This is a genomic window from Pedobacter sp. GW822-FHT03F06 (assembly GCF_058801365.1).
This window is the reverse complement of the sequence record NZ_JBXANE010000010.1, coordinates 1-115,343: the sequence shown is the minus strand read 5'-3', so window position 1 is coordinate 115,343 and position 115,343 is coordinate 1. Positions and strand designations below refer to the sequence as shown.

At 38.2% G+C, this 115,343-nt stretch carries 97 protein-coding genes (1 of these 97 running past the window's edge); 33 read left to right on the top strand and 64 right to left on the bottom strand.

All coding sequences use genetic code 11. The features are described 5' to 3' along the window. The 5 genes from AC1RJ8_RS17885 to fabG form a co-directional block, all read left to right on the top strand. Window positions 1-155, top strand: partial view of an SPFH domain-containing protein gene (locus AC1RJ8_RS17885; protein ID WP_492954847.1) — the end only. 1,813 nt of this gene lie to the left of the window's left edge; only the last 155 of its 1,968 coding nucleotides appear in the window; its start codon lies beyond the left edge, outside the window; its stop codon occupies window positions 153-155. A gap of 433 nt (window positions 156-588) precedes the next feature. Beyond that, window positions 589-1,464, top strand: a complete 876-nt coding sequence (locus tag AC1RJ8_RS17880) for a carbon-nitrogen hydrolase (RefSeq protein ID WP_492954848.1) — start codon at window positions 589-591, stop codon at window positions 1,462-1,464. Between the two features lie 158 nt (window positions 1,465-1,622). Continuing rightward, window positions 1,623-2,699 carry an agmatine deiminase family protein gene (locus tag AC1RJ8_RS17875; protein ID WP_492954849.1) on the top strand — a complete coding sequence of 359 codons (1,077 nt, stop codon included), beginning with the start codon at window positions 1,623-1,625 and terminating at the stop codon, window positions 2,697-2,699. Window positions 2,700-2,701: 2 nt separating this feature from the next. After that, entirely contained in the window at window positions 2,702-3,259 is a 558-nt protein-coding gene (locus AC1RJ8_RS17870; protein WP_492954850.1) for a hypothetical protein, read from the top strand. Window positions 3,260-3,338: 79 nt separating this feature from the next. After that, window positions 3,339-4,082 carry a 3-oxoacyl-[acyl-carrier-protein] reductase gene (gene fabG / locus AC1RJ8_RS17865; protein WP_057933957.1) on the top strand — a complete coding sequence of 248 codons (744 nt, stop codon included), beginning with the start codon at window positions 3,339-3,341 and terminating at the stop codon, window positions 4,080-4,082. Between the two features lie 146 nt (window positions 4,083-4,228). On the opposite strand, the gene AC1RJ8_RS17860 is transcribed toward fabG, so the two are convergent. Next, window positions 4,229-4,936: a L,D-transpeptidase family protein gene (locus tag AC1RJ8_RS17860; protein ID WP_492954851.1), complete on the bottom strand. Its 708-nt coding sequence runs from the start codon at window positions 4,934-4,936 to the stop codon at window positions 4,229-4,231. Between the two features lie 231 nt (window positions 4,937-5,167). Between AC1RJ8_RS17860 and AC1RJ8_RS17855 the strand changes: the two genes are divergently transcribed. After that, entirely contained in the window at window positions 5,168-7,252 is a 2,085-nt protein-coding gene (locus AC1RJ8_RS17855) for a hypothetical protein (protein ID WP_492954852.1), read from the top strand. 251 nt (window positions 7,253-7,503) lie between these two features. Here the strand turns inward: AC1RJ8_RS17855 and AC1RJ8_RS17850 are convergent, their stop codons facing one another. The 23 genes from AC1RJ8_RS17850 to AC1RJ8_RS17740 form a co-directional block, all read right to left on the bottom strand. Further along, window positions 7,504-8,118 (bottom strand): trimeric intracellular cation channel family protein, encoded by a 615-nt coding sequence (locus AC1RJ8_RS17850; RefSeq protein WP_492954853.1) that lies wholly within the window; start codon window positions 8,116-8,118, stop codon window positions 7,504-7,506. 92 nt (window positions 8,119-8,210) lie between these two features. Further along, window positions 8,211-8,510, bottom strand: coding sequence for an FtsB family cell division protein (locus AC1RJ8_RS17845; RefSeq protein ID WP_025145767.1), 300 nt, complete (start codon window positions 8,508-8,510; stop codon window positions 8,211-8,213). Window positions 8,511-8,714: 204 nt separating this feature from the next. Then, window positions 8,715-10,010 (bottom strand): phosphopyruvate hydratase, encoded by a 1,296-nt coding sequence (gene eno / locus AC1RJ8_RS17840; RefSeq protein ID WP_492954854.1) that lies wholly within the window; start codon window positions 10,008-10,010, stop codon window positions 8,715-8,717. Window positions 10,011-10,300: 290 nt separating this feature from the next. Beyond that, window positions 10,301-11,152 carry a DUF2911 domain-containing protein gene (locus tag AC1RJ8_RS17835; protein ID WP_492954855.1) on the bottom strand — a complete coding sequence of 284 codons (852 nt, stop codon included), beginning with the start codon at window positions 11,150-11,152 and terminating at the stop codon, window positions 10,301-10,303. A gap of 62 nt (window positions 11,153-11,214) precedes the next feature. Further along, the gene (locus AC1RJ8_RS17830; protein WP_492954856.1) at window positions 11,215-11,751 is read right to left on the bottom strand and encodes a GNAT family N-acetyltransferase; all 537 of its coding nucleotides are present in this window, start codon (window positions 11,749-11,751) and stop codon (window positions 11,215-11,217) included. A 28-nt stretch (window positions 11,752-11,779) separates the two neighbouring features. Next, a complete protein-coding gene (dacB, locus tag AC1RJ8_RS17825) occupies window positions 11,780-13,189 on the bottom strand; it encodes a D-alanyl-D-alanine carboxypeptidase/D-alanyl-D-alanine endopeptidase (protein WP_492954857.1) in 1,410 nt (469 codons plus the stop codon). Window positions 13,190-13,269: 80 nt separating this feature from the next. Next, window positions 13,270-13,872: a CDP-alcohol phosphatidyltransferase family protein gene (locus AC1RJ8_RS17820; RefSeq protein ID WP_492954858.1), complete on the bottom strand. Its 603-nt coding sequence runs from the start codon at window positions 13,870-13,872 to the stop codon at window positions 13,270-13,272. 65 nt (window positions 13,873-13,937) lie between these two features. Further along, the gene (locus AC1RJ8_RS17815; RefSeq protein WP_131530532.1) at window positions 13,938-14,927 is read right to left on the bottom strand and encodes an aspartate-semialdehyde dehydrogenase; all 990 of its coding nucleotides are present in this window, start codon (window positions 14,925-14,927) and stop codon (window positions 13,938-13,940) included. A gap of 552 nt (window positions 14,928-15,479) precedes the next feature. Next, window positions 15,480-16,349: a sugar phosphate isomerase/epimerase family protein gene (locus tag AC1RJ8_RS17810; RefSeq protein ID WP_492954859.1), complete on the bottom strand. Its 870-nt coding sequence runs from the start codon at window positions 16,347-16,349 to the stop codon at window positions 15,480-15,482. 9 nt (window positions 16,350-16,358) lie between these two features. Beyond that, window positions 16,359-17,234 carry a sugar phosphate isomerase/epimerase family protein gene (locus AC1RJ8_RS17805; RefSeq protein WP_492954860.1) on the bottom strand — a complete coding sequence of 292 codons (876 nt, stop codon included), beginning with the start codon at window positions 17,232-17,234 and terminating at the stop codon, window positions 16,359-16,361. A gap of 10 nt (window positions 17,235-17,244) precedes the next feature. Further along, a complete protein-coding gene (locus AC1RJ8_RS17800) occupies window positions 17,245-18,135 on the bottom strand; it encodes a hydroxypyruvate isomerase family protein (RefSeq protein ID WP_057933971.1) in 891 nt (296 codons plus the stop codon). A gap of 1 nt (window position 18,136) precedes the next feature. Then, the gene (locus tag AC1RJ8_RS17795; protein WP_492954861.1) at window positions 18,137-19,378 is read right to left on the bottom strand and encodes a nucleoside permease; all 1,242 of its coding nucleotides are present in this window, start codon (window positions 19,376-19,378) and stop codon (window positions 18,137-18,139) included. Window positions 19,379-19,556: 178 nt separating this feature from the next. Then, window positions 19,557-20,237: a 3-keto-disaccharide hydrolase gene (locus AC1RJ8_RS17790; RefSeq protein ID WP_426325563.1), complete on the bottom strand. Its 681-nt coding sequence runs from the start codon at window positions 20,235-20,237 to the stop codon at window positions 19,557-19,559. A gap of 103 nt (window positions 20,238-20,340) precedes the next feature. After that, window positions 20,341-21,798, bottom strand: a complete 1,458-nt coding sequence (locus AC1RJ8_RS17785; protein ID WP_230146305.1) for a Gfo/Idh/MocA family protein — start codon at window positions 21,796-21,798, stop codon at window positions 20,341-20,343. A gap of 31 nt (window positions 21,799-21,829) precedes the next feature. After that, entirely contained in the window at window positions 21,830-22,216 is a 387-nt protein-coding gene (locus AC1RJ8_RS17780) for a c-type cytochrome (protein WP_492954862.1), read from the bottom strand. 94 nt (window positions 22,217-22,310) lie between these two features. Continuing rightward, complete coding sequence (locus tag AC1RJ8_RS17775; protein ID WP_492954863.1) at window positions 22,311-23,369, bottom strand: sugar phosphate isomerase/epimerase family protein; 1,059 nt, start codon at window positions 23,367-23,369, stop codon at window positions 22,311-22,313. 9 nt (window positions 23,370-23,378) lie between these two features. Next, window positions 23,379-24,536, bottom strand: coding sequence for a Gfo/Idh/MocA family protein (locus AC1RJ8_RS17770; protein ID WP_492954864.1), 1,158 nt, complete (start codon window positions 24,534-24,536; stop codon window positions 23,379-23,381). 81 nt (window positions 24,537-24,617) lie between these two features. Next, on the bottom strand, window positions 24,618-26,318 hold the full coding sequence (locus AC1RJ8_RS17765; RefSeq protein WP_492954865.1) for a GMC oxidoreductase: 1,701 nt from the start codon (window positions 26,316-26,318) through the stop codon (window positions 24,618-24,620). A 25-nt stretch (window positions 26,319-26,343) separates the two neighbouring features. Further along, window positions 26,344-26,928, bottom strand: coding sequence for a gluconate 2-dehydrogenase subunit 3 family protein (locus tag AC1RJ8_RS17760; RefSeq protein WP_215131336.1), 585 nt, complete (start codon window positions 26,926-26,928; stop codon window positions 26,344-26,346). 279 nt (window positions 26,929-27,207) lie between these two features. Then, window positions 27,208-28,113 carry a sugar phosphate isomerase/epimerase family protein gene (locus AC1RJ8_RS17755; RefSeq protein WP_492954866.1) on the bottom strand — a complete coding sequence of 302 codons (906 nt, stop codon included), beginning with the start codon at window positions 28,111-28,113 and terminating at the stop codon, window positions 27,208-27,210. 48 nt (window positions 28,114-28,161) lie between these two features. Next, window positions 28,162-31,092 carry a TonB-dependent receptor domain-containing protein gene (locus AC1RJ8_RS17750; protein ID WP_492954867.1) on the bottom strand — a complete coding sequence of 977 codons (2,931 nt, stop codon included), beginning with the start codon at window positions 31,090-31,092 and terminating at the stop codon, window positions 28,162-28,164. Window positions 31,093-31,287: 195 nt separating this feature from the next. Further along, complete coding sequence (locus AC1RJ8_RS17745; protein ID WP_492954868.1) at window positions 31,288-32,310, bottom strand: FecR family protein; 1,023 nt, start codon at window positions 32,308-32,310, stop codon at window positions 31,288-31,290. Window positions 32,311-32,416: 106 nt separating this feature from the next. Then, window positions 32,417-32,977 (bottom strand): sigma-70 family RNA polymerase sigma factor, encoded by a 561-nt coding sequence (locus AC1RJ8_RS17740; protein ID WP_492954869.1) that lies wholly within the window; start codon window positions 32,975-32,977, stop codon window positions 32,417-32,419. A 269-nt stretch (window positions 32,978-33,246) separates the two neighbouring features. Between AC1RJ8_RS17740 and AC1RJ8_RS17735 the strand changes: the two genes are divergently transcribed. From AC1RJ8_RS17735 to AC1RJ8_RS17725, 3 genes are all read left to right on the top strand, one after another. Continuing rightward, window positions 33,247-34,191 (top strand): NAD-dependent epimerase/dehydratase family protein, encoded by a 945-nt coding sequence (locus AC1RJ8_RS17735; RefSeq protein ID WP_492954870.1) that lies wholly within the window; start codon window positions 33,247-33,249, stop codon window positions 34,189-34,191. Between the two features lie 75 nt (window positions 34,192-34,266). Beyond that, window positions 34,267-34,995, top strand: a complete 729-nt coding sequence (locus AC1RJ8_RS17730) for a YebC/PmpR family DNA-binding transcriptional regulator (RefSeq protein WP_492954871.1) — start codon at window positions 34,267-34,269, stop codon at window positions 34,993-34,995. Between the two features lie 183 nt (window positions 34,996-35,178). Beyond that, entirely contained in the window at window positions 35,179-35,748 is a 570-nt protein-coding gene (locus AC1RJ8_RS17725; protein WP_492954872.1) for a transposase, read from the top strand. Window positions 35,749-36,031: 283 nt separating this feature from the next. Here the strand turns inward: AC1RJ8_RS17725 and AC1RJ8_RS17720 are convergent, their stop codons facing one another. From AC1RJ8_RS17720 to AC1RJ8_RS17670, 11 genes are all read right to left on the bottom strand, one after another. Continuing rightward, window positions 36,032-36,811, bottom strand: a complete 780-nt coding sequence (locus AC1RJ8_RS17720; RefSeq protein WP_492954873.1) for a carboxylesterase family protein — start codon at window positions 36,809-36,811, stop codon at window positions 36,032-36,034. 150 nt (window positions 36,812-36,961) lie between these two features. Further along, the gene (gene bglX / locus AC1RJ8_RS17715; RefSeq protein ID WP_492954874.1) at window positions 36,962-39,259 is read right to left on the bottom strand and encodes a beta-glucosidase BglX; all 2,298 of its coding nucleotides are present in this window, start codon (window positions 39,257-39,259) and stop codon (window positions 36,962-36,964) included. A 150-nt stretch (window positions 39,260-39,409) separates the two neighbouring features. After that, complete coding sequence (locus tag AC1RJ8_RS17710) at window positions 39,410-41,155, bottom strand: discoidin domain-containing protein (protein WP_492954875.1); 1,746 nt, start codon at window positions 41,153-41,155, stop codon at window positions 39,410-39,412. A 1-nt stretch (window position 41,156) separates the two neighbouring features. Continuing rightward, window positions 41,157-42,524: a glucoamylase family protein gene (locus AC1RJ8_RS17705; RefSeq protein ID WP_492954876.1), complete on the bottom strand. Its 1,368-nt coding sequence runs from the start codon at window positions 42,522-42,524 to the stop codon at window positions 41,157-41,159. A 15-nt stretch (window positions 42,525-42,539) separates the two neighbouring features. Continuing rightward, on the bottom strand, window positions 42,540-44,204 hold the full coding sequence (locus AC1RJ8_RS17700) for a glucoamylase family protein (protein WP_492954877.1): 1,665 nt from the start codon (window positions 44,202-44,204) through the stop codon (window positions 42,540-42,542). A gap of 66 nt (window positions 44,205-44,270) precedes the next feature. Next, window positions 44,271-45,095 (bottom strand): LamG domain-containing protein, encoded by an 825-nt coding sequence (locus tag AC1RJ8_RS17695; RefSeq protein WP_492954878.1) that lies wholly within the window; start codon window positions 45,093-45,095, stop codon window positions 44,271-44,273. Window positions 45,096-45,115: 20 nt separating this feature from the next. Further along, window positions 45,116-46,600, bottom strand: coding sequence for a RagB/SusD family nutrient uptake outer membrane protein (locus tag AC1RJ8_RS17690; RefSeq protein ID WP_492954879.1), 1,485 nt, complete (start codon window positions 46,598-46,600; stop codon window positions 45,116-45,118). 13 nt (window positions 46,601-46,613) lie between these two features. Beyond that, the gene (locus AC1RJ8_RS17685; protein ID WP_492954880.1) at window positions 46,614-49,637 is read right to left on the bottom strand and encodes a SusC/RagA family TonB-linked outer membrane protein; all 3,024 of its coding nucleotides are present in this window, start codon (window positions 49,635-49,637) and stop codon (window positions 46,614-46,616) included. 365 nt (window positions 49,638-50,002) lie between these two features. Continuing rightward, window positions 50,003-52,882, bottom strand: a complete 2,880-nt coding sequence (locus AC1RJ8_RS17680; RefSeq protein ID WP_492954881.1) for a triple tyrosine motif-containing protein — start codon at window positions 52,880-52,882, stop codon at window positions 50,003-50,005. A 418-nt stretch (window positions 52,883-53,300) separates the two neighbouring features. After that, window positions 53,301-54,236: an oxygen-dependent tRNA uridine(34) hydroxylase TrhO gene (gene trhO / locus AC1RJ8_RS17675; protein ID WP_492954882.1), complete on the bottom strand. Its 936-nt coding sequence runs from the start codon at window positions 54,234-54,236 to the stop codon at window positions 53,301-53,303. Window positions 54,237-54,361: 125 nt separating this feature from the next. Next, window positions 54,362-56,809, bottom strand: coding sequence for a DUF5686 and carboxypeptidase regulatory-like domain-containing protein (locus AC1RJ8_RS17670; protein ID WP_492954883.1), 2,448 nt, complete (start codon window positions 56,807-56,809; stop codon window positions 54,362-54,364). A gap of 248 nt (window positions 56,810-57,057) precedes the next feature. Between AC1RJ8_RS17670 and kbl the strand changes: the two genes are divergently transcribed. From kbl to AC1RJ8_RS17650, 4 genes are all read left to right on the top strand, one after another. Then, a complete protein-coding gene (gene kbl / locus AC1RJ8_RS17665) occupies window positions 57,058-58,245 on the top strand; it encodes a glycine C-acetyltransferase (RefSeq protein WP_492954884.1) in 1,188 nt (395 codons plus the stop codon). Between the two features lie 147 nt (window positions 58,246-58,392). Continuing rightward, window positions 58,393-59,433, top strand: a complete 1,041-nt coding sequence (gene pheS / locus AC1RJ8_RS17660; RefSeq protein WP_029274046.1) for a phenylalanine--tRNA ligase subunit alpha — start codon at window positions 58,393-58,395, stop codon at window positions 59,431-59,433. Continuing rightward, window positions 59,433-59,843: a Rieske (2Fe-2S) protein gene (locus tag AC1RJ8_RS17655; RefSeq protein ID WP_492954885.1), complete on the top strand. Its 411-nt coding sequence runs from the start codon at window positions 59,433-59,435 to the stop codon at window positions 59,841-59,843. The genes pheS and AC1RJ8_RS17655 overlap by 1 nt, the downstream gene beginning before the upstream one ends. A 1-nt stretch (window position 59,844) precedes the next feature. Continuing rightward, a complete protein-coding gene (locus tag AC1RJ8_RS17650; RefSeq protein ID WP_029274048.1) occupies window positions 59,845-60,420 on the top strand; it encodes a TetR/AcrR family transcriptional regulator in 576 nt (191 codons plus the stop codon). A gap of 286 nt (window positions 60,421-60,706) precedes the next feature. Here AC1RJ8_RS17650 and AC1RJ8_RS17645 read toward each other — a convergent pair whose 3' ends face one another. From AC1RJ8_RS17645 to carA, 5 genes are all read right to left on the bottom strand, one after another. Then, window positions 60,707-61,390, bottom strand: a complete 684-nt coding sequence (locus AC1RJ8_RS17645) for an XAC2610-related protein (RefSeq protein ID WP_492954886.1) — start codon at window positions 61,388-61,390, stop codon at window positions 60,707-60,709. Between the two features lie 55 nt (window positions 61,391-61,445). Continuing rightward, on the bottom strand, window positions 61,446-62,402 hold the full coding sequence (locus tag AC1RJ8_RS17640; RefSeq protein ID WP_492954887.1) for a Fic family protein: 957 nt from the start codon (window positions 62,400-62,402) through the stop codon (window positions 61,446-61,448). Between the two features lie 115 nt (window positions 62,403-62,517). Next, window positions 62,518-63,639 carry an ABC transporter permease gene (locus AC1RJ8_RS17635; protein WP_492954888.1) on the bottom strand — a complete coding sequence of 374 codons (1,122 nt, stop codon included), beginning with the start codon at window positions 63,637-63,639 and terminating at the stop codon, window positions 62,518-62,520. A 77-nt stretch (window positions 63,640-63,716) separates the two neighbouring features. Beyond that, entirely contained in the window at window positions 63,717-64,481 is a 765-nt protein-coding gene (locus AC1RJ8_RS17630; protein ID WP_116251357.1) for an ABC transporter ATP-binding protein, read from the bottom strand. Between the two features lie 225 nt (window positions 64,482-64,706). After that, window positions 64,707-65,819 (bottom strand): glutamine-hydrolyzing carbamoyl-phosphate synthase small subunit, encoded by a 1,113-nt coding sequence (gene carA, locus AC1RJ8_RS17625; RefSeq protein WP_492954889.1) that lies wholly within the window; start codon window positions 65,817-65,819, stop codon window positions 64,707-64,709. Window positions 65,820-65,854: 35 nt separating this feature from the next. Between carA and AC1RJ8_RS17620 the strand changes: the two genes are divergently transcribed. The 4 genes from AC1RJ8_RS17620 (at window position 65,855) to AC1RJ8_RS17605 (ending at window position 68,314) form a co-directional block, all read left to right on the top strand. Then, a complete protein-coding gene (locus tag AC1RJ8_RS17620) occupies window positions 65,855-66,049 on the top strand; it encodes a hypothetical protein (protein WP_492954890.1) in 195 nt (64 codons plus the stop codon). Between the two features lie 92 nt (window positions 66,050-66,141). Beyond that, complete coding sequence (gene panB, locus AC1RJ8_RS17615; protein ID WP_057932746.1) at window positions 66,142-66,957, top strand: 3-methyl-2-oxobutanoate hydroxymethyltransferase; 816 nt, start codon at window positions 66,142-66,144, stop codon at window positions 66,955-66,957. Window positions 66,958-67,086: 129 nt separating this feature from the next. Further along, window positions 67,087-67,773: an RluA family pseudouridine synthase gene (locus tag AC1RJ8_RS17610; RefSeq protein ID WP_108198402.1), complete on the top strand. Its 687-nt coding sequence runs from the start codon at window positions 67,087-67,089 to the stop codon at window positions 67,771-67,773. A gap of 115 nt (window positions 67,774-67,888) precedes the next feature. Continuing rightward, window positions 67,889-68,314, top strand: coding sequence for a hypothetical protein (locus AC1RJ8_RS17605; protein WP_492954891.1), 426 nt, complete (start codon window positions 67,889-67,891; stop codon window positions 68,312-68,314). A 138-nt stretch (window positions 68,315-68,452) separates the two neighbouring features. Here the strand turns inward: AC1RJ8_RS17605 and AC1RJ8_RS17600 are convergent, their stop codons facing one another. From AC1RJ8_RS17600 to AC1RJ8_RS17540, 13 genes are all read right to left on the bottom strand, one after another. Beyond that, window positions 68,453-68,926, bottom strand: a complete 474-nt coding sequence (locus AC1RJ8_RS17600) for a hypothetical protein (RefSeq protein WP_492954892.1) — start codon at window positions 68,924-68,926, stop codon at window positions 68,453-68,455. Between the two features lie 118 nt (window positions 68,927-69,044). Next, on the bottom strand, window positions 69,045-70,364 hold the full coding sequence (locus AC1RJ8_RS17595; RefSeq protein WP_492954893.1) for a sensor histidine kinase: 1,320 nt from the start codon (window positions 70,362-70,364) through the stop codon (window positions 69,045-69,047). A 78-nt stretch (window positions 70,365-70,442) separates the two neighbouring features. Continuing rightward, window positions 70,443-71,120 carry a response regulator transcription factor gene (locus AC1RJ8_RS17590; RefSeq protein WP_492954894.1) on the bottom strand — a complete coding sequence of 226 codons (678 nt, stop codon included), beginning with the start codon at window positions 71,118-71,120 and terminating at the stop codon, window positions 70,443-70,445. 34 nt (window positions 71,121-71,154) lie between these two features. After that, on the bottom strand, window positions 71,155-72,354 hold the full coding sequence (locus AC1RJ8_RS17585) for an aspartate aminotransferase family protein (protein ID WP_492954895.1): 1,200 nt from the start codon (window positions 72,352-72,354) through the stop codon (window positions 71,155-71,157). A gap of 70 nt (window positions 72,355-72,424) precedes the next feature. Further along, a complete protein-coding gene (locus AC1RJ8_RS17580; protein ID WP_477585859.1) occupies window positions 72,425-72,865 on the bottom strand; it encodes a hypothetical protein in 441 nt (146 codons plus the stop codon). Window positions 72,866-72,872: 7 nt separating this feature from the next. Next, complete coding sequence (locus AC1RJ8_RS17575; protein ID WP_492954896.1) at window positions 72,873-73,529, bottom strand: hypothetical protein; 657 nt, start codon at window positions 73,527-73,529, stop codon at window positions 72,873-72,875. Window positions 73,530-73,562: 33 nt separating this feature from the next. Next, window positions 73,563-74,123 carry an RNA polymerase sigma factor gene (locus AC1RJ8_RS17570; RefSeq protein WP_025145705.1) on the bottom strand — a complete coding sequence of 187 codons (561 nt, stop codon included), beginning with the start codon at window positions 74,121-74,123 and terminating at the stop codon, window positions 73,563-73,565. A 99-nt stretch (window positions 74,124-74,222) separates the two neighbouring features. Beyond that, a complete protein-coding gene (locus tag AC1RJ8_RS17565) occupies window positions 74,223-75,179 on the bottom strand; it encodes a transketolase family protein (RefSeq protein ID WP_057932755.1) in 957 nt (318 codons plus the stop codon). Between the two features lie 88 nt (window positions 75,180-75,267). Continuing rightward, window positions 75,268-76,113 (bottom strand): transketolase, encoded by an 846-nt coding sequence (locus AC1RJ8_RS17560; protein ID WP_492954897.1) that lies wholly within the window; start codon window positions 76,111-76,113, stop codon window positions 75,268-75,270. A gap of 57 nt (window positions 76,114-76,170) precedes the next feature. Next, window positions 76,171-76,635: a thioredoxin-dependent thiol peroxidase gene (bcp, locus tag AC1RJ8_RS17555; RefSeq protein WP_029274070.1), complete on the bottom strand. Its 465-nt coding sequence runs from the start codon at window positions 76,633-76,635 to the stop codon at window positions 76,171-76,173. A gap of 180 nt (window positions 76,636-76,815) precedes the next feature. Beyond that, entirely contained in the window at window positions 76,816-78,549 is a 1,734-nt protein-coding gene (locus AC1RJ8_RS17550) for a M23 family metallopeptidase (RefSeq protein WP_492954898.1), read from the bottom strand. Between the two features lie 3 nt (window positions 78,550-78,552). Beyond that, complete coding sequence (locus AC1RJ8_RS17545) at window positions 78,553-79,164, bottom strand: fumarylacetoacetate hydrolase family protein (protein WP_492954899.1); 612 nt, start codon at window positions 79,162-79,164, stop codon at window positions 78,553-78,555. A gap of 75 nt (window positions 79,165-79,239) precedes the next feature. Then, a complete protein-coding gene (locus tag AC1RJ8_RS17540) occupies window positions 79,240-79,770 on the bottom strand; it encodes a T9SS type A sorting domain-containing protein (RefSeq protein ID WP_492954900.1) in 531 nt (176 codons plus the stop codon). Between the two features lie 180 nt (window positions 79,771-79,950). On the opposite strand from AC1RJ8_RS17540, the gene AC1RJ8_RS17535 reads away from it, so the two are divergent. Then, window positions 79,951-81,909: a KUP/HAK/KT family potassium transporter gene (locus AC1RJ8_RS17535; protein ID WP_492954901.1), complete on the top strand. Its 1,959-nt coding sequence runs from the start codon at window positions 79,951-79,953 to the stop codon at window positions 81,907-81,909. A 195-nt stretch (window positions 81,910-82,104) separates the two neighbouring features. On the opposite strand, the gene AC1RJ8_RS17530 is transcribed toward AC1RJ8_RS17535, so the two are convergent. Genes AC1RJ8_RS17530 through AC1RJ8_RS17520 form a run of 3 tightly spaced genes read right to left on the bottom strand, consistent with a single transcriptional unit; the run spans window position 82,105 to window position 85,199 of the window. Beyond that, complete coding sequence (locus AC1RJ8_RS17530) at window positions 82,105-82,656, bottom strand: transposase (RefSeq protein WP_492954902.1); 552 nt, start codon at window positions 82,654-82,656, stop codon at window positions 82,105-82,107. A gap of 21 nt (window positions 82,657-82,677) precedes the next feature. Next, window positions 82,678-83,229 (bottom strand): hypothetical protein, encoded by a 552-nt coding sequence (locus tag AC1RJ8_RS17525; protein WP_492954903.1) that lies wholly within the window; start codon window positions 83,227-83,229, stop codon window positions 82,678-82,680. Window positions 83,230-83,249: 20 nt separating this feature from the next. Continuing rightward, window positions 83,250-85,199, bottom strand: coding sequence for an amino acid permease (locus AC1RJ8_RS17520; RefSeq protein ID WP_492954904.1), 1,950 nt, complete (start codon window positions 85,197-85,199; stop codon window positions 83,250-83,252). Between the two features lie 270 nt (window positions 85,200-85,469). On the opposite strand from AC1RJ8_RS17520, the gene AC1RJ8_RS17515 reads away from it, so the two are divergent. Continuing rightward, entirely contained in the window at window positions 85,470-86,708 is a 1,239-nt protein-coding gene (locus tag AC1RJ8_RS17515; RefSeq protein WP_492954919.1) for an MFS transporter, read from the top strand. A 5-nt stretch (window positions 86,709-86,713) separates the two neighbouring features. Here AC1RJ8_RS17515 and AC1RJ8_RS17510 read toward each other — a convergent pair whose 3' ends face one another. The 4 genes from AC1RJ8_RS17510 to yihA all read right to left on the bottom strand — a co-directional run bounded on the left by AC1RJ8_RS17510 (window position 86,714) and on the right by yihA (window position 93,425). Further along, a complete protein-coding gene (locus tag AC1RJ8_RS17510; protein ID WP_492954905.1) occupies window positions 86,714-89,140 on the bottom strand; it encodes a TonB-dependent receptor in 2,427 nt (808 codons plus the stop codon). A 908-nt stretch (window positions 89,141-90,048) separates the two neighbouring features. Then, complete coding sequence (locus AC1RJ8_RS17505) at window positions 90,049-91,755, bottom strand: M3 family oligoendopeptidase (protein WP_492954906.1); 1,707 nt, start codon at window positions 91,753-91,755, stop codon at window positions 90,049-90,051. Window positions 91,756-91,872: 117 nt separating this feature from the next. Further along, window positions 91,873-92,730 carry a UbiA-like polyprenyltransferase gene (locus tag AC1RJ8_RS17500; protein WP_492954907.1) on the bottom strand — a complete coding sequence of 286 codons (858 nt, stop codon included), beginning with the start codon at window positions 92,728-92,730 and terminating at the stop codon, window positions 91,873-91,875. A gap of 71 nt (window positions 92,731-92,801) precedes the next feature. Continuing rightward, window positions 92,802-93,425, bottom strand: coding sequence for a ribosome biogenesis GTP-binding protein YihA/YsxC (yihA, locus tag AC1RJ8_RS17495; RefSeq protein ID WP_057932767.1), 624 nt, complete (start codon window positions 93,423-93,425; stop codon window positions 92,802-92,804). A gap of 165 nt (window positions 93,426-93,590) precedes the next feature. Between yihA and ubiE the strand changes: the two genes are divergently transcribed. The 13 genes from ubiE to murI all read left to right on the top strand — a co-directional run bounded on the left by ubiE (window position 93,591) and on the right by murI (window position 105,647). Further along, window positions 93,591-94,322, top strand: a complete 732-nt coding sequence (gene ubiE / locus AC1RJ8_RS17490; protein ID WP_426325462.1) for a bifunctional demethylmenaquinone methyltransferase/2-methoxy-6-polyprenyl-1,4-benzoquinol methylase UbiE — start codon at window positions 93,591-93,593, stop codon at window positions 94,320-94,322. Continuing rightward, a complete protein-coding gene (porT, locus tag AC1RJ8_RS17485; protein ID WP_492954908.1) occupies window positions 94,319-95,116 on the top strand; it encodes a type IX secretion/gliding motility protein PorT/SprT in 798 nt (265 codons plus the stop codon). The genes ubiE and porT overlap by 4 nt, the downstream gene beginning before the upstream one ends. An 89-nt stretch (window positions 95,117-95,205) precedes the next feature. Next, window positions 95,206-95,967 carry an SDR family oxidoreductase gene (locus AC1RJ8_RS17480; RefSeq protein ID WP_492954909.1) on the top strand — a complete coding sequence of 254 codons (762 nt, stop codon included), beginning with the start codon at window positions 95,206-95,208 and terminating at the stop codon, window positions 95,965-95,967. Window positions 95,968-96,065: 98 nt separating this feature from the next. Next, window positions 96,066-96,512: a GatB/YqeY domain-containing protein gene (locus AC1RJ8_RS17475; RefSeq protein ID WP_057932770.1), complete on the top strand. Its 447-nt coding sequence runs from the start codon at window positions 96,066-96,068 to the stop codon at window positions 96,510-96,512. A gap of 194 nt (window positions 96,513-96,706) precedes the next feature. Next, a complete protein-coding gene (locus AC1RJ8_RS17470) occupies window positions 96,707-97,471 on the top strand; it encodes an alpha/beta fold hydrolase (RefSeq protein ID WP_057932771.1) in 765 nt (254 codons plus the stop codon). Next, on the top strand, window positions 97,472-98,134 hold the full coding sequence (locus AC1RJ8_RS17465) for a CBS domain-containing protein (RefSeq protein WP_492954910.1): 663 nt from the start codon (window positions 97,472-97,474) through the stop codon (window positions 98,132-98,134). It begins immediately after the preceding gene. A 9-nt stretch (window positions 98,135-98,143) separates the two neighbouring features. After that, window positions 98,144-99,025, top strand: coding sequence for an NAD kinase (locus tag AC1RJ8_RS17460; RefSeq protein WP_492954911.1), 882 nt, complete (start codon window positions 98,144-98,146; stop codon window positions 99,023-99,025). Window positions 99,026-99,027: 2 nt separating this feature from the next. After that, on the top strand, window positions 99,028-99,825 hold the full coding sequence (gene porG / locus AC1RJ8_RS17455; protein WP_492954912.1) for a type IX secretion system protein PorG: 798 nt from the start codon (window positions 99,028-99,030) through the stop codon (window positions 99,823-99,825). Window positions 99,826-99,844: 19 nt separating this feature from the next. Continuing rightward, a complete protein-coding gene (gene uppS, locus AC1RJ8_RS17450; protein ID WP_230146502.1) occupies window positions 99,845-100,585 on the top strand; it encodes an undecaprenyl pyrophosphate synthase in 741 nt (246 codons plus the stop codon). A gap of 149 nt (window positions 100,586-100,734) precedes the next feature. Further along, entirely contained in the window at window positions 100,735-103,278 is a 2,544-nt protein-coding gene (gene bamA, locus AC1RJ8_RS17445) for an outer membrane protein assembly factor BamA (protein ID WP_492954913.1), read from the top strand. Between the two features lie 102 nt (window positions 103,279-103,380). Then, window positions 103,381-103,911 carry an OmpH/Skp family outer membrane protein gene (locus AC1RJ8_RS17440; RefSeq protein ID WP_121283542.1) on the top strand — a complete coding sequence of 177 codons (531 nt, stop codon included), beginning with the start codon at window positions 103,381-103,383 and terminating at the stop codon, window positions 103,909-103,911. 63 nt (window positions 103,912-103,974) lie between these two features. Then, window positions 103,975-104,553 carry an OmpH/Skp family outer membrane protein gene (locus AC1RJ8_RS17435; protein WP_057932778.1) on the top strand — a complete coding sequence of 193 codons (579 nt, stop codon included), beginning with the start codon at window positions 103,975-103,977 and terminating at the stop codon, window positions 104,551-104,553. 275 nt (window positions 104,554-104,828) lie between these two features. Continuing rightward, window positions 104,829-105,647: a glutamate racemase gene (gene murI, locus AC1RJ8_RS17430; RefSeq protein ID WP_492954914.1), complete on the top strand. Its 819-nt coding sequence runs from the start codon at window positions 104,829-104,831 to the stop codon at window positions 105,645-105,647. A 467-nt stretch (window positions 105,648-106,114) separates the two neighbouring features. Here the strand turns inward: murI and AC1RJ8_RS17425 are convergent, their stop codons facing one another. Genes AC1RJ8_RS17425 through AC1RJ8_RS17410 form a run of 4 tightly spaced genes read right to left on the bottom strand, consistent with a single transcriptional unit; the run spans window position 106,115 to window position 112,906 of the window. Continuing rightward, window positions 106,115-107,254, bottom strand: a complete 1,140-nt coding sequence (locus AC1RJ8_RS17425) for a cytochrome-c peroxidase (RefSeq protein ID WP_492954915.1) — start codon at window positions 107,252-107,254, stop codon at window positions 106,115-106,117. Between the two features lie 3 nt (window positions 107,255-107,257). Continuing rightward, the gene (locus AC1RJ8_RS17420; protein ID WP_492954916.1) at window positions 107,258-108,811 is read right to left on the bottom strand and encodes a DUF6850 family outer membrane beta-barrel protein; all 1,554 of its coding nucleotides are present in this window, start codon (window positions 108,809-108,811) and stop codon (window positions 107,258-107,260) included. Window positions 108,812-108,838: 27 nt separating this feature from the next. Next, window positions 108,839-110,170, bottom strand: coding sequence for a DUF4876 domain-containing protein (locus tag AC1RJ8_RS17415; RefSeq protein ID WP_492954917.1), 1,332 nt, complete (start codon window positions 110,168-110,170; stop codon window positions 108,839-108,841). A 3-nt stretch (window positions 110,171-110,173) separates the two neighbouring features. Further along, a complete protein-coding gene (locus tag AC1RJ8_RS17410; RefSeq protein ID WP_492954918.1) occupies window positions 110,174-112,906 on the bottom strand; it encodes a TonB-dependent receptor in 2,733 nt (910 codons plus the stop codon). 273 nt (window positions 112,907-113,179) lie between these two features. Here AC1RJ8_RS17410 and AC1RJ8_RS17405 point away from each other — a divergent pair, with 273 nt between their 5' ends. Continuing rightward, a complete protein-coding gene (locus AC1RJ8_RS17405; protein ID WP_057932784.1) occupies window positions 113,180-115,081 on the top strand; it encodes an amidophosphoribosyltransferase in 1,902 nt (633 codons plus the stop codon). Window positions 115,082-115,343 lie beyond the last annotated feature (262 nt).

Sequence of the window (115,343 nt, the reverse complement as noted above, 5' to 3'; positions counted from 1 at the left end):
GCAATGGTGGTAATCATGGAGGCTCGGCGATGGATGGCCTGCTGGGCTTGAAGCTGATGGAGCTCATGGACCCAGAAAAACGTAAGGAAGTGGTGGCCGTTGCAGAAATTGTAGAAACAAAACCAAAGCCTAAAAAGGATAATATCAACCCTTAATTTGGTTTTAAATTAAGACGGAAAGCCTCAGCGTAAGTTGGGGCTTTTTGTTGTAATCCCATCGATAGTTAGTAGAATACTTTTAGGTTTTTTTTATCAGTTACGTCACCCTGAATTTATTTCAGGGTCTTAATGATATAAAAGATGCTGAAATAAATTCAGCATGACGATCGCGTTGGGCAAAGTAACCAAAAACAATCATTAGGCTTGCAATATTAATCGAACAAAAGGCAAATTCGTATTATAAATATAACATCTGGTTCCACTTACATTTTGCTTTTCCGAAAAACAATTACATAATTATGCCGTTCTACTTTTAACAAAATAGTAACTTTGCAGCCTAATTTTGAATGAATGAATTTTTGAACGAGTGAATGCGGTTTACGACATTCTCTCAATTAATCATTCGCTCATTCTCTCATTTCAAAAAAACATGAAGAAAGTAAAAGTTGGCTTAGTGCAAATGAGTTGTACTAAAGATAAACAGGAGAATTTAGATAAAGCGATTGTTAAAGTAAGGGAAGCAGCTGCAAAAGGTGCACAGATTGTGTGTTTGCAAGAGCTTTTTACTTCTTTGTATTTCTGCGATGTTGAAGATTACGACAATTTCGATTTAGCTGAAGCTATTCCAGGACCATCTACTGATGCTTTACAAGTGATAGCCAAAGAATTGGGTGTGGTCATTATCGCTTCTTTATTTGAGAAACGTGCCGAAGGTTTGTACCACAATACAACAGCAGTTTTAGATGCTGATGGTTCGTATTTAGGCAAATACCGTAAAATGCACATTCCTGATGATCCGGCTTATTATGAAAAGTTTTATTTTACCCCTGGCGACTTAGGTTATAAGGTTTTTCAAACTAAGTTTGCTAAAATCGGTATCCTGATCTGTTGGGATCAATGGTATCCGGAAGCTTCACGTATCACGGCCTTGATGGGAGCAGATATCATGTTTTATCCAACTGCAATTGGTTGGGCTACCGATCAGGACGAAGAAACCAACCAAGATCAATACAATGCTTGGCAAACCATCCAACGTTCACATGCGGTTGCAAACGGTGTGCCTGTAGTGAGTGTAAACCGCGTAGGTTTTGAGCAAGATGGTGCCATGAAATTCTGGGGTGGAAGTTTCGCCACAAACGGACAGGGCAAAATACTTTATTTAGGTTCTCACGATCAGGAAGAAACCGAGGTAGTTGAACTGGATCTATCAGAATCCGATTTCTTCCGTAAACACTGGCCTTTTTTAAGAGACAGAAGAATTGATTCCTACCAGCCGATTACGAAAAGATATATTGACGGGGATTAAGCTGAAAGGTTAAAGACCAAAGCTTAAAGCGAAGAACTATGGATGATAGTTATCTTATAAGAGATATCTCCATTGCGCTGCGCTTCAGTAGAGATGACGACCATCCAAATCCATGGTTTGTGTCCTCACGGACCATTCATTTTATAAATTAGAATTAAATGTCAAACTTTCCTCCAAAAAAAGATCTAAATATTAATCAATTCGATTATTCACCGAAACAACAAGGTTATGCTTTCCCTGCCGAGTGGGCCAAACATGAGGCAACCTGGTTAAGCTGGCCACATAAAGAGGAGAGCTGGCCTGGGAAAATCGAAACCATTTATGAGCCGTACTGTCAGTTTATTAAAGCTGTTGCCGAAGGCGAAAAAGTACGCATCAATGTGAAAGATGAAGAAATGAAAGCTTTTGCTGTTTCTGAATTAACAAAAGTAGATGCCGATTTAAGCCAGATCGAATTTTATTTTAACGAAACGAACGATGCCTGGTGCCGCGATCACGGACCTGCATTTTTGCTGAAAGGAAATGAAAAGGCTGTTGTAGATTGGGGTTACAATGCCTGGGGCGGAAAATATCCACCATTTGATTTGGACGATGTTGTGCCAACTAAAATTGCCAAACATTTTGACCTTCCTTTATTTATCCCTGATATTGTGATGGAAGGAGGTTCGGTAGAATTTAATGGCGCCGGAACGGTTTTAACCACAACAGCCTGTTTGTTGAACGAAAACCGTAATCCACATTTAGCCAAAGAGCAGATTGAACAATATTTGCTTGAATATTATGGCCAGGATCAGGTATTATGGTTGGGAGATGGTATTGTTGGCGATGATACCGACGGCCATATTGATGATATTACGCGTTTTGTAAACGAGGATACGGTTTTAACTGTTGTAGAAAGCAATCCGCTGGATGAAAATTATATCTTGTTACAAGAGAACTTAGCAGCCTTAAAAGCCATGAAGCTGAAAGATGGCAGAGCATTGAATATTGTTCAATTGCCGATGCCGTCGCCGGTTATTTATGAAGATACCCGTTTACCAGCGTCTTATGCCAATTTTTACATTGCTAATGCAGCGGTAATTGTGCCAATTTTTGATGATGTAAACGACCAGAAAGCTTTAGCTATTATTCAAGGTTGTTTCCCAGATAGAAAGGTTATCGGTATCAATTCGGTTGATATTATCTGGGGATTGGGAAGTTTTCATTGTTTGAGCCAGCAAGAACCAGCAGTTTAAATATGAAATTCAATAATGAGTTGTTATTGGAAATGATAACATCCCAAAGGTTAAAACTTAGTTTTTGGGATAAAATTTCTCATTATTGGATTGTAGTTCTAACATTTTTTGGAGCCATTTTTTGGTGGTACCAGGTAATTAAAATCAATATAACAAAGTTAGAAACAACATTCCCAACCTTAGAAAGATCTATTAAGCTCGGGGTTGGATTTCTAGTAATTTCTATAGTTTTTTTTATTATCCAATATCGCAGATTAAATTTTAAGCAGGTAGTTATTGATTGCACTAAAAAACAATGTAAAAAAGCAATACTTAAAACGACTCTAGAGCTCGAATGGATTATTATTGAAAAAAGTGATAGCTACATCTGCGCTGTTCATAATACAAGAACTTATTTAAATTGGGGAGAATTAATTACAATTATTAAAATTGATAATGGAATCTTGATAAATAGCATTTGTGACCCAGCTGCTAAAACGGCTTTGTTTTCTTTTGGGTGGAATAGAAAAAATAGAAGTACTTTTATTAGAAACTTAAAACAGATAGTTTTAGATAAATGAACTTAAAATAAAAAGAGTTAGTTTTTGGATTAATATTAACTTTACAACATTAAAACATTCAACGTTACAACATTTCATAATGAAATTATTAGAAGGAAAAACAGCATTAATTACAGGCGCATCTAAAGGAATCGGTCGTAAAATAGCTGAAAAATTTGCCGAGCAGGGCGCTAATGTAGCTTTTACATATTTATCATCAGTAGAAAAAGGTGAAGCTTTAGAGCAGGAGTTACAAAGTTTCGGAACAAAAGTTAAAGGTTATCGTTCTGATGCTTCTAAATTTGCTGAAGCTGAGCAATTGATCAACGATATCGTAGCGGAATTTGGTACCATTGATATCGTAGTAAACAATGCGGGGATTACTAAAGATGGTTTATTGATGCGTATGAGCGAAGAAAATTGGGATGATGTGATCAATATTAACCTTAAATCGATCTTTAACGTAACAAAAGCAGCTTCTAAAGTAATGATGAAAGCCCGTAAAGGTGTTTTCATTAATATGGGTTCTATTGTGGGTACTACAGGTAATGCGGGACAAGCAAATTATGCCGCATCTAAAGCTGGTATTATTGGTTTTACCAAATCAATCGCTAAAGAATTAGGTTCGAGAAATATCCGTGCTAACGTAGTTGCGCCGGGCTTTATCCGAACCGAAATGACAGATATCCTTGATCCGAAAGTTGTTGAAGGATGGGAAAAAGATATTCCACTAAAACGTGCCGGAGAAACGGAAGATATCGCCAATGTTTGCGTGTTCTTAGCCTCAGATATGAGTGCGTATGTAACTGGCCAAACTTTATCTGTTTGCGGCGGGATGCTTTAAGAGGGGTTGAAGGCGGAAGGTTTAAGATAGAGGGCTTTCGTTCCAATACCATAAAAATAGCAAAGGCGTAAGGTGGGTTTAACCCTAAACCTTACGTCTTTTAGCTTTTACCTTATTTAGAACATTTCAACTTTACAACATTAAAACTATTTCACAATATATTTCCCTTTTACCTCACTTACATTAACTTGGTTTTTATTTTTCTCAAAGGCTAAATATCCAGGCTGCAGCGATTTCCAAAAACTGGCCTGTGTAGGAAATTGAGCGATGAATTTCTTCATATTAGCATCAGTCATTTTGAAAGGATAGATGTTAACCGGAATCTTTTCCTGACCTGCATTTCTAGCCTCAACACCCAAAATATAAACTTCTTTAATTTTTTCGTCGGTTAAAGGAATGCAGCCAACAGTAACGCAATTGCCGTGGATGTAAATATCGCTTCCGGGCTTTCTATCTTTTCCTGTTCTGGCATAATCAACCGTATTCGGATAATTTACCCCTAGCGATAAGTGAAAATTACTCATCGGGTTAAAAACATTAATGTAATAAAAACCTTCCGGCGTTTGCCCATCACCTTCAATTACTTTCGGGCCAATGGTGCCAGAATGTGCGCAGAAATCGTAAGTTCTAAATAGAGAATAGGTTTTAGCCGAATTATTCTTTAACCATACTTCGAGTTTGCCTTCTGTTTTATAAGCATTGATTATCATCGAAAACTGATCGCCATAGCCACCAGCCTGAACAAATTTTCTCAATGTTTCCCATTTTTCATTGTAGGCCTTTTCTACTCTTTCGAATTTAATTTGAGTGGCTTTAAAATTATTTTGAGCATTTACCATAAGGCTTAGAGACACTAGAAACGTTAAACAGATTAATTTCATAAATTTTGATTTGGTTAAAACTAACGAATTTATCTTTTTTAACCGCAAAGGCCGCTGAGATTTCCTTATTAACATGGCGCAAAGGTTGCTAAGTTTAGAAATTGTAGATACCTGTTCTCTTTGCGATGCTTTGCGTAAATTCTTTGCGCACTTTGCGGTTAATAATCTTGAAAATTTCCCCAAAATTACCATCTTTATAAAAGTATGAACAGTTTTTTTTCGGGTACATCTATTTTGTTTTTTCTCGGTTGCTTGGCGTTGGGCGTGCTGTATGCCTGGTTGCTGTATCGCGGCAACAAAAATTTGGATAAAAAACTTCGGTATGGCTTAACTGCCTTGCGGATTATCGTAGTGACTACCATTGCATGGTTAATATTTGCACCGCTCATCAAAACATTAAATTATACCTTAGATAAACCGGTGATCATTATCGGACAAGATAATTCTCTTTCTGTAGGTCAGGTTAAGGCAGCCGGCTTCGACCAGAAATTATATGAAAATAATCTTAAAGCTTTACAGGATAAACTATCAGATAAGTACGAGGTAAAAACGCTTCACTTTGGCGATCAGGTGGCTGATGGTTTCGATTTTAAAAATCAGGGTAAATTAACAGATGCCTCGGCTTTTTTTCAGAAAGTTAGAGATGAATATACCAACAGAAATGTTGGCGCCATTATTTTAGCCACCGATGGTATTTTTAATCACGGTGGAAATCCGCTGTACAGCGTAAATCAGATTAATGCGCCGGTTTATACGATTGCCTTGGGTGATAGTATCCCAAAACGTGACGTCTTAATTTCGAATGTAAATTACAATAATATTGTGTACCTGGATGACGATTTTACGATCGAAGTTCAGGTTCAGGCTTTTCAAAGTGACGGCGAAAGCACTGCTTTAACGGTTAGCCAAAATGGTGCAAAGGTAGAACAGCAAAACCTATCGATTAATGGAGCTTCCTTTGTTAAAACGATCCCGGTTAAGATCCATGCGGGTAAAATTGGTGTTCAGAAATATACTGTTCAGCTCGGCGCACTGAAAAATGAAATTACTACCCGGAATAATGTTCAAACCTTTTATGTAGAAGTGATTGATGGCAGGCAGAAAGTATTGCTTGCAGCGGTTGCACCACATCCTGATTTGGCCGTGTTAAAAGAGGCTATTTCGCTCAATAAACACTACGAGGCTAAACTCGCACTTGCTGATGATTTAATTACCACAGATCCTGCTAAATTCGATCTAATCGTGTTGTATCAATTACCTGATGCGCAAAATATTTCGTCAGCATTTTTAAAGAAATTAACTGGACTGAAGAAACCGATCTGGTACATTTTGGGTGCACAGAGCAATATAAATGCTTTTAACCAAATGCAAAATCAGGTTAACTTAAGTGCTGCGAATGGCTCCATTCAGGAAGTATATGCCGATTTTGCAAATGAATTTACAAGCTTCAATCTTACTGAAGATAACAAGAAGCAGTTTTCATCTTTCGATCCTTTGCTAAGTCCGTTTGGAAGATTAACCGTAAATGCAGGCGCAATACCTGTTTTTAATCAGCGTATTGGCAAAGTAAGCACACAGCAGCCTCTACTGTTCTTCGCGAATGAAAATGGCTTAAAGGCAGGTTATTTGATGGGCGAGGGGCTTTGGCGATGGAAACTTTCGGAGGCGGAAAATGAAAGTAATCAATCAGTTTTAAACGACCTGATTTCAAAAACAGTTCAATACCTGTCTGTTAAAGATGATAAGCGTAGATTCAAGGTATTTACGTCAAAGTCAGCCTATGATGAAAATGAAACCATCCAGTTTAACGGCACCCTTTATAACGATAGCTATCAGCCTGTAAATGAGTCGGAAGTTAATCTTCAGGTTAAAAATGAAGCGGGCAAAGTGTTTAACTATATTTTTTCTAAAACTGAAAATGGTTATCAGCTAGATGCAGGAACCATGCCTGCAGGGAACTATTCTTATCTCGCTAATACCGAACTGGGTGGAAAGAAATTCACGGCCACAGGCAGTTTCTATGTAAATGCGTTGATTGCAGAATTTCAGCAAACAACAGCCAATCACCAGCTTTTAAATACCATATCTAAGCAAAGTAATGGTAAGCTGTTTGTGCCTGAAAACCTGTTGAAAATAGCTGATGAGATTGCCAAAAATGAAAATATTAAAACCATCAGCTACGAAGACCGTAAATACGACGAATTGATCAGTATGAAATGGCTGTTCGGCCTAATTTTGATTTTGTTGGGCGTAGAGTGGTTTTTAAGAAAAAGAAACGGTGAACTCTAAGTTTGGAGTTGCTTGTGCAGTAGATATTACCATCTCGTTGTGTAGTCAGATGTTACCATCTGACTGATAGACTATCTTGAAATTGGTGAGTAATAGATGGTATTCAATTACATTTGAAAGTGTCAGATGGTAACATCTGACACCACGAATAAATTGGAGAATAATGAATGGTGTTCAAATAATTTGAAAGTGTCAGGTGTTACCGCCTGACACCACGGAAAACAGCTCTAAGTTGAAAACTCCGAACTGTTTTAGTGCCATTCATCCCTATAAACAAACTTAGGCATGTGCCATTCGAAGCGGATGGAAAGTAATCTAAGGGCTAATCCGATTATAGCAGCTGTGATGGTAGCCAGCATCTCGCTTCCATGAAAATGCTCTATGCCGATATAAACGGCACCGGTAACTATCGCAGCACTGGCATAAATCTCTTTTCTAAAAAGAAATGGAACTTCATTACAGAGTACATCACGAAGTACGCCGCCTGCACAACCCGTAATCATTCCGCTAAAAAGTACAATTAAATAGGGTAGATGGATTTCCTGCGCAACCTGGCAGCCAATGATAGTGAAAACCACCAAACCTAAAGCATCAAGGTAAAGAAAAAGCTTTTTGAGTTTAGTCATGATTGAGGCAATAAAAGCGGCAAACAAGGCTGCTACTGCGGTAATTACCAAATATTCGGGATGTTCTACCCAACTCATTGGATAATGGCCAAATAATACATTTCTAACCGTTCCACCGCCTAATGCCGTTACCCAGGCAATAATGCAAACACCAACCCAATCCATATCACGTCTGCCTGCAGAAAGTGCTGCGGTCATGGCTTCAGCGGTTATAGCGATAATGTAGAGGATGTGGAGCATTCGGATGGTTAACTGTTTGATTGCTTAATCGGTTAACTGGAAGGGGAATTGTTCTATGGTTTAACTGCCAACTGAGAACTGCCAACTGGACACTAATCCTTCTTCTCTTCCTGAATAATCACGAAAACATCTTCATTGTCTTTTTTCATGAAGTATTTTTCGCGGGCAAATTTTTCAGCCGTATTCAGATTGGTATTCAATTCGTTTAAATCTTTTTTAACCTGAGCGGTTTCTTTCTCGAAATATTCCTTTTCTTCCTGTAGTTTATTGGCCTGACTGCGGTATTCATACTGCGACATCATATCGTTTTTGTCGAAAAATAGCATCCACATCGCAAAAGCAACAGTAGCAAGGAAATATTTATTGCGGAAAAGATCTATTAAACGTTTCATATATTTTGATATGAGATTTTAGATGTGAGATTTGAGAAAACCCAAATCCAACAAACAAATATAGTATTAAAATAAAAACATCCGAAGATTTAAAATCTCCGGATGTTTCGCAAATAAGTTTTTCAACTTATTAACACACCTCTCTGCCTTACGGCATTTCTCCTAAAGGAGAGAAAAGAAGTCCCCTTTAGGGGATTTAGGGGTTTATTTCTTAGCGTATTTGAATTTTGAACCGATGAAACGAGCGTTTTCACCTAATTCTTCTTCAATACGTAATAATTGATTGTATTTTGCAATCCTGTCAGAACGTGATGCAGAGCCAGTTTTAATCTGTCCACAGTTTAATGCAACAGCTAAATCAGCAATCGTAACATCTTCAGTTTCGCCAGAACGGTGACTCATTACCGAAGTATAGCCATTGTTTTGTGCTAAAGTTACCGCATTGATGGTTTCAGTTAAAGAACCGATCTGGTTTACTTTTACCAGGATTGAGTTGGCAGTAGCCTCATCAATACCACGTTGTAAACGGGTAACGTTGGTTACAAATAAATCATCACCAACCAATTGCACATGGTCACCAATTTTATCGGTTAAGCTTTTCCAACCAGTCCAATCGTTTTCGTCCATACCATCTTCGATAGAGATAATTGGATATTTTGCAGAAAGATCAGCTAAATATTGTGCTTGCTCTTCGCTAGAACGAATTACCCCAGTAGCACCTTCAAATTTGGTATAATCATATTTACCATCTTTGTAAAACTCAGATGATGCACAGTCTAAAGCTAAACAGATTTGAGAACCTGGTTTGTAACCAGCAGTTTCAATTGCTTTTAATACCGTTTCAATTGCATCTTCAGTACCATCAAAAGTTGGTGCAAAACCACCTTCGTCACCTACTGCAGTAGATAAACCTCTATCGTGAAGAATTTTTTTCAAGCTATGGAAAACTTCAGTTCCCCAACGTAAAGCCTCCGAGAAAGATGGAGCGCCAACTGGCATAATCATAAATTCCTGGAAAGCAATAGGTGCATCAGAGTGAGAACCCCCGTTAATGATGTTCATCATCGGAATTGGTAAAGTGTTGGCGTTAACACCACCAATATAACGGTATAATGGTTGACCGATTTCATCAGCAGCAGCTTTAGCAGCAGCCAAAGAAACACCTAGAATAGCATTAGCACCTAAGTTACCTTTGTTTTCGGTACCATCCAGGTCTAACATGATTTTATCAATTGTATTTTGCTCAAAAATATCAATACCTCTTAATGCATCAGCAATTTTAGTATTTACATTTTCTACAGCTTTTAAAACACCTTTACCTAAATATGTAGATTTATCTCCATCACGTAATTCAACAGCCTCATATTGTCCAGTAGATGCACCGCTTGGTACAGCTGCACGGCCAAAAGCGCCTGCCTCTGTTACTACTTCAACTTCTACTGTTGGATTGCCTCTCGAATCGAGAATCTGTCTGGCATGGACATTAACGATTATGCTCATTTTTATTTGATTTTTTATTGATTTTTTAACCTGCTTAGTGTATAAAGTACAATTACTAAGCGCAACATCAAAGTTAGTATTATTTTTAAATAAATAAAGCGTTTTAAGGGTTAATGTTACGATAGCTGTTCAAGTTAACCAGTGGTTAATTTTAAGTTAATATTGGCGTTCTGTAATGCCGGATGAGGGTCGTCATCTCGACTGAAACGCAGTCCCGAATTTTCGGGAGAGAGATCTATGTACAATATCAAGCAGATAGATTTCTCCGCTGCGGTCGAAATGACGGTTCTTTATTTTTTAGCTTGCGCCAAAAGTTCAGTGTTTAAGCGAACATATTCATCAATATTTTGCGCTTTTGCAGCTTCAATGCCTTGCTGCGCAGTAACTGCAGCACCGGCTTTATCACCCGTTTTTAGTTGGATACGGCCTTTCCATAGTTTAAACCAGGGTGCTTTCGGATCTGATTTTTCTGCTTCCGTCATCCATTCTAAAGCGGTTTTTAAATCTTTTCCATTCTGAAAATAATACAAAGCAGCATTAAAATAGGGCTTTTTTTCGCCTTTCATCGCCTCAGCAATATTCGCCATTACTTTTTCATCAATAGAAGTGGTAATGTTAAGCGCATAGGCACTATTTTCCCACATCATATTTAACTGTGCCGAAGTTTCGCTAACAGCCGAAAATTGCATGGTTAAGGTTTCTACTTTATCCTTTAAAGCTGTCGTTTTTACTTTTACACGCAGTACATCGTCACTTTCTTTATAGGTATAGGCACCCCATTGATCGGGCGTTTTGCTAAAAATAACCGTCCATTCGTTTTTGCCCGGGATACTGAACAGGCCATATTCGCCGGCAGGTAGGTCTTTGCCTTCAATTTGAACGGCATCTGTAAATTTTATGCGTGTTGCTGCATTTGCACCATTGCGCCAAACTACGCCCATAGGCTCCATGCCACCAAAAATTTTTCGGCCTTTCACATTCGGGCGTGAGTACATTAAAGTTATTTTTCCCAATCCAAAATCCTGGATAATGGTTTGTCCGCTACTCGGTTGTGGAAACTTGGCTCCTCCTTGTGCGTTTGCGAAATCTGTTGCACCTAAAAGTGCAACAAACAGCATTACTGATTTGATCGATAATTTCATTGTTTTGTTGTTTTTGGTTTTATACTAATTTACGCAATAAGCTTCGAGTTTAGCAAAGTGTTTTAATTCTGTTCTTTGCTTAGCTGATGTTTCCTAAATCCAAAAATCAATTCATCAAAATATTCACCATTTTTAAAAATGGTTCCTTTCAACTCGGCCTCGAAAATAAAACCTGCTTTTTTCAAAACCTGTTGCGAGGCCAGGTTCGTATGTGTAGTCCGTGCGAAAATTCTTTCAATATCGAAAGTGTCGAAGCCATATTTAAGCATTTCTTTTATGGCAAGCGAAACAATGCCTTTGCCCCAAAAATCCTCGGCAATCCAATAACCCATTTCAGCACTTTTGCTGTAAATATCGGCCAGTTGATGCACGCCTATCGATCCGATTACTTCATTGTTGACGACAATAGCCTTGATTTGCAAAGGTTCGTAGCTTAAGGCTAATCGAATAAAAGCCTCGCCATCTTTTTTCTCATAAGGAAAAGGGAATTTATTGGTTAAATATTTCGAAATATTGAAATTGTTGGCATGTTTAACCAAACTTTCAACATCAGTAGCTTGGTATGGGCGTAAAGTAAACCTCATTTTATTTTTCTTCACAAATTATACAATTAAAACAATAATCAATCTACTTCAGCGCGTCTAATACATTGAACAATTTCTTATTAATTCCGCTTCCGCTATAGTTATTGATGTTAATAACGATTATATATTTATTGCCTGCAGCATCAGAATGATAGCCTGCAAATGCCGAAACATCATTTATCGTTCCGCTTTTAATTTTCATACCGTTGTATTCGGGTAAAGCCTTATAATAATCTGCGAACCAGTTTTCTTTCTGTATCTGGAAAAGTATATTAGCCATAGCCGAAGTTGTTATTCTGTTGCCTGGAGAAAGTCCGCTGCCATCAATAATGTTTAATGCCGTTTTATCAATGCCTTTATCTGCCCAGAAATTGATTTCGGTTTCTGCTCCTTTACTTGTTGTGCCTGCTTTTCCTGATTTTATCGCAATGGTTTTTAAAAGTGATTCGCCATATAAATTGATGCTTTTCTTTAGAAACCAATAGGTCATTTCGCTTAAACTAGGTGAACTAACGGTGCTTATTTTCTGTGTAACTGAAGGAATGACCTGATTATTCAAGGTCATTAACCTCGCTGTTGTGGCTTGCTGGCCGGTCGAAATACCTAACCTTTTCAAAGTATCTTGTAAACGGTAAGCGCAATCGAAAGCAGGGTCGGGGAGGGCTACAGAAATGCCAGTTTTGGCAATGCCTATTCCCCAGCTTCCGCGGAGGTAAGCAACATTGCTGTAAGGTGGAAGAAAAGCGTAACTTCTATCGCCAGAACCCGAACTTCCGGTTTTTAGTTCATTTATGATCTGCACATAAGGTGTTGCCGGAACTGTTTTTACTACCTTCACTTCATCTGCTGTACTACTTCCGGGTTTCAAATGAATATCAAATTGATTTTCGCGCCAGGCTAAGCCAGATGTCCCCGCACCATAATAATTGCCAATATCCTGCCAAACCCAACCTTCTGGTGTAGTTTGCGTACCGAAAATACGGTCATCACCAATTATTGTACCTTCAATTTTTTTGATTCCGGCAGCTTTTATTGCAGTAACCCACTGCGTTAAAACGGCATTCTCTTTGTTTTGATATCGCCAGGAGCCCAAAGTTGGATCGCCGCTGCCAATAATGATCAGGTTTCCTTTTAATATTCCATCTGTAGTAATTGTTCCGGTATAGGCCAATGTGGTTTGGAATTGAAAATCCTTCCCTAAAATACTAAAAGCCGTTGCCGCAGTAATGGTTTTTAGCGTAGAAGCAGTGGCCAGACCAGTCTGTTCATTTTTTGCATACAATGTTTTGCCCGTATTGGCATCTAAAATGCAAAGTGAAGCGATGGCATGTTTTGCCTGTTCATCGTTTAATAAATTATTGAAGGCTTTTTCGAGGTTCTGAATTCGGTTTTGGGCAATTGTAATGTTTGCAGCAAAAACTAGAAGCAATAGGGGATATATTTTTAATCGCATAGAGATTTTATCCGTTGAAGATCAGCAAAGATAAAATTAATTAAAAGGCAATAGTTGTTATGATAACATCTTTACAAACATTACCCATTAAACAATTTATTGCGTTTAATTTCTTTTCCCTTTCTCAATTTTACTGCGTGATAGATGGTAGGTACATCGTTGGTCCATTTTTTTAGCGTGAAAACGATGGCAAGTATTTCTATTCGAGTTGCCAAACCGAGCCAAAAGCAAATCTCAAATAATACCACCGATTCGCAATGCACTATAATTTCGACCAAAGTGGCAAATATAGTCAACGTCCAGATTTTAGCGCCGATAGAATGCGTAGCGATTTCTTTTCTGAATTTGATATAGCTTAATGCATAGGTTGAAGCTTCGAAAGCACCAAGAACAATCAGTTTTACCAGGTTGACTTTAAAAAAATCGGGACATTGGATATAAGTAGCAACCGCAACCGAGATAAAAAATACCTGATCAATACTGGAATCTAAACGTCGTAATTTTTCGGAGGAGATATTGAGTTTTCTGGCAATTATTCCATCGAATACATCTGTTAATAAACCAATCGATAATAATGTGATTGCAAGAAAAGAATAATGATTGACGTGGAAAAAGCTTAATAGAATTATTATAAAACCAATCAATAACCTGGAATATATTAAAGCGATTGGAATATCTTTCATGTTGGAGAGCGGTATAAAAAAAATCCCCCGATTTTACATCGGAGGACTTTTTTTGAGGTTATTGATTAAACTAATTCTTTCTGAATTAGATATTCGGCAATCTGAACGGCATTGGTTGCAGCGCCTTTGCGTAAGTTATCTGCCACAATCCAAAGATTTAAAGCTTTAGGTGCCGATTCGTCTCTACGGATACGGCCTACAAAAACCTCATCTTTTTCATGCGCATCTTTAGGCATTGGATATTTTAGGTTGGCAACATCATCAACAACGATTATGCCAGGTGATTTTTCTAAAATACTGCGCACTTCAGCTAAATCGAAATCATTTTCAAACTCGATGTTTACCGATTCTGAGTGACCGCCCATTACAGGGATACGAACAGTAGTGGCGGTAACTTTAATGCTATCGTCGCTCATGATTTTGTTGGTTTCCTTAACCATTTTCATTTCTTCTTTGGTATATCCGTTTTCCATGAAAACATCAATATGAGGAAGAACATTTAAATCAATTTCGTATGGATAAGCTTTAGGGCCATCAATGCCTTTACGCTCATTCATTAATTGCTCAACCGCTTTAACACCTGTACCGGTAACCGATTGGTAAGTAGAAACCACTACTCGTTTAATTTTGTATTTATCGTGTAAAGGTTTTAAAACCACTACCATTTGAATGGTAGAACAGTTCGGGTTAGCAATGATTTTATTATCGATAGAAAGTTCGTGTGCATTAACTTCCGGTACAATTAATTTAATTGCAGGATCCATTCTCCATGCAGATGAGTTATCGATAACGGTTGTTCCAGCTTCTTTAAAACGTGGAGCATGCTCCAATGAAGTATTTCCGCCTGCTGAAAACAAAGCGATATCTGGTTTCATGCTGATTGCAGTATCCATGCTAACAATTGGGAACTTCTTACCCTTAAAAGTAATTTCCTTGCCAACACTCTTTTCTGATGCTACGGGAATTAACTCTGTTAAAGGGAAATTTCTTTCCTCCAATACTTTTAACATGACAGTGCCTACCAATCCGGTGGCACCTACTACTGCTACTTTCATTTTTAAATTTTAATTATATATTATTAAACATTTGATATAAGCCCAAATATGCTAAAAATTAAGCTTATATCCCCATTGTTACCAATTAAATTTGCTTTTAATATTTAAAATCTTACTTTTTTGGTAGAAAATAAGGTGAGAAAGATTAGGTGTAATTCGATTTAGGAAGGGCTCGGTGGTCTTAATGCCGTTTGCGCTCGTTTCCTAACGAGTGCATTAATAGTTATAAGATTTTATCGATTGTAAACGACAAGCTATTCAACTCTCCGTTAGTGAGTTGCTTGATTTTTTTGTTTTGGAAAGCATGTTACTGTGTATATCGGTTCCGAAAGTCCTGCTATCCACTTCAAGCCTCCACTGCGTTACGGGCTTTCCGTTACTATCAGGTTTAGATAACTTAGATCAGCAGTTCTAACCTAAAATATATTGTTGAAGAATTGAAGGTTTGCTGTTTTGGAGATAGATCTCTCCATTCCGCTATGCTTCAGTAGAGATGACGATAAGTGCAGAAAACCCCGCAAGTTTTAGAAACCTGCGGGGGCTGGATAAGTTTTAAATCAAATTGGCTTTGATATAATCGCAGCTTGTTTTGATCGAGCCAACTGGATCAGGTTGGTAATTGGTTTCGTGCTCTACAAAGAAATGTTGCATGCCCGAAAGTTTTGCCTGGGCAAAAATGCTTTTAAAATCAATAGCACCTTTGCCTACCTCGGTATTCCATTCAGGTTTGGCTTTGTCCATATCTTTAACGTGCCACATTGGGAAACGGCCTGGGTATTTTTTAAACAAGGCTAGCGGATCGTTACCTGAGCGTACCACCCAGTATAAATCCAATTCGAAATTGACCAGATTTTTATCGGTTTCGCTTAAGTAAACATCGTAACCAGTAGTATCACCTAATTTTTTAAATTCGAAATCGTGGTTGTGGTAGGCGAATTTTAAACCAGCAGCTTTTGCAATTTCGGCAACCTTATTAAAATCATCAGCGGTTTTCTTAAAGCCATCTACACCTTTGCTCATATCTACGTGCGCACCGGCAATAGTAAAGTACTTACCACCAATGGCTGCTGAAGATTCGATATCTGCCTTTAATCTGTCTGTTTTTCCGGTTTTTACAAAATCATCCATATGGTAATGACCACTTGGCGCTTTTAAGCCGTTTGCATTTAATAATGCTTTAAATTCTTTGGGTGTTAAGCCCCAGAATTTTCCATTAGAAAAACCATAGGTTTCTACCTCTTTATATCCGGCCTGTGCTACCTTTTCGATAATGCCTTTTACATCTTTTGGCAGTTCATTACGTAAAGAGTACAATTGTAAACCAACATTTTTACTTGCTTTATCAAAAGCAAACGACGGGATTAACAATGCCGCTCCGGCAGCCAATCCTGCCTGTTTTAAGAATGTTCTTCTTGAATTCATCTCTTAAATTTAAATAATTTCTTTTTTAATGTATGCGCAACTGGCTGTAACAGAGCCTATTGGGTTTGGCTTGTAATTAGTTTCGTGTTCTACAAAGAAGTGTTTCATGCCCGAAAGTTTGGCATCAGCAAAAATAGGTTTGAAGTTGATAGCACCTGTTCCTACTTCAGCATTTAAGGCTGGATTTGCTTTATCCATATCTTTAACATGCCACATGGTAAAACGGCCCGGATTTTCTTTAAATAATTTGATCGGATCGTTTCCTGAACGTACTACCCAATATAAATCAAGTTCAAAATCAACAAGATTTTTATCGGTTCCTTTTAATAATATTTCGTAGCCATTGGTATCGCCTTGTTTCTCGAATTCGAAATTGTGGTTGTGGTAAGCTAACCTGATACCCGCTTCTTTGGCCAATTTTCCAGCTTCGTTAATTTTAACCGCAATTTTTTTGTAGTCGTCGGCACTTTTTCTAATGCTTTCATCTAACCAGGGAATGGTTACATATTCGCTTCCAAGCACTTTAGCGGCAGCAATTGCTGCTTTTAACTCTTCAGTGTTTCCATCAGTTAAATAGCTGCCTAAACCGTAATGACCGCTTGGTGCAGTTAATCCGTTATCATCAAGCAATTTTTTGAATTCGGCTGGTGTTAAGCCCCAAAACTGATCCTTTATAGAGAAACCATAGGTTTCTACCTCTTTAAATCCTGCTTTTGCCACATTAGCTATGGTGCCTTTTACATCTTTCGGAAGCTCATCTCTTAAAGAATATAACTGCAGACCAACTGATTTTTTATCGGAAGCCACACAAGCAAATGATGGAACCAAAAGTGCTGCAGCTGCAGCCATACTACTGTTTAAAATAAAACTTCTTCTCGATAACATAGGTATATTTTTAAATGTCGCAAATAGAAACAGCCTTTTTAAGCGAGGCTATTTTATCTGCATTTTTAGGTATAAATTCTTGTGCAACGAAACCTTTAAAGCCAGTTTCGGCAATGGCTTTCATTATTGCAGGATAGTATAACTCCTGCGTATCATCGATTTCATTTCTGCCCGGAACACCAGCGGTGTGGTAGTGGGCTATGTATTGATGGTTATCTCTGATGTTTCTAATTACATCGCCCTCATCAATCTGCATATGGTAGATATCGTATAACAATTTGAAGTTTTCAGATCCTAAGCGTTTGCAAAGTTCAGCTCCCCAGGATGTTCTATCGCATTGATAATCTTTATGGTTAATTTTGCTGTTTAATAACTCCATTACCAACACAACATTGTGCTTTTCTGCCAATGGGATTAATTGTTTCAACCCTTTAACGCAATTGTTCCAGCCTGTTTCGTCATCTTTACCACGGCGGTTTCCACTAAAACAGATTAGATTTTTGTAGCCTGCTTCGGCAACAAGCGGAATCATTGCAGTATAATTTTGAATTAACTTTTCGTGGAATTTTTCGTCGTTAAAGCCATCCACCAAATTAATCTCCGCACCATTGCACATGGTCGATTCTAAGCCATGTTTTTTTAAAGTCGGCCAATCTTTTGGTCCAACTAAATCAATGCCTTTAATGCCTATCTTTTTAGCTTCAACACAAAGCGTTTCTACATCCAAACCGCTAAAACACCAACGGCAAACGGCATGGTTAATATTTCCTTTTAGCCTTAGTGGCTGATCTGATTCTGATTTATCCATTGCTAATGCTGAAAATCCTGAAGAAACACCAATCGCAGCGGTTCCTGCAATGATGTTCTTTAAAGCATTTCTTCTATTTACGTTAGATGCCATATTAAGCAGTTTTAGGTTCTATTTCAGCTTTGGATTTATCGTTGAAAACCAATGCAAATAATAAAAATACCACTAATGCGATTCCTGCAGGGATAATCCAGATCATTTTCCAATCCATCACGCCATCTGCTGCTTTGTAGGCATCAGAAATTTTACCTGCTACAGCAAATCCAATTAACATTCCTACGCCATAAGTAGCTAAAGTAATTAAGCCTTGGGCTGAACTTTTAAAACGCTCGCCAGCTTTAGAATTGGTATAAATCTGTCCTGAAACAAAAAAGAAATCGTAGCAAACACCGTGTAATGCAATTCCTAAAATCAGCATAAAACTCAGCTCGCCTGCATTGCCGTAAGCAAATAGCGCATAACGTACCGCCCAAGCCAGCATACCCACCAAGATGGTCATTTTAAAACCGAATCTTTTAAAGAATACTGGGATAAATAATAAGAAAATAACTTCTGAAGCCTGACCAATAGTCATTTTTCCCGTAGGGTTATCCATACCGATATTGGAAAGAAATGGATTTGCATTTTGATAGTAAAAAGCCAGAGGAATACAGATCAAAATAGATGAAATAAAGAAAATCAAGAAGTTTCTGTCTTTCAAAAGCTTTAAAGCATCAAGACCTAATACATCAGAAACAGTAATTTTTTCGTCTGAAGATACTTTAGGTGGCGTTTTTGGTAAGGTAAAGCTGAATAAACCTAAAGCTAAAGATACTATCCCAGCCATTAGGAAAGTATTTTTCAATAAGCCAGCTTCTGTACCTTCTTTCGAATCCCAATGGAAGAAATAACTGATTAACAAACCTGCAGCAATCCAGCCTAAGGTACCCCAGATGCGGATTGATGAAAACTCTTTCTCCGGATCTTTCATTTGATTGAAAGAAACTGAGTTTACCAAAGCCAGTGTTGGCATAAAAAGGATCATGTAGCCCAATACGTAAGGATAAAAAACACTTACATCAGTAGCATTATACATTTGATACATTAATACTGCACCAATAATGTGTAATACCCCTAAAATTCTTTCAGCATTAAAATATCTGTCGGCAATTAAACCTACAATAAAAGGAGCAATGATGGCGCCCCAAGATTGAGTTGAAAATACAGCTCCGGTTTCTGATCCCGTGGCTTTAAGGTTGTTTCCTAAGAAAGTTCCAAGTGTTACAAACCAGGCGCCCCAGATAAAAAATTCCAGGAACATCATGGCAGAGAGTTTGAAGCGAGTAGTGCTATTCATTTGGTTTATATAAGATTAGGTTTAAGGTTTAAGGCGTAAGGTTAAAGCAAGGGATATAAAACCCTCAATCTTTTACGCTTACGCCTTCAGCCTCTTTTTTATATTATTAAGTTTTAGGCATTATTGTTGAAGCGAAGGCTATGACCTTCAACCTTATACCTTCCGCCTTCAACCTAATTTACAGTTCTTTAATAGAGATGTTTTTGTACCAAACTTCATCTCCGTGATCTTGTAAGGCAATTTTACCTGTTTTAAAAGTGCCCCAGTTTTCCCATGTTGCAAATTTGCTGCCTGCAACAATCTTTTTCCAGTTATCATCCCAAAGGGTGGTTTTTACTACTTCAACACCGTTTAAAATTAGCGTTAATTTGCCCTTTTTGCTAATGATTTCTGCTTTATTCCATTCGCCTACAGCTTTAACTGGTTCTGATGAACTTTTTACCAGATCGTATAAATCGCCGGCACGGTGTTTTGTAATTTTTCCATCCGGGTGTCCATCGTTATCAATAACCTGCATTTCTAAACCCGTAGAATAGGTAGCATGGTATTTAGGTTCTTCATGGACGTAAAAAATTAAACCGCTATTTGCTTTTGGAGCCACTTTCCATTCATATTTTAAATGGAAATCGCCGTATTCTTTGTCAGTAACCAAATCGCCGCCGCCATCTTTACCTTTGGTTGCTAAATCTAAATGTAGGGCACCATCCTGAACCTGCCAGGCGCTACCAACCGTAGTTTTGTTGTAAGTATGCCAGCCTGTTGTTGTTTTACCATCAAAAAGTGGCTTAAAGCCCTTTTGAGCTTTTGATATTTGTGTTACCGCTAACAAGATGCAAGCAGAAAGAAAGATTTTTTTCATTTTTTTTTAAAATAAAACCTGATAGGATTAATTCGAAGTTTTTAATGTTTTCAAAGGCCTCATTGAGGACTTCATCGTTTAAAAACCGATCAGGTTAGGATAATTAAAGAGTTAAATTGTTCCAGCCTTTACGGTATTCGCGTTTTACAAACTGGTTGGCTTCGTCAAAATTGGTAACCTTCATATTGTCGTTATCCCAAAGCATTTTAGTGTATCTGCCTGGGTAAGTTGTCTTACCGTTTACCGTTTTTTGGATATCGAAACTTCTGATTGCCAAATTTGCCATCAGTAAAGCTTCTGTTAATGGACCGGCAATTTCGAAAGGCGAACTTACTTCTTGCTTGCCATAACCCGCTATTGCCGCTTCAACCCATTGTTTATAGTGCCCGTTTGCGCCATCTGGTACACGGGTATATTTTGGTGCCACTTTAATGTCTTTGTTTTTACTTAAAGGCAATAATTTTGGGTTTGCACTATATGTTTCTGACATCATTTTGCCTTTAGTTCCAATAAACAATGTGCCATTACCGCCATCGCCAAAAGTTTCGTTTGCTTCTAATTCTTCAGGGCGTTCTGGTTGGATACCACCGTCCATCCAGTGTAAAGTAACATCACCTTTGGTTTTGTCTGTTTTAGGGAATTTTAAGGTAACATGGCTTGATGGAGGGCAGCTTTCAGGGAAATAACCACGTTTAAATTCATCTACATAAACAGAACCTACACTGGCCTGAACTTCTTTTGCATATTTTAAGTTTAATACGCTAAATGGAGCTTCGATTAAGTGACAGCCCATATCGCCCAGGGCGCCTGTGCCATAATCCCACCAGCCACGCCAGTTAAAAGGGACCAATTTGTCAATATAATCTTTTTCGGGCGCAGTGCCGAGCCATAAATTCCAATCTAATTCAGCAGGGATTTCGGCTTTTTTTGTTGGGCGAGGAATGCCTTGTGGCCAAACTGGTCTATCAGTCCATGCGTAAACCGTGTGTACATCGCCAATTAAGCCGGCTTCGTACCATTCTTTCATTTGGCGTGGACCATCGTTTGATGCACCTTGATTTCCCATTTGGGTTACCACTTTATATTTTTTTGCGGCAGCGGTTAGAATCCGTGCCTCATAAATATCATGTGTTAAAGGTTTCTGTACATAAACGTGCTTGCCCAGTTGCATAGCTGCTAAAGCCTGGATAGCATGATTATGATCAGGAGTAGAAACAGACACAGCGTCGAAATTTTTATGTTCCTTATCTAACATTTCGCGCCAATCTTTGTAGTATTTTGCTTTAGGGAAAGCTTTAACACTATTTGCTGCACGGCGATCGTCTACATCGCATAAAAAGGCAATGTCTGCTTTTCCGCTTTTGTAAAACATGCTTAAATCGCTTTGGCCTTTTCCGCCAACACCAATACCGGCAACCAATAAACGATCGCTCGGTGCCAGATAACCAGGGCCACCTAAAACATGGCGGGGCACGATCATAAACGCAGCAGCGGCAATAGCTGTAGTCTTAATAAAATCACGACGGTTACTCGTGTTTTTATTTTCTTGCTCTGTTTTCATATAAGTAAATCGATTTGCTAACTGGGGTCGATTATTTTTTCTTTAACGATAAGATATACTTTACCATTAATTTTGCATCGTCTTTTTTAAGGGTAGCGTGAGCAGTCATTGGCATATTGCCCCAAACCCCTGTTCCACCTTTAATGATTTTATCGGCTAACATGTTAATGTTTTTCTCGGTAGCCGGATATTTTTTTGCAATTTCTACGTATGCAGGACCAATAATTTTGTTGGTCTTGTTATGGCAACCCAAGCAGTCTGATTTGTTGATCAGTTTTTCACCTGGATTTGATTGAAAAGCAGCATGACTTGTTGCTGTTGCAGCTGCAACCACGGTTTTCTCCTTCGCTATATCAGCTTTTGAAAACGACGCCATAAAAATGACTACGGCACCTAAAATTAAAAATGTTTTTTTCATGTGTGTTTATTGTTTTTATTGTATTCAAGCTTGCATAAGCGGTAATATTTTGTTAGTTTTTGCTTATGCAGGTTTTCATTTTGTGTGTGTTTTGTTAATCTTGTAATCCTAATATTCTTTTATTGAAAGCGCTATCACTACCCGATGCTGCAAAATCATCAAATGCTTTATCGGTTACATTAATGATGTTCTTTTTGATAAATTCTGCACCTTCGCGGGCACCATCTTGCTGGTTTTTGATACAGCATTCCCATTCCATAACGGCCCAACCTTTAAAATCATATTGCGCCAATTTACTAAAAATGGTTTTAAAATCAACTTGACCATCACCTGGTGAGCGGTAGCGACCGGCTCGGTTTGCCCAACTCTGGTATCCACCAAAAGTGCCCTGTCTGCCCGTAGGGTTAAATTCTGCATCTTTAACGTGGAAGGCTTTTATGCGTTCGTGGTAAAAATCGATGTATTGAATGTAATCCAATTGTTGCAACACAAAGTGTGATGGATCATACAATAAGCATGCCCGAGGATGATTATTTACCGCAGCGAGGAACATTTCGTAGGTTTCGCCATCAAATAAATCTTCTCCTGGGTGTATTTCATAGCAAACATCAACACCACATTGGTCGAATTCGTTTAGGATGGGTGTCCAGCGTTTTGCCAATTCTGCAAAACCTTCTTCAACCAATCCCGCCGGGCGCTGTGGCCAAGGATGGAAATATTGCCACAATAATGAACCGCTAAATGTGGCATGCGCATTTAAACCTAAGTTTTGAGAGGCTTTAGCTGCATATTTCATTTGTTGTACAGCCCATTCTGTTCTTGCTTTTGGATTTTTGTGTACTTCTTTTGGTGCAAAGGCATCAAACAGGTCATCGTAAGCAGGGTGTACCGCAACCAATTGACCTTGTAAGTGTGTGGAAAGTTCAGTGATTTCTAAACCGTAAGAAGCAATTTTTCCTTTCAGTTCATCGGCATAGGTTTTGCTTTCGGCAGCCTGCTGAAGATCAATAAATCTTGCATCTAAAGTTGGCATCTGAATACCTTTAAAACCTAAGCCTGCTGCCCATTTACAAATGCTGTCCAGAGAGTTAAACGGGGCTTCGTCGCTTATAAATTGAGCTAAAAATACCGCTGGTCCTTTTATCGTTGTCATGCTTGATTGTTATAATTTATAATCTAACCACTTTTGGTCTGATTGGCTAGAAGCCACTACATTTTCGATAAATGCCATTCCTCTAATGCCATCATCAGTACCTGGAAAGTCTAACATTGCGGCAGTAGGTTGCTCGTTATTCAACTTTGCATCTACTGTTAATGCAAAGTTTTTATAAATATTTGCAAACGCTTCTAAGTAACCTTCTGGGTGACCGCCAGGTGTTCGAGTGTTGTGCTGTGCGAAACTGCCCATATAACCGTTACCCGTTCTGTAGATTTGAGCAGGTGCATTTAACCATTTCACAATTAAGGTGTTCGGTTCCATCTGGTGCCATTCTATGCCACCTTTTTCGCCATATACTTTAATTTTTAATGCATTTTCTTCTCCGGCAGCAATTTGAGAAGCCACAAGAACACCATTGGCACCATTGTCGAATTTTAACAATACGTTTCCGTCATCGTCAATAGCTCTACCTGGAACAACAATACTTAAGTCGGCACAGATTTTTGTGATTTTTAAACCTGAGATATACTCTGCCAAATGAGCAGCGTGTGTGCCAATATCACCCATGCTACCGCTTTTTCCGGTTTTGGATGGATCAGTGCGCCAGGCTGCCTGTGCATTTCCTTCACGCTCAGATAAAGTACTTAACCAGCCTTGAGGATATTCGACGATGATTTTTCTGATTGCGCCTAAAGCACCTTCGCTAACCATTTGTTTGGCCTGTTTAACCATTGGGTAGCCAGAGTAGGTATGCGTTAAACATAGTGTTAAGCCCGTTTCTTCTACTTTGGCTTTCAGCTGTTTTGCTTCTTCCAAAGTTAAAGTCATTGGTTTTTCGATTACTACGTTAAAACCTTTATCCAAAGCCATCATTGCAGGGGCAAAGTGGGCGAAGTTTGGTGTAACAATGGTTACAAAGTCAATTTTTTCATCTGCTGGCAATTCACTTTCCTTCGTCAGCATTTCTTCATAATTGGTGTAGATTCTGTTATCGGGAAGAAAAAGTAGTTTTCCAGATTCATATCCAATTTCAGGATTTACACTTAAAGCTCCGGCAGATAATTCAATAAGGCCATCCATATTGGCAGCCAAACGGTGTACGGCACCGATAAAAGCGTCTTTTCCACCGCCTATCATGCCCATTCTTAATTTTCTTTTCATTTTTATAAAAGGTGTGAGGCGTAAGGTGTAAGGCTTAGGGCAATTTCCCTTATACCTTAAACCTTACGCCTTTTACCTTGTCTAGATGTTCTTTTTCTTTAATTCTTTTACAGCGTAATCGCAGGCACGGGCAGTTAAAGCCATAAATGTTAACGATGGGTTTTGGCAAGCGATTGATGGCATACAAGATCCATCGGTTACAAAAACATTATTTACTTCGTGCATCTGGTTCCATTTATTCAGTACAGAAGTTTTCGGATCATTACCCATCCTTGCGGTACCCATTTCGTGGATCGCCATACCTGGATAACAGCCATTATCAAATGTTTTGATGTTTTTCATGCCAGCCTTTTCTAACATTTCGGCAGCATCATTCATCATATCAACACGCATTTTTTTCTCGTTCTCTTTGTATTCACAATCGATAGCCAATACGGGTTGTCCCCATTTGTCTTTTTTGGTTTTATCGATGTATACCTTATTTTCGTAGTAAGGTAACATCTCTCCGAAACCGCCCAAGCCCATAGACCATTTGCCTGGAGTGGTCATTTTTTGTTTTAAATCTGCTCCGAAAGACAGTTCAGCTACATCATTCTGCCAATTTGCTCTGCTTGCACCGCCCTGATAACCAAAACCACGCAGGTAATCACGTTTATCGTTGCCGATATTCTGATACCTAGGGATATAAATTCCGTTTGCACGGCGTCCATAAGTGTATTTGTCATCAAAACCTTCGGCGTCTCCAGATGCGCCGCAACGAAAATGGTGGTCCATTAAGTTGTGTCCTAACTGACCACTTCCATTACCCAATCCATTTGGATGAGCTTCTGATGTAGAGTTTAATAAAATGAATGTTGAGCCTAATGTAGAACCATTTACAAAAACGATTTTAGCATAAAATTCCATCGTTTTGTTCGTTTCAGCATCAATAACCATTACACCTTTCGCTTTTTTAGTGTCTTTATCATAAATAATATGATTTACGATAGAGTATGGTCTTAACGTTAAACGTTTGGTTGCCATAGCTGCAGGAAGGGTAGAAGATTGTGTGCTGAAATAGGCACCAAACGGACAGCCACGGCTACATAAATTTCTGTACTGGCAATTGCCACGGCCTTTATGTGGTACCGTTAGATTGGCAACACGGCCAATCATCATAATCCTTTCTCTTTTATAGTGCTCTTCGATACGTGCCTTAACCGATTTTTCTACAATGTTTAAATCCATTGGCGGTAAAAACTGTCCGTCAGGGCAGGTAGGCCAGTTTTCTTTTGAACCACTGATGCCCGCAAAACGTTCTGCATAATCGTACCATGGTGAAAGTTCTGCATAACGAACAGGCCAATCGCTTCCGTGTCCGTCTTTTGCATTATCTTCAAAGTTATGATCGCTTAAACGATAACTTTGGCGGCCCCACATTAGCGATTTTCCACCAACGTGGAAACCACGGTACCAATCGAAACGTTTATCTTCGGTATATGGGCATTCTAAATCGTTTACCCACCATTTTTCATTTGCTTCCTGGTAAGGATAATCTCTTTTTTGTACCGGGTGAGTACGTTTTTGCTCTTCGGTAAGTTTTCCGGCATGTTTAAAATCCCATGGATTTTTCATTGCCGTTTCGTAACCGGTAATGTGCTCAATGTTCATTCCTCTTTCGAGCATCAACACGCGTAAGCCCTTTTCTGTAAGTTCTTTGGCAGCCCAGCCACCGCTAATTCCCGATCCTATAACAATAGCATCGTAAGTATTTTCTGCTTTTAAATTTGTATTTAAATTCATGATGTTTTGTTGTTGTGGTTAGAAATTAGGTTGCCCAGGATTTTTGACCTGGTTTTAATGGCGCATTGCCATCATAACGGCCTGGAATAAGCACATATTCGCGTGCTTTGGTGCAACCAATTTCTGAAGAATAATAACCAAGTAGGGTTAAATCTCTTGCGGTAATAAAAAAGTAAGCTAAATCTTTATTCTCTTCTGATTTGCTCTCTTTTTGGGCAAGCGCGATTGCCCTTAAATCGATCATTAGTTTTTTACGGTCGGCTGGTGTTAAAGTGATATAACTTTTTCCAAAATCTTTCATTGATTTAGCCTGAAGATCTTTAAAACCTTGCGCAAATGAGGTTTGCATGGTAGCAGGGTAACAATCTTTCATCATCATCGGGATAAACTTCCCTAAACCTGCAGCCTTGGCGCCCGCAGACGATTTGGTAGTAGGAACAATAATATCAGCGAATTCAGCAAAAATTTTTTCATCTTCCAAAGAATAGAGGACAAAGTTCTTTTCGTTTTCCGGGAGCGTAAAACTTTCAAATAAAACGCCCATTGTACTTGCTGAGATTGCTCCTCCCAGCAAAAATGCAACGTTTTTGAGTGCTTCTCTTCTGTGCATCGTCTTTATGATTTTATATATTGGTTACTTATGTGTTGAATTAGTAATATTAGAAAAAATATAACGGAAAGAATAACTTTTTTAAGTTAAATTATCGCTGTGCAATGTGATTGTTACTTGGTAGAATTATTCTAAATAAATGATTTTTTGTCGCTCTAATAGTATTTAAACCGTGTTTTTATGTCGATTTAACTTGGTGTAAAAAGTACATTTAGTACTGGTAAGTATATTATTTACTAATAAATCTAATAACACCGGGTTTTTAAGGGGAAAATCTGCTTAAAGTAGGTTTTTTTTGACGTAGTTGTAGCTTTCTGCTATACTCTCATAAGGTGCTTTCCTGATGATGTCCTGTTCTGTGAAAATATAATCTACTCCGGCCAATTTAGCGGCAGCAAAAATGTGCTTGAAATCTATCCTGCCAGAACCCACTTCCACGAAAACTGCTTTGTCTGTTTTATCCATATCCTTAACATGAAACATTTTATAACGGCCCGGATTTTTCTTGAACATATCAACAGGGTTTAAACCTGCATTTACCGCCCAAAAGATATCGAGTTCAAAACCTACCAGTTTGGCATCGGTTTCAGCGAGCAGGATTTCATAGCCTGTAGCCCCATTGCCCTGATCTTTGAATTCGAAGTTATGGTTGTGGTAAGCTAATTTTAATCCTGACTTTTGGCAAAGCTCAGCCGCCTGGTTAAATTTTGAGGCCATGCGCTTGTAATCATCCAATGTTCCATTGGCCCTGATATCGGTAGGCAAAGCTGGGATAACGAAATATTTCTGGCTAACGGTGGCTGCGGTTTCGATGTGCGATTTTAGCACTTTATCGTCGCCAGAGGATAAAAATTCAGTTAGGTTATAGTGGCCGCTAGGAGAAGTGAGGCCATTTGCTTTTAATAAGGTATTAAAGTCTTTTGCTTTCAAACCCCAAAAACCTTTCATTTCGTATTTGCCAGGATAACCATAATAGGTTTCTACCTGGTTATACCCAATTTTAGCTACCTGTTCGATGGTGGCTTTTACATCAGCAGTTAACTGTTCCCTTAAAGTGAAAAGTCCGATTCCGATTTTTGAAACTTTAGCAGGCGCTGCTAAAGCCGTCGTAACTAATGATGGACTTAAAAAAACTGCTGCACTAGCAAGGCTTACCTTTTGTAAAAATGATCTTCTTGTTGTCATGATGTTTTAGAATTAAAAAAACCGGAGCGTAAACTTCGGTTTTATTTGTTAGAATGAATAAGCTAATGATCCCCAGAACGTACGTTGAAGTAATGTTCTGCCAATCATTAATGTGCCAGGGGTTACGGTTGAGAAATCTCTGAACTGATCTCCGCGAACATCGCCCTCTGTCAGCACTTTTGCATTTAACAAGTTGTCTGCCCAAAATCTTATTGAAATCTTTTTCGTAAAATTATATCCTGCTCCGGCTTTCATGACCACATAGGATGGGAGTTCATAACTGCCGCTAGGTGAGGTAAAGCGACTGCCAACATAATTGGCTGCCACGTACAGGTTAAAGTTTTTGTAATCATAGTTGGCACCTAGCTCTGTATTCAATACAGGTACCCTTTCGGTTCTTTTTCCAGTAAAACTATATACACGGTCGCCAAATTCGGCAGCTACAGCGGCATTTCCACTTGTATTTGCTTCGTAATCGGTATATTTAGAATCTTGCAGTGTTCCGGTTAAGCGCAAGCTCAGCGGTTTGAATATTTTGTAAGAAACTTCATACTCGGCACTCCATGTACGTGTAGAGCCAAAGGCCACCAAAGCCTGTGTGCCAGCTGCGGCTGTAGGCACATTAATCGTTAATGAAACATTTTTAATGGCAGAATAACTTCCTGATGCAAAAATGGCCAGATTGTTTTTAGCATATTTAAAACCTACTTCACCTAAATAAACCGGGCGTTTTTTAATGTTTGCACCGTTATATCCTGAAGCATTATAATCGCCTATATTAGGAGCGTTATAGGCTTTTGTAGCCCGCGCAAACATACTTGCCGTAGTGCTTATTTTATAATTTGCACCTATTGATGCTGCCCAGTTGGTTAATGTTTCATCATAGCTGGTATAACCCAATATGGTTGGAGTTGCTGCTGCTGCAATATTTACTGTGCCGTTTGCATTAAGTGCATAATAAGGTCTGTCCCCCTTAACATTCTGGTTGTCAATTCTGGCTCCAATATCTAAACGCCATTTTTCGGATATTTTAATCTCATCGCCTGCATAGGCTGATAATGTTCTGGTATTGCCAATAAAGGTGTTTTTGGTTTGAACGGTTCTTTCTGCTGCTGTTGGCGATTGCAAAATGATGCTTGGGTGCTCTTTAAATTCTGTAAAAGACCTAAATGCATAGCGTAAATCATCGCGATTGTATTGGTGAATACCTGCACCGATATTTAAACTATGATTTTTAATGGTCTTTTTCAGATCCAGATAATCAACAATTTGGACGTCACTGTTAATTTGTCCCTGTGCGTTTGATGTAATTACATAATCGCCAGTTACAAACGGTGCAACGGCGCCTCCAGGGTAATAGTAAGGTGTAGCCACTGTTCTGGCTGTAATTCCAGCAGGAACAGTATAGGTTGAGTTTGTATGGGTATTTTGATAACGGAAATTGTTTACAATCTGCCAGCCATTATCGGTTAAATAGTTGAACTGGAAACCAGCTGAGCCCAATTTGGTATGGATACCATCTGTTAAACTAAAATTATGGCTTCCGGTTGCGGGATCGTTATAACTCCATTCGGTTTGAACAGGTAGGATCGATTGTGAAGCCATATTATAATCGCGGTAAGTGGTTGGCTTGCCAGTACCATCATAAGGGTAATAACTGGTTAACAGGAACTGAACTTTATCATTCAGGTATTTACCATACACCCTGAAAAAACCCTTGTTGTTCTTAAAATTAAAAGTCATGTTGCCTTTAACCTGTCCGCCCTGGTTGGCCGGATTAAAGCCCTGATCTACCACGCCGTTATCGGTACGGTAAAAACCACCAATGTTATATTTAATCTGATCGTTTATTTTGCCTCCGGTATTCCCATCAAAACGGTATAAACCTTGCGAAAAACCAGTGGTAAATTTAAACTGGCCATATTGTTTATCGGCGCCCACGTAACTGATGTTATTCACTACAGCACCTGGCGTATTGGCCTGAATAATTGAGGCATTACCACCTCTAACCGCTTCGATATTCTGAATGGTTAAATCTGTTTTATAGTATTGATCTACAGATGGGTTGGTGTTGAAGCCTGTTGGTAAAAGCGGTAAACCATCTTCCTGAATGCCCAGAAAGATATATCCGCCCTGCTGCGGAAAGCCCCTTACCCAAACATTTCCCGGACCGTCGCCACCCGTACTTTCTACCGTTAAACCTGGTATGGCTTTTAATAAATCGGTACTATTTAATGGTGCTCTGTTGGTGATATCTTTATTGCTCACCGAGGTTAAGGCCACACTGCTTTCTAGCTTTTTCTTAGGATTACCGCCGGTTACCATCACACTTTCCAACTGTAGGTTATCTTCTGACAGGCTGATATTTAGGTTTTCGTCGGCATTACCTGGTGATAGGTTTACTTCTTTGGAAATGAAACCTACGTATCTCACCACGATGACACGGCTATCAACAGTTAAGCCTTTTAGTGCAAAAGCACCATTTTCGTCGGTTGTGGTCCCGATTGATTTCCCTTTAACGGTAACCGATACCCCAGGGATGGCATTCCCTTTACTATCGGTTACTTTTCCGGTAACAATGCCTTCAAAGGCTTTTAGTAGTTCGAGGTTGTTATTGGCGGGAATAGAATAGAGCAGAATCTGATCTTTAACTATCCTATATCCCACGTCATAACGTTTTAGCGAATTCTCAAGAAAGTATTTAAGTTTTTGGTTTACCACATTAATAGAAACTTTACGGTTGGAGTTTATTAATTGCGGACTGTAAACAAATTTAACATTGGCTAGGTGTTCTGTTTTTTCTATAATGGTTTTAATATCTGTTTGATCGGCTTTGATCGAAATTGATTTGTTCAGAAAATCTTGTGCGTCGACATTTTTGGCAAAAGCACCACAAGTAAAAATTATTATTGCAAGTATTTGGTAAATCGAAACTCTCATTGCATATATCGCCAGCGAAATAAGTTGATTTTTTTTCATAAATTTGGTTATTGTTCATTAAATGATTGGATTTATTGGACATAGAAATACCATGAATACATTTCTGATGTATTTAACTCGCCGGCAATGCCCCACATTGTCGGCTTTGTTTTTTAGAAAAATATTATGGAAAATGGAGCCGCGGTTATGGGCTGTTGGTGTTGTGGTTCTTCTTCATCATGTTTATATATTTGGTTAGTTTTTATTGGAAACCACAATGCTGGTTCCCTGGATGTAATATTTGCTCGATATGGTTCCACAGATCAGGTCGAGCTGCTCATATAGCCCTTTTTTGCTTAGATCTCCGGTAAAAGTATAGGTCGAAATCTGCTCATTATCCGATTTTATCTCTATACCATAAGCTTCAGATAAGGTTTTGAAAATTTCTTTAACGCTTTCTTCTTTAAAATTATAGCTCAAATTTGTTGGTATGTTGTAAGCCTCTGCCAAAGGAATAGGCTTGCTTACCAATGTTTTATTTAATTTGTGGTCGGCAAAAACACCTTTTTGATTTGGCGTAAGCAGAATTGGTTTAGCCAGTTTTTCTTTAGTGAAAACGAATAGCGAACTTTTCTGATTTTCCTCTACCTGAACTTTCCCCGTTCTTACCGCAACCTGAGCCGGAAGTTTATCTGTTGATGATTTTACCCAAAAGCTGGTACCCAAAACACGTATAACCAGTTTTTGATTGTACACATAAAACGGACGCTTAGGATTTTTACTTACCGAAAAGAAAGCTGTTCCTTTTAAATAAACCATTCTTTTATTGGCAGCAAAAGCCTTTGGATAAATAATATTGGCCTGCGGTTTAAGTGTTACTGTGCTTTCATCGCTAAGCGCTATAACGATGGAACGATCAGTATCATTGGTTTTGCTGATTAAGTTTAAGCCTTCATTTTCATCAATAAAAGATTGCTCGGCATGGTTGTAATTGGTTAAATATAAACCGGCAATAAAAAATGCAACAATAATAGATGCTGCAATAGCCAATTTTGGCCAAAGCTTTTTAACTTTTAATGTGGTTGTTGGTTTCTGCTCAATATTATTGATGCCGAGCCAAGCATTCATCTGCATTTCTTCGAGAGCAGTTGATGATAAATCTTTAAAATTCTGGTTATTTAAGTTATGATACCATTTATCTACCCATAGCTTTTCAGCTTCGGTACAATTTCCGTTTTCATAACGGCTTAGTAAATCGTAAAATGATTTCTGGTTCATAAGAAAGAATATTTGGCTCTATACTATACAAGTAACACAATGAATGCGAACCCCTAAAGGTAGGAGCTGAAAAAGGTGAAATAATTTGTAATTATCTGATAGTCAGCTATAAAAAGACGTAAAAATTTTTAATGTATTCTTTTATCCTTTTAATGGATTGGGTGATATGGTATTCTACCGCCTTTTCGGAAATGTTTAAACCAGTAGAAATATCTTTGGTAGATTGGTGTTGGTAACGGCTCAGTCTGAAAACCTCTTGTGTTTTTTTTGGGAGCGAATTAATTCCTTCTTCAATAATGGAAGATAGATCGTGAAGATCGACCAGGTTTGTGGTATCCTGATGGTTTTCTGAATAGGTTAGGGTCTGGTACTCCATGTACTTATTCTCCATAACGAGCCTCCTGATGTAGTTGATTACACTTAACTTGAGGGCACCGAACAAATAAGCCTGGAGGTTATTGATCACTGCTTCCTGCCGCTTTTCCCAAAGGGAGATAAAGATATTCTGCACCAATTCTTCAGCAATTACCTTGTCGCCTGTTTTTTTGTAGGCAGCCAATAAAAGCTCATTACTATAAGTAAAATATATTTTTTCGTAAGCCTGTTTATCGCCCTGTTTTAAGCGATCAAGTAAATCATTAGATTTTTCAGGCTCAGCGTGAGTCATTTGTTATTTGGTTATGCAGGTAAGTGTAGTAAATGTAATAAAATTAATGTTGAAATGTAATCAAGTTTGATTGTTTCAATATTGAAAGGTTCTAATGCTGGGGATGTCAGTTAACAGTTTTCAGTTGGCAATTTGCAGTTATCAATTGGCAATTAAACAATCGGGCCATTAAATAACTTATGTGGTTAACCTCTCAAGGATACACTAAGTATAAATATTTTATCGCCTTTTATCTCATTTTTTTACCTTTGCTCAATCTCAAAAAAATTATGCAAGAAAAAATTGTTGTTTTAGGCTCTAACGGGCAAATTGGTACCGAGTTGGTAACCATGTTACGTAAAATATATGGTGATGATCATGTGGTTGCATGCGATATACGCAGACCAGATTACGACATCAAAAACTCTGCACCGTTTGAATTTGTGAATGTACTTGATAAAGAAATGATCAATGGCATTTTTCATAAATACAGACCAACACAGGTTTACCTTTTAGCGGCTTTATTATCGGCTACAGGTGAGCAAAATCCAAAATTAGCCTGGGATTTAAATATGAACGGCTTGCTGAATGTTTTAGATTTAGCTTTAGAATATAAAACTGCAAAGGTGTATTGGCCAAGTTCAATCGCTGTATTTGGCCCGAATTCGCCAAAAGATAATACCTCGCAATATTGCGTAATGGATCCGAATACAGTTTATGGAATTAGCAAACTGGCAGGTGAGCGCTGGTGCGAATATTATAACCAAAAATACGGATTGGATGTGAGGAGTATCCGTTATCCAGGATTAATCAGCTGGAAAGCTGCCCCGGGTGGCGGCACAACAGATTATGCGATCCATATTTTTCACGATGCATTGAAAAAAGGCAGTTACCAGAGTTTCTTAAATGCAGAAACTGAATTGCCAATGATGTATATGGATGATGCCATCCGCGGAACTATTGAGCTTATGGATGCACCTGCCGATCAGATTTCGGTACGTAGCAGCTATAATTTTGGTGGCGTAAGTTTTACACCTGAGGTTTTAGCAGCCGAAATCAGAAAACATATTCCAGATTTTACATTATCTTACGCCGCTAATGATCCCCGTCAGCAAATTGCAAATAGCTGGCCACGTTCTATCGACGATAACTATGCGGCAAAAGATTGGGGATGGAAACCAGCGTTCGATTTATCGAAACTGACAATTGATATGTTAAATAATTTAAAAAAATAATATAAAGGTAGAGGGTTGAAAGGTTGAAGGCATAAGGTCTCCTATCTCAAAATCTTATATCTCAATACTCGAAAAATGGGAAGAGCATTCGAATTTAGAAAAGAGAGAAAATTTAAGCGTTGGGCCAAAATGGCGGTTCAGTTTACACGTATTGGTAAAGATATCGTAATGGCGGTTAAGGAATCAGGACCTCATCCGGAAACCAACTCGCGTTTACGTACGGCGATGCAAAATGCAAAAGCGGTAAACATGCCAAAAGATAGGGTAGAGGCTGCTATTAAGCGCGCTTCTGATAAATCGATGGCCAATTACGAAGAAATTGTATATGAAGGTTATGCGCCGCATGGTGTTGCGGTTTTAATTGAAACGGCTACTGATAATACCAACCGTACCGTAGCAAACGTTCGCAGTTATTTTAACAAAACGGATGGTTCTTTGGGTAAAACCGGATCATTAGATTTCGTTTTTAACCGCAAATCTGTTTTCCGTTTTGTACCGGCCGAAGGTTTAGACCTTGAAGAGTTAGAATTTGAACTGATTGATGCCGGTTTAGAAGAACTATATGTTGAGGCTGATGAAGAAGGAAACGATGTAGCAGTTGCTCAGGGTGCTTTCGAAAATTTTGGTTCTTTGCAAAAAGCTTTAGAAGAAAAAGGTATTGAGTTAAAAAGCTCTAAATTAGAACGTATTGCTTTATCGCATCACGAAGTTACAGAAGAACAGGCTGCTGATGTAATGAAATTGATTGATAAGTTGGAGGAAGATGATGATGTGCAGGCCGTTTATCACAACATGGCCGAGTAATATCAATTAGAATATGTATAGAAAAGGTCCTGGTTTTGAATCGGGACCTTTTTTTGTGACTTTGAATTTTTTAAGACCTCGCAGGTTTTCAAAACCTGCGAGGTCTGGATTAGTCAAGCTTAAACCTTCGGGGCTTGGAACTTATGATATTTGATTTCTCTATGAATTTCTTTAAGTTTAAGTATGATAACAACAATTCCTTTAGAATCAGAGTCTTTTTACCATATCTATAATAGAGGGAATAATAGCGAGGTCATATTTCGAGAAGAATCAAATTATCTATACTTTTTAACGTTATTAAAGAAATACATTGTACCGGTAGCAGACATTTTTGCTTATTGTCTTTTGAATAATCATTTTCATTTACTAATTAAAGTCAAAGAGGAAGAAAAAATTATAGCTCGTGTTGAAAAGAGCTTTTCTAATTTATTCAATGCGTATGCAAAAGCTTTTAATAAGCGATTTGGGCGAACTGGAAAACTCTTTGAAGAGCGTTTTAAGCGAAAGAAAATTGAAGATGAATGTTATTTGACTGAACTTATTTACTATATCCATTCAAATCCCCAAAAGCATGGACTACTCAAAGATTTTAGAGACTATCCGCATTCGTCATTTAATAGCATTTTATCTAATAAATCAACATCTTTAAGAAGAGAAGCGGTTATTGATTGGTTTGGACGACTATCTTTTTACGAAGAATATCATGAAAAGAAATATGACCAATTAACTAATGACAAAGAATTTGAAGATTAGGGTGTTATGTCTAAACCTAGCAGGTTTTTAAAACCTGCTAGGTTTGATCTACACTACTCTTATCTTAGCGTCTCGCTAAGATTCCCAATTTATGTGTTTCCAAATTTCTATGGCAAAAAACTAAGATCTTAGCAGGATGCTAAGACTGATCGTCACCCTGATCTGTAACGAAGCGGAAACCTACGCAGTAAACCGAGCTTTAAGCGAGCTCACCGAAGGTAATTTATTTCAGGGGCTTGCCCAGATAGATATTGAAACAAGTTCAGTATGACGGATCGTTCTACTATTTTTTATGTGAAAACAACCACGGCAATAACTCTGGCTCTGCAAATGCACTGTCCCAGCTATTGTGGTTGGCATTTGGATATAGGGTAAATTTTACCTCATCACCAACGGTTTTCAAACGCTCAGCGATGGCAATTGAGAATGCCGGATCAACTACATCATCTTTTGCGCCATGGAAAATCCAAAGCGGTATTTTCTGATATTTTTTAATATTGTTGGTATTGTCTCCGCCACAAATAGCAATGGCAGCAGCAAATTTGCGGCGCTCTCTTCTTAACAGCTCATAAGTACCCATTGCCCCCATAGATAAACCGCTCACATACACCTGTTCTTTGTTTATATAAGGTTTATTAAGGAAGTTTTTAACCATGCCCTGTAGTGCATGCATAATTTTGGTTGGTTGGCCACCTTCCACAAAACTGATTCTCCTTTTACCTTTGGCATCTTTCTCAAAATTGGCATTTGCCCAAAAATCGTTTGATGGGCATTGTGGGAAAACAACAATAGCAGGGAAATTTTTGCGTACATCGTTTTTTAAGAACAATTTTCCACCGTGTATCAGTTGACTCGCATTATCGTTACCTCTTTCTCCGCTTCCATGCAGAAAAAATATGATCGGATATTTTTGGTCAGGATTAAAATTCTCGGGAAACAGGATTCTGTAGTAAATAGAGTCCTTTCCCTTAATATAGCTTCCCTTGTCGTATTTTTTTAAGTCTTGAGCGTTTAAAAAGAGTACAGAAAAAAGAATGCAGATAGTTAGAATAATCTTTTTCATCTGTTTAATGTGTTTTTAATGGTAATGAAGCTATCATAATTTGTTATTACCACGTATTTTTCGATAAATTATAATGGTTTCATTTAACAAAAATAGAAAACCCTGGCTATTTTACAATAGCTCAGGGTTTATAACCAAACCTAATTGTCTTTATTTCAGTGTAAAAGATGCCTCTTTTACATCACGTGAATTTGTTCCGATAAATACTTTAAAATCGCCGGGTTCAGCAACGAATTTTAGATCAGCATTGTAAAACTTGAGATCGTTCTCCGAAATATTAAAAGTGATGGTTTTACTTTCTCCGGCTTTTAAATTAATTTTTTGGAAACCTCTCAGCTCCTTAACCGGTCGGGTAATACTTCCCACAAGATCCTGAATGTATAATTGAACGACCTCTTTACCCTCGTATTTACCTGTATTGCTCAAACTAACCGATGCGGTGATCGTTTTCCCGTTAGTTAAGGTATTTGAACTTAATTTAATATCGCTGTAATTAAACGTAGCATAACTTAGGCCAAAGCCGAATGGATATAAAGGATCGTTGCTTACATCTAAATAATTAGAACGGAATTTTTCGAACCATTTACCTTCTGCCAACGGTCTACCGGTGTTTTTATGTGCATAATACAAAGGCACCTGACCTACATTTTGAGGGAAGGTTGCACTCAGTTTACCCGAAGGATTAACATCGCCAAAAAGTACATCGGCAATTGCATTTCCTGCTTCACTACCCGGGAACCAAACATTTAAAATGGCTGGAATATTTTCCTGCTCCCAGTTTAATGCCAACGGACGACCTGTAAACAACACCAGTACTACTGGTTTACCCGTTTTAGCCAATGCTTTTAACAGGTTTTTTTGCGTTTCAGGAATCTGGATATCGGTTACACTGCTACTTTCGCCTGTAAATTCAGAACCTTCACCAATGGTAGCTACAATAACGTCTGATTTTTTTGCAACTTCTAGAGCCTCCTTGATCATTTCAGCTTCGGTTCGTGGATCGCGTTTGTAAGTAGGGTTGTGGATGTTTACATAACGGTGCTCCATAGCAGAATCTGCTAAAAAATTAGCGCCTCGTGCGGTTAAAATTTTCGCCTTATCACCCAAAACATTTTTTAAACCTTGAAGTACCGTTACCGATTTATCAAAAAGAGCTGCAACACTCCATGTACCATACATATTGGCAGTATTATCTGCCAGTGGACCGATTAAGCCAATAGTGCCTGATTTTTTTAATGGAAGTACATTATTGTTATTTTTTAGTAACACAAAGCTTTCGGCTGCAATTTCGCGTGCAACCTGGCGGTTAGCCGGGCTGAAAACTTCTTTTTCTGCTCTTTCTGCATTACAAAATTTATAAGGATCAGCAAATAAGCCCAGTTTGTATTTGGCCTGAAGCACCAATCGGCAGGCCCTGTCTATTTGTGCCATGCCAACCTTTTTCTCTGCCAATGATTTTTTTAAAGTACCTAAAAAGCCTTCGCCCACCATATCCATATCAATGCCAGCATTTAAAGCCAGGGCAGAAACAGTTTGTAAATCGCCCATGCCGTGCGCAATCATTTCAGGAATACCCGTATAATCGGTTACCACAAAACCTTTAAAGCCCCATTGGTTGCGTAAAACGTCGGTCATTAACCATTTGTTTCCCGTAGCAGGAATGCCATCAACCTCGTTAAAAGAAGCCATGATACTGGCTGCTCCAGCGTCAACTGCGGCTTTGTATGGTGGGAAATATTCGTTGTACATGCGCACTTTGCTCATGTCGGTGGTATTATAATCTCTGCCAGCTTCGGCAGCGCCATAAAGTGCATAGTGTTTTACGCAGGCTAAAATTTCATTATTGGCCTGAAGTTTACCTTGATAACCTTTCACCATGGCTGCAGCAATCTGCGAACCTAAATAAGCATCCTCTCCGCTTCCTTCCGAGATACGGCCCCAACGTGGGTCTCTCGAAATATCAACCATAGGAGAGAATGTCCAGTTGATACCACTTGCACTGGCTTCTATTGCGGCAACCCTTGCCGATTTTTGTACAGCATTCATATCCCAAACGCAGCTCATTCCTAATGGAATGGGGAAAACGGTATTGTAACCATGGATAACATCCATCCCAAAAAGCAAGGGAATTTTCATTCGGCTGTTTTCTACTGCAATCTTTTGAACTGCCTTTATCTTATCTACTCCTTTAATGTTAAATAAACCGCCAACTTGTCCATCTCTGATTTTTTTAGAAATGTCGCTGCTGTTAGCCTGCCCCGTGGTGATATCGCCAGAACTAGGCAGGTTCAATTGACCAATTTTTTCATCAACGGTCATTTTCGCCATGAGGTTGCTGATGAAAGTATTCATCTTTGCATCTGCTGCCGAAACAGTTTTTTTTGTTTGTGCTGATCCATTCAGTACAAGCAGGGTTAAAAAAACAACCAGGATATTCGCTCTCTTCATTATATGTGTGTTTTATTCTTTTTATTAGTTGGCGCTCGTTTCCAAAGAGTGCCTAAATAGCTTTACGATTTTATCGTGTTTTAACATTAATCGCTAAAAGCGATTACTTATTTTCACACTCGTTAGAACTAGTGTGAGCTATGTATTTTGTTAATCAACTTTCTTTACCTCGGTTTTTGCCGATACACCATTCTCATTTATCGCTTCGATAGCAAAATAGTATGCCTTTTGGCTGTCCATTGCTTTGAACCAGTACTCATTAAAATCATGGATCATGATGCAATTGTATAGCTTATCTGGTGCAGTACCGTAATAAAGATTATAGGCAAATGCATGATCAACGGGTTCCCATTTGATGTAGGCACTGCGTTTATCCTTTTCTGTCCTCAGCACAATCAGGTTTTTAACTGTTGTTGGTTTTTCACCATTTCCGTTTCCAAAAACACGCAAGCCGCTAATGGCAAATTTTCCGGTTGGCATATGGATGTTTACCATTTTGATAAACCTTGTTTTAACCGGCTTTTGGAGCTCGATGTAATCGTGCGGTACATCGGTTTTGTTTTGGCTTTTATCAACCAGCGTAGTCCATTTTTTTCCATCGGTTGAGCAAAGGATTTTGTATTGGTGAAAAATTCCGATCTGTTTACCAATAAATTCTGCATCCTGATCAGCATAGTTAATTTGTATGGCATTAACGGTTGCAAGGCTCCCCAGATCAGTCTGGATCCATTCTCCATTGTTTGCGGTTTTTGCACTCCAATAAGTTTTAATGCTTTCATCAACAGCATTATTGGCATTAAAGCTTCCCAAAGTAGATGAAACAGTAACCGGCTTTTTATAGTTGATGAGCATCCAGCCCGGACCAGCAGGGCCACCTTCTTTTCTTTCAGCGGGTAAATAAAGTGGGTAATCGCCAAAGGCGGTATTCGTCCACATCACATCGTCTTTATCAAAACCTGTTGGCCAGATACCCATTCTGCGCTCCCAGGTGTTTTTTACACAGATAATGCTGGTAGAGATGTGCCAGTAATTTTTGCCGTTATCCTGAAAGGTTGAACCGTGACCAGCACCGCGGGAAAATCCACCGCCTTTATAACTTAAAGGATCAGATTGTGGGGTAAATGGACTATCATAAAACAAAGGCTTGGTTCCAACCACTACGCCGTCAGCATAACCACTAAACTCGGTTCCTGGAGCCCCGTATTGAAAATAATATTTGCCATTATGTTTGGTCATCCATGCACCTTCGGCAAAGGGATCCAGAAATGTATTGTCCATATATTCACCAAAACGCTGCCAGCCATATCGCCAGCTTTCAAGCAGGTACATTGGCGTGCGGGTGCCTTTAGGTTGAAAGGTTTTACGGTCTAATTCAACACCGTACATGGGGTAATTGTTGCTGCTTCCATTGTACATGTAAAATTTGCCATCGTCATCGGTAAAAAAGGAAGGATCCCAGCCACCAATTTCTAAAGAATCAACCAATGGGAACCATTTGTTCCCCTTAGGGTCTGTACTTCCCCATAACGTGAAGTTTTTAGTATAGGTACTCCCGAAAACGACCATGGTATCGCCAACAATGCCTACCCCAGGTGCACAGAGTTCATCTTTTGTTTTGTTCCATGGACGGAGAAATTTTCTTTCGTGGAATTTCCAGTTCAGCATATCGGCGCTATGCCAATAACCCCACTGATTTGTACTAAAAAGATAGAAATCGCCCTTATAATTTACGATCACCGGATCGGCAGTGGCACGGTGTTTTCCCCATTCGGTAAAAGATTCGAATGGTGTATAACCATAATCTACATTGATTGGGTTGCAATATGTTTTTTGATTTTGTGCAAATGCCGAAGCCGTGCAGATTATAATAGTTATTGTTGTAATCAGCCTTCTCATTTTATTTTTTTAAAGTCGGATGTTCAAAACCTAATTTTTGTAAGCCATTTTGAACATCTTTGTTCCCCATAAACAGCTTCCAAAGCAGGCCCGATCTGTAATTTTCGATCATCACCACCATTGGGCCTTGGTCAATACCTAAATATCTTTTCGGGTACCAATTGTCCTGTTCTGAAAAGGCGTCGTAAAAACCATATTTTCCCCAAACTTTATCCCCCAGATCTTCGTAAAGATGTCTGATTACCTTCATCGATTCTTTTGGCGTATATGGGATAGATGATATTGCAGCAGTAGGGGAGATTACGCCAAAATCTTCCTGAGGATTGTGTGCTGCATAACCTTTTACCGAATAACTGGCGGTTAAACCCCAGTTATTTTCGCCGTAACCTTTAAATTTTTTTGGATTGGCAACGCAATAATCGTGTATGGAAAGGGTATGGTTTACGTTGTTTTCCCAATAATCGGCATAACGGTCTTTCAGTCCTTTCGGGTTTAACCCCAGATAAGAGTAATGTGCCCAAAATAATGGTCCTACTGAATTTTTCTGCCCTTGATAATCAAGTGTAAAAGGATGACCATAAAAGTTGAAATTAGTTTTAATCTGCCCGTTTCTTGCCCAGCCTTCATGATAAACCTCTGCAGGAACACCATGCGTAGGGGATGAGGCGGCCATAACGTACATAATCAAACATTCGTTGTAACCTTTAACGGGAAAGTCCATTTCCCATTTGTACGCTGGCGACCAATGCCAGTACAACACATTTTGGCCATTGCGGTACCAGTTGAAATCGATTCCTTTCCAAAGTTCGTCAGCTTTTTTTGCCAATGTTTTTTCAGGTTCAGTACCATTTTTATAATATTCGTTAATACAGATTAAGGCCTGTGCAATAAAAGAAGTTTCTACAAGGTCACCTCCATTATCTTTTTGCCCAAACGGACGTACTTTAGCTGTTTCGCCATTGATCCAATGTGGCCATGCACCATGAAAGCGGTCTGCCCGCGATAAGAAGTCTAATATTTTATTTAATCGGTCTAATCCTTCTTTTTTTGTCACATAACCTCTATCAATACCGCTTAAAATAGCCATTAAGCCAAAGCCAGTTGCACCGGTTGCTACTGTATTCTTATCATTTTCCGGGTACACATTATCCACATGAAAGCGTTCTCTACCAGCACCAGATGTTGGTTCAGCTCCATCCCAAAAATATTGGAAAGTCTGTTTTTGCACGAGATCCAATAATTCGATATCGGAAAGGTTTTTTTTAATCTTTAGATCAGGATTGTATGTCTGTTTTTTACGCTGTGCACACGATGATAGCGTAAAAAGGGTAAATGATAATAAGAGTAAGTTTCGGAATATAAATTTCATTGCTGATGTATAATGTTAAAGATTGGGACTGCTAAAACCAAGATTTTTCATGCCAGTTCTAACTTCGGGAGCCGACATAAATAAGTTCCAGATTAATTTGGTTCTATAATTTTCGATCATCACTACTATTGGTCCCTGATCTATGGCCAGAGTAGAAGAAGCAAACCATTGATCTTTTAGGGAGAAAGCATCGTAAAAACCATAATCTCCCCAGGTTTTGTTGCCCAGTTTATAATAAAAATATTTTAGCGCCTGCATCGATTCTGTTGGCGTATACGGAAAAGATGATAAAGCTGCGGTAGGGGCAATTACACCAACATCATTGCCAGGTGCACTAGCGGTGTATCCGTTTGGAATGTCGCTAGCCGTTAAGCCCCAGCAATTTTCGCTATACCCATAGTTTCCAAGTGGATTGGCCTTGCAGTAGTTATAATTGATCTGTGTGTGTGCCTTAGTTTGTGTTTCGTAATTGGCATAAGCATCGCTTAAACCTGTTGGATTAATACCCAGGAAAGAATAATGAGAAAAAAATAATGGGCCACCATTGGCTGTACCCAAAGGAAGTTGGACACCATAATAGGTGTTCCCATTTTTCATGGCGCCATTTTGTGCCCAGCCATTATCATAAACTGCTTTAGGAATAGAGAAAGTAGGGGATGCTGCAGCCATTACATAAGTGATTAAGCACTCGTTCCAGCCTTTAATGGGCAGGTTCATGTCCCAATTATAATTAGGACTCCAATGCCAATAAAGTGTATTACTGTTATCTTTTCTGTACCAGCTCCATTCTACGCCGTTATAAATGGTATTAATATCAGCTCGTAATGCAGTTTCTGCTGCATCAGCTCCATTAAAATATTGACGGGCGGTAATTAGGCCCGCCATTAAAAATGAAGTCTCAACAAGGTCGCCACCATTATCTTTTGTACTGAACGGAATTACTTTTCCGGTATTGCCATCCAACCAATGTGGATAGGCGCCATGGAAACGATCGGCAGTTTTTAAAAAGGATACCATTTTCTGTACTCTTGCCAAACCATCCGCTCTGCTGATGAAATTACGGTTAACACCAGTTATTAATGCCATAATCCCAAAGCCAGAGCCGCCTGATGTAACAATATTGCCTGATGTATTTCTTTCTCTTGCCAAACCGCTTGTAGGGTGACCAAAATCCCAGAAATATTTGAATGTTTGTTTTTGAACGAGCGTTAAAAGTTCATCGTCGCCGATGCGTGCAAATTTGTCTGCATCATCAACAGCAGTAATCAGATTTACCACAATGGCCGAAAGTAGCTTGTTCCCGGTTTTCGACAATAGGCCGGTATTGACATTTAAAATATATTTAGTAATAGGTTGCAGCGCCGATGGCGTAATTACAACTGTATTATCGTTATTCTCTAGTTTGGATGTGAATGCGGCTAAATTTCCAGCATCATCATTAAGGGTAACATTAGCACCAACTGAAGTGGCATTAATTGGTGATGAAAATGTGATTTTAATAATTGGGCTATTATTTATACCATAATAGGTAAATCCATTGTAAGTATCATTAACTTTTAAATCACTAAAAGAAAATGAGCTTGGTGTAACGGGGGGATCAATTGGTGAAGGTGTATCGCTTTTTTTGCACGCAAAAAAAACAATTGATAAGATTAAAATATAAAAATATTTATTGTTCATAGTAGGAGAGTTGAAAAGGGCCACCATTTGGCAGCCCTTTTAATTTTGGCTATCAGAATAGAAAAGTTATTTTCCTCTTCCTTCTAGTTTTTGTAATGAACTAATTTCTGTATCCGTTAAAGCTTTATTGTAGATGCGAACTTCATCTAACTGACCTACTAAATAACTGGCCCAATCTTGTTTCCCTGTAGCTGTTGTTAAGCTAGGGGTAGTTTGAAAATGAACAGTACCAAAAACCATTTTACTGGCATTTTGGAATACTAATGGTCCGTTATTCGCTATTATTTGCGTCGCGATTTTTGAGCCATTTACATAAACTTTGTAAGTAGAGGTTGTTTGATCATAGCTTAACGCAATTTGATTCCATTTATCCCAAGGACTAGTCATTGCATAATTGCCTAACCAGTTGTCAGAACCTGCATTGTTTAGGTGGAATTTCAAATTTCCTGATGCTGCTGTTCCACCGTTTTCAAAGAACACTGTCATGTTTCCCCAAAAGGCAGTTGAATTAGATACATCAACCAGACCGACAATTCCCTTATCGTTCAGTGGCATTTTTTCCCATAGGGTTAGCGTGAAACTTTTTAGATTCTGAACAGCAGTAGGTGTATTAGATATAACATAACCATTTAAAGCACCTTGTAAGCCCTGGCCTTTAACAGCAGGAGCGAATGATGTTCCTGTGTTTACGCCCACAGTATTAGAAACGCTGTCAATCAAACTTCCATCAAAAGCCCAATAGGCTACCAAGCTATTTGATGCAACCTGTTTTGCACTGGTATAACCACCAATATTTAAAGCTGGAGCATAGCTTTCAGGATCAAATTCCTTTTGGCAAGAAGATAATCCTAAGGTTATCGCAGCCATCAATAAAAAATATTTTGTTTTCATTTCTATAATTTTAAAAGCGATTAATAACCTGGGTTTTGCGTTAGTGTTCCTGCACTTAAATCAATTTCAGTCGACGGAATTGGCCAAACTTCATTTTTGCCTGCTTTCCATCCTTTAGGACCAAATACGGCAGTACCACGACCTTGACGGATCACATCAAAATAACGGTCTGATTCCATTGCGAATTCAACTTGTCTCTCCTTCCAAATTGCCTGGCGAAGTGCTTCTTTATCGTTCGTAGTAACATCGGGTAATACACCTGCTACGCCACCACGGGCACGCGCCCTAACTTTGTTTAAAGATGTTTTAGCCAATGTAGCATTACCCAGTTCATTAGCTGCTTCAGCATTCATTAATAAAACATCTGCAAAACGAAGTACCCTAACATTTTGTTGAGCGCCTTCATTTACACCTGTAATAATTAAGCTGAAAGGAACGTAAGATTTTTGATTATACATCGGATTATCTCCAGTTGCTGCAATAATATCACCCTGTGGAGTAGTTTCGCCTCTAAAAATGATAGTAGCATCTCTTCTCACATCGCCTGTCTCATAAGCTGCTGCTAATGTTGCTGTTGGCACATTGAAGCCCCATCCTCCAACAGACCCTCTAACACCTTGAACTTGGCTATATTGAGAGGTGGCTGAGCCCGGGATACTTTGATTGATTTCGCATTGAATTTCAAAAACAGATTCAACGTTGTTTTCATTGTTTAAGCGGAAACCCTGCTCATAGTTTGGGAAAAGATCATAACCCATGCCCATTACAGTATTGGTTAATGAAAGTACTTGATCCCATTTGCCTAAATACATAGCAACTTTAGCATGTAGCGCTAAAGCAGCACCTTTTGTTGCTCTACCTCTATCGGCAGCAGGATACGTTTGCGGCAATGCAGCTGCTGCATCGTCTAAATCTTTTTCGATCGCGGCCCACACTTGTGCTTTAGGTGTACGGGGAATATTAAATTCAGTAGCATCTTTTGGCACATTTAAACGCAAAGGAACATCACCAAAAGCTCTTACTAATCTAAAATAAGAATAGGCACGAACAAATTTAGCTTCGCCTAGGTAGCGAGCTTTTAAACTTGCATCCATGTTTATCGCAGGAATGTTATCCAATACCTGATTACACAAATTAATATTTTGGTATTGCCCGGTCCAAAAGCCACCGAATTGACCTTCAGTTGATGAGGCCGTATAGTTATCGAAATTGTTCAAATAACTGGCATCATTCACTGAACTGCCTTTTTCAGCATCATCACCAGGGATACTTTCAACCGCTAATGCTGGAAAAGCTGTATTTTCCCAGGTTCTTAAGTTACCATAAATGGAATTTACTGCCTTGGTAGCATCATCCTGCGATTTCCAAAATGTTACAGCAGGTTGTTGCGCTTGTGGATCTACATTTAAAAAATCTTTTTTACATGCAGGACTTATCAAAATGGTTGAGCATAAAGCAATTAGCCCAAGCTTTTGTATATAGTTGTTTTTATTAATAATTTTCATGTCTTTATCGGTATTAGAAAGTAACTTGAAGACCTAATCTGTACGTCGCAGATAATGGATAAACATTTGCATCAATACCTGCGTTTGTCGGTGTTCCTCCTATTTCTGGAGTAAATCCTTTGTATCCGAATAAGTTAATGGCGTTTTGAGCATCAACAAAAACTCTGATTTTTCTTAAGGTTAACTTCGTCATTAAACTCGTTGGCAATGTATAACCCAATTGAACATTTCTTAAACGGATATATGATCCATCTTCAACATAGAATGAGTTTGGAGCTGCATTAGCTGTTGATCCAACATTAGCAGATGGATAAGTTGTAGAGGTTCCTTCCCCATGCCATCTGTTATCATAAAAATCTTTACTAAAGTTTTCGTTACCAAAACGATAGGCCACATTTGCATTGTAAACATCAACGTCAGCAACGCCTTGAACATCTAGTGAAAGATCAAATTCTTTGTAACCAAATGTTGCATTTAAGCCATAGCTATATTTAGGATTAGGATTACCAAGTACTACACGATCTTTTCCATCAATAACGCCATCACCGTTCACGTCAGCGTATTTAAAATCACCTGGTTTTGCAGAAGTTTTTTGCGCAGAAGCCGCAACTTCAGCTGCATTTTGGAAAATACCTGCTACCTGATAACCAAAGAAAGCGCCAATTGGTCCACCTTGAACTGTTCGGGTAGCCAAGGCACCGTTGGCGATACCAGCTCCACCTGCATATATAGGATTTAAGCCTGTAATAACAGATAATACTTTGTTATTATTAATCCCAACGTTACCGCTGATGGAGTAGCTGAAACCGTTTTTAGCCTGATCTGCATAAGTTGCTAAAAATTCGAAGCCACGATTTTGGAAATCTGCCTGGTTACCAATTAGTTTACCACTTGAAGTTCCAATTGATTGTAATACGTTAATATCAAAAATTGCTTGCTCAGTTTTTTTATTGTAGAAACCAGTTTCAATACTTAAACGATTGTTCAAGAATTTAGCTTCAATACCAATATCCGTACCTACGGTGCGCTCCCAGTTTAAAAATGATGGAACGATCGAGTTTACATTTGCACCAGTATATCCAACACCATTGAAAAAAGCAACCAATTTTCCACTTTGATCAACGGTTAATGTTGTTGGGTTTACAGGAACACCCGCGTTACCAACTTTACCCCACGAACCTTTCAGTTTTAAATAGTTAACTACTTTCTGGTTTTTCATGAAGTTTTCGCCTGTTATTATCCAGCCAGCACCAACTGCAGGGAAGTTACCCCATAAGTCGCCTCCATTAAAGAATTGTGATGCACCATCTCTACGAATGGTTGCATTTAATAGATAACGATCCTTGAAGGAGTAATTTACTCTTCCAAAATAAGAAGCTGAAGTTAGTAAACTTCCACCATCTTCAACACGGCGCGTTGATGCAGTACCTAAGGCAAGATATAAATCCCCGTCGCTGCTGTATGGAACATCGAAAGCTGTAGCTCTGACAAAATAATTTTTTCTTCTCTGAGCAGTTTGCCCAAGTAATACAGTTAAATTATGATCTCCAAAAGTATTTTTATAAGTTAAAGTATTTTCAAGAATCCAGTTTCTGTTCTCATCTCTGTTGATGTTCAAAGTACTTTGAGTAGTTCTTTGCCCCTGCGTTGCTTGATAAACTGGAGAATAAGCTCTCACTTCATTTTGGCCAAAATCGCCGCCTGCACTTGTTCTAAAAATAAAGTGTTTAGCAACTGTTAATTCAGCATAAACATTACCTGTAATGCGATAGTTTTTTGATTTTTGATTGAAATAATCTAATGTTACTTGAGGATTGAAGTTATTACCTCCTCCTAATCCAAAGTCATTCGCATCACCATAACTACCATCAGCATAGTAAACAGGTACAACAGGACCTGCAGCATATAGCTGACGGAAAATACCATCACTAATATCGTTTGTGTTAATCGCTGTTCCAGATACTGTATAGCCAATTTTTAATGGTTTAAGTACTTGGAAATCATTTGAAAGCTTAGCCGTATAACGCTTATAATTCTGCGTTTTAACAATTCCATCTTCATTGGTATAACCTAGAGAGAAATTATATGTTGTTTTCTCCGTACCACCATTTACCGAGATTTGATGATTGGTTTGCAAAGCATTTCTAAAGCCTTGAGTGTACCAATTAGTGCCTTCTCCATAACTTGAAGGATCTGAGAATAGCGGAGCGGCAGTTGCATCATTAGATTTAATCAATTCATTGATGATGGTTGCATATTCAGTTGCATTAGTCATCTCGATTTGATTAGTAACCTTTTTATAACCAACGGAACCATTGTAACTGATTACTGGATCGCCATTTTTACCTTTTTTTGTAGTGATCAATACCACGCCATTCGCAGCACGAATACCGTAAATAGATTGTGATGATGCATCTTTCAAAATACTTAAGTTCTCAATATCTCCAGGATTTAAGAAACTAACATCATCGAACCAAACGCCATCCACAACGTACAGAACTCCTGTGTTGCCATATACTGTACCCGTACCACGGATAGTAATTCTTGGTGATGAGCCAGGTGCACCGCTATTCGTAATTGAAACTCCCGCAACTTTACCTTGTAGTGCACTTACAGCGTTAACTGATGCTTGTTTTGAAATGTCCTCACCTTTTACAGTCGCTACAGATCCAGTTACATCAATTTTTCTCTGCGTACCGTAACCCACAACTACAACCTGCTCTAATTGTTGTGTTGATGAAGCCATTGATACATTGATGGTTGTTTGATTATTTACAGCTTGCTCAAATGCTGTATAGCCTACAAAGTTAAATACCAGTGTGGCATTGGCCGGCGCGTTAAGGGAGTAGTTGCCGTTCACATCTGTTTGCGTACCAGTTTGTGTGCCTTTAATTAAAATAGATACGCCTGGTAGGGGAGTTTTGTCACCCCCATCAACTACTTTACCTTTTACGGTAATGTTTTGCGCTAATGCTACGTTAATTGTTAGCAAACAAAATGCAGCGAGAACAGAGATTCTTGTAAAGATTCTTTTCATGCTTTATTATAAATTTAGTTTAATTGTTAGTTAAATGTGGGGTTGTTTTTGTTGATGTGCAAGTGATTTTACCTCTACATTAATACATCATCTGATACTGTGGGGTATCTCATTCAATAAAACCAAATGCCATTTTAGCCTAAAAATGCAGTTTTTTAGATTTTAACATCACATTAATATATGCACAAGTGTACAAATAACACTAAGTGTTTTGTGGGGCCACGAAGCTTGCCTTGAGAGGTAATGATGTAGTGCCGATTGGGTAAGATAACATGAAAAAGCCTCAAAAACCGTTTTTTGTGCAAACGTTCCCGAGGCTGCTTCGAGCAATTTTTGCCCGCTTTAATTTGATTCTAGCGGCAAGATTAAAGTTCCATTAAAAACTCTGTCAGGTTTTTATCGTGCGGTACTTCGAGCTTTTTACGCAAGCGATACCTGCGTATTTCAACTCCTCTTAAACTAATGTTCAACAGTGACGACATTTCTTTACTGCTCATATTCATTCTGAGGTAAGCACACAGTTTTAAATCATTCGGAACAAGATCCGGATGTTGTGCCTTTAATTTTTTAAAGAAACTCTCGTGTGCCTCGTTAAAGCTATTTTCAAATAAATGCCAATCACGTTCATCATTCATTCCATCATTAATTACTTTCTGGATTTTGCGGGTCTGATCATCTGAGAGTTTTTTACCATTCTCATCCTTTAATTTGGTGATTTCATCACTTAGCTTTTGAAGCAGTTCGTTTTTATAAACGAGGGTCATGGCCGAGTTGGCGAGTTCTCTGTTTTTCGAGGCCAATTCGGCTTGTAATTTTTCGGTTTGCAGCTTGATGATCTGCTTTTCGTTGATCTCTGTTTCCTGCCTAAGAATCTCTTCCTGCTCAGCCTGTAAACGATCGCTAATTTTTTGGCTATCCCGCTGTAATTTTCTTTCGTAGATTTTTTTGCCCAGAATTAACACCACCACAAAAAGAACAACATAACACAAAATGGCCCAGTTATTTAGATACCATGGCCGCAAAATGATAAACGAATAAACGGTTTCCCCGCTTACTGAAGTATCATCGATTTTTGCCCTAACTTTAAAAACATAGTTCCCGGCACTTAAATTGGTGAAATCTTTTTCTGTGGCATAACTCCAATCAGACCAGGCCTTAGAATATCCCTCTAAATAAAACTGATATTTAACCTTAGCCTGCCGGTAATAGGGCAATGCATAAGAAATGCGGATATTGTTGCGGCTGTTTTGGATCTCTGTTGCTTCCTCACTATTTCCAGCTTCGCTGATGAGCGAAAACTTATCGGTAATATCTTCTACACGCCTGATCAGTACGGAAGGCAATTTTTGCTTCTGCAAATTCAGTTGAGCCGTAGGATTGTAGATTACAAAGCCATCATCAACGCTGATCAGGTAAATGGAATTACTGATTCGGCTGATATTCTCATAATATTGCACCATCCTGCCATCTAAAATGCTGAATTGATTCGAATCTATTTCTACTTTACCAGGTTCGCTAAAGTTAACCAGTGCTGTTTTGCCGTGATTAATAAACCAATATTTTTTACCTCCTGCGCTAATAATTTTATTGGATGATTCGAAAGAGCCGAGTTCTTTATTAAGTGCTTCGTATTTGGTAAACTTATTGCTCAATTCATCGTAAGTATAAAAACCCGCATCAGAAGAAAAGACAATTTTGTTCTCTAAGTTGAATATATTGATGTTGTAATTGCCAGGGAGCCCGTTTTTTTCATCGAAATATTTTGTGCTGGTTACACTCGTGTAATTAGTGCTTAAGCTTAATTTGTACAACCCTTTATAAGCATGCGCCACCCAGATATCTCCTTTATTATCCTGTTCTACATATCTGGATGGGGCATCAAAGCCTGCAATTTTTGTAGCAAACTTTAATCCCAGCGCTGGAGATTCTGTAAAAAGCGAAAGCCCGGTATAAGTGCCCTGAACTAGGTAATTTGGATTCGAGTTTAACTTTTTAATCGTCCAGCCACCAGCTGATCTTGATAACCAATCGATTTTATCGCCGTTTACTTTAAATGTGCCGCTATTGTGCCCACAGATCAACTCATTATCGATAATGGCGAGTTCCCATACCTGGCCTTGCGAATTAGCGATTAACCGAAAATTAAATGGCAGTAGGTTATCTGGCGACCACTCGCTGTAAAATAAACCTTGATTGGTACCGAGATAAATTTTATTGTTGAAGATAATGCTGGAGTAAACAGTGCCAAACTGACCTGTTTTATCAAAATAAAAATATAAAGGAGAGTTAAGTTCTATGCGGTCGATCCCATTATCAAGACCTGTCCAAAGATTTTGTTCATTATCAGCATATAAACTTAAAACAGTATTGTTCTGTAAACCGCTCGATTTATTGATCCGCTGCACAACCCTTCCATTCTCATCAATAATGATCAGGCCATTAAGGATAGTACCGTAAGCAAAATATTTACCCAATAAACTCACCCCATTATTAAGCTGGTAGGTTTTAAGATAACTATTTGCTGGTGTGTTCAGCGGTGTAAAATCTTTTCCGTCATAGGTAAACAATCCGTTCTTACTGGTGCCGATAATGAGGCCGCTGGTTTTATAAGGAAGGATAGAAAGAATTCCTTCTTTGCCAAGTTTTTCACTGTTTGGAATATGAATTAACTTGTTGCCAATGAGTTCGAACAAACCTTTTTCCAGTACTTCAATTAGGTACCTTTTGTTCACCTTATGAAGAAACAGAAAGGAAGATGGTGATTTTACAACCTCGATTTTGTTGTTTTTATAGAGGAATATTTTCGAAAAAGATTGAAAGATTACCCTATCCTGGTCTACATAGATTTTCCAAACTTCATCATTGATTTTTATTCCTTTTGGTAAAAGATTGGTAAGTGAGCTATAGGTTAACTGGTTGCTTTTAATTGACCAAAAGCCAAATTCACCAAAGCTACCGGTATAAATTCTTCCTTTATCGTCTGTCGCGACCGATCTAACAATTTGCCTGTTGGGCATCTGATATTTCTGCCAGTAGCGGCCATCGAAAGTTAAAAGTCCTTCAGCATTGCCAAAGTACATTACGCCATTTTTATCTTTTGCTATACTCCAGTTCTGGTTTCCTGATGAATAGACAGATTTTGGATAATTTTCTATATATGGAACGCCTATGCTTTTAATTTCTGATGCATAGGTATTTATTGCGAAGCAGGATAATAATAATAGGAGCCGGAAATAGTTTAGCATAAAATGGTTAATAGGTAAAGCCATTAATACACAAAGTAAATGAAAAATTGTTTAATAGTCGATCGTTAGTGGCCTATAGTTCATGACTATTAGTTAAAGAGGAAGGCTTTTGATAAACGATCAACAATCGACCTATTAAAAGAGATCGTTTTATGCAATATTATAATGGTCGATTGTTTTCAGCATTGAGGCGTTAAGAAACATTAAGCAGTTAAGTAAATTAAGGATAGAATACCGGAACTCGCCAACTAGCCCTGATGGCAGTGGCACGAAGCCAATTCTTCATTGGCGAAGTAAAACGTACAGCAGGACGGAACCCTTGTTGTTTGCAATGACACTGCGCTCCAAAAAAACTTATTGTGTTATAATCGCTACAATTGAAACTTTGCAATCAACTATGGACTATCCAACCCAAAACCTAACTTTTCACAACTACAGGCTGCGGAACCTTTACATAATAGCCTGTGCCATCGTAAGGGCGCTTGCGTGGATTGGTAGTGCACTCAACTGAGCAACAGCCCTGAAGCTGATCGCCGCATTCATCACATTGGGTAATGTGTTCATTACATTCAGGATTAGCACAGTTGATCATTTTAGGGGTGGTTTTACCGCAATTATAACAAACCGAAACAATGGTGGGGTTTACCTTATTTACATCGACAGCAATGCGGTTGTCGAAAACATAACACTTGCCTTCAAAATCCTTTCCGCCTGCTTCTTTTCCATATTTAATAATGCCACCATGTAATTGGTAAACATCGTTAAAGCCATGATGTAAAAGCAATGCAGATGCCTTTTCACATTTTATTCCACCTGTACAATACGTTAGTATTTTTTTGTCTTTATATTGGGCAAGTTGATTAATCTGTTCAGGGAAATCGCGGAAATTTTCGATATCGAGTGTTAATGCATTTTTAAATTTACCAAGATTGTGCTCATAATTGGAGCGTACATCCAGGATAATTACATCCTCATCATCTTTCATTTTCATGAAATCTACAGGCTCTAAATGTTTACCTGTTTTTTCGTTCGGATTAATGATCGAGGTATCTCTTAAACCAGAATGCACAATTTCTGATTTATAACGGCAGTGCATTTTCAGAAACGAAGGCTCCTCAACATCATCTATTTTGAATTCTGTTTTTGCAAACCTTTCATCGGCATGTACAGTTTTCATGTAAGCTTCGCAAGCCTCAACAGTGCCAGAAACGGTGCCGTTTAAACCTTCATCGGCAACGATAATACGGCCAACTAAACCTAATGATTTACAAAATTTAAGATGATCGGCAGCAAATTGTTCTGCCTCTGCTATGTAACTATAGCAATAGTAAAGTAGTGTTTGATATTTTTTCATAACGCTGTTGATACCGTTGCAAACGGCGTTTAAAGCGGGGCAAAGATAGTAAAAAAGGTTGAAGGTAAAAGGATAAAGATGTTAGGTTTTGCCCTCTACCTTAATGCCTTCAGCCCTAAACCTTATTATAGGGTGTAAGCAATTCTAAATCCTTGTGTTAATTTGCGGGCACCGTCGTAGGCAAAGCCATAACTGGCCCTTAATACCAGGCGCTGGAAACCGAAATAAAATTCTTTATAATTTCTTTTTTCTGGAGAAGACAAATAACCACCCCCAATAAATTCTTCTAATTTAGCTTTACGCAGTAACGGCACTTTATTTGTGAAAAAGCCTGCAAAATTATGCTCTAAATGCGCTTCGAAGTATTGCTGGTTGGTGCTGAACTGATAAAAATCTAAATATTGAAACTTCCTGATATTAGGAGGGAAGATGGTAGATATGTTACCTGAAAAATGTTTGAAATCAGGATAGTACATCTTTGCATTATTAAGAAATTTTCCTGCCCCGACCAAAAATGAACTATATCCCAGTAACCCTAAGCTAATTCTATCCTGATAAACTTCTGCTTTTACAAAATCGTAATCAACATCACTATTTAAAAAATTGTTAAATCCCTTCTTATATAATACCGTAATTCTAGGGAAGTGAGATTCGGTATAAAACTTGCCATCTGGACGGGTAATGTATTTCTGACCTATGGTGTAAGTTAAACTTACGGTTGCACTTAAGGAGTTGTAGGTGGGGAAAAGTGGTGTTTCTACTGTTGGACTAAAAGGATTGTTCGAGGTAAATTCCCTATCCTTGACATCGATAAACTTAAATGTAGAGTTATTGATTAAATTTTTGTTCCTGCTATAATCTACACTTGCACTTCCCTGTAATCCTGTTGCCAGTTCTCTGGTTGTGTTAATGTTAATAAAGCTTTTCTCGTAAAATTTTGAGAAGTTTTTTTCGTAAAGCAATGAATTGATGGTATTGCCTAACGCAGTCATGGAGCCCAGATTGTTTAGGTCAAAAATGCCATTTCCGAACGATGCACCTACACTGGCCCTTTTAAGCGGATTGTAATAGTAACTTCCGGTTAAACTTCCTGTAAGTTTTTGGTTGGCAAAACCATACCTCAGTTCAGGCCGGATAGAATAAGATCTCCTATTCTCAAAATCTTTTCTATATGTAACCCCATATTTTACCGCAAAACCTTCTACGGTATTGTAAAATATGGCTTTAAGTACCGGATCGAAAGACCAATATTCCTTATCATAGCGGTCGTTAACACTATATCCTCTAAGCAGCAATTTGCCAATACCAAACTTGTTGTTGTCTTTTTCTAATGAATCGAGGTATTTTTTCGATTCTTTTAATTTAGCAATACTATCTTTTTTAACGTAATTAAGCTTTTCATCACCTGTTAAAGGAATCGGCCTATTGTTTGTCCAGTAGGCAGAGTCTTTTTTGTTCACCATTTCGGTTATTTTTAATATTTCGCCATTGAAAAAGTTTTTAGGAAACTTAGGGTCAACATTGTAATTGCTATAAATACCAACAAAATAGCCTGCAATTTTAAAGCCTAATACATTACCTGCGAATTGAAAATTGATGGCGGTAGGCATATAAACCTCCTTAACCTTGGTAAATTGTTGGCTGATGTTTAAGGTATCGATAAAGTTGATCCCCGATTTTTTGGTTAAATAAACATCGGTATTGTAAATTCTCCAGCTGCCATCAATAATGTATATAATACCCCTAAATACAGGGTCATTTTCACGACGGGGGATGACCTCGATTTTGTGGATCAGTTCTCCGTTTTCTTTGGTTTCGCCAAGCAATTTGTATTTATAGTAAAAAAGGGCATTGTCTGCAATTGGCGAAATGAAGCCCCTGGTACTTAATTTGTTTTCGAGCAGGTAATTATCATAAAAATTAATAATGAGATCAGATGCTTTATTGAAACTGAAAGCATTGTTTCTTCCGGCAACTTTTGATGAAATCATTTCTTCGTGCACATCATTAGGCCTTCTGAAATTAAATTTACTCTGCGATTCTGATAAATAAATGATGCCTTTTCGATTGGTATCGAGTTCCAAAACTTTTTGGATATCCTGACCGAAAAACTTTTTAGGGGCACCCCTTAAACGTTGGACGCCTTTGATATAAACATCGCAACTAAATTCCTTAACTTCATTTAAGTGTGTTTCTCTCTGCTTAATGGTTTTACGGATAATGGCATAAGCCGGATCTTCGGCATTTGCCCTGATGTTTACGTTTTCTAAAGTATAACTTTCAGATGTTAGGGTTACATTGAGCGAAATATCGTCGGTAAGGTTGATGATATGCTCCTGCTGTTTGTAGCCCACAGCCCTAAAATTTAGTGTGTATTGTCCCGATTTTAACTTCATCGAATATCTCCCATCAACATTTGCAGATGTACCGGTAGTGGTGTTTTTTAAATAAACCGATGCAAAGGGAACAGGTTGTCCGTTGGTATCTTTAACTATTCCCGTGATGGTAAATTGTTGAGCAAAAACAAAATTGGTGAGGCCACAAAAAAATAGGAGCGCGCAAATTCTTATCATAAATTGGATTAGTAAGCTATAAATATCGAATAACTTTTAAGACTATACATATAGGGGGGTGTTAAAGTTTGTTAAGATTCAAAAAAAATGGGATAATATTAATTTTTTTCAGAATAATATAAATGTAATCACCATTAGCCAACTAATCAAACGTTTGTCTCTAAAATATGTTGTTAAAATTGCCTTTTTAGGTCTGTAAAGACTTTTTTTTATAACTTTGGGCGTAAAATCAACCATATAAAAAGGCCATGTATAAAACATTACAACCTGTTCTTCAGAAAGAACTTGAAGAAATCGAAAACGCTGGATTATTTAAACGCGAAAGAATTATTGTTACCCCTCAGGGTGCCGACATTAAAGTGGCCGGCGGTGCTGAAGTAGTTAACTTTTGTGCAAATAATTATTTAGGACTCTCTTCTCATCCAAAAGTAATAGAAGCGGCTAAAAAAGCGATAGACGATCATGGCTATGGAATGTCTTCAGTACGTTTTATCTGTGGCACACAAGATGTACACAAAGAATTGGAAGCTAAAATTTCCAAATTTTTAGGTACAGAAGATACAATTTTATATGCTGCGGCATTTGATGCCAATGGTGGTGTTTTTGAACCCTTGTTTAATGCAGAAGATGCCATTATTTCTGATGAATTAAATCACGCATCAATTATTGATGGTGTTAGATTGTGTAAAGCACAACGTTTCCGTTATAAAAATGCAGATATGGAAGATCTGGAAAAACAGTTGATCGCAGCCAAAGATTGCAGGCATAGGATTATTGTTACCGATGGTGCTTTCTCTATGGATGGGTCGGTTGCTCCACTGGATAAAATTGCAGATCTGGCCGATAAATATGAAGCCCTGATTATGATCGATGAATCGCATTGTACAGGTTTTATCGGTAAAAACGGCCGCGGAACACATGAGCACTTCGACGTAATGGACCGTATTGATATCATTACCGGTACTTTGGGTAAAGCTTTAGGTGGTGCATCTGGCGGTTTCACTTCTGGTAAGAAAGAAATAATCGATATGTTGCGTCAACGTTCACGTCCTTATTTGTTCTCTAATACCCTAGCGCCAGCAATTGCGGGTGCATCTATCGCAGTATTGGATATGTTAAGTGAAACCACGTCGTTAAGAGATAAATTAGAAAATAATACGAAGTATTTCCGTGAAAAAATGACTGCAGCTGGTTTCGATATCAAGCCAGGTTTCCACCCAATTGTTCCGGTAATGTTGTACGACGCAAAAATTGCACAACAGTTCGCAGCTAAAATGTTAGAAGAAGGTATTTATGTAATCGGGTTCTTTTATCCGGTTGTGCCTCAGGGCAAAGCGAGAATTCGTGTGCAGTTATCAGCAGGGCATGAGCAACATCACTTAGATAAAGCAATTGCTGCATTTACCAAGGTAGGGAAAGAATTGGGAGTAATTTAAAACCTATATATCTACGATAACTATAAAAGCCGCTTAAGCGGCTTTTATAGTTTATGGGTTCATTTTCTTTTATAATGGTATTGTAAACAGATTATTTGAACTCATCAACCCTGAAATTATTGGATAATTTGCCGTATATTTGAAGCCATGTTACAGGACAAAATAACACAATATACCGATAAAATTAATGCTTTCGTAACTGAAAAAGCAGACGAGTTAGAGCAATTCCGCATCAAATATTTAGGAAGCAAAGGCGTAATCAAAGAGATTTTCGACGAATTCAAATCTGTTTCTGTTGAAGAAAAAAGATCCTTAGGTAAAGTTTTAAATGAGTTTAAGCAACTTGCCGAATCAAAATACCTCACCTTAAAAGAATCTACAGAAAGTGCCGAGGTAAAAACTGAGAACGCACAACAAGATTTAACTTTACCTGGTGAAGGTTTCGAGATTGGTTCGCGCCACCCTTTAGCTTTAGTGCGCCGCGAAATTGTAGAGATTTTTGCTAAACTTGGTTTTACAGTAGCAGAAGGCCCTGAAATTGAAGATGATTGGCATAACTTCTCTGCACTGAACTTCCCTGAAGAGCATCCAGCAAGAGATATGCAAGATACTTTCTTCATTAAAAAAGGTGGAGAAAAAGGCGATATCGCGCTGCGTACGCATACTTCTTCCGTGCAGGTGCGCATGATGGAGCAGGGCCAACCGCCATTCAGGGCAATTATGCCAGGCCGTGTTTACCGTAATGAGGCCATTTCTGCACGTGCACACTGTTTTTTTCATCAGGTAGAAGGTTTGTATGTTGATGAAAATGTTTCATTTGCCGATTTAAAGCAAACCTTATTTTATTTCGTTCAGGAATTATACGGAGAAGGTACAAAAGTGCGTTTCCGTCCATCATATTTTCCGTTTACAGAGCCATCTGCAGAGATGGATATTTCATGTACTATTTGTAAAGGAGCAGGCTGCCAATTTTGTAAATACAGTGGTTGGGTAGAGATTTTGGGCTGCGGTATGGTAGATCCCAATGTTTTGGAAAACTGTGGTATCGATTCGAAAAAATATAGCGGTTTTGCATTTGGAATGGGAATAGAACGTATTACCAACCTGAAATACGAAATTAAAGATCTGCGTTTGTTCTCTGAGAACGATGCACGTTTCTTAAAGCAATTTAAATCTGCTTTAATTTAATGATGAAGTATTTATATAGCATATTGTTTGTATTCTTAATTGCCACAGGCTGTGGTAAAGATGAAGGTTACATTCCTGACGTGCCTGTGAATTATAATGTAACACTTCAAGAGTTTTCCATTAAGCAAAAAGATAATGTTATGCTAGTTGCTGATCGGGGTGTTGGGGGTTTAATTATTGTGAGAATATCATCCAACAGTTATGTCGTATTTGATCGTTGCAGTACCGTAAATCCAGAGAAAATTTGTAAAGTAGTGCCCGATGACAGCGGATTTACCGCAACCGATCCATGTTCTGGGGCAAAATTTTCACTGCTTGACGGAAGTCCACAAAAAGCACCTGCAGAAAGAAGCTTAAAAGCCTATAATATTTCGTTGCAGGGCAATACACTATTACACGTAAGCAATTAAAATGGAAGCTGAAAAAATAAAAGAAACAGTAAAAAAGGCTGCCAAAGAACTATTTAGAAAATACGGTTATCATAAAACCAGTGTAAACGAAATTGCTAAAAAGGCACGTATTGCCAAAGCAACGATTTACAAATACTTCGAAAGTAAAGAACAAGTGCTGGATAGTATCCTGATGGATTACCTTGATCAGAATCTTCACGAAATCCTGCATAATAAATTAAGCTACGCATCAGAAGAGGAGCATTTAAAAGCATTGGTAATGAAAACCAGCCGTTTATCTTTTACGGCTTGCAATGAGTTTATCGGGTGGGATTTTGTTCGTGAAAATGCAAACTCACAGGAGTTTTTAAAACATTTATCAGATCAGCTAGAGGCATTGTTATTGGCCGCTTACCTGCAATTGGATAACTTTAAGAATAACCCTGCAAGAAGAGAAGGATTGGCCTTTCTGTTGAAAGCCAGTAAGAGCATCGTATTTTCATTTGCATTTACTTCAGTTAGCGACTCTGACGTTCGTAAGAACTTTGTAAGTTTCCAGAAAGAAATATTGCCTTTTTTGGTAAAAGCAGCGCTTTAAATTGAACAATCTTTAATAACAGGTTCGTCCTCGACCAGAGCATCGCGGAGCGGAGAGATCTAAATCAAAAGTGCTCTCCAGATAGATTTAGCTTCGCTGAGCATTTCGTGGTTCTCGGCTGCATTGCACCCGATAGCGCTGAGTCTGGTCTTAGCATCCCGCTAAGACACTAAAAAATAAACTTATTGGTATGTCGTAGCGAAACGCTATCACTAGAAGAAGATAAAAAGGGAACGAATGCAGAAATCCGTGTTTATCTACCTGCATCTGTGGTTAAAAATTCAACTTACTGATTATAATAATCTTTCATCTTAAATTTTTGAACAGTTCTTTTTATTTTTCCATCAACAAGTTTTTGCGTAATCACCGTAACGTTATCTGCAATACTCGAATCTTCAATTACCGATGAATCTTCGTAAAGCACATTTTTGGTATCATATTTATAGTTGATGGTTTTGTCGAAACAGCATCCATCTTTTTGATGAATAGAAACCTGTTTTGTTTTTTTATCAATATCGAACATACCCAGGTTTTCGCTGGCCAGTTTGGTAAGTTCTTTATTCAGTAGGAATTTGTTTTCTTTTGATGATAAATAAATGCTGTAAGATGGACTGGCATAAGCGCCATTGTTACCATTTCTTATGGCGATGTCTTCTGAGCCGTCAAAATTAAAATCACCAAAAATTAAAGGTGTTTGGTATTTGCCTAAATCGAGCCATCCAAGTTTGGCATTTTGGTTTTCAGTTAAGCCAAAATCCAGATCTTCAGAATGGAAGGTGTCTACTTCTCTATCTGTGGCTTTATCGTAAATAATAATTGTCGCTTTTCCGCTGCAAGCGTTATTTTCACATTTATCAACAAAAATTTTGGCCTTGTATTGTTCAGAGCTGTTATTGGCCAAGAATTTAAACTGTGCTTTCGAAGTATTGGCAATCAATAAAATACCGCAAAAGATAATCAAACTTTTCATTAAATATTTTTCGGTAAAATTACATCAATATCAGACTGTAAAAAGTTAAAAAAGGTTAACGTTTTCTTTTGCGGGTTTTGATATAGCTTTGTACTGCAGATTTTGTAGTGAGCCAATCTCTGCCTTCTTTGTAAGCATCTATTTTACCCTGCCTCGCTAACAAACTCACATACTCTTGCCCATACGGAACATCAGGTTCCGAAACGATATGCGATATGGGTTCGTAATCTCCGTACGTGTTTCCTGGCAATGCATTTATATAGATGTTTAACGAGCGCTCCAGGGCCTGCAGCATTAACAAACAAAGCTTATGGTAATTACCCTTGTTGGCTTGGTTAAGTGCTTCATAGTATTTCTTTCTGTCATTTTTGAGGATAATAGCGGGTGGGAAGCCTTTTCGCATGAGCAGTAAATTCATGGCAAGCCTCACCGTACGGCCATTTCCATCAAAAAAAGGATGAATCCAAACCAATTTATGGTGAAAAATAGTAGACAACAGGATATCATTTAATCCTAATGGGTTATCATTAATGAAGCCAATTAATTCATCTAACAGATCAGAAACCTTGTTAGCGTTGGGTGGTGTAAAATTTGCACCAACAATGCGAACACCACCATTTCTTAAGCGGCCTGCATAATCATCTTCAATACTTCTGAGCACTAAGCCATGAAGCGACAAAATATCGATACTTCTAAGCGCGTAGTTTTTATTGACTAAGGTATAGAGGTAATCGATGGCTTTTTCATGATTGTAGGCTTCGAAATGCTCCCTTAGTGATTTGCCTTTAACGGTCATACCTTCTTGCAAAACCATTTGGGTTTCTTTCAGGCTTAAGGTGTTTCCTTCTATGCTATTGGAGTTGTAAGTCCATTCTATGGTGAGGTCTTCTTTGATACGGTATAGCGCGCTATTGGGCAATGGCCTTGAGGTTTCTAGCCTGGCTTTTTTTTCGTACAACCTATCTATTTGAGGTAGTAGTTCTTTTAAATCGCTTAAATCGAATTCCCACATACCCAAATATATTAATTATCGGTTGGATTTAAAAATTTACTTATCCGATATTAAAGATTTTTGTCCAAAAAAAATGATAGCTGATTTGCTACCATTTAAAACTTTCTTTATTTAGTTATTCCCATTTAAATACTTTCACCGCAACAGCATAAATGCCAAAGCCCCAGAGCAATAGGATCATAATCTGGAATTTAACGTCCCATAAGCCCAAGCCTTCAAAAGCCACTTTGCGCATGGCATCGTTTAAATAGGTAAGGGGTAGTGCTCTGCTAATGGGCTGTAACCAGCTAGGAAAAGCCTCGATAGAAAAGAATGTCCCTGATAGTAAAAACTGCGGTAAAGTAACGATGTTCGAGATGGGCGGTACCATACTTTCGTTTTTAGCAATGCCTGAAATGATAAAGCCAAAACCCATAAAAACAATTACACCTAGCGTAGCCAGTATGAGCATATTGACAACGGTGAGCGCACCATGGACCAGTGTAAAGCCAAAAAAGAAATGACCGATCAGGATGATAAACAATGCGCCAATTAAGGCGAAACCGATACGGGCAATACCTTCGCCGATTACAATACTCGAACGTTTAACAGGTGTAGCAAAAAACCGCTTGATTACTAAGGTTTGGCGCAGACTCAAAAAAACGAATGCAGTTCCGAAAACACCGGTACTTAATAGCGAGAAGCCTAACTGCCCGGGAAGTATAAAATCGATGGTTTTATATTCGCGGCCAGTAATAGTGCTTTCTTTTATCTCTGCTACTGTCGGTTTTAAGGTTTTATCGTAGAAAATATTGTTTAGAACCGATTTTAAAATTCCGCCTTTATCTCTTGATGCGGAGGTGTAAACCACGTTGACCGAATAGGCAGTAGAATTTACTTTTCTATGCACATCAATCATAGCGTCAACATTGCCTTTTTCTAACAGTTTGTCGAACTCAGCTTTCGATTTATCTTTAACCAGGCGGATCATTCCTGTTTTTTCCAACATGCCCATCACCGGGTTATTTACATCAGCGCCTGGGGTCACGCCCACATCAATGCGTGTTCCACCACCACCTAAAAATCCGAAGACCAGAATAAATATTAAAGGGAAAGCAAGGGTGAATACCACTGCCGAAGGGCTTCGCATAATCGATCTGAAACTCGCTTTGGCAAGGGCAAGGGTTGCTGTGGTGTTACTGTACCCCCCAGCCCCTGAAGGGGTGTTTGAATTTCTTTCGTGTATATCTTTTTGCATATTGGTTCTGCTGGATTTTATTTTTTAAAAATGTATTAAGCACTAGGTTTCAAGTTCCCCCTTCTGGGGCTAGGGGCTTATTCTCTCCATTCCTGGCCGGTAAGGTTGATAAAAACATCTTCCAGATTGGCCTTTTTAACCTCTTTTTTACGTTCAAAACCGCTGCTCACTAATTTATCTATTAAATTATCAGGAGTATCCAGCGCGATAATCTGTCCGCGTTCTACGAAAGCAACGCGATCGCAAAGTTGCTCAGCCTCGTCCATATAGTGCGTGGTAATTACAACGGTAGTACCTGCATTACGGATTTCGATAATCAGATCCCAGAGATTTCTTCTGGCCTGTGGATCTAAACCTGTTGTGGGTTCATCCAAAAAAATAATCTTAGGTTGGTTGATTAGTGTTGTAGCTATAGAGAAACGCTGTTTTTGCCCGCCCGAAAGTGCTTTGTATTTGGCTTTCGCTTTATCCTGAAGATTTACTTTCTCCAGCATTTCCATCGGTTTGATGTTGGCGCCATATAAACCGGCAAAAAGTTCGATCAGTTCGATGAGATTCAGATTTGGATAATAACCAGCTGCCTGTAGCTGTACACCTATAATCTGCTTAATATCCTGCGGCTGTTTGTCGACAGAAAAACCATCAACGATAATTTCACCAGAGGTTTTATCCCTTAAGGTTTCAATAATTTCGAGGGTAGTGGTTTTTCCGGCGCCATTAGGGCCAAGCAGACCAAAAATCTCATGCTCGTAAACTTCAAAACTAAGCCCTTGAACGGCCACAAAATCATCGTATTTTTTTACCAGGTTTTTAACGCTGATAATGGCTTTTTTTGTTTCCATATTGCGAATGTAAGCAGCTTTAAATGAATTGAGAATGAATTTTGACGCAGATAACCGAAAATGTCGGTAAAATGATGTTTTATGCAGGCGAAATAGGTTATAAAAGAAATCTGCGGATCGGCAGCTTATTCTTGCCGCAAATCCGCAGATCGTTTATTGTGCGCTGGTATTTAAGCTTCGGTCTATTACCTTAAGCCCTCCGCCTTCCAGCCTTCTACCTTAATACTACCAAACCAGATCGCCCTTCATTACATCAACAAAATCGTCGAATAAGTAACGCGAATCGTGTGGACCTGGTGAAGACTCTGGGTGATACTGAACCGAAAATGCTTTTTTACCTTTAACACGGATACCTTCGATCGATTTGTCGTTTAAGTTAACGTGGGTAATCTCTACTTTATCAGAGTTTCTAACCTCATCAGGAATTACACCAAAACCGTGGTTTTGTGAAGTAACTTCGCAGTGGTTTTTGATAATGTTTTTTACCGGATGGTTTAATCCACGGTGACCGTTAAACATTTTCATGGTGCCAATACCATTAGCTTCGGCCAATAACTGGTGACCTAAACAGATCCCGAACATTGGTTTATTTACCGCGAGAATATCTTTGATTGTTTCTACAGCGTAAGGCATCACCGATGGATCGCCAGGGCCGTTAGAAATGAAATAACCATCAGGGCTGAATTTTTCCATTTCGGCAAAAGTAGTTTTTGCCGGGAAAACCTGAACGTAGATATCGCGGTTTTCGAAACTGCGCAAAATATTTTTCTTGATACCTAAATCTAAAGCCGCCACTTTTAAGCTCGCTTCAGGGTTGCCATAAAAATAAGGCTCGGTTGTACTTACTTTAGATGAAAGCTCTAAACCTTCCATTGAAGGTACTTCGGCCAGTTTTTGTTTTAATTCTTCTAAATCCGTAATCTCAGAAGAAATAATCGCGTTCATTGCACCTTTATCTCTAATGTGGCGAACCAATGCACGTGTATCGATATCAGAAATGGCAACCAGGTTATCGTTCTGAAAATAATCCTGAATAGATTCTGTTGCTTCTTTACGGCTATAAACGATGTTGTAATTTTTGCAGACTAAACCAGCAATTTTGATCGAACCTGATTCGATTTCATCTTTGTGGATACCGTAATTGCCAATATGCGCATTGGTGGTAACCATTATCTGTCCAAAATAACTTGGATCAGTAAAAATTTCCTGGTAACCTGTCATCCCGGTATTAAAACAAATTTCGCCAGTAGTGGTGCCAATTTTTCCGGCCGCTTTGCCGTAAAAAACTGTGCCATCGGCCAGTAATAAAATCGCAGGTAACTTGGTGTAGTTAGTCATGGTAATTACAATATGGATTTTGATTTAAAAAAGAGTTGAAAAAAGAATGGCTTTCGGCATTAAAGCCGTTTTTGCTGGGTGCAAAAAAAGATGAATATATCCCTTCCATTTCGGGGTACAAAGATAGAGTTTTAGATTGGAAATGTAAAGAGAAAAGTGAAATAAGGTTGGGGCTAAAAGCAGAAAGACTAAAGCTGAAAGCAGTTAGACACGATTTAAATAAAAAATGATTTTTGCCTGAGATAGCTTTGGTCTTTTACCTTTGGTCTTTTCAGCTTAATTAAAGAAAAAACAATACTTTTGGCAACACAAAACAAATTCCATGTCGGTACATAAAGAAATCAAACGCATCACCACGCACACTTTACAGGAAATGAAGCAACGTGGTGAAAAAATATCTATGTTAACGGCCTACGATTATTCGATGGCTACCATTTTAGATGATGCAGGATTAGACGTTCTACTTGTAGGCGATTCGGCTTCTAATGTAATGGCTGGTCATGAAACAACCTTGCCTATTACGTTAGATCAGATGATTTACCATGCCGCCTCGGTAATCAGGGCAGTTAAACGCGCTTTCGTTGTTGTCGATTTACCTTTTGGCTCTTATCAGGGGAATTCAAAGGAAGCTTTGAACTCAGCGATAAGAATTATGAAAGAATCGGGTGCCCACGGTGTTAAATTGGAAGGCGGTGAAGAAATTATCGAATCGGTTCAACGTATTATCACTGCAGGAATACCTGTTATGGGGCATTTGGGTTTAACACCTCAATCTATTTATAAATTCGGAACATATACAGTCCGCGCGAAGGAAGAAGAAGAAGCAAATAAGTTAAAAACAGATGTTTTGGCTTTACAGGCTGCGGGCTGTTTCGCTATTGTATTAGAAAAAATTCCTGCTGCTTTAGGTAAAGAAGTTACAGAAAGCCTGAATATTCCAACTATCGGTATTGGTGCCGGACAAGACTGCGATGGGCAGGTTTTGGTTGTAAATGATATGATTGGCTTAACAAAGGGGTTTAAACCACGGTTTTTACGTCAGTATATTAATTTATACGATGAAATTTTAGGCGCAGCACAATCGTACATCCGTGATGTAAAAGCCAACGATTTCCCGAACGAAAAAGAACAGTATTAAGTTTGGAGTTTGGAGTTTTTTCAAACGTAGATAAACCATCCAACTTTAAACAATTAACCAATAGACTTTTGCAATAGACGATTTGCTTTGTCCAATGAACTAATGACGAATGAACCAATAAACTAACCGATGCCAATTACCGATAACGACATCCTTTTTGAAGACAATCATTTAATCGCCATTAATAAAAGGGCAGGTGATATTGTACAGGTTGATGAAACCGGCGATGAACCTTTGGATGAACAGGTAAAAAAGTATATTGCTAAAAAGTACAATAAACCCAATGGTGCTTTTTTGGGTGTAGTACACCGATTAGATCGGCCGGTAAGTGGCGTAATCTTGTTTGCTAAAACGAGTAAGGCTTTGGAACGGATGAATGCCGTTTTTAAAAATAGGGAAGTAAAGAAAACCTATTGGGCAGTGGTGAAGAACAAGCCAGAGAAAGAGTCGGCAACTTTGATCCATTGGCTGGTTAAAAACCCGCAGAAAAATGTGGTTTCCTATTACAATACAGAGGTTACGGGCAGTCAGCGTGCCGAGCTTTCTTACAAAGTAAAGGCGAAGGTTGGCGATTATTACCTCTTGGAGGTAGATCCCTTAACCGGACGTTCGCACCAGATCAGGGTTCAGCTCTCATCAATGGGATGCCCGATTATGGGCGATAATAAATATGGCTATCCCCGCGGAAGCAGAAAAGGAAGCATTTGCCTACATGCCCGCCGTTTACAGTTTATACACCCGGTTAAAAAAGAACCTGTAAATATATTTGCCAAATTACCTGTTGATGGTTTTTGGGAACGTTTCGAAGATTTATAACACAACAATATTTAATATAATTAAGATATCCGGTCACAATATTTAAGTATTCGATCGGATTTTTTATGATTTGGCATCATATTTCGTCTATTCAAGACTTAAAACCAAATTTGTCATGAAAAACACCATCTTATCTATCGCTGCAGCAGGCTTACTGGCTTCTACATTGGTTTCGTGCGATAGCACTAAAAAAACGGAAACAACCAAAGATTCAAGCGAAATTTCTGCTAATGGAGACACCATTACTAAAATAACGACAAAAACAACTGAAACCGTTAAAACCGAAGTTCCAACTTTCTCAAGTGAAGAGGTAAACAAAGGCCTTGCTGAATATGCTAAACTTAAAGACGAATATGTTGCAGCTGTGAAAAGTAAAAATGCTACAGAAATTAAAGCATTAAGCGATAAATACACGGCTTGGGCAAACCAGGCAACAGGCTGGGCAAGTAAGCTTAAGCCAGATGAAATACAAAAATACTCTGATTATATGCTTAAGTTAAGCGAAGAATGGAGTACAGCGGCTAAGGATGCTTTAAAGTAATTTTAAAATAATAAGAAAACTGGTCATAATGCAGACTAGAAACTGTCACGTTGAGCCTGTCGAAACGCCTTAAATATATTTTAAAGTGTCCTTCGACAGGCTCAGGATGACAATTCTTTCTTAAGTATGCAACCTCTTTTATTTACAGTCAATTTTGTCAAAAGTCATCGATCCATCAAACTTTAGTTTGTTTAGGTCTTTGAACTTGGTTTCGCCTTTTACTTCCTGTACATCGCCAAATCCCTCTGTTAGCTGATCACCCTTTTTTAAAAAAGCCACTTCCCTAATTGATGTTTTGCCTTCAGACTGAAAAGTATAGTTAGCAATTATCGTATCGCCTTTAACAATTCCGGCTATGGTGCCAGCATTTTTATCTTTTTCGTATAAATTATAACCTAAAGTCCCAGTTACTGTATTGTCTTCAGTTTTTAACGATAGGGTGGCCGTATCCCGGTTTTTAATGTACTGGTAGCACCGAATAGAATCGGGGCTTGCCGTTGCATTGGTTACTATGGTAGAATCTATTTTGGCCTGTGTTTTTTTTGCCGTTCCACCCTGGCATGATGCCATTAATAAAGCAGTAAGGCCTAATACCGGAAAGATGCTTTTCATTTTCTTAAAGATTAATTTTTTATTATTAAGCAAAGCCCTTGCCAAAAAGATTTGGCACCCTGTGCCGATCTTTACATCGGAATTAAGTTTATTCCAGATAATGCACTATGTAATAAGCTTATGAGGGGAATTTTAAAAAAATTAACGAAATGCTGGTTCCTTTGTGTTCTTCAGATTTAATATCAACATCTATTTTATGGAATCGGGCAATACTTTGCACAATGGCCAGCCCCAGGCCAAAGCCGTTTTCTTCGGTATTTCCCCTTTTAAACCGATCGAAAGCATTTTCTACCAGTGCCGCGCTCATACCTGATCCGGTATCGCTGATGCTGAGGATATATTTTTCAGCTTCGGTTTTATCTGTTATGGTAATAGTGCCTCCCTCAGTATTATACTTTATTGCATTGTTGATAATGTTGATTAAAAGGGTGTGTATCAGCGCTTTATTTCCGGTAAAATGAAAATCCTTTGAAAGGTGGGCGTTATAACTGATGTTTTTATCTGCTATTCGATCTTCCAGATCTTCATATATATCATCGATTTCCTGTTTGAGGCTAATTTCTTCGGTTTTTAGGTACTGATTGTTTTCTACCTTAGAAATGAGCAACAAGCTGTTGATAATTACCTTTAAGCGGTTTAAGGTTTTTAGAGAGGCGTAGATTTTGTTTTCGTGCTCAACCGGAATATCTGGTGTGTTGAGCATATTTTCGAAGCGCGTACTTAAAATTGAAATGGGGGTAAGCAGCTCGTGCGAAACGTTAGCAATAAACTGCTTTTCTAAAGCGAAAAGCGTATTTATTTTACGCATCAAAGAGTTTATGCTATTATCGAGGATTTTAAAATCGTTGGTGGTAGTTGGTATATTCTGGTAATTGTAATGTGAAGGATCATCAACCAGATTGATCTTTTTGTCGATAATGAGATAAAAAGGCCTTAATAAAAAGTTTGAGAAGGTAAAATCTGCTACCAAAGTAATAAGTAAGGCGGCAACCAACACAATCAGCATGTAAAAACGGATCGAATTTTTAATGGATTGAAGCGCTGTCATCGTTTCTCCAATCTCCAGGTTGTACCAGTTTGTATGATAAGAAAATTTATAATTGAGGATTCTATATACCTCAATATCGCCTTCGATTTCCCGCTTTTCTGTAAATACTTTTGCTGTAGAGTCTTTCTGGTTATCGGGTATATCTGTTAAAACGATAAATTCTTCCTTTAAAATATTGTAATCGGTAAAGGATTGTTCTTTGTTTAAAAGGCTGTCGATCTCATTATCGTTTAAGTTTTTAATGATTTTGTTTTTCTTTTTGGTTAAACGGTTGTCAAATTGGTTGTAAGCAAGTTTATCCAACGAAAATAGAATGATAGCCCCCAATACCAGGATAATGGCAATTTTGGTTACTGCATTGTATAAAGAAAACTTAACCTGTAACTTCATTTTGTTTAATGGTTCATTGGTTCAATTGGGTTCATTAATAGATCGAATCTTAACTTCGGACCTTCGACTCCCGACGCTCTAGCAATTAATCCTGTAGCCAATACTCCTTACGGTTTCGAACCAATCCGTTGGACTCACCGCTGCGAGTTTTTTTCGCAGGTTTTTAACATGGACATCAACAAAGTTAGAATCAGAATTGACTTCTAAAATATCGCCCCAAACGTGTTCAGTTAAACTCATTCTCGATACTACGCGGTTTTTGTTCAATACCAGATAGTTGAATATTTCGAATTCCTTTTTGGTTAGATTTAATCTCTCATCACCAAATGAAACGGTCCTATTCTGAATATTGAGCAAAAAATCATGAATGTTTACCTCGTTTTTCTCCAACTTGTGTTTTCTACGGGTAATGGCATGCATACGCGCTAAAAGTTCATTTAACGAAAATGGTTTGGGTAAATAATCATCTGCACCTTCATCAAGACCTTTAATCCGGTCATCAACGGCACTTCGGGCGGTTAAGATAATTACAGCATCATCACGATCTTTCATGGCTTTCAACTGTTTCAAAATATCGAAGCCATCGCCATCGGGCAAACCCAGGTCTAATAAAATGAAATCATAATTGTTTACAAATATTTTTTCTTCCGCAGAAGATTTTTTCCAGGCATGCTCTACAATAAATCCTTCTTTGCTCAAGAATTCATCCATTTCAAGCGCCAGGCTTTTTTCATCTTCAACTATGAGTACGTTCATTTTAATTTAGTTAATGTTCTTTAGTCGTTCAGCTTTATGCTTTAGTCTCTAAAACTAAGTTAATATTTTTTAAGATGATCGTACAAGCTTCTTCAATTTCTTCTTTGGTTATAATTAAAGGAGGGGCAATGCGCATAGAATTGCTGCAATGTAAAAACCAGTCTGATAATACACCGTCTAAAATGCAGGCATCAATGATTTTTTTATTGATCTCGAAATTTTCAAATTCAGCCGCCAACATTAAACCTTTTCCCCTAATTTCTTTAATGGCAGGATGTTGAAGGAGCTGTTTAAACAATTGCCCTTTTTCTTCTACTTCATCAACAATATGATCATCAACCAAAGTACGTAAGGTAGCCAATCCGGCAGCACAGCAAACCGGATGCCCCCCAAAAGTAGTCATGTGACCCAAAATTGGGGTATGCGATAAAACTGACATAATTTTCAGTGAACTGATAAAGGCCCCAATTGGCATTCCACCACCAATTCCTTTCGCCAGGAGCAGCACATCGGGCACAACATTATAATGCTCAAAGGCAAACATTTTACCGCTACGGCCAAAACCAGATTGTATTTCGTCGAAGATTAACAATGTTCCGGTTTCTGTACATTTCGCCCGTAAAGCCTGCATATAGCTTAAATCCGCCACCCGGATTCCGGCTTCACCTTGTATCGGCTCAATAAAAACAGCGGCAATTTCTGAAGTGATTTTTTCGAGATCAGCAACTTTGTTATGTTCAATAAAACTTACGTGGGGCAGGAAAGGACCGTAGCCAGAAGAATAGAAATCACTTTCCATTAAACTTTCTGCGCCTTGTGTGCTGCCGTGGTAAGCATTTTTGCAGGCAATAAATCCTTTACGGCCAGTATAACGTTTCGCCAGTTTCATGGCGCCTTCTACCGCTTCAGTTCCTGAATTTAAAAAGTAGGTGCAGCTTAAGCTGTCGGGCAGGATATCGGCAAGGGCTTTGGCAAAATTTACCTGAGGCGTTTGCACATATTCGCCATAAACCATCAGGTGCATATAGGTTTCTGCCTGCTCTTGAATGGCCTTCACCACCGCAGGATGGCAATGACCAACATTACTCACGCCGATACCGGCAATAAGATCGATGTGTTTTTTGTTTTGCGCATCGTAAATGTAGATTCCTTTTGCCCTTACAAATTCGAGCATAAGCGGCTCTGGAGAGGTTTGTGCATTGTGTTGTAAAAACAACTGACGTTGGGTAAGCATGGCACAAAAGTACGGAAATGAAAGAGTGCTTTAAAACAAAAAAGACCTACATTACTGTAAGTCTTTTTCTTTACTGCCTTTGGCCGCCTTTAAATCTATTGAGTAACTCGCGTTTAAAACCTTCCTGCGCCCGGTAAAACTTTCCAACAATTTTTATCGGCAATACCGCTTTAAGTTTGTTGTAATATTTTTTATCAAGATTAAGGTCTTTTTGCTTGAAGTCGAATTCGCTGGTAATTAAACTTTGCACCTGCGCATCGGTTAGATTATCTATTTCAGTTGTTTTTCTGAAAGAGATCATTTTCTGCATGCGTTCTTTGCGCAAGGCATTTTGTTCTGCCTGCATGTCGTTATAAATCGGCCAGAAAATCTTAGCCTCTTCTGGCGATAAATCCAGTTTTTGAGTGAAAAAAGCTATTTTAAGTGATTCTATTTCTTCTCCCTTTGGCTTTTGTGCCAACAGGGTTGTGGGTAATAAAAACATTAAAGCAACAAAAAGTAAATTCTTCATTTCTGTATTAATTATTTAGTTCCTGAGATAAATCACTTGACGAGAAATTACTCAAGATGTAGTTTTCCATTTCTGTATCTGACGCAGAAGTAGTTTTTATATTAGATGATGTAGTATTTTGCGTTTCTAAATGATCGATGATCGTACTTTCGTCAATATCATATAATAGTTGTTCGTTTATTGCTTCTGCAGATTGTGTTTGCTGAACAGCATTAGTTGAGCCATTCTGGTAAAAATAAACACCAAACGAAGCCATTAATAAGAAACAGGCCGCGCTTGCGTATTTAACAATGTTGCGCCTCCATAAAGGAATAACTTTGGCCTCTCTTTTAGGCTCCGATGCTGCAATCGTATCGGTAATTCTACGCTGCAGCGTATCGAAATAATTTTCAGGTACTGCAAAGGCCTGTTCTGCTTTAGGCAATTCGGACAGCGAAATTTGGGTTTGAATGCGTTCCGTTAGATCTTCAAAATAATGCTGCGGAACTTCAAAATTATTGTCACTGGTTTTCTGTTTCAATCCATCTAAAAAGACAGCAGAAAAAATGGCCTCATCACAATTTTCGAAATATCCATCAGGAACGGAGAAAGGATTGCGTTTGCCCATTGCCGCAAGTGCAGGGGTTTCGTTCATCCAATCGTTATTTTCTATATTTTCGTTCATCACAGATATATGATACAATTAAAGTGAAAAGGTTTAATAGTCTATTTCATCATTTGTAATAAAAGCTTCAATTTTTTTTGCCGCGATGTGAAATGATGCTTTTAAAGCGCCTACAGAGGTACCTAGCACTTCCGAAATCTCTTCATATTTCATGTCGTCGAAATATTTCATGTTGAAGATAATCCGTTGTTTTTCAGGTAGGGTAAGGATTGCTTTTTGCAGTTTAAGCTCAAGTTTATCACCGTTAAAATAAGATGAGGCAACCAGGTTATCGGCAAGCTCGGATGATACTTCGTCTAAAGGTGTATTGTTCCGCTGTTTTTGCTTGTTTAAGAAAGTGATGGATTCGTTGGTCGCGATACGGTAAATCCAGGTATAAAGTTGAGAATCGCTCCTAAATTTATCGAGGTTTTTCCAAACTTTAACAAATACTTCTTGTAAAAGATCGTCGCAATCATCGTGGTTTAAAACCAGCCTACGGATGTGCCAGTATATTTTTTGCTGGTATTTTTTTAGCAACAGGTTAAAGGCTTCATTACGCGTGCGCTCGACAGCGAACATGGCGAGAATTTCCGAATCTTCAACTTGTTTCATTATTTTTTAGATATGAGATACGAGATATGAGACGTGAGATTGGCTTAGACACAACGTCTCAAATCTCACATCTAATTTCTCATATCTAATGGCTTAAATCTATTTTTTTCTGCCAATTACTTTTTGAACAGCTTCAACAATGTTTACGGCATCTAAGCCATATTTAGACATTAATTGATCTGGTGTTCCGCTTTCGCCAAAAGTATCGTTAGTGGCTACAAACTCTTGTGGCGTTGGTAATTCGGTAGTTAACAAACGTGCAACACTTTCACCTAAACCACCAAATTTGTTATGTTCTTCGCAGGTAACCACACAACCAGTTTTTTTAACTGATTTTAAGATGGCCTCGTCATCTAATGGTTTAATAGTATGGATATTAATAATTTCAGCATCGATGCCTAATTCAGCTAATTTTTCACCAGCTTCGATTGCTTTCCAAACCATATGGCCTGTAGCGATAATGGTAACATCTGTTCCTTCATTAACCATCCATGCTTTACCGATCTCAAATTTTTGATCTGGATCTGTAAATACAGGGATTACCGGACGGCCAAAACGTAAATAAACCGGACCTTCGTATTCTGCAATGGCTATAGTTGCGGCTTTAGTCTGGTTGTAATCGCAAGGGTTGATTACTACCATGCCTGGCAACATTTTCATTAAACCTATATCTTCTAAAATTTGGTGGGTTGCACCATCTTCGCCTAAGGTTAAACCTGCGTGTGATGCACAGATTTTAACGTTTTTATTAGAATAAGCTACTGATTGACGGATCTGATCGTAAACACGGCCTGTAGAAAAGTTGGCAAAAGTACCTGTAAAGGGAATTTTACCGCCAATAGTCATTCCTGCTGCAATACCGATCATGTTTGCTTCTGCAATACCAACCTGTGTAAAACGCTCAGGGAAATCTTTAATAAAAGCATCCATTTTAAGCGATCCAACTAAATCGGCACATAAGGCAACCACATTTTCGTTTTTCTTTCCAGCCTCATGTAGGCCAGCTCCAAATCCCGAACGTGTATCTTTTTTTTCTGTATATGTATATTTTTTCATTATTTCTTAGATATGAGATGTGAGATTTTAGATGTGAGATTCAGCGACAATTTGTCTCAAATCTCCTATCTATGGTCTCCAATCTGATTTAGTAATCCCCTAAAGTTTCTGGTAATTGCGCTAACGCTGCGGCCAACTGCTCATCATTAGGCGCAGTACCATGCCATTTGTGTGTACCCATCATATAATCTACACCAGCACCCATCTGTGTACTCATTAAATTTAAGATTGGTTTACCTTTCCCGGTTAGTGTTTTAGCATAATGTAAGCCTTCAACGATTGCTTGCATATCGTTACCGTCGGTATTGATTACATGCCAGCCAAAAGCTTCGAATTTAGCTTGTAAATCATCTAAGGCAAGAACTTTACTTGTAGGACCATCAATTTGCTGTCCGTTATAATCAACAGATGCAATTAAATGATCTACTTTATTAAAAGGAGCGAACATTGCTGCTTCCCAGTTTTGGCCTTCCTGTAATTCTCCATCACCCAATAAGGCGAAGATGAGAGATTTATCGCCATTTAGCCTTTTAGCCAACGCTGCACCAATGGCAACCGATAAGCCCTGGCCTAAAGATCCTGAAGCAATACGGATACCTGGTAAATGCTCATGGGTAGTGGGATGGCCTTGTAACCTAGAATCTAGTTTACGGAAAGTTGCCAGTTCACTTTTATCGAAATAACCAGCATGAGCTAATGTACTGTACCATACCGGAGAAATGTGTCCGTTCGAAAGGAAGAAAAGATCTTCGCCAGCACCTTCCATTGTGAAGTCTGTTTTGTGGTTCAATACTTCAAAATATAAAGCTGTAAAAAAATCTGTGCAACCAAGCGAAGCGCCTGGGTGACCTGATTGACATCCGTGAACCATTCTTACGATATCTCTTCTAATTTGAGAGGCAATATCTTCTAGCTCTTTAATTGTATGTTTCATTAAAATAAGAGGTTGTTGTTATATAGCAAAGGTAATATTTTACCCGCTATATCATAATTAGTTATTAATTAAATCGAGTACTTGTTGCGTTGAGTTTTTGGTGTCAACTTTTTTGATGATATGGGTGATTTTTCCATCGCCATCTATAATGAAAGTGGTGCGTACCGTACCCATATATTTTTTGCCGTACATGTTTTTTTCCGCCCAAACACCATAGTCGTTTACAATTTTCTGATCGGTATCGGCAAGCAGGGTAAAAGGTAAGTTATGCTTGGTAACAAACTTCTGGTGCGATTTTTCATCATCAACACTAACGCCTAAAACCACAATGCCTTTTGCTTGTAAGCCCTGATAGTTATCCCTGAAATCGCAAGCTTCGGCGGTACAGCCTGGTGTATCATCTTTAGGGTAGAAATACAGAACAACCGTTTTGCCCTGATAATCGCTTAAAGAAACTTCAATGCCGTTTTGATCCTTTGATGTAATTGCCGGTGCCTGATCACCTTCTTTTAACGCTGCCATATGTATAATGATTGAATTTTGAATGTTATAATGATTGAATGCTTAATAGTGCATGCAATTTAAACAGTTTAACTTATTATACTGTTCAATTTATGTTAAAAGAAAACATTTCTTGGTCTAAATTGTGAAAAATTGATATTAATATGGTCATGAAATCCAATAATGCTATACATCTTGTCCCTATCTAAAAAATGTTACGGTGTATTTTCGGGTATTCTCTTTCATGTCTGCCACAACTAATTCCAATGTATGCTTTCCTGAAGCTGTTCTTTCATCAAAGCTGTGCCAAAGTGTAGCTGTTTTAGTGTCAAACTCCATTAATGCCCATTTGCCGTCGATAAAGCCATTAAAACTTTTTATCCCTGATAAATTATCACTGATCCTGAAAAATATTTTAGATAAACCGGCCATGTTTTTCCCTTCGGCAATATTTACAGGTACTATCCTTGGCGCAAGGGTATCAGTAGCAATATAAAAACTGCCGAAGTTTTTTGGCGTAGCCTTAACATAGCCATTCTCGAAAAACCCGCCCTGGGATGAACCGTTGCTGTTTACAATTAGGGCTTTGCTTCTTAAGTTTTCCGGAAGATTATCAGCCTTGATCGAGATATCGAAACCAATATGCAAGGGCGTGTACTTATTGTGAATCTGATGTACAGCCGACCATGCATTTCCCGTTGGTTTAGGCAACTTTTTATAAGTGAAATTTAAATCGCTGTACAATGTTCGCAGCGGGAAAACCACTTTAATATCATCGGTATTAAACTCATTTACCCTATTGTATGGATAAATTATACCAGCGGGAATAACCGGCGCTGCAATAGGCGCTGAACCAGCATTTACAGTAAAAGGCAGAACAGAAGAGTTACCTTTCGAATCGGTTATAATGTAGCGTAACTGATGCGAAGCACCATCGTTGAAATTAATTCTACCGCTATTGACTAAACTACTGTAAATTTTTAAAGGATTACCGGGTTCAACAAAACTTTTCTGAATACTTCTTTTGGTATTTAAATAAGTTGGGTAATCGATGTGCGAGTTGATGGCCTTACTGTCTTCAAACGCAAAGCGCTCGAGGGCAGAAGTATATATTTTCTTGCCGTCAACCTCCAGTTGGATCGAATATACCCCGTTGGTGCCCGATAAACCATTATGCCGATCGGTTACCACGATGCCGAAACCAACCTCACCAGTTAAGTTGATAGGGGCAGTGGTTTTATAATTGCCGTTTGCTCCACTAATGCCGATGGCTTGTTTAGGTGTATTTTCGTTAAAGGTTTTGCCATTTAAACGGTATACATACAAACCATGAATAACAGGCGGAATGTTATCGGGTATAATGATTCCGAAAAATTGCGGGTTTATGGTCTCTTCTGTTTTGGTATCTCTGATTTCGAAATGCAGATGCGGACCGCCAGAACTACCACGGTTACCAGACCAGGCAATAATCTCGCCTTTATGTACCGGAATTAATGTGGCATCGGGAAACTCATCAATCTCAAATGATTTTTTTTCGTATTCAAGGTTTTTAACAATGCTTGCAATCTTGGGCGCAAACCGTTGAAGGTGGCCGTATACGGTAGTGAAACCATTAGGATGATTGATATAAAGTGCCTGTCCGAAACCACTGTTCTGAACCCTTAACCTCGAAATATATCCATCTGCAACGGCATAAACAGGGTAGCCCTCGCGTTGATTGGTCCTGAAATCAATTCCGGAATGGAAGTGATTACCGCGGATTTCGCCAAAAGAGCCCGCAAGGGCAGGAGGATTAATATCCAAAGGTTGTCTGAAATCTGTAATCGGGTATTTATTCGTACTGTAAATCTGTTGCGCCTGAACAAAAGTTGAAGCAAATAAAAGGCAGATCGAAACTAAAAATTTTAACTTGTACTGGATCGGGTTTATAATCATTCGTTACTTTACATCAAAATTTAAAAGTTGCTTGCCTTCTAACCAGGCTTCCAGTTTATCGCCTTTATTTATTTTTCCGACACCTTGCGGTGTTCCGGTAAAAATTAAATCGCCTTTTTTTAAAGTAATATATTGAGAAACAAAGCTGATTATCTTCTCGAACGAGAATAACAAATCTTTAGTATGGCCTACCTGGCGGCTTTCGCCATTTATCTTCAACTCGAAATTTAGGTTGTAAAGATCCTCAAAATCACTTTTAGGATGAAAGGTGCTGATGGGGGCCGAGTTATCAAAAGCTTTGGCCAGTTCCCAGGGCAATCCTTTTTCTTTATGTTTGGCCTGGATATCACGGGCGGTAAAATCGATACCTAATCCCACTTCATCATAATAGTTAGCGGCAAATTTTTCTGCGATGTGTTTTCCTTCTTTACAGATTTTCAATACCACTTCTAATTCGTAATGTACATCATCAGAAAAATCGGGCAGGTAAAAAGGCTTATTGTCTTTTAAAACAGCTGTATCGGGTTTCAGAAAAATTACGGGTGTGGTTGGAACCGGATTGTTCAGTTCTTTTGCATGTTCGGCATAATTTCGGCCAATGGCGATGATCTTCATTCTTAAGAATATGAAATATGATAAAATAGACGGGAGTTAAATCCACATCAATCAAAAATAGAAAAGAAAATGGTGTTATAAAACTGAGATCCGTTTTACCTGGCTTTCGGAACCTGCAATAACCCTTAAAAAGTAAATACCAGGATTAATCCTGCTTGGAATAACGAAACTTTTGGTCTGTTCACCGGCATTTAAGCGTTCATTTGAAAGTGTTGCCACTTCATTTCCCAATAAATCGATGATTTTGATCGTAGTCTGCGTGCCATCTTTTCCGATAGATAAGATAATATTTAATTGATCTTCTACAGGATTTGGATATATTTTTACGATGGTTAACAATTTATCTTTTGCTACAACCGTTGTATTTTTTGGAGTTGTGGAGTAAGCATTGAACATTCCAGAGCCACTAACTGTCATATAAAGTGGTTTGTAAGGTGTAATGTTGGCTTTAATTTCAGGAATTCTGCTTACTTTTTTTGTTCTGTTTTTTAAGCTAATGCGAATACTATCAGCTTGTTGCGCCCAAGAATTTACGCCGCACAGTAAAACGATGCATAATGTGCATGCAAGTTTTGTGAGGAACGTTATCTTAGCGTAGAGTTTCATCAAATTGGTATAGCAAATGTATTAATTTAAAACAAAGAAATTAAACATTTTGTTTAAAACCCATAATTTAACACAATTTAACAATAAAATTTAAATTTCATAGTGTTAAAAATACACAATAATTTGGTTGTTAAATTGTTATAGTTAGTTTACTTTTGCCGCACTAAAATAATCAACGAAGTGTCAAATCATAAAAATGTCAACGCGTTAACCGCCGGCGGGGTTCTAATTAGTTTAGGAATTGTGTTCGGTGACATTGGTACATCCCCATTATATACCTTAAATGCAATTTTTACAACCATTTTAGGCGGTAAACAGGATATAAACCCCACAAATGTTCTTGGTGTATTATCCTGCATTATTTGGACGCTAACACTACAAACCACCATTAAATATGTTATTATTACCCTAAGGGCCGATAATAAAGGTGAGGGTGGTATTTTCTCTTTATTCTCGCTGGTACGGAAAAAAGCGAAGTGGCTGGTGGTTCCGGCTGTGGTAGGCGGTTGTGCATTACTGGCAGATGGAATTATTACCCCCAGTATTACCGTAACATCGGCAATTGAGGGACTTACCAATAAGTTTGAGGTACCAGTTATTCCAATTGTACTGACCATTTTAACCATCTTATTTATTATCCAGCAGTTTGGAACCAATTTAGTTGGAAAGCTTTTTGGGCCCGTAATGTTTGTTTGGTTTGCTGTTTTGGGTATATTGGGTATGTCTTTTATTATTAAAGATTTCACTATTCTAAAGGCATTTAACCCTTACTATGCTATTCATTTACTGGTTACCAATAAACTAGCGTTTTTAATTCTGGGCGGCGTGTTTTTATGTACAACAGGTGCTGAGGCCTTATATTCCGACTTAGGCCACTGCGGTAGAAATAACATCAGAATCAGTTGGATTTTTGTGAAATTAACGCTTATTCTAAACTATTTAGGGCAAGGCGTTTGGATTTTGCAGAACAGTGGAAGTTATGTTCCAGGTGCAAAAATGAATCCGTTTTTCCAGATCGTTCCAGATCAGTTTCAAATTCCGATGGTTATACTGGCCACCATGGCGGCAGTAATTGCCAGTCAGGCTTTAATCAGTGGTTCTTTTACCCTAATTGCTGAGGCGGTACGTTTAAACCTTTGGCCTAAAATTAAAATTGTTTACCCATCGGTTTCTAAAGGCCAGTTATATGTTCCCTCTATTAACTGGATGTTATGGATTGGTTGCTGTGGTATTGTACTGTTGTTCCAAAAGGCAGAAAAAATGGATGCGGCCTATGGCTTATCGATCACCATAGCCATGTTAATGACCACCATTCTGGTTAGCTTTTACTTGAGAAGCAGACGTTTTCCGAAATATTTAGTTGCGATATTCTTTTTTACCTATGTAATTATTGAAGGCACATTTTTGATCAGTAATTTAACCAAATTCTTGCATGGTGGTTGGGTAACCGTATTAATCGGTTCGTTATTGTTTACAGTGATGTGGAGTTGGTTTGTAGCCCGCAAAATCAAAAACCGCTTTGTTAAATATGTCGAAATTGAAGATTATTATGAGATTTTAACTGAACTGAGCGGAGATGAATCAGTTCCGAAATACTCGTCTCAGCTGGTTTATTTAACCAGTGCGAACTTTAAAACGGAGATCGAATCGAAAATTATTTATTCCATTATACAAAAGGAACCGAAACGTGCCGATGTGTACTGGTTAGTGCACGTTGATGTAATGGACGAGCCTTATACCTTAGATTATAAAGTTGAGTTCCTGATCCCAGGAAAACTAATCAGGATTGATTTTAGATTAGGTTTCAGGATTGAGCAACGTGTAAATTTACTTTACCGTAAAGTGGTTGAAGAGTTGGTGAAGAATGGAGAAATCGATATCACCAGTCAGTACACTTCATTAAACAAGCATAAAATTGCCGGCGATTTCAGGTTTGTTCTTTTAGAAAAACATTTATCTAAATTTACCAAGTTGAGTTTCTATGAAAGACAGATTATGGATTATTACTTTATCCTTAAAAAATTAAGCTTATCAGAAGAAAGGAGTTTTGGTCTGGATAGCAGTTATGTTGATGTAGAGAAAGTGCCGTTAATTTTCGTTACACCAGATGATATTGAATTGAACAGATTGCCGGTTTAATTGATGAGGACCGCGATTCTAATATTGGGAGTGAGTTTATTTATAGCCGGGCCTGTAGCTAAACTATACCATCTCGATCATGCCAATAATTATATGATTGCATCTGGATTGGGGCTCGTGATGATTACTGCACTAGCCTTTATAAAGAAGAAATAAACAATTCCTCTTTCTGTTAAAGAAAGGGGATTTTTTGTTTTATAGATGGAATTTGTCTTCATCCCACTTAGTGGGATTATTTATAATATAGTTCGAGATGTTATTGTATGCGCTTTCATCGCAAATAATGTGTTCATAGTAGTTCCTTTGCCATAGCTTTCCCATTGTTTTATCGTGTGATTTGAATAATTGCAGGCATGCATTAGAAACAATTGATTTATATGCGCCAACAATATCGGGAATTGTCGGGGCGCCCCTTGCGGTCGCCCTGTTTAATGTATCTTCTTCTTGGGCGACCGCAAGGGGCGCCCCGACAGTAATATCCGATAAAACGATTATGCCGTGCATATGATTCGGCATAATCTGAAAAACATCAAGTTCGAAATTAGAAAATCTATCCGATAAATTAATCCATTCGTTATAAGCGATGGCTCCGAATTCATTTAAGATCATTTCATTGCCTGAAACTTTTCCAAATCTGTGAAGCCTGTCTTCACAACAGATTGTGATAAAATAAGCTCCTGCTTTTGAATAATCATAATCCTTTAACCTGATCGATCGCCGATGATGTATTAAAGGATTATATTTCATAAAAAGGTATTTACAGCTTAATTATTCCTTCGCCCTTAAGTATTTACTTATTGTATTAGTGTAATTATCATCAAAACCTACAGCAGAAATTTCTTTATACTTTATCTTAGTCGGTTGATCATCTATATAACCTGCAGGATCGAAATTCAGAATTTTTAAACTTCTTTTTTTCACATTTACAACCTCTCCAATTTTGAAAAAGAATTTATCATAGTTTTCATTTTCTACTGAACAGCTTAGATTCGCCTCTTTTATAGAATTAAAAATAGTTTCCCAGGTTTCTAAGTTAATTTTGTGGGTGATTTTAATTTTATCTTTCTGTCCTTCATGCTCCATTATGAAATCGAAAAACTGATCATAGCTGTTGTGTCTGATCTTGGCAATAGAAGATATCGGAAAAACAGTAAATCCATTATATAGAAAGTCATCGTTCACTTTAAGGATTACGAAATCAAACGAATAATCTAGGATATAACCATGAGAAAGTCCATAAGATTTGTTGCCAACATCTCTCTTGATTTTGACATAGTTTTTTTCTGTACAGTGTTTCTCTATTTTTTCGAAAATGGTCATGCCTGCTGTTTCTAGAATAACTAAACCTCCTGATTTGCCAATTTACTATGCCTGTAACCATAGGCAAAATAAACCACAAGGCCCACTACCAGCCAGATGCCGAAACCGATCCAGTTCGAAATGCCCAGTTCGCACATCATGTACAAACAGCTGATCAGCCCTAAAACTGGAATTAATGATAAATTCTTTGTGATGCAATAGTAGGTTATGAGTACGCAGATGATCAGGAAAATCCACATTGGGATTTTGTGTTTAAACAAGCCCCAACCGCTTTCGTATTTCTTTTCTACAGGTACTTTAGAGGCTGAGATGAACTGCTCATAACGATCGGCTGGTAATGCACTTAAATAAGATTCTGCATCTACTTTTTCAGCCAGTACAATTTGCGGCGCAGCATTTTTAACAATTTCCTCCTTAACAATTTTCAGTTCATCGCCGCTTAAAGAAGTAACAAAAGTTACCGTTTGGATGGTTTTGGGCGAATTGAAAAAGAAAGCTTTCGTTTCTTTTCCATATTTTGTGAATGCAAAAATTATGGTCGCAATTAAAACAATCGGAACGATAAACTTACTGTTTACATAAGGTATCTTGAATTTTCCACGCTGTACATCGGGTCTGTTCTGTAATACTAAAACACCTGCGCAAACCAGTACGAACGCGAAAAGTGTTCCGATAGAACACAGATCGGTAACGATGGTAAGATTCATAAATAATGATGGTACAGCTACTACAAAGCCAACCACAATCGTTGCAAATGAAGGTGTTTTGTATTTCGGGTGAATTTTCGAAAAGGATTTTGGCAATAAGCCATCTCTGCTCATACTCATCCAGATACGGGGTTGACCCATTTGGAAAACCAAAAGTACACTGGCCATGGCAAATACTGCACTAACCGCAATAATGCCACTCATTAATTTTAAGTTGATCTGATCAAAAACGAATGCCAATGGATCGCCAACGGCTAAAGTATCTGATTTAACAATACCGGTTAAAACCAGCGCAATAGCCACATAAAGGATAGTACAGATAATAATTGCCCACATCATTCCGCGGGGTAAATCGCGCTGTGGATTTTTACATTCTTCGGCCGTTGTAGAAATGGCATCGAAACCAATATAGGCAAAAAATACTGCTGAAACTCCCTTTAAAACCCCAGCAACACCGTTCGGAGCAAATGGATCCCAGTTTTTAGTATCTACATAAAATATACCTACCGCTAGTACTAAAAGAATTACTGCAAGTTTAACCACTACCATCGCGTTGCTGGCATTGCGACTTTCTTTCATGCCGCGGTAGATTAACCAGGTAATTAAAATGATAATGCCCAGGGCAGGGATATCTGCAACCACGTGAAAATCACCTATTTTTGGAGCGGTGAGCCATGCATTATTCGCCAAAGCAGTAGCCGAATCTAAATCTGCGAGGTTTTTGCCTGCCGCCAAAAGCGCTTCAGCGTGTTTATGTCCGTTATAAGCACTGAGGTAATCCATCGTCATCCAATCGGGTACATGGATGCCGTCTATGCCAAGAGGAGGTATTTTGATGGTAGAGAGTAGCCCTGTAAAGTAATCAGACCAGGATATGGCTACCGTAATATTACCGATGGAATATTCCATAATGAGCGACCATCCGATAATCCAGGCCACCAATTCGCCGAAAGCTACATAAGAATAGGTGTAAGCACTACCCGAAACAGGTACCATTGAAGCAAACTCTGCATAAGCAAAGGCCGCAAAACTACAGGCTACTGCCGTAAAAATAAATAAAAAGATTACCGCCGGACCTCCATCTGCACTTGCCTTGCCAATCGTACTAAAAATTCCTGCTCCAATAATCGCTGCAATTCCAAAAGCTGTTAAATCGCGTACACCGAGTGTTTTATGTAATGTATTTTCGTGGTCGCCATAGCCTTTTGCCGCATCTTGTAATATCTTGGAAATGGATTTCTTTCTGAATAGCTTTTCGAACATCTTTAGTTTGCTTGTTTCTTCAAACTTATAAAAAGTTTGGTTAAAAACGTTTAAAGCAGGATATAATTTTCAATACACTACTTCTAGTGAGGCAAATGCCACCTAAAAGAGTGGCGATTATTAGATTAAAGTAAAAAACTGTAATTATTTGGCTTGAATAATCCTTTGTTTGATTCGCATAATTTTAGGGTAAGTGAAACAGTTAATTTTGCTGTCGATAATCAATCAGATAAATAAGCGTACTTAAATGTATGTTTGATTGGAATATTTATATTTCATTACAGTACCTATATGAATGCAGATACAGCACAGATAAAATACATCAAAGAACGTCATCAGGGTTTGGCTACTATACTGGCCTTTGCCTTAATTCCATTGTCGGGTTTTGCTACCGACATTTACATCCCTTCCTTACCAACAATGGCCGGCGAAATGCAGGTGAGCAATGTTCAGGTTCAACTAACACTCAGCATTTTTCTAATTAGCTATGGGGTTGCGCAACTTTTTATCGGTAGTGTGCTCGATAGTTTTGGCAGGTATAAAATCTGTTTATACGCCTTATTAATTTTCGCAGCGGCAAGTATCATCATTGCAACTACCCATAACATTTACCTTATTTATTTAATGCGCATTATCCATGGGCTTACTGTAGGTGCAATTGTAGTGGCCAAACGAGCATACTTTGTCGATCTCTTCGAAGGCGATCAGTTAAAACATTACCTGAGTTTGTTTTCCATCATCTGGTCTACCGGACCAATTGTAGCACCTTTTATTGGTGGCTACCTGCAAACCGTATTTGGCTGGGAATCTAATTTCTATTTTTTGGCCGGTTTTGCACTTGTTTTTGCAGTGCTGGAGTTATTGTTCAGTGGCGAAACATTAAAGTATTTTACCGATTTTCAACTGAAAAAGATAACAGGTATTTATATCGAAATGATTAAAACAACGAGCTTTACTTTGGGTATCATGATGTTGGGATTAGCCTATTGTATGGTGATGGTTTACAACATGACAGGGCCATTTATCATCGAGCACCATTTTAAATTTTCTCCGGTTATTGCTGGTTATAGCTCCCTGTTTTTAGGCTTTGCGTGGATGGTAGGAGGCTTTATCGGCAAGGCCACCATCAACAGGCCGTTCTTTAAAAGATTAATGATCAACTCGCTGTTTCAGGTAGCATTTGTAGTCCTGATGATTATAAGCTTAAATTTTGTTTCTAATCTCTGGTCGTTAATTTTCTTTGCCTTTTTAATCCATGTAGGAGCAGGCTTCACCTTTAATAATTATTTCACTTTCTGCCTGAGCAAATTCCCCAAAAATGCAGGAATTGCAGGTGGCTTAACAGGAGGGATTACTTATGTGATTGTTTCTTTTTTGAGTTATGGCATTGTAAACCTGATCCCTGCTAAAGATGAACGTAACCTAAGCTACAGCTATCTGATCATGATCTTAATATCGGTTTTGGTGATGTTTATTATTCTCAGGCTTCGAAAAAAAGATGAAGTGTAATTTTATTATTTGATTCGGCCTTGTTCATCAGTTACGCTTGTTTTTCGCGCTCTGATACCCTTAATACTGCTGCTACCAAAAATGTAATTTAAACTAAGTCTGTAAACCCTGCTTTCTTGTTTTTGGCTAAGGTTGTAATCTAGCCCAGAAAGGGCGCTGCTTATTCTTGCTTTTCTGGTATTGAAAACATCATTGGCCGCAAGTTTAATGTTGATTTTTTTAGCAAGGAATGATTTTTTGATTCCAAAATCTACTCCATAGTAGGGCTTAATGGCATAAGTGCCATAAATCTGAGAAGAGGCATATTCTCCGGAAAGCGCTGCTGCAGTTGATGGGCTCAGGGTGAAATTGTGACTGCTGTTAACTGTGAAATTTACTTTCTTTCTATCGTATATACCCTCACCTAAATTTGAGGTTTTAATCTGATTATAAGTACTGGTAAGCGTATTGTCCATGCTCCAGAATTTAGTAATGGTGGTAGGGTAGCCGATTGTTAGATCGTAGGCATATTGTTTATCGAGGTTTTGTACCGTTTGGTACAGTGTTTTCTTCTCGTTATCTGGCAACAGAACATCAATAATAAGGTTATTGGTGATGCTATACCCAAAGGAAATATTTAATGTTTTTTTATAATTATAGGCGAGTTGAAAGGCATTGGTATACTGTGGGTTAAGAAAAGGATTCCCCTGACTAAACGTGTATAAATCAACAAAATAAATAAATGGATTAAGTGATTTATAATTGGGACGATCTATTCTTCTGCTGTATGAAAAACCGATCTCGTTGTTCGGGAATAAAGTTTGATTGATGTTAAAACTTGGGAAAAAATCAAAGTAACTGCGCTTTACAATCTTGTTATCGTTAATTGAATTGCCTTTTGAGTTGGTTTGTTCCGTTCGTAAACCAATTTCAATACTGGTCGATTTAAATTCGTGCTTTATTGTAGCATAAGCAGCATTGATGTTTTCATTGTAAACAAAACGGTTACTTCTGCCCGCATCATTTTTCCAATCTGTTCCAATTAGGTTTTCGAACCGGAAATCATTATCTGTACTTATCCAGCTGCTTTTTAACCCTAAATCTAATTTTGTGGTAGCGTATAAAGGCAATGTATAATCAATTTTTGCAGCCTTGATTTTAATAAAAGATGGGGTGGCATTTCGAAAGATGGCAGGCGATTTATAGTTCAAGCCATTTTGATCGAAAAAGGAATTTTGATAAATGGTATTTTCCTCACTGTGGTATTTGGCATAATCTAAATCGATAGAAAGTTCCTGACCTAAAGTATCCATCACACTTTTGTAATTGAGGTTGTAAGCTTGATTGCGATATTTATTCTTTGCTGGATTATCCGCAACAATAGAAGAATCAACCTTTGTAAAACTTTGCCCAATAGCGGTAACACCATTGGATAGATCGTGGCCATTATTAAAATAACCTGTAGTTAAGAAACCAAGAGTGTTCTCATTGTTAATAAAATAATCAATCCCAGCTTTATAATTGTTGTTATATGAAGATCTTATTTGTGTATTGTATTGATGGAAATATGTGTCTTGATCCAGATCACTTACCACTCTTAAAATGTCGAGGTTTTCAGTGGCTTTATTGTTGTTGTTAGCGAAGTTCCCGAACACATTCAGGCTCTTGTTTCGATGGTTAATAGATATCCCTGCATCACTTTTTGCATTCTTGCCATATCCAAAACCTAAATCAATGTTTCCATTGGTGCCGTAATTGACGTTCTTTTTTAGCTTGATATTGAGCAGGCCTGCGTTTCCTTCAGCATCGTATTTGGAAGAAGGGTTGGTAATCAGTTCTATCGCTTTTATCTCGTTACTGTTTAATGATTTTAATCTGGTAGCCAATTGTTCAGCCGATAAATAGGTCGATTTTCCATCAATTAACACATTGACACCAGACCTGCCTCTGATACTGATTATCCCATCCTGATTAACTGATACGCCTGGCATTTTAGCAAGAACTTCGAGCGCAGTATTTCCGGTTGCAACAATGCTGTTTTCTACATTCATTACCGTTTTATCGTTATGGCGTTCTATTAAGGGCTTGCGGCCAGCAATAACAACACTTTCCAGTTCATTTATATCTGGTTGTAGTTTAAAATTTAAATTGATATTGGCTTTGTTTGGCTTCAGTTCTATCGTTTCTAAAAGGGTTTTATAACCAAGTGATTTAACTTCAACTGTAAACTTACCTGATGGGAGATTATCCAATGTAAAATTTCCTTGTTCGTTAGTTATCACGGTTTTGATAAAGGAAGAATCTATTGTACTTTTAAATTTGAGCGTAGCCGAAATTATTGTGTTGTTTTTATCTATAACTATTCCAGTGATATGGTTTTTTACCGTTTGTGCATAAAGCAGATTGGCACAAAATAAAGTAAGTATCATGAAGAATGGAGCGAATGGTTTCATTGTTAACTAGGGGGCTGATGATTAGTTTTTCCTTTATCTGATTAGGAATTAAAACGAAACTAAATCATTAGGTGCATTAACCAGTGGTTTTTAACAATGTTTAACCCAATTAACATTTTTTTGCATAAGGTGGTTTAATGGTCTATTGCATGTGTTCATTTGTATTACCTAAAATTTAGAAGCTTGTTATAATGATGTTTCTTTTAGCTAATTCTCCTTCGGGCTGCCATGCTTAGCGGAGTCGAAGCGTCTTTTACAATATCTGCATTTTTGTGTTCCTTGGAAAAAACTAACGTCTTAGCGGGACACTAAGACCAGATAAGGTTTTTTGAGAGCAGTGTCTGCATTTCACAGGAGGGTTCTGTCCTGCTGTACGTTACAATCCTTTTTGGGATTTTTGGTAAGAACAATGCATCCAGTAACCCAAAAGGGATTTTCACTTCCATCAGGTCTATTCAGTTGGGGTACTGTAAATAAAAGATTGGTTTTGATTGCCGAAAAACATGTTAGTACGTTGAGATTCTGAATTCTTGTTTAGTTTCTGTGCCTTCTGTGTTTCCGTGGCAAAAAATGCTTAGCGAGATGCTAAATCCAGCTGATAATTCTCCCTTGGGTTGTCACGCTGGGTTGAGTCGAAGAGCCTTTACAACACCCATCCGTGATAAAAGAACTAAACTTCGGTCTTAGCGAGACGCTAAGACCAGATAAGGGAATTAAACTCAAGTCTTTGCGGGACGCTAGGACCAGGTAATAGACGCTAAAACCAGAACGAGTATTAATCTGTGTCCATCCTTTTTATCTGTGGTTCATAAAAACAAAAAAGTCGTGGCGAAATGCCACGACCCGTATGATGTAAAACGAGGGGGGAAAACCTTTCAGCCCTCCACCTTCAAACCTTCCACCTTTCCTTATCCCAGTTTCTCCAGTTCTGCTTTCACAAAACTGGCCAGTTCTTTTACATATTCTGCACTGAAATCAAATTTAATCCCGGCAGTTTCATATATTTCGTTCATTGGCTTCGTATAACCTAATGAAAGCGCAGCCAAATATTGTTCTAAAGCTTTTTCAGGATTTTCTTTATAATTTTTCCAAACCGCAATGGCACCTAACTGGGCAATTGCATACTCAATATAGTAAAACGGAACTTCGAATAAATGCAGTTGTTTTTGCCAGCCATTTCCGAATTGTTGTTCTAAATCTGTCCAATCGGCAAAACCAGCACCAAAACGGTTAAAAATCTGCTTAAAGGTTTCTTCACGGTCAGCTGCACTATGGTTCGGGTTAGTGTAAATCCAGTGTTGAAACTGATCAATTACCGCAACCCATGGCAATGTTTTTAACACATCGGCCAGCTGTTCTTTTTTAGCACGGTTTAAATCTTCTTCGTTGTCGAAATAAACATCCCAATTATCCATTGAGATCAATTCCATACTCATCGATGCCAGCTCGGCAACTTCAGAAGGGCAATGTTTAAAATCGTTTAGTTCTAAATCTGCGGTTAAAAAAGTATGAATCGCATGACCGCCTTCGTGAACCATTGTAGTTAAATCGCGCAACGAGTTTGCCGAATTCATGAAGATAAACGGTGCCCCGGTTTCAGCCAGTGGATAATTGTAACCACCTGGTGCTTTACCCTTTCTGCTCTCTACGTCAAAAAGATTATTGGCCTTCATGGTTGCCAATTTTGAGCCTAACTTTTCATCAATGGCATTAAAGCAGGCAATACTTTTATCAATCAGCTCTTCGCCATTGTTAAAAGGTTTTAAAGCTGGTTTGCCACTAATGCTCACTTCTAAATCCCAGGGTTTTAATACTTCTAGTCCTAAAGCTTCTCGGCGTTTTTCAGCCTGTTCTTTTAAAATCGGAACAATCTCTTTCTCAATGGCATTGGCAAAATCGTAACAGTCTTGTGGGGTATAATCAAAACGGCCCAAAGCCTGAAACATATAATCGCGATAGTTCTCAAAACCTGCATTTAAGGCCACCTGATTGCGCAGTTTAATCAATTCATCAAACAAAATGTTTAAATCATCTTTATCAATTAAGCGGCGTTGCTGGATCGTTTTCCATGCATTTTCTCGCACTTCGCGGTTTAAATCTTTAATAAAGATCGAGGCTTGCTCTAAAGTATATTCCTGGCCGTTTAGCTCAACGCTCATGGCGCCTGTAGTGCTTTGGTATTTTTGCTGCTTCACCTGTAACTCGGTAAACAGTTCAATATTTTCGTCTCGGTAAAGTTCTAGTGCTTTTTTAACGGCGCGACTGTAAACGAAATATTTTTCTTTGTCCAAATCATCCATAAAAGGGCTTTCGACAAATTTTTTGTTCAATTCGTTGGCTAAGGGCGAAATTTTTGGCTCTATTTCAGTTGCGAAATATTGGAAATTTTTAACCAATTCTTCATTTGCGGTATCGCAACTCATTTTAATATATCTCCAGGCAAAATCTTCTTCTAAAGCAGCTTCAAGCTCCGAACGGTCTTTTAACCAATGTTCTAACTCAGCGGTGCTGGTTATTTTGCGGTTTTGCAGTTCGGTAAAAAGTGGTTCTAAATTCTCCCAGGTAATGTTTAGTTCCTGTGGGATATATGTTCTGGGTTTCTTAGTTATAATCATGTTTTTATAATTATTGAATGCAAGAAGGATTTAATTGGCGAATGATGGAATTAGTGAATATTAAACATTCTATCATTCAAAACTCAATCACTCACTCATTTGGCCTTCTCTCATTTTTTATTTATGTCTCAAATACGCATCTATTAAAAAGCATATCGCAAATACTACCGATGCATAACCATTTAAGGTTTGAAATGCCCTGTTTACTTTGCTAATATCATTTGGTTTTACCAATAAGTGCTGATAAATCAACATCGAACAGAAAAACACTATACCTACGTAATATACCCAGCTAAAGGAAGTAAAAAACACAGGCAAAATAACACAGGTGGCAGAGAGTAGATGCAACAGCACCGAAACATTCAAAGCATTTTTAATGCCAAGTGCCGATGGGATGGAGTGTAATTTTTCTTCCCGGTCAAACTCTTCGTCCTGTAAGGCATATATAATATCAAATCCACTTACCCAGAACAATACGGTTAAGGAGTAAAGTACAGGAACCAAGGCAAAATGTCCGGTTACGGCAATGTAAGCGCCAATAGGAGCAAGTGCCAGGCCTAAGCCCAGTACCAAATGGCAAAGCGCTGTAAATCTTTTGGTGTAGCTATAAAATAAAACCACAAATAAAGCTACTGGCGACAGATAGAAACAAAGTGGGTTAATAAAGTATGTGGTAATAGCGAAAAGTATACAATTGGCGATAACGAAAATCAGCGCTTCGTTTGCCGAAACCTTACCGGCAGGAATATCGCGCATTTTGGTACGTGGGTTCTTTGCATCAATATTTCGGTCGAGATAACGGTTAAAAGCCATAGCCGAGTTTCTGGCAAAAACCATACAGAGCAAAACTAAAATCAGTTTATACCAGGAAAATGGGTTTTCTGTTGTGGTTACGCCCAAAAAGAAACCAATCATGGCAAAGGGTAACGCAAAAACAGAGTGGGCGAATAATACGAGTGAAAAGTATTTTTTCATTTATTTAAAAGATGATTACACAGATTTTTTACTGTTAAACTGAAAATTGTGTACTGCGAACTGAAAACTGGTTAAAACTTCTTATAATCTGTCGGAACAACAAAATCCTTATTTACTTCATAGATGAAATTTAAAACATCATCTTTTCCGTTTCCTTTTTCTGCAGAAGTGATAAAGGTGGCCGGAATCTCTTCGAAAAATTCACCTAATTTTTTCTTAAAGGCAGCTACATTTTTCTGGGTGGTAGTCATGCCCTGTTTATCAGCCTTGGTAAAAATTAGCGAAAAAGGTATCTGTTTTTCACCTAGCCAATAGCAAAATTCAATATCAATTCCCTGAGGCTCTAAACGGCTGTCTATCAAAACAAAAACACATTGTAAACTTTCTCTTTTGGTGATATAGGCGCGGATAAATTTCTCCCATTTTTCTCTGCTGGTTTTAGAAACCTTCGCATATCCATAACCTGGTAAATCGACAATATACCAGGCTTCGTTAATCAAAAAGTGATTAATTAATTGTGTTTTTCCCGGGCGTTGAGAGGTTTTGGCTAATCCATGTTGATTAACCAACATATTGATTAATGAAGATTTACCCACGTTAGAGCGGCCAATAAATGCATATTCTGGCATCGTTGGTGCCGGTAGTGCCGAAATCTGGGTGTTGCTGCAAACAAATGTTGCCGTTTTGATAATCATAGTGCAAAGGTAGGGTTTTGAGTCCGAAGTCGGAAGCCGGAAGTCTGAAGTCCAAATTGATAATCTTTTTTATCTGATTTTTGACACTACGCTGAATACTTTGCGCCAAAGACTCCCGACTCCGGACTAAAGACTCCCGACTTTTCTCTATCTTTGCCCTATATCATGAATCAGAATATCACTCCATACCAAGTAGAAGATGCAACTAAAAAAGAGCAGGTTGCAACCATGTTTAACAATATTTCCGGCACTTACGATTTTTTAAACCATTTTCTTTCTTTAGGGATCGATGTATTATGGCGTAAGAAAGCCATTAAAGAACTGGTTTCTATCCACCCGAGAACTTTGCTTGATGTAGCTACAGGAACTGGCGATTTTGCTTTCGAAGCCATTAAAAAGCTTCATCCCGAAAAGGTAATTGGCGTTGATATTTCTGAAGGGATGTTAGAAGTAGCCAAGAAGAAAATTAACGAGCGTAGTTTAAACGAAGTTTTTACCGTTCAGGTAGGCGATTCTGAAGGGCTGCATTTCGAAAATGATACTTTTGATGCGATTACCTGCGCTTATGGCGTGCGTAATTTCGAAAACCTCGAAAAAGGATTAGCCGATATGTACAGGGTATTAAAGCCCAACGGGAAAATGGTGATATTGGAATTTTCGAAACCAAAGGTTTTTCCGGTAAAACAATTGTATAGTTTTTATTTTAAGCAGGTAACGCCTTTCTTTGGAAAACTATTTTCAAAAGACCACAGAGCCTATACCTATTTGCCAGAATCGGTAGCAGCTTTTCCTGACGGAGAAGATTTTACCAACCTGATGGAAAAAGTTGGCTTTAAAAGTACCAAACAAAGAATTTTAACGTTTGGAATAAGTTCGATATATGTAGGAACCAAATGATCAGAAAATTAAGCCTCATTCTTTCACTTTTTATGATTTCTACAACCGCCTTTGCTCAAAATTGGGGTGGTGGAATAGATGATGAAGATTGGAGTTTTGGTTTTAATTTCCAGTATATCTCAGCCGAATACAAAATTCTTAAAAAACAAAATTGGAGATCGCCTTTTTATGAGGTGCCAAATTCGCTGGATCCTTCTTACGATCCAAATTCGGGCATTCCGGTTACCTCAACATTAAATGCTATTTCCAGCCCACCGTCTCAAGGTTTTGGATTGGGTTTTGTAATGAATAGAATGATTTCTGATAACTTCGATATCAGGGCAACACCTTCCCTTATTTTTAGCGATAGGGTAGTAACTTACGAATATGAACCTATGGCGCCGATTAACCTGGGTAATGGGCAAACGAAAAACTTTCAAACCGTGGTAGAAAGAAAAGTTCAGGCCACCATGTTCGAATTTCCGTTAGGCATAAAGGTAAAGTCGAACCGGATGAACAATTTTAGAGCATATTGGTTAGGTGGTGCTAAATATTCGATAGATATAGCTTCGAAAAAGAAAACCTTCGATGAAGGCGAAACACCGGTAAATAAGTTTTTAAAAAATCAAAGAAATTACCTGTCGTACGAAACAGGCATTGGTTTCGATATTTACTTTGAGTATTTCAAAATGTCGCCCGAAATAAAACTATCCTATTCAGCCAGCGATTTGCTTCAGCACGACAATACGGTTTATGCCAATCCAATAGATAAGTTGAAATTACGTCAATTAACATTCAGTTTGATTTTTCAATAGTCCTGCAATCCAAAAAAACTTACCTTTGTTGGTGTAGGTAAATCAAAGATGGTATCTTAAAGCATTACCGAGACTTAAAATTCATAAAAATGTCTAAAATCGCATTAATTACAGGCGCAACTTCTGGTATTGGCGAAGCTTGTGCACATACATTTGCCCAACAAGGTTACAATCTGGTATTATTGGCCCGCAGAGAAGATCGGTTGGCTAAAATTGCCCACCATTTAGAAGATAAATATGCGATTACCATTAAACAGGTTTTTGCCGATGTTCGCGATAAAGAAAGTCTTACCGCTGCTTTAGAAGTTTTGCCGGCAGAATGGAAAAAGGTTGATGTCTTGATTAACAATGCAGGCTTAAGCCAGGGTTTAGATCCAATTGATAAAGGCGATACCAACGATTGGGACACCATGATTGATACCAATGTAAAAGGCTTGCTTTATGTAACCAAAATTGTTTCCAACTGGATGATACCAAACCAATCAGGCCATATTATTAACATTGGTTCTATTGCCGGAAAAGAAGTTTATCCAAATGGAAACGTATATTGTGCCAGCAAACATGCTGTTGATGCTTTGAGTAAAGCTATGCGTATCGATTTATTGCCCCACGGCATAAAGGTTACCGAAATTAATCCGGGCATGGTAGAAACCGAATTTTCGGTGGTGCGCTTTAAAGGCGATGAAGACCGGGCGAAAAAAGTATACGAAAACCTGGAGCCGTTAATTGCCGACGATATTGCAGATGCCATTTGGTATGTAGTAAGCAGGCCAAAACATGTTAACATTAACGACATGCTGATTATGCCTGCCGCACAGGCTACAGCAACAATTATAAATAGAGCTTCCTAAGCCCCCGAAGGGGAATTAATACCGGGAGGAAATAACAATATATTTTTTTTATTTTAAACTAATGAAAGGAAAGCCCCTTTAGGGGTTTGGGGTTAAAAATGATATCAAACACAATAGATCAGGAAATAAAAAAAGCCATGTTGGCTAAAAACAATGCGCAGTTAAGAGGTTTAAGGGCAATAAAGGCCGCTTTACTTTTAGCTAAAACAGAGAAAGGTTCTTCAGAAGAAATTACGGAAGAAACTGAACTTAAAATCCTTCAGAAACTGATTAAACAACGCCGCGAATCTGCTGATATTTACAAGCAACAAAACCGCGAAGATCTGTACCAGGTAGAAGAAGAAGAAATTGAAGTGATCAGTCAGTTTTTGCCAAAACAGTTAGATAGGGCAGAGGTTGCTGCAATTATCGAGGCTGTAATCAAACAATCTGGTGCTACATCGGTTAAGGATATGGGGAAGGTAATGGGCATGGCAAACAAGGAACTTGCAGGTAAAGCCGATGGTAAATTAATTGCTGAGATTGTTAAAGAAAAACTAGCCTAGCGGAGCTTAAAGTTTAAAGACTAAAGCTGAAAGCTTGTTATAAAATAAGTATCTTGATACTTAATACTTGTTTCTAGATACTTAAAAATAGGTTTTTATACCGTTTTCGGTTTTATTTCAGAAAAATGGCATAGAAATGCATAAATTTAATTTTACTCTACTAACTTAGTAGCACAATACCATCTAGAATATATATGACCTACCCGATAATAGAAGAAGACGGATTTAAATACATCGAAGCTGGAACAGGCGAGACACTGGTATTGCTACATGGCCTAATGGGCGAACTAAGCAATTGGGAACTGGTTATAGAACAGTTTAAAGATCGCTATCGTGTAATTATTCCAATTTTACCAATTTACGATTTGCCTATTTTAACATTGGGCGTAAAAGCATTGTCGAGATATCTTCATCGCTTTTTAAAATATAAAAATTTAAACCAGGTTGTACTTGTTGGTAATTCGCTTGGTGGCCATGTGGGTCTGGTATTTACGGTTGCCCATCAGGAGTTTGTTAAAGCCTTGGTACTAACAGGTAGCTCCGGTTTATACGAAAATGCTTTTGGAGGATCTTTCCCGCGTAGAGAGAGCTACGATTACATTAAGGAAAAGGTAGAATTTACTTTTTACGATCCTGCAACTGCAACCAAAGAACTGGTTGATGATGTTTTTAAAACGGTTAACGATAGATCAAGGGTGATTAGAATTTTAACCATGGCAAAGTCGGCAATACGCCACAACATGGCTAAAGAACTGTCGAAAATTACCATACCGGTTTCTTTAATCTGGGGTAAAAATGATAAGGTTACGCCGCCGGAAGTGGCAGAAGAATTTCATGAATTGTTGCCGAATTCGGAATTAAACTGGGTTGATAAATGTGGGCATGCGCCTATGATGGAACATCCGGAAATATTTAACGCATTTTTAGAGAAATTTTTAGATAGAATATTGTTAAAATAAATGTTTGCAGCAGAAATCATATCAGATGCAATTCCATCACTAAGGGCCGATGACACGGTGCAGAAAGCTTTAGACCGTATGAACGAGTTTAAACTAAAGCATTTGCCAGTTGTTAACGAGGTAACTTTATTGGGTTTGGTTTCTGAAGATGATTTACTAAATATTGATAATCACGATACACTTTTAAGCGATAGTTCGGTAAACCTACTTAATGTTTTCGTATTGAGTAACATGCATACTTATGATGTAATCAGGTTATTAAGTCAGCTAAAATTAACAGCTGTTCCGGTTTTAGATCAACAGAAAAATTATGCAGGTTTAATTTCTATCAATAACATGGTAAATGCCGTGGCAGAACAGTACGCGGTAAATGAACCTGGAGGAATTATCGTTTTGGAAATCAGTAACCGCGATAATTCTCTGGCACATATTGCTCAGATTGTTGAAGCCGATAATGCGCAGGTACTCTCCTCTTACGTGAATTCTTTCGAAGATTCTACACGTTTAGAAGTAACGCTCAAAGTAAACAAAACAGAAATTACTTCATTGGTAGCTTCTTTCGAAAGATATGATTATCTGGTTAAAGAGGTATATAATAACACACAGATTGATGATGGGTCGCAGGAGCGTTACGATTCTTTCATGAACTATTTAAATGTATAAACCTACTTTATGAGGATTGCAATTTACGGGAGAGATTTTAATGATACGGTTTTGCCCTACGTTCAAGAGGTTTTTAATCATTTAGCCGAACATCATATTCAGCCGGTTTTATATTCAAAATTTAAAACGTCCCTTCATAGTAAAATTAAATTACCGGCAAATACCGTTATTTTTCATAATCACACCGAATTAAAGGAGCTAGCCGACGTATTGTTGAGCTTAGGAGGCGATGGTACCTTACTCGATACCTTGTCGTTAATCCGTAATTCGGGCATACCCGTAATCGGGATCAATTTTGGCCGTTTGGGTTTTCTGGCCAGCATCAACAAAAACGAAATCGGATCGGCACTCAAAGCCCTGATCAATAAAGAATATACCCTAGATTCCCGTTCTCTTTTAACTTTAGAATCGGATAATGGCCTGTTTGGTGAAGAGAATTTCGCACTGAACGATATTACCATTCACCGTCGCGATAATTCTGCCATGATGATTATCCATGCTTCAATGAACGATGAGTTTATCAACTCTTATTGGGCCGATGGATTAATTATTGCTACCCCCACAGGTTCTACAGCATACTCGTTAAGCTGCGGTGGGCCGATTATTTACCCCGATTCTGAAAATTTTGTAATTACGCCCATTGCACCGCATAACTTAAATGTAAGGCCGGTGGTTGTACCAGATGATAACAAACTCTCTTTTGAGGTAGAAGCACGCGAATCGAAATTTCTGGTTTCTTGTGATAGCCGAACGGTTACCGTAGAGCGTTCGGTAAAAATTAGCATAAAAAAGGCAGATTTTTGCATAAATCTTATCCGTCTTAACAATGAAACCTACTTAAACACGTTAAGAAATAAATTATTATGGGGCATTGATACCCGTAACTACTAAGTATGACGCCAACCAAACCGCTGTTAATTCTCCTCTTTTTTATTTTTAGCGGGCAAATTCTCCGTGCACAAGAAGGTACATGGGAAGTCGGGTTAATGGGCGGGGGAGCAGGTTACATGGGCGATCTTAATCAGAATAATCCTTTACAGATTAGCGGTTTTTCAGCTGGCGCCTATGTAAAGCGAAACTTTAACCAATATGTTGGCGTTCGCTTAAATTATACCTACGGACAGGTTAAGGCAGATGATGCCAACTCCAGTAATGAGCAGTTCCGCGAAAGAAACCTGCGTTTTAAAACCTCACTAAACGAATTTAGCGCCTTGGTTGATTTTAATTTTTTCAATTTTAATCTGGGTGGAGGGAACAGACAATTTACACCATATCTTTTTACTGGTGCTGGTTTGGTTATTTTTAAACCAACCGTAAAAGTTAATGGCGACAAATACCGGTTAGACCGATTAGCCACCGAAGGTCAGGAAAATGGTTACAATAATGCGGTTTTAACTATCCCATACGGATTAGGGCTAAGGTATAATTACAAAAATACCTGGAGTGTTTTTACCGAACTCGGTTACCGGACACCGCTAACTGATTACATTGACGATGTAAGTGGCCGTTATCCGGTTAATCCCGTAATCGTTGGAAATGGCCAAAATCAGGTCAATTTATCTGATCCTTCACGCTACCAAATCGGACAAGCGGGTACCCAAAGAGGCGATTTTCGAAAAAGGGACACTTATCTATTTGTTAGTGTTGGCATATCTTTTACCTTTGTATCCTCAAAATGCTATTCCTTTTAAGCTGATTTTGACATAATTAATGGGATTTAAAGAACAAATAGACTATAGCCGCCTGCCAAAGCACATTGCCGTAATCATGGATGGTAATGGAAGATGGGCAAAAGGCCAGGGTAAAGTGCGGGTTTTCGGACATGAACAAGGTGTACTTTCTGTAAAAGACATTGTAGAAGGTTGTGTTGAAGTAGGTATCGAGTACCTCACTTTATATGCTTTTTCTACAGAAAATTGGAACAGGCCGAAAGAAGAAGTAGATGCTTTGATGCAGATTCTGATTTCAACTATCAACAAAGAAACCGAAACACTTAATAAAAACAACATTAAGCTGAATGCCATAGGCAATATTGCATCGTTACCCCAAGAGTGTATTGATGATTTAAAAGAAGCCATGGAAAAAACTGCCCATAACGAAAAATGTACGTTAACACTAGCGTTGAGTTATAGTGCAAAGTGGGAGATTTTGGAGGCTGCCAAAAAAATCGCGTCGGCAGTAAAAGATAATGTCATTTCTTTGGATGATATAAACGAAGATCTGTTTTCATCAAAACTGACAACTGTAAATATACCCGATCCGGAATTGATGATCAGGACCAGTGGGGAGCACCGTATCAGCAATTATCTGCTTTGGCAAATGGCTTATACCGAGTTTTATTTTACCGATGTTTTATGGCCGGATTTTAGACGAGAAGATCTTTTCGAGGCTATTGTAGACTATCAAAAACGCGAACGCCGTTTTGGTAAAATTAGTGAACAATTAAACTAATTTTTCTTTTAACACTTTTTAACAAGCGTTTAAACTAACTTAGCACCACTTTTATACGATAAATGAAACCATAATAAGGGAACAACGTAAAGAAATTTTGCTTTATAAAATATCGTTACCTTTTGGCCATTACTGAACAAATAATTTTAATGAAAAGAATATTTCAAGTTTTAATCCTACTAGTTTTAGCCGCTCCGGCCTTCGCTCAAGTACGTCCACAAGGTCAGGCACCGGTAACCCCTTCTTTAAAGGTTGGTGGCTTAGATCTCGATTATTTTAGTCCAAAAGAATATATCATTGGTGGTACCACGGTAACAGGAACCCAATATTTAGATAAAGAAGTTTTAATTACCTTATCTAAACTAACTAAGGGCGATAAAATCGTTCTTCCCGGCGAGGCAACTTCTGATGCGATTAAAACACTTTGGGCACAGGGATTGTTTGATGACGTTAAACTTAATATCGAAAAGTTTGTTCAGGATTCGGTTTATTTTGAAATTGAAGTAGTGGAACGCCCACGTTTAAGTTCTATCGATTTAAAAGGTATCCGTAAATCGGAAAAAACAGCTATCCAAGAAAAGCTAAATGATAAAACAGGTAAAATCGTAAACGATAACCTGTACAATACCACCTCGGCCATTGTTAAAAAATACTTATTGGATAAGGGCTTTTTCTTTACCCAGATCGATTACAAAACACGTAAAGATCCGAATGCAGAAAACAGTGTGGTATTAGAAGCAAACATCGATAAAGGTCACCGTGTTAAAGTACAGCATATCGATTTTACCGGTAACAAAGATTTTAAATCAGCAAAACTTAGAAAATACCTTAAAACCCCTAAACAATTTACCTGGTGGCGCTTTTGGGGCTCTGGAAAATTCGCAAAAGAGAAATACGAAGAGAACAAGGTAAAAATGATTGCCAAAATGCACGAGAAAGGTTATCGTGATGCTGAATTATTAAAAGATACCATTTACCAGCATAACAAGAAAAAGGTCAACATCAGAATGGACCTTTACGAAGGGAAAAAATATTATTTCGGTAATATTACCTGGGCCGGTAATGCCATTTATCCGGATAGTATTTTGCAAAAAGTATTAACCATCGAAAAAGGTGATGTTTTTAGCGAAGAAAAATTAAATAAAAAATTAAACGGCGGTGGCGAAAACGGTGGCGACATTAACAGTATGTATACCGATAATGGATATTTAACTTTTAATATCGATCCGGTACAGACCAAAATTTATGGCGATACGGTTGATGTGGAATTACGCATGTACGAAGGACCACAGTATACCAACAACCGCATTACTTTAAAAGGTAATACCATCACAAACGATAAAGTTGTTTTACGTGAGATCCGTACCAAACCCGGACAGAAATTTAACAAAAGTGATTTAATCCGTACCATCCGCGAAATTGGTCAATTGGGTAACTTCGACGAGTCTAAAACTGTGCCTACACCTCGTCCTAACCCGGCAGATGGTACCGTAGATATTGAATATGCCGTAGAAGAGAAACCTTCAGATCAGATTGAGCTATCAGGTGGTTTTGGTGGTGGCCGTATCATTGGTACCTTAGGTTTAACCTTCAACAACTTTTCGTTACGTAACTTATTTAATTTAAAAGCTTACAAACCATTGCCAAAGGGTGATGGGCAGAAATTAAGCTTACGTGGACAAACCAACGGTAAATATTACCAATCGTATAGTTTCTCCTTTTCACAACCTTGGTTTGGTGGCGAGAAACCGGTAAGTTTTGGTGTGAGTGCATTTACTTCATTACAATCTAATGGATTAAGTTCAGATAATGCGCAGTTTCAAAAAATACGTTTAAATGGGGTAACGGTTAGTTTGGGTAGAAGATTAAACTGGCCAGATAACTATTTCCAGTTAAGCCATGCTGTTAGTGTACAGCAGTACATCTTAAATAACTATTCAGGATATTTATTCAATACAGGTACATCTTACAACATAAGCTTATCACAGGAGATTAGCCGTGATTCAAGAGATTCGCCAATCTTCCCTAAATCCGGATCGTTCTTACGTTTCACCATTCAGGCAACACCTCCGTTTTCATTGTTAAATAAAACAAACTATGCAACGGCATCAGATAGGGAAAAATATCGCTTTACTGAGTATCACAAATGGAAATTCGATTCACAATGGTATCAACGTGTAGCCGGTAACCTGGTAATCAAAGCTCAGGCCCAGTTTGGTTTCTTAGGGCAATATAACAAAGCAGTTGGCCAATCAGCATTCGAGCGTTTTAAACTCGGTGGTGATGGTATGCAGGGATTCGATTTCTTGCAGGGATCTGAGCTGATCGCGATGCGTGGTTACGCAAACAATGCTGTTATCCCGAACGGTTCAGATCCGGCCGTGGCACAGCAGTCAGGTAGCCCAATTTATACCAAATATGTATTAGAGGCACGTTATCCCGTTATTGCAAGCCAACAAGCTACAGCATTCGTTTTGGCCTTTGCTGAAGCTGGTAACACCTGGAACAGATTTGGTGATTTTAATCCTTTTAACGTGAGAAGATCAGTGGGTGTAGGTGCAAGAATCTTCCTTCCTATATTTGGTTTGTTGGGTATCGATTATGGACATGCGTTTGACACCATACCTGGACTATCAGATGGCGGAAAGCAAAATTTTACATTTAGTATCGCACAACAATTAGGTGGATTTTAATTGATAAAGAACAAAAATTTAACTAATTATGCAATAAATCATTGCAATAGGAGTTTAAAGAAAGCTTAGGTTATTAACTATATCATTAACACACACACACAAATGAAAAAATATCTTTTTATCGCATTCCTGCTTTGCACTTCTTTCGGTGCCTTTGCACAGAAGTTTGCTTATGTAGACACGGAGTATATTTTAAAGCATTTACCAGAATATAAATCGGCACTAAGTCAATTAGATGTTGCCTCCAAACAATGGCAGCAACAGGTAGATCAGAATTTTTCTGAAATTGACCGGATGTACAAGGCCTATCAGGCTGATCAGGTTTTATTAACTGATGATATGCGCAAGCGCCGTGAAAACGAGATTATAGAAAAAGAAAAACAAGCTAAAGAATTTCAGCGTTCTAAGTTTGGGCCAGATGGGGATCTTTTTCAAAGCAGGGTAAAATTAATTAAACCCATTCAGGATAAAGTAGCCGAGGCGATTAAACAGATTGCAAAATCTAAATATTTAGACTTTATTTTCGATAAGAGCAGTGAAGCAACTATGATGATTTATGCAAGTAGCAGTTACGATGTTAGCAATGACGTAATTGTAAAATTAGGTTATAAACCAGGGACTGTAAATAATTAGTATATTCGCCCCTGATTTTTGAAGAAAAACAATTAGAAAAAAATAAAAAAGTAAAATAAAACGATGAGAAAGTTAATTAACGTATTCTTTGTAGCAGCAGGGTTATTGTTTACAGCGAATATGGCAAGTGCACAACAAAAATTGGGTCACATTAATTCTGAAGAGGTATTTGCAAATTTACCAGAGGCTAAAACAGCTCAAACTACTTTAGAAACCTTAGGTAAACAAAAGCAAGCTGATATTGATGCAATGATCAAAGAATATCAAAGTAAAATGGCTGCAGCAGAAGCTAAGCAAAAAACTTTGAGTGAGGCAAACAAAGAAACAGTGGGTAAAGAATTACAAGCTGCAGGTCAGGAATTACAGGATTTAGAAAAACGTATTACCGATGCGCGTACTAAAGCTTCACAAGATATAGGTACTAAACAAGGTGAATTATTCCAGCCTATCCAGGCTAAAGTTGCAACTGCAATTTCTGCTGTAGCTAAAGAAAAAGGTTTAGCTTACGTTTTCGATATCGCAAACGGACAAGGTGGTAACAATTTAGTTTTCTGGGATGGTGGTGATGATATTACTGCTTCAGTAAAAACTAAATTAGGAATCACTGCAACTGCTGCGAAACCAGCAGCACCTAAAAAGTAGTTCTGAATCGGGAGTAAGGAGCCCAAAATCTCCTTACCAGTTCAAAATATAAAGCGGAATTAAGTTTAACTTAGTTCCGCTTTTTTGTTTCAGGATTTTCGTCATGCTGTTCCGAAGTTTCTGGATCAGTATCTTTGATATCTAACTTAAGCGGGGTAGATCCTGAAACAAGTTCAGGAAGACGATCGTTTTAACATACTAACTAACACTAAAACATTCCAATTTTCAACTAACTTTACACCTTTCTAACATTCCAATTTTCCAACATCAAAGGCATGCAAAACTCTTCGCCCATAGGTATTTTCGATTCAGGTTATGGTGGTTTAACTGTTTTTCGTTCTATTGCCGATAAATTGCCCGATTACAATTATATCTATTTGGGCGATAATGCCCGTTCGCCCTATGGCGACCACTCTTTCGAAACCATTTATAAATATACTTTAGAATGCGTAGAATGGCTTTTTGATAAAGGATGCCATTTGGTTATTCTGGCCTGTAACACCGCATCTGCAAAAGCGCTTAGAACAATCCAGCAGATAGATCTTCCTGCTAAGTATCCCGATAGAAGAGTGCTTGGTGTAATCAGGCCCACAGCTGAGGTAATTGATGGTTATACGCGTACCAAATCGGTAGGGGTAATGGGAACCAGGGGTACGGTTAATTCTCAATCCTATCTTTTAGAAATCAATAAATTTTTTCCGGAGATTAAGGTTTACCAGCAAAGCTGTCCGATGTGGGTTCCTCTGATCGAAAATAACGAACACTTACAACCCGGCGCAGATTTTTTTATCAATGAATATTGTGATCAGTTATTGAGCCAATCGGCAGCTATCGATTGTGTGTTACTGGCTTGTACGCACTATCCTTTATTAATGCCTAAACTGAAGAAGGTATTCCCCGATCATATAAGCGTTTTAACGCAAGGCGAGATTGTAGCCAATAGCTTAGCTGATTATTTAAAGCGACACTCTGAGATCGAAGGAAAATTAGCCAAACAGGGCGAAAGACATTTCTATACCAGCGGTGATCCTGCAGTTTTTGATGAACATGCCTCTATTTTTTTCGGGGAGCCCTTGAAATCGGATAAGATGTGATGGATTGTTAAATAGCCAGATTGTTTGATTGTTGACGGCCAATAGCCAGCTGGAATCGGTTAACTGTCAAATACAGATTATCACTGGCAACCGATGTCTGGTTAATACTGTTCACTAAGGTGAAATGTTAACGGATTGAGGATGTTCTTTGGCAAAGCTATGCACTTTAAAACAGGTAGGAATGTATTTTAAGACCATTTTTGGTCGGGTGGGCTTCGTACTTGCTGGCAGACAACATCGGCCCTGGCTCACCTAAGAAAGCCCCAAAGCAGTGTCTGGCTTTACCTTTTAGGTAACCCCAGGGTAAAGAAAAGGTAAGCCTGGGGTTATCTTGGGGTTAACCTGGTAGCAACAAAGGGTAAAGAACAGGTAAAGCAGGGGTAATTAAATACAGTCCTTTCGCTGGCTGTTTTATACTGAATGTCGTTTAACTGCCTCCAAACGCCCAACTCAATACTCCAGGCTAATTACTGTGGCAATTGCGTTACCCTGGTCAGTACGGTAGGAGAAGATAATGCTTCTAAAAAGGCAACAACGGCATCTTTTTCTGCAATACTCAATTTTAACCCTTTTAATAACTTATCGTTTTTAGGGAGTAAAGGATCATTTACCTGTTCCGGTTTTACACGTTGTACCGGCATGCCCACATTGTACATGTTCATTACGCCGTCTATATCAGGGAATAAACCATTATGAAACCAGGGAGCTGTTTTCATAACGTTTCTCAGGCCGGGAGTTTTGAACTTGCCTACGTCTTCTGGTTTCTTGGTTACATTGTATAACCCTAAATCTTCATATTTACGGCCATAATAGGTTAAACCATCATTATGAAATTCGTTATCGGTAAAAAATGGTCCGTTATGACAATTGATACAGCGTGCTTTGGTGCGGAATAAATGTAAGCCGACTAATTGTTGATCGGTCAACGCTTTTTTGTCTTTCGCCAGGAAACGATCAAAGGGGGTTCTTCTACTCACAATACTGCGTTGAAAAGTAGCCAGACTTTCGAAAATCCTTTTATTGGTAATTTCTTTTGAGCCAAATGCAGCCGTGAAAAAAGGTTGATAACCTTTAATTTTACGGAGTTTTTTGGGTAAAACTTTCATGTCCTGGTGCATCTCGTTATGGGCCGCCACCGGACTGCCGGCCTGCTCTTCTAAACTGTTTGCCCTGCCATCCCAGAACAAACGTTTATAAAACCAGACATTCTCCAGTGATGGTGCATTTCTGATATTGGTTAAATGATCGTGCCCTACAGAAACCTGACGGCCATCTGTCCAATGTAAATCTGGTGTATGGCAGCTCGAGCAAGAAATCTGATTCGAACCCGACAAACGCGGATCGAAAAATAAAATTTTACCCAGCTCCACTACATTTTTTACCGAGTCGTTTTTTAAATCAACAGGAGAGGGTGGAAGTTCGCCCAATTCCTGAAAAACAGCACCCTGATCTATCGTAGGTTTTGGCCATTGATCGGTAGGTTTTGAATAAACTTTGCGCAGGCTATCTATGCTCAGTTCATCGTCGTTGTTAAAATCGGCTGATTGAAAAGAAAATAGAATTAATCCGGTAAGGGCTAAAGCAAGAAGGGCAAAAATTTTATTCATGGGTTAAAAATATAGGTTTAAGCTGATATTGGAAGAAAAACGGTCTTTGCCAGGGGTATTTGTTAATACCCTGCCGAAATCTTTTAAATCGTCTCTTCTCCAGTAGGTAACACCAGCTTTGATACCTGCATGGATTTGTTTAAACATTGGGATGCTATAATCGGCTGTAAAATTACCGCCAAATTTCGAGGTTGTATTATAGGCATAATCATAATAGATTACATTCCTGGTAAAAACACCTTCGTTAGCTAAAAGCACGCTGAAATCAGAATCAAGGTATTGATTGTATAAGCCAGTTAAGCTAATGCCCCAGTTATGATTGTTTTTATTTTGATGTTTTATGCCATAACTCAAAGCATAACTTAATTGGTTAAATGTGATATCGTTACCGGCAATACCATCTTGCCTGCGTTCTTCATATTTTTTTAAGCTTAGGCCTATGTTATGGGTAAACTGATTTTTAATTATGCTGTAATGACCCTGAATACCCAATGATTTATTTTTATATAGATAACTATTTGCTAAGTAAACGTTAATGTAATTATCGCCGGTATTTGATTTATAATTAATGTCTATACTTAATGAATTTGAAGATATTTTCTTTAACCAAAAAAGACGATAGTTTTCACTTACCAAATCAAAGTTGATATACTCTGTAATTGCAAGCGAGGTTCGATAATCAAATTTTTGTTTTTCTTTGGATGTTTGATAACTCAAGTTAAAGCTTCCTAATGTTGCATTTTCATATGTCAAATATGCATCTAAGCCATCTCTGGTCTGGTTGCTTTGAACCGTTCTATCTGTGTTATATTGCTCAGGTTCACCATATCCATTAATTAAATAGTTGTTATACTCTGGAATTACATATCCCTGAGAAAGACTACTGTTTTTATATGCCACATTTACCTTTTCCAATCCGTATCCATAACGATAAGCGGCACCAATCATTAATTCTTTAGTAACATTATAGGCAATTGTTCCAATCAAATTAAATTGAAAGTCATTTACCTGACCGCGAGGATCATTTGTTGAGTAGTGATTGCCAATTCTATAATCACCCCCCAGGCCTATTGGTAAATTATTTTTTAGGATATTCTTACTTGCCAAAGCTTTCAGATTATACAGTGTTCTTTGATAACTTAAGTTTTTAGGAGAACCAAAATAATACGGATTAGCCAAATTATTTCGGGTTTGATGAGAAAATGATGTACTATCTTCAACAATCCTATTGTATGAAAATTGCCCCCAAATACTAATTGAACCCAGTTGTGAGATTCCTTCTGTGCTTAAAACCGTGTTATTAAGAGTACTTGCATCTTGAGCCTTCATTAAACTTCCTTTTTCAAAATTTTGGCCAATCTTCAAACTATTGTAGTTTGCCGGCATTAATTTTTTAATGTAAAAAGGACTTGATTTAGCAAATTCATATGCACTAAAAATAGCTGAATCTGTAGAAAATAGCTTGCTTGTCATACTTTGATTTAATATGTCTTTTCGTTGTGCAAAAGCTGACAGCGAGCTACTTACTAAAAATATATATAAGATAATATTCTTCATTTTATTGTGTATTTGGCTTAATATAGATTATTTAAAGCCTCTGGGAATTGCGAGTGGTAAAAAGTCAAAATCTTCTGCAGAATTATTCGTGTCCTTTAAAATTTTTCGCCCGTTTATAGTAGTTTCTGTTTTTCTGATCACAGATTGAGAAGAATATGCTCCATTTGGAACATAGGTATACAGGGCATCTAAGGATGCTCCAAGTTTTTTAGGAACTCGTGCACTTGCAGTGTTCGGTTGAATTTCTACACCATCAATTATAAAATTAATTGGAATTTGATAGTACTTGTCGGAATTTGCCGAAGGAGGTGCAATTGTAGGGAATGGATATTGAGGTAGTGTTTTAATATCAGCCTGGCCTTTATTTTTAAATATAACATAGCCCATTCTTCCAGGGTTGTCTAAAATAAAATCAGTTCCGTTATAAGATAATACTTCAACATTAGGCACACTAGGGTTGTCTACATCAGAGGCTAATGGTTTTGGTAGAAATGGAGCATAGTAAGCTTCAAAATCGGCTCCACTTAAATCTATTGTTAAAGACGGATCTCTTGCAGTAATCGTCTTACCATCAGTGCCGGTAAATGGCGATTTGTGATTTAATGCAGTTTGAGCAAGTATGATACTTTCGCCCGCTTTAACAGGGTATTGTTTGCCTGTTCCCGGAATCATCAATAATGCCCTAGTATAGATGTAACCATTATTTGCATCAATATCAGACGGCATAGCTTGTGATTTGCTCCAGTCGTATTGGCTGTTACTTTGTCTGTAAACATTAGTTGCTGTGAAGTTTTGAAGACCAATAGCTTCTGCTATATATAAACTATCCGCATATAAAACCGAATCAGTATTGTTGTATATTTCAATGAATTGATCTCTAAAAGATGCACCTGTTGTCGTATTTGATCCAGCATAGTAAATTTGTTTAATTACCCATGGGCCAGTTGTACCAGATATAAGTTTAAGTGCTGAAAGTTGATTATCCTGAACGGTAATGGTCTTTCCTTTCTCTGAAGCATTAAAAACAACTTCTTTTGTAACTGTTTCGCCTGTTAAAGCTGTGTAATCTAAAGCAGAAATTTTAATGCTTGCAGATATATCATAAACTCCAGGAGAAATTGAGTCGATAATAAATGTTCCATCACTTTTGGTGAGATATTTTTGACTTAAGCTGGTTTTTGTATTTGTAATCGTAATTTCTATTCTAGCTTTAGGTAAAACTTTACCCAGGTTATCTGAAGCATACGAAGTAATTACCTGATATCTTACAGGGTGGATTTCAGGAATATTTCCTTGATATTTTTTACATGAAGCTAAAGCGACTGCAATAACTAATAATGTATATAGTAATTTTTTCATATCTTAAAGTTTTATAGATAATTCCGCACCGAATGTTGGGCTACTATTTGGGAATACGTATGACCCTGTTTGAGTAGTATAATATGGATTGTGGTTAAACACATTGTAAACATTAAAGGCGAACTTAAACCGTTTTTTGATTTCCTTTGCAATGCTTAAATGATAGTTTGAAATAACCCTTGGTAAATCATTTTCAGATAGTTCTTCTGGTGTTTTATAAAGGTGACCATAAGAAGTATTTGCTTTATCGAAATTAGTAATTGGAATATATTGATTAAGTCTATTATAGTAGCCAATTGGAATTTGCGAACTAGCAGGAGTGATGTTTTTATTTAAAATATCGAATTCTGCCACAAACGAAACAACTAAACTTAATTTTGGAATGTGTGTAACGCTAGTGATTCTTCCGTTACTGAAATATGCTTTCGTATTTTCGGGCTCGTAAACACCAATAAACGCGTAATTTGGATCTGTCGGGATAGTATTTGGAACTTTACTACTTAAAGTATTGGATGTGGATTTGTAGGCAGTTCTGAAAAGACCGCCGCTAACATTAAATGACGTTTTAATCTCTTTAATTTCGGGAGTATTTAGTATGATTTCAAAACCTTGATTATCCGAAAAAAGATCATTTACGAAGTTAAAATAGTTTATAGCATATGGTCGAATTCCTGTTTGAGTAACGGTTGGTTTTGCCCCAGGGTTAATTGTTGCAGAATAAGTTGGTAATTCTATACTTTGTAAATTTTGCGCAGTCGAAATCCCATTTCTTGATTTTTTGTTAAATGCGGTTACTGAAAGGTTGAATTTGTCAATTTTAATTTGGGCTGATAATTCAATACTTTCGCTTTTTGAAGGTTTTAAGTTTGCGCTACTTGGCTCATATCTTTCTACATATACCAAATAAGTACTTTCATTTACTTTACCATTATAGGCATTAAGTAATGGTATTTCGTAAAATGTTGGTCCCGGATAGCGTTGCGCTAGCCCCGGCGATTTATATGATAAACCATAAGCAACACCAAATCTTAAGTTTTTATTAATCTCATAGTTGATGTTTGTTCTTGGCGAGAAGGATGTATAACCATTTTGTATATCAGATCGCATGCCTGCTCTAATACTTAATGGTTTGCCCAATACAGATGCTGTAAAGAGATCCTCAATATAAAAGCCAAGATCTTTTTGCGCAAGCGCTAAGCGAAAATCGTAGTAACGTTCTGAACTTTTTGTACCTAAAGAAGTACTCGCGGCTCTTACTGTGCCTCGTGGCTCGTTCGGATCAATTGTTTGTCCCAAACCTTTGTTGGCACTATAACTAAAACTGGTGCCAAAAGACAGGTTATGAACTAAATTTCCTGTAGCAAATCCCCCCGTGAAATCCAAATTAGCTGCTGCTGTAATCGGACGGCCATCTATTAATGATTTCGCAGTGTAAACTCCCGAATCATAGTATCCTTCATGTATGCCTGTGGTAGTTGCTGTGCTATATAATACGTACGCATCATTTACTAATTCTTCTTTATAGCTAACCTGATGCCCTGCTGAATATCTTAAATTAATCCCAATATTTTTTAAGAAACCATTGTTGAAACGATAATTGCTTCTGTTTGCAACACTAAAATTCCAGCTGTCAAATTTCGTTCTTGTGCTTTTTTCATCATCTGGATCATATTTTATACCATCTAGATTTCGGCCATAATCTACACTAAGCGTGTTTTTTAACTGGTTGGTTTTTCCAAAAGAATTTGTCCACATGGCATTGGTATTAATTCTTCGGTAAGCCTTTAGTTTGTCACGATTATCTTGAAAGGAATTGACGTAGTTAATACCAACATTTACTGAACCATATTTTGGGCTAATTTCAAAACCTTTAGAGAAACCATATGATGTTGCGTTATCACGTAACTGCATACGGACGTATGCAGGAGATTTACCCGCTTGTCGCTCAATAATAATTGCGCCATCGGTTAAGTCGCCATATTTTGCAGGCGCAACACCAGCAATTACTTCTATACTCTCAATATTGTCTGCTGGTATTTGACGTAAATCTGTTCCGCCAAAAGTATAATCTCCTGTGTATCCTGTTTTGCCAATATCTCCAGTACCACGAATTCCATAGCTGCCGCTCGTAACAAAGGAACTTCCTACCCCACCAATCCTGCCAGGGTTAAAGCTCTGCATATTGGCATTATTACTAATGGTATTTCCATCCATAATGATGGCGATACCAAATGCGTTATTTAATTCAAAACTTCCTTTTCCATCGGTTGTAGGCGCATAAGCGGCCCTTAAATTTATATTCTGTACATTCTGTAATGATGGTGGTTGGATTTTTCTATTTGGGATTTGGTTCAAAAGGTCGTTGACACTTAAAGCAGGAGTCTGTTCAATTAAATCTCTCGTAATAATTAGTGATGAGTTGGTTTGACCCGAATAATTCCGCTTGGCATTGATTTCAATATTCTCCAAACTCAAATCAAGAACCTTTAAGGTGATGTTACCGAGATTCGTTTCTCCTTCTTTAACCGTTAACGGTAATCTTAACCTTTGAAAACCAATGTATGAGAATTCCAGCGTTAAAATGTTGTTGGTTTCTGTTCCATTTACGCTGAATAAGCCATTCTTATCAGTTATGGCATACTGGTTTGTTTCTACAATTTTGATGTTGACAAGTTCTAAAGGCTTGTTCTGAGGGTCGACCACTTTTCCGGTAACCACATTTCTTACTTGCGCCATCAGGGTAACGCAAATAAAAAACAAAAATAGGGATGTGTATAGCTTCTTCAATTTAGACTAAATCTTAATAGTGATGCAAAGGTGTTGATTTTACACTAACTATGCAAGTTATTTAGAAAGATTATAATTAATAATACACGATTTTAAGCGTGGAAGACAGGTTAGCGTACATTTGGTACATCTGTCAGTTTAAACTCATCATAATAAAAGAAAGTATTTTTCTTTAGGTTGTAACGAGTTAAAAGGATAACTTTGCGGCTTCAAACCCACACAATGAGTGATCAGATAAAACACGAATGCGGAATCGCTTTTATTCGCCTGTTAAAACCACTTTCTTACTACCAGCAAAAGTACGGTACAGCACTTTACGGCCTTAACAAATTATACCTTTTAATGGAAAAACAGCATAACCGGGGCCAGGATGGCGCAGGTATTGCCACCATTAAGCTGGATATGAAACCGGGCAGTAGGTACATTAGCCGATACCGGAGCATGGCATCTAATGCGGTAGCAGATATTTTCGAATATGTACAGAACAAATTTGTCGATATCCAGGAAAATACGCCTGAATTAATGCAGGATACAGAATGGCTCAAAAACAACGTAAGCTTTATCGGCGAGGTGTTAATGGGCCATTTGCGTTATGGTACGCATGGTAAAAACAGCATCGAAAATTGCCACCCTTTTTTAAGGCAAAACAACTGGATGACACGCAACCTGGTAATTGCGGGTAACTTCAACATGACGAATGTAGATGAGTTATTGGAGCAATTGTACGAGTTAGGTCAACATCCAAAAGAAAAAGCAGATACCGTAACGGTATTAGAAAAAATTGGTCACTTTTTAGATGATGAAAACCAGGAGCTTTTCGATCAGTATAAAAAAGAAGGGCATGATAACGTTGCGATTACACACAAAATATCTGATAACTTAGATATTGCGAACATTCTTCGCCGCTCAGCCAAAACATGGGATGGAGGTTATTCGATCTGTGGTATGGTGGGTAATGGCGATTCGTTCATTATGCGCGATCCGGCAGGTATCCGTCCGGCGTATTATTATTACGATGATGAGATTGTTGTAGCGGCATCGGAAAGGCCAGCTTTACAAACCGCATTTAATATCCAGTTTAAAGATGTTAAAGAGATCGATCCTGGGCATGCTTTAATTATCAAGAAAAACGGCGAGGTAAGCATGGAGCAGTTCCGCGAGCCTACCGAAAGATTATCGTGCTCTTTCGAGCGCATCTATTTCTCAAAAGGAAGTGATGTTGAAATTTACCGTGAGCGTAAACAGCTTGGTCGCTTATTAAGCGATAAAATCTTACAAGCCGTTAATTACGATTTAAAAAATACCGTATTCTCATTTATTCCAAACACAGCAGAAGTTGCTTTCTTTGGAATGGTTGATGGTGTTCAGCAATATGTGCGCAGGCACCAGAAAGATATACTTTTACATAAAAAAGAAACATTAACCGATCAGCAGCTCGAAGACCTGTTATCTTTAGCTCCTCGTGTAGAAAAGCTGGCGGTTAAAGATGTTAAACTGAGAACCTTTATTACTCAGGACGCAGACCGTAGCGAAATGGTGGCACATGTTTACGATACTACCTATGGTATTATCAATAACCACCAGGATACTTTAGTTGCACTTGATGATTCGATTGTACGTGGTACTACCTTAAAGCAGAGTATCATTAAAATTGTTGACCGTTTACACCCCAAGAAAATTATTATTGTTTCTTCTGCACCTCAGATCCGTTACCCTGATTGTTATGGTATCGATATGAGCAGAATGGGGCAGTTCGTGGCTTTCGATGCGGCGATACAATTGCTTACCGAACGTGGCATGTGGCAGGTAATAGAAGATGTTTACACCAAATGTAAAGCTTCGTTACTTTTACCTAAAGAGGAAATTGTAAATCACGTTAAGGAAATTTATAAACCGTTTACGCCAGAAGAAATTTCGGCTAAAATTGCACAGATTATTACGCCAAAAGGTACTGTTGCTGAGGTTGAAGTAATTTATCAAAGTTTAGAGAACCTGCACGAAGCTTGTCCGAAAAACAAGGGAGACTGGTATTTCTCCGGAAATTATCCAACCCCGGGTGGAAACAAAGTGGTAAATAAAGCTTTTGTTAACTGGAAAGAAGGAAATAACCAAAGGGCTTATTAGGCCCCTAAATCCCCTAAAGGGGAATGAATAACAAATAGCCCATAGTAATATGGGCTATTTTTTTGTGCACTTTTTACTGCTGATAAAACTGGATAAGAACCCTTCGACTCCCCATTGACAGACCCTCTTAGAAATCGTCATCTCGACCGGAGCAACGCGTAGTGGAGAGATCTTTAGACAATATTAAAAGATCTCTCCGCTACGGTCGTATTCTAGGTTTACCACAATTGCAAATTTATTTTAAGAAAAACTCTTTTTTTGG

What these genes read in the sequence shown, in the direction of transcription:
- AC1RJ8_RS17880 (WP_492954848.1), top strand. Translation starts at nt 589, where the DNA reads ATGAAGAAAGTAAAAGTTGGCTTAGTGCAAATGAGTTGTACTAAAGAT.
- AC1RJ8_RS17875 (WP_492954849.1), top strand. Translation starts at nt 1,623, where the DNA reads ATGTCAAACTTTCCTCCAAAAAAAGATCTAAATATTAATCAATTCGAT.
- AC1RJ8_RS17870 (WP_492954850.1), top strand. Translation starts at nt 2,702, where the DNA reads ATGAAATTCAATAATGAGTTGTTATTGGAAATGATAACATCCCAAAGG.
- fabG (WP_057933957.1), top strand. Translation starts at nt 3,339, where the DNA reads ATGAAATTATTAGAAGGAAAAACAGCATTAATTACAGGCGCATCTAAA.
- AC1RJ8_RS17855 (WP_492954852.1), top strand. Translation starts at nt 5,168, where the DNA reads ATGAACAGTTTTTTTTCGGGTACATCTATTTTGTTTTTTCTCGGTTGC.
- AC1RJ8_RS17850 (WP_492954853.1), bottom strand. Translation starts at nt 8,118, where the DNA reads ATGCTCCACATCCTCTACATTATCGCTATAACCGCTGAAGCCATGACC.
- AC1RJ8_RS17845 (WP_025145767.1), bottom strand. Translation starts at nt 8,510, where the DNA reads ATGAAACGTTTAATAGATCTTTTCCGCAATAAATATTTCCTTGCTACT.
- eno (WP_492954854.1), bottom strand. Translation starts at nt 10,010, where the DNA reads ATGAGCATAATCGTTAATGTCCATGCCAGACAGATTCTCGATTCGAGA.
- AC1RJ8_RS17835 (WP_492954855.1), bottom strand. Translation starts at nt 11,152, where the DNA reads ATGAAATTATCGATCAAATCAGTAATGCTGTTTGTTGCACTTTTAGGT.
- dacB (WP_492954857.1), bottom strand. Translation starts at nt 13,189, where the DNA reads ATGCGATTAAAAATATATCCCCTATTGCTTCTAGTTTTTGCTGCAAAC.
- AC1RJ8_RS17820 (WP_492954858.1), bottom strand. Translation starts at nt 13,872, where the DNA reads ATGAAAGATATTCCAATCGCTTTAATATATTCCAGGTTATTGATTGGT.
- AC1RJ8_RS17815 (WP_131530532.1), bottom strand. Translation starts at nt 14,927, where the DNA reads ATGAAAGTAGCAGTAGTAGGTGCCACCGGATTGGTAGGCACTGTCATG.
- AC1RJ8_RS17810 (WP_492954859.1), bottom strand. Translation starts at nt 16,349, where the DNA reads ATGAATTCAAGAAGAACATTCTTAAAACAGGCAGGATTGGCTGCCGGA.
- AC1RJ8_RS17805 (WP_492954860.1), bottom strand. Translation starts at nt 17,234, where the DNA reads ATGTTATCGAGAAGAAGTTTTATTTTAAACAGTAGTATGGCTGCAGCT.
- AC1RJ8_RS17800 (WP_057933971.1), bottom strand. Translation starts at nt 18,135, where the DNA reads ATGGCATCTAACGTAAATAGAAGAAATGCTTTAAAGAACATCATTGCA.
- AC1RJ8_RS17795 (WP_492954861.1), bottom strand. Translation starts at nt 19,378, where the DNA reads ATGAATAGCACTACTCGCTTCAAACTCTCTGCCATGATGTTCCTGGAA.
- AC1RJ8_RS17790 (WP_426325563.1), bottom strand. Translation starts at nt 20,237, where the DNA reads ATGAAAAAAATCTTTCTTTCTGCTTGCATCTTGTTAGCGGTAACACAA.
- AC1RJ8_RS17785 (WP_230146305.1), bottom strand. Translation starts at nt 21,798, where the DNA reads ATGAAAACAGAGCAAGAAAATAAAAACACGAGTAACCGTCGTGATTTT.
- AC1RJ8_RS17780 (WP_492954862.1), bottom strand. Translation starts at nt 22,216, where the DNA reads ATGAAAAAAACATTTTTAATTTTAGGTGCCGTAGTCATTTTTATGGCG.
- AC1RJ8_RS17775 (WP_492954863.1), bottom strand. Translation starts at nt 23,369, where the DNA reads ATGACAACGATAAAAGGACCAGCGGTATTTTTAGCTCAATTTATAAGC.
- AC1RJ8_RS17770 (WP_492954864.1), bottom strand. Translation starts at nt 24,536, where the DNA reads ATGAAAAGAAAATTAAGAATGGGCATGATAGGCGGTGGAAAAGACGCT.
- AC1RJ8_RS17765 (WP_492954865.1), bottom strand. Translation starts at nt 26,318, where the DNA reads ATGAATTTAAATACAAATTTAAAAGCAGAAAATACTTACGATGCTATT.
- AC1RJ8_RS17760 (WP_215131336.1), bottom strand. Translation starts at nt 26,928, where the DNA reads ATGCACAGAAGAGAAGCACTCAAAAACGTTGCATTTTTGCTGGGAGGA.
- AC1RJ8_RS17755 (WP_492954866.1), bottom strand. Translation starts at nt 28,113, where the DNA reads ATGACAACAAGAAGATCATTTTTACAAAAGGTAAGCCTTGCTAGTGCA.
- AC1RJ8_RS17750 (WP_492954867.1), bottom strand. Translation starts at nt 31,092, where the DNA reads ATGAAAAAAAATCAACTTATTTCGCTGGCGATATATGCAATGAGAGTT.
- AC1RJ8_RS17745 (WP_492954868.1), bottom strand. Translation starts at nt 32,310, where the DNA reads ATGAACCAGAAATCATTTTACGATTTACTAAGCCGTTATGAAAACGGA.
- AC1RJ8_RS17740 (WP_492954869.1), bottom strand. Translation starts at nt 32,977, where the DNA reads ATGACTCACGCTGAGCCTGAAAAATCTAATGATTTACTTGATCGCTTA.
- AC1RJ8_RS17735 (WP_492954870.1), top strand. Translation starts at nt 33,247, where the DNA reads ATGCAAGAAAAAATTGTTGTTTTAGGCTCTAACGGGCAAATTGGTACC.
- AC1RJ8_RS17730 (WP_492954871.1), top strand. Translation starts at nt 34,267, where the DNA reads ATGGGAAGAGCATTCGAATTTAGAAAAGAGAGAAAATTTAAGCGTTGG.
- AC1RJ8_RS17725 (WP_492954872.1), top strand. Translation starts at nt 35,179, where the DNA reads ATGATAACAACAATTCCTTTAGAATCAGAGTCTTTTTACCATATCTAT.
- AC1RJ8_RS17720 (WP_492954873.1), bottom strand. Translation starts at nt 36,811, where the DNA reads ATGAAAAAGATTATTCTAACTATCTGCATTCTTTTTTCTGTACTCTTT.
- bglX (WP_492954874.1), bottom strand. Translation starts at nt 39,259, where the DNA reads ATGAAGAGAGCGAATATCCTGGTTGTTTTTTTAACCCTGCTTGTACTG.
- AC1RJ8_RS17710 (WP_492954875.1), bottom strand. Translation starts at nt 41,155, where the DNA reads ATGAGAAGGCTGATTACAACAATAACTATTATAATCTGCACGGCTTCG.
- AC1RJ8_RS17705 (WP_492954876.1), bottom strand. Translation starts at nt 42,524, where the DNA reads ATGAAATTTATATTCCGAAACTTACTCTTATTATCATTTACCCTTTTT.
- AC1RJ8_RS17700 (WP_492954877.1), bottom strand. Translation starts at nt 44,204, where the DNA reads ATGAACAATAAATATTTTTATATTTTAATCTTATCAATTGTTTTTTTT.
- AC1RJ8_RS17695 (WP_492954878.1), bottom strand. Translation starts at nt 45,095, where the DNA reads ATGAAAACAAAATATTTTTTATTGATGGCTGCGATAACCTTAGGATTA.
- AC1RJ8_RS17690 (WP_492954879.1), bottom strand. Translation starts at nt 46,600, where the DNA reads ATGAAAATTATTAATAAAAACAACTATATACAAAAGCTTGGGCTAATT.
- AC1RJ8_RS17685 (WP_492954880.1), bottom strand. Translation starts at nt 49,637, where the DNA reads ATGAAAAGAATCTTTACAAGAATCTCTGTTCTCGCTGCATTTTGTTTG.
- AC1RJ8_RS17680 (WP_492954881.1), bottom strand. Translation starts at nt 52,882, where the DNA reads ATGCTAAACTATTTCCGGCTCCTATTATTATTATCCTGCTTCGCAATA.
- trhO (WP_492954882.1), bottom strand. Translation starts at nt 54,236, where the DNA reads ATGAAAAAATATCAAACACTACTTTACTATTGCTATAGTTACATAGCA.
- AC1RJ8_RS17670 (WP_492954883.1), bottom strand. Translation starts at nt 56,809, where the DNA reads ATGATAAGAATTTGCGCGCTCCTATTTTTTTGTGGCCTCACCAATTTT.
- kbl (WP_492954884.1), top strand. Translation starts at nt 57,058, where the DNA reads ATGTATAAAACATTACAACCTGTTCTTCAGAAAGAACTTGAAGAAATC.
- pheS (WP_029274046.1), top strand. Translation starts at nt 58,393, where the DNA reads ATGTTACAGGACAAAATAACACAATATACCGATAAAATTAATGCTTTC.
- AC1RJ8_RS17655 (WP_492954885.1), top strand. Translation starts at nt 59,433, where the DNA reads ATGATGAAGTATTTATATAGCATATTGTTTGTATTCTTAATTGCCACA.
- AC1RJ8_RS17650 (WP_029274048.1), top strand. Translation starts at nt 59,845, where the DNA reads ATGGAAGCTGAAAAAATAAAAGAAACAGTAAAAAAGGCTGCCAAAGAA.
- AC1RJ8_RS17645 (WP_492954886.1), bottom strand. Translation starts at nt 61,390, where the DNA reads ATGAAAAGTTTGATTATCTTTTGCGGTATTTTATTGATTGCCAATACT.
- AC1RJ8_RS17640 (WP_492954887.1), bottom strand. Translation starts at nt 62,402, where the DNA reads ATGTGGGAATTCGATTTAAGCGATTTAAAAGAACTACTACCTCAAATA.
- AC1RJ8_RS17635 (WP_492954888.1), bottom strand. Translation starts at nt 63,639, where the DNA reads ATGCAAAAAGATATACACGAAAGAAATTCAAACACCCCTTCAGGGGCT.
- AC1RJ8_RS17630 (WP_116251357.1), bottom strand. Translation starts at nt 64,481, where the DNA reads ATGGAAACAAAAAAAGCCATTATCAGCGTTAAAAACCTGGTAAAAAAA.
- carA (WP_492954889.1), bottom strand. Translation starts at nt 65,819, where the DNA reads ATGACTAACTACACCAAGTTACCTGCGATTTTATTACTGGCCGATGGC.
- panB (WP_057932746.1), top strand. Translation starts at nt 66,142, where the DNA reads ATGTCGGTACATAAAGAAATCAAACGCATCACCACGCACACTTTACAG.
- AC1RJ8_RS17610 (WP_108198402.1), top strand. Translation starts at nt 67,087, where the DNA reads ATGCCAATTACCGATAACGACATCCTTTTTGAAGACAATCATTTAATC.
- AC1RJ8_RS17605 (WP_492954891.1), top strand. Translation starts at nt 67,889, where the DNA reads ATGAAAAACACCATCTTATCTATCGCTGCAGCAGGCTTACTGGCTTCT.
- AC1RJ8_RS17600 (WP_492954892.1), bottom strand. Translation starts at nt 68,926, where the DNA reads ATGAAAAGCATCTTTCCGGTATTAGGCCTTACTGCTTTATTAATGGCA.
- AC1RJ8_RS17595 (WP_492954893.1), bottom strand. Translation starts at nt 70,364, where the DNA reads ATGAAGTTACAGGTTAAGTTTTCTTTATACAATGCAGTAACCAAAATT.
- AC1RJ8_RS17590 (WP_492954894.1), bottom strand. Translation starts at nt 71,120, where the DNA reads ATGAACGTACTCATAGTTGAAGATGAAAAAAGCCTGGCGCTTGAAATG.
- AC1RJ8_RS17585 (WP_492954895.1), bottom strand. Translation starts at nt 72,354, where the DNA reads ATGCTTACCCAACGTCAGTTGTTTTTACAACACAATGCACAAACCTCT.
- AC1RJ8_RS17580 (WP_477585859.1), bottom strand. Translation starts at nt 72,865, where the DNA reads ATGAAGAATTTACTTTTTGTTGCTTTAATGTTTTTATTACCCACAACC.
- AC1RJ8_RS17575 (WP_492954896.1), bottom strand. Translation starts at nt 73,529, where the DNA reads ATGAACGAAAATATAGAAAATAACGATTGGATGAACGAAACCCCTGCA.
- AC1RJ8_RS17570 (WP_025145705.1), bottom strand. Translation starts at nt 74,123, where the DNA reads ATGAAACAAGTTGAAGATTCGGAAATTCTCGCCATGTTCGCTGTCGAG.
- AC1RJ8_RS17565 (WP_057932755.1), bottom strand. Translation starts at nt 75,179, where the DNA reads ATGAAAAAATATACATATACAGAAAAAAAAGATACACGTTCGGGATTT.
- AC1RJ8_RS17560 (WP_492954897.1), bottom strand. Translation starts at nt 76,113, where the DNA reads ATGAAACATACAATTAAAGAGCTAGAAGATATTGCCTCTCAAATTAGA.
- bcp (WP_029274070.1), bottom strand. Translation starts at nt 76,635, where the DNA reads ATGGCAGCGTTAAAAGAAGGTGATCAGGCACCGGCAATTACATCAAAG.
- AC1RJ8_RS17550 (WP_492954898.1), bottom strand. Translation starts at nt 78,549, where the DNA reads ATGATTATAAACCCGATCCAGTACAAGTTAAAATTTTTAGTTTCGATC.
- AC1RJ8_RS17545 (WP_492954899.1), bottom strand. Translation starts at nt 79,164, where the DNA reads ATGAAGATCATCGCCATTGGCCGAAATTATGCCGAACATGCAAAAGAA.
- AC1RJ8_RS17540 (WP_492954900.1), bottom strand. Translation starts at nt 79,770, where the DNA reads ATGAAACTCTACGCTAAGATAACGTTCCTCACAAAACTTGCATGCACA.
- AC1RJ8_RS17530 (WP_492954902.1), bottom strand. Translation starts at nt 82,656, where the DNA reads ATGAAATATAATCCTTTAATACATCATCGGCGATCGATCAGGTTAAAG.
- AC1RJ8_RS17525 (WP_492954903.1), bottom strand. Translation starts at nt 83,229, where the DNA reads ATGACCATTTTCGAAAAAATAGAGAAACACTGTACAGAAAAAAACTAT.
- AC1RJ8_RS17520 (WP_492954904.1), bottom strand. Translation starts at nt 85,199, where the DNA reads ATGTTCGAAAAGCTATTCAGAAAGAAATCCATTTCCAAGATATTACAA.
- AC1RJ8_RS17510 (WP_492954905.1), bottom strand. Translation starts at nt 89,140, where the DNA reads ATGAAACCATTCGCTCCATTCTTCATGATACTTACTTTATTTTGTGCC.
- AC1RJ8_RS17505 (WP_492954906.1), bottom strand. Translation starts at nt 91,755, where the DNA reads ATGATTATAACTAAGAAACCCAGAACATATATCCCACAGGAACTAAAC.
- AC1RJ8_RS17500 (WP_492954907.1), bottom strand. Translation starts at nt 92,730, where the DNA reads ATGAAAAAATACTTTTCACTCGTATTATTCGCCCACTCTGTTTTTGCG.
- yihA (WP_057932767.1), bottom strand. Translation starts at nt 93,425, where the DNA reads ATGATTATCAAAACGGCAACATTTGTTTGCAGCAACACCCAGATTTCG.
- ubiE (WP_426325462.1), top strand. Translation starts at nt 93,591, where the DNA reads ATGAATCAGAATATCACTCCATACCAAGTAGAAGATGCAACTAAAAAA.
- porT (WP_492954908.1), top strand. Translation starts at nt 94,319, where the DNA reads ATGATCAGAAAATTAAGCCTCATTCTTTCACTTTTTATGATTTCTACA.
- AC1RJ8_RS17480 (WP_492954909.1), top strand. Translation starts at nt 95,206, where the DNA reads ATGTCTAAAATCGCATTAATTACAGGCGCAACTTCTGGTATTGGCGAA.
- AC1RJ8_RS17475 (WP_057932770.1), top strand. Translation starts at nt 96,066, where the DNA reads ATGATATCAAACACAATAGATCAGGAAATAAAAAAAGCCATGTTGGCT.
- AC1RJ8_RS17470 (WP_057932771.1), top strand. Translation starts at nt 96,707, where the DNA reads ATGACCTACCCGATAATAGAAGAAGACGGATTTAAATACATCGAAGCT.
- AC1RJ8_RS17465 (WP_492954910.1), top strand. Translation starts at nt 97,472, where the DNA reads ATGTTTGCAGCAGAAATCATATCAGATGCAATTCCATCACTAAGGGCC.
- AC1RJ8_RS17460 (WP_492954911.1), top strand. Translation starts at nt 98,144, where the DNA reads ATGAGGATTGCAATTTACGGGAGAGATTTTAATGATACGGTTTTGCCC.
- porG (WP_492954912.1), top strand. Translation starts at nt 99,028, where the DNA reads ATGACGCCAACCAAACCGCTGTTAATTCTCCTCTTTTTTATTTTTAGC.
- uppS (WP_230146502.1), top strand. Translation starts at nt 99,845, where the DNA reads ATGGGATTTAAAGAACAAATAGACTATAGCCGCCTGCCAAAGCACATT.
- bamA (WP_492954913.1), top strand. Translation starts at nt 100,735, where the DNA reads ATGAAAAGAATATTTCAAGTTTTAATCCTACTAGTTTTAGCCGCTCCG.
- AC1RJ8_RS17440 (WP_121283542.1), top strand. Translation starts at nt 103,381, where the DNA reads ATGAAAAAATATCTTTTTATCGCATTCCTGCTTTGCACTTCTTTCGGT.
- AC1RJ8_RS17435 (WP_057932778.1), top strand. Translation starts at nt 103,975, where the DNA reads ATGAGAAAGTTAATTAACGTATTCTTTGTAGCAGCAGGGTTATTGTTT.
- murI (WP_492954914.1), top strand. Translation starts at nt 104,829, where the DNA reads ATGCAAAACTCTTCGCCCATAGGTATTTTCGATTCAGGTTATGGTGGT.
- AC1RJ8_RS17425 (WP_492954915.1), bottom strand. Translation starts at nt 107,254, where the DNA reads ATGAATAAAATTTTTGCCCTTCTTGCTTTAGCCCTTACCGGATTAATT.
- AC1RJ8_RS17420 (WP_492954916.1), bottom strand. Translation starts at nt 108,811, where the DNA reads ATGAAGAATATTATCTTATATATATTTTTAGTAAGTAGCTCGCTGTCA.
- AC1RJ8_RS17415 (WP_492954917.1), bottom strand. Translation starts at nt 110,170, where the DNA reads ATGAAAAAATTACTATATACATTATTAGTTATTGCAGTCGCTTTAGCT.
- AC1RJ8_RS17410 (WP_492954918.1), bottom strand. Translation starts at nt 112,906, where the DNA reads ATGGCGCAAGTAAGAAATGTGGTTACCGGAAAAGTGGTCGACCCTCAG.
- AC1RJ8_RS17405 (WP_057932784.1), top strand. Translation starts at nt 113,180, where the DNA reads ATGAGTGATCAGATAAAACACGAATGCGGAATCGCTTTTATTCGCCTG.